The organism is Streptomyces sp. GL_140 (assembly GCF_057834465.1).
Genome location: NZ_CM174404.1, coordinates 6,922,477 through 7,035,661, shown reverse-complemented (window position 1 = coordinate 7,035,661; position 113,185 = coordinate 6,922,477). Strand labels below are relative to the sequence as shown.

The 113,185-nt window shown below is 72.9% G+C and carries 94 protein-coding genes, 1 tRNA gene, 5 pseudogenes and 1 riboswitch (2 of these 101 running past the window's edge); of the genes and pseudogenes, 50 read left to right on the top strand and 50 right to left on the bottom strand.

Translation table 11 applies throughout. From position 1 onward, the window contains the following. Together AC3IYJ_RS32775 and AC3IYJ_RS32770 are read left to right on the top strand one after the other, a co-directional pair. Nucleotides 1–330, top strand: partial view of an ABC transporter ATP-binding protein gene (locus AC3IYJ_RS32775; protein ID WP_489398117.1) — the 3' end only. Its footprint begins 477 nt before the window's first position; the window shows 330 of its 807 coding nt (coding positions 478–807); its start codon lies off the left edge, out of view; the stop codon is at nt 328–330. 90 nt (nt 331–420) lie between these two features. After that, on the top strand, nt 421–1,563 hold the full coding sequence (locus tag AC3IYJ_RS32770) for an agmatine deiminase family protein (protein WP_489398116.1): 1,143 nt from the start codon (nt 421–423) through the stop codon (nt 1,561–1,563). A gap of 165 nt (nt 1,564–1,728) precedes the next feature. On the opposite strand, the gene AC3IYJ_RS32765 is transcribed toward AC3IYJ_RS32770, so the two are convergent. Beyond that, nucleotides 1,729–1,813: transfer RNA gene (locus AC3IYJ_RS32765), tRNA-Leu, on the bottom strand. A gap of 593 nt (nt 1,814–2,406) precedes the next feature. Between AC3IYJ_RS32765 and AC3IYJ_RS32760 the strand changes: the two genes are divergently transcribed. Beyond that, on the top strand, nt 2,407–3,624 hold the full coding sequence (locus AC3IYJ_RS32760; protein WP_489398115.1) for a low temperature requirement protein A: 1,218 nt from the start codon (nt 2,407–2,409) through the stop codon (nt 3,622–3,624). On the opposite strand, the gene AC3IYJ_RS32755 is transcribed toward AC3IYJ_RS32760, so the two are convergent. Further along, nucleotides 3,608–4,549 (bottom strand): beta-ketoacyl-ACP synthase III, encoded by a 942-nt coding sequence (locus AC3IYJ_RS32755; RefSeq protein ID WP_489398114.1) that lies wholly within the window; start codon nt 4,547–4,549, stop codon nt 3,608–3,610. The genes AC3IYJ_RS32760 and AC3IYJ_RS32755 overlap by 17 nt on opposite strands. 204 nt (nt 4,550–4,753) lie before the next feature. Between AC3IYJ_RS32755 and fdhD the strand changes: the two genes are divergently transcribed. Next, nucleotides 4,754–5,587: a formate dehydrogenase accessory sulfurtransferase FdhD gene (gene fdhD / locus AC3IYJ_RS32750; protein WP_489398113.1), complete on the top strand. Its 834-nt coding sequence runs from the start codon at nt 4,754–4,756 to the stop codon at nt 5,585–5,587. Here the strand turns inward: fdhD and AC3IYJ_RS32745 are convergent. From AC3IYJ_RS32745 to AC3IYJ_RS32735, 3 genes are all read right to left on the bottom strand, one after another. After that, a complete protein-coding gene (locus tag AC3IYJ_RS32745; RefSeq protein ID WP_489398112.1) occupies nt 5,551–5,802 on the bottom strand; it encodes a hypothetical protein in 252 nt (83 codons plus the stop codon). The two genes, fdhD and AC3IYJ_RS32745, sit on opposite strands and share 37 nt — an antisense overlap. Before the next feature lie 126 nt (nt 5,803–5,928). Continuing rightward, the gene (locus AC3IYJ_RS32740) at nt 5,929–6,360 is read right to left on the bottom strand and encodes a (2Fe-2S) ferredoxin domain-containing protein (protein WP_489398111.1); all 432 of its coding nucleotides are present in this window, start codon (nt 6,358–6,360) and stop codon (nt 5,929–5,931) included. Nucleotides 6,361–6,369: 9 nt separating this feature from the next. Then, nucleotides 6,370–7,434 (bottom strand): bile acid:sodium symporter family protein, encoded by a 1,065-nt coding sequence (locus tag AC3IYJ_RS32735; protein WP_489398110.1) that lies wholly within the window; start codon nt 7,432–7,434, stop codon nt 6,370–6,372. A 160-nt stretch (nt 7,435–7,594) separates the two neighbouring features. Here AC3IYJ_RS32735 and AC3IYJ_RS32730 point away from each other — a divergent pair, with 160 nt between their 5' ends. The 8 genes and pseudogenes from AC3IYJ_RS32730 (at nt 7,595) to AC3IYJ_RS32695 (ending at nt 17,100) form a co-directional block, all read left to right on the top strand. Continuing rightward, on the top strand, nt 7,595–8,446 hold the full coding sequence (locus AC3IYJ_RS32730) for a LysR substrate-binding domain-containing protein (RefSeq protein ID WP_489398109.1): 852 nt from the start codon (nt 7,595–7,597) through the stop codon (nt 8,444–8,446). A 336-nt stretch (nt 8,447–8,782) separates the two neighbouring features. Next, entirely contained in the window at nt 8,783–10,606 is a 1,824-nt protein-coding gene (locus AC3IYJ_RS32725; RefSeq protein WP_489398108.1) for an AMP-dependent synthetase/ligase, read from the top strand. 133 nt (nt 10,607–10,739) lie between these two features. After that, entirely contained in the window at nt 10,740–11,999 is a 1,260-nt protein-coding gene (locus tag AC3IYJ_RS32720; protein ID WP_489398107.1) for an ABC transporter substrate-binding protein, read from the top strand. A gap of 16 nt (nt 12,000–12,015) precedes the next feature. Next, on the top strand, nt 12,016–14,877 hold the full coding sequence (locus tag AC3IYJ_RS32715; RefSeq protein ID WP_489398106.1) for an ABC transporter permease subunit: 2,862 nt from the start codon (nt 12,016–12,018) through the stop codon (nt 14,875–14,877). Continuing rightward, nucleotides 14,874–15,437, top strand: a pseudogene (locus AC3IYJ_RS32710) (ATP-binding cassette domain-containing protein); the annotation flags it as partial. The gene AC3IYJ_RS32715 and the pseudogene AC3IYJ_RS32710, both read left to right, overlap by 4 nt. Nucleotides 15,438–15,455: 18 nt before the next feature. Next, nucleotides 15,456–15,671 carry an ABC transporter ATP-binding protein C-terminal domain-containing protein gene (locus AC3IYJ_RS32705; protein WP_489403003.1) on the top strand — a complete coding sequence of 72 codons (216 nt, stop codon included), beginning with the start codon at nt 15,456–15,458 and terminating at the stop codon, nt 15,669–15,671. A 146-nt stretch (nt 15,672–15,817) separates the two neighbouring features. Continuing rightward, a complete protein-coding gene (locus AC3IYJ_RS32700; RefSeq protein ID WP_489398105.1) occupies nt 15,818–16,666 on the top strand; it encodes an aldo/keto reductase in 849 nt (282 codons plus the stop codon). 8 nt (nt 16,667–16,674) lie between these two features. Further along, nucleotides 16,675–17,100 (top strand): RICIN domain-containing protein, encoded by a 426-nt coding sequence (locus tag AC3IYJ_RS32695; RefSeq protein ID WP_489398104.1) that lies wholly within the window; start codon nt 16,675–16,677, stop codon nt 17,098–17,100. A gap of 21 nt (nt 17,101–17,121) precedes the next feature. On the opposite strand, the gene AC3IYJ_RS32690 is transcribed toward AC3IYJ_RS32695, so the two are convergent. Both AC3IYJ_RS32690 and AC3IYJ_RS32685 read right to left on the bottom strand, forming a co-directional pair. Then, nucleotides 17,122–17,862 carry a class I SAM-dependent methyltransferase gene (locus AC3IYJ_RS32690; protein ID WP_489403002.1) on the bottom strand — a complete coding sequence of 247 codons (741 nt, stop codon included), beginning with the start codon at nt 17,860–17,862 and terminating at the stop codon, nt 17,122–17,124. Between the two features lie 17 nt (nt 17,863–17,879). Further along, nucleotides 17,880–18,185 (bottom strand): 4a-hydroxytetrahydrobiopterin dehydratase, encoded by a 306-nt coding sequence (locus tag AC3IYJ_RS32685; RefSeq protein WP_489398103.1) that lies wholly within the window; start codon nt 18,183–18,185, stop codon nt 17,880–17,882. A 234-nt stretch (nt 18,186–18,419) separates the two neighbouring features. Between AC3IYJ_RS32685 and AC3IYJ_RS32680 the strand changes: the two genes are divergently transcribed. From AC3IYJ_RS32680 to AC3IYJ_RS32655, 6 genes and pseudogenes are all read left to right on the top strand, one after another. Continuing rightward, on the top strand, nt 18,420–20,219 hold the full coding sequence (locus AC3IYJ_RS32680; RefSeq protein ID WP_489398102.1) for a hydroxysqualene dehydroxylase: 1,800 nt from the start codon (nt 18,420–18,422) through the stop codon (nt 20,217–20,219). 25 nt (nt 20,220–20,244) lie between these two features. Then, nucleotides 20,245–21,051 (top strand): helix-turn-helix domain-containing protein, encoded by an 807-nt coding sequence (locus AC3IYJ_RS32675; RefSeq protein ID WP_489398101.1) that lies wholly within the window; start codon nt 20,245–20,247, stop codon nt 21,049–21,051. A 210-nt stretch (nt 21,052–21,261) separates the two neighbouring features. Then, nucleotides 21,262–22,347, top strand: coding sequence for a hypothetical protein (locus tag AC3IYJ_RS32670; RefSeq protein WP_489398100.1), 1,086 nt, complete (start codon nt 21,262–21,264; stop codon nt 22,345–22,347). Next, nucleotides 22,344–22,895, top strand: a complete 552-nt coding sequence (locus tag AC3IYJ_RS32665; RefSeq protein ID WP_489398099.1) for a toxin-antitoxin system, toxin component — start codon at nt 22,344–22,346, stop codon at nt 22,893–22,895. Before AC3IYJ_RS32670 ends, AC3IYJ_RS32665 begins: the two co-directional genes overlap by 4 nt. A gap of 115 nt (nt 22,896–23,010) precedes the next feature. Continuing rightward, nucleotides 23,011–24,534: an NAD(P)/FAD-dependent oxidoreductase gene (locus AC3IYJ_RS32660; RefSeq protein ID WP_489398098.1), complete on the top strand. Its 1,524-nt coding sequence runs from the start codon at nt 23,011–23,013 to the stop codon at nt 24,532–24,534. Further along, nucleotides 24,531–25,559, top strand: a pseudogene (locus tag AC3IYJ_RS32655) (MAB_1171c family putative transporter); the annotation flags it as partial. The gene AC3IYJ_RS32660 and the pseudogene AC3IYJ_RS32655, both read left to right, overlap by 4 nt. A 60-nt stretch (nt 25,560–25,619) precedes the next feature. Here the strand turns inward: AC3IYJ_RS32655 and AC3IYJ_RS32650 are convergent. Together AC3IYJ_RS32650 and AC3IYJ_RS32645 are read right to left on the bottom strand one after the other, a co-directional pair. After that, a pseudogene (locus AC3IYJ_RS32650) lies at nt 25,620–27,023 on the bottom strand (peptide MFS transporter); the annotation flags it as partial. Nucleotides 27,024–27,175: 152 nt separating this feature from the next. Beyond that, nucleotides 27,176–28,081 carry a bifunctional 5,10-methylenetetrahydrofolate dehydrogenase/5,10-methenyltetrahydrofolate cyclohydrolase gene (locus AC3IYJ_RS32645; protein WP_489398097.1) on the bottom strand — a complete coding sequence of 302 codons (906 nt, stop codon included), beginning with the start codon at nt 28,079–28,081 and terminating at the stop codon, nt 27,176–27,178. A 28-nt stretch (nt 28,082–28,109) separates the two neighbouring features. Continuing rightward, nucleotides 28,110–28,203: riboswitch (ZMP/ZTP riboswitch) on the bottom strand. Nucleotides 28,204–28,295: 92 nt separating this feature from the next. Here AC3IYJ_RS32645 and AC3IYJ_RS32640 point away from each other — a divergent pair. Together AC3IYJ_RS32640 and AC3IYJ_RS32635 are read left to right on the top strand one after the other, a co-directional pair. Then, on the top strand, nt 28,296–29,057 hold the full coding sequence (locus AC3IYJ_RS32640) for a methyltransferase domain-containing protein (RefSeq protein WP_489398096.1): 762 nt from the start codon (nt 28,296–28,298) through the stop codon (nt 29,055–29,057). Nucleotides 29,058–29,269: 212 nt separating this feature from the next. Then, on the top strand, nt 29,270–30,844 hold the full coding sequence (locus AC3IYJ_RS32635; protein ID WP_489398095.1) for an RNA polymerase sigma factor: 1,575 nt from the start codon (nt 29,270–29,272) through the stop codon (nt 30,842–30,844). Nucleotides 30,845–30,847: 3 nt separating this feature from the next. On the opposite strand, the gene AC3IYJ_RS32630 is transcribed toward AC3IYJ_RS32635, so the two are convergent. The 5 genes from AC3IYJ_RS32630 to AC3IYJ_RS32610 form a co-directional block, all read right to left on the bottom strand. Further along, nucleotides 30,848–32,650: a vWA domain-containing protein gene (locus AC3IYJ_RS32630; protein WP_489398094.1), complete on the bottom strand. Its 1,803-nt coding sequence runs from the start codon at nt 32,648–32,650 to the stop codon at nt 30,848–30,850. After that, complete coding sequence (locus AC3IYJ_RS32625) at nt 32,647–33,708, bottom strand: ATP-binding protein (protein WP_489398093.1); 1,062 nt, start codon at nt 33,706–33,708, stop codon at nt 32,647–32,649. The genes AC3IYJ_RS32630 and AC3IYJ_RS32625 overlap by 4 nt, the downstream gene beginning before the upstream one ends. 84 nt (nt 33,709–33,792) lie before the next feature. Continuing rightward, complete coding sequence (locus AC3IYJ_RS32620) at nt 33,793–34,242, bottom strand: SRPBCC family protein (RefSeq protein ID WP_489398092.1); 450 nt, start codon at nt 34,240–34,242, stop codon at nt 33,793–33,795. A gap of 43 nt (nt 34,243–34,285) precedes the next feature. Then, the gene (locus AC3IYJ_RS32615) at nt 34,286–36,370 is read right to left on the bottom strand and encodes a phage holin family protein (protein WP_489398091.1); all 2,085 of its coding nucleotides are present in this window, start codon (nt 36,368–36,370) and stop codon (nt 34,286–34,288) included. Nucleotides 36,371–36,521: 151 nt separating this feature from the next. Further along, the gene (locus AC3IYJ_RS32610; protein WP_489398090.1) at nt 36,522–36,926 is read right to left on the bottom strand and encodes a hypothetical protein; all 405 of its coding nucleotides are present in this window, start codon (nt 36,924–36,926) and stop codon (nt 36,522–36,524) included. 146 nt (nt 36,927–37,072) lie between these two features. On the opposite strand from AC3IYJ_RS32610, the gene AC3IYJ_RS32605 reads away from it, so the two are divergent. The 3 genes from AC3IYJ_RS32605 to AC3IYJ_RS32595 all read left to right on the top strand — a co-directional run bounded on the left by AC3IYJ_RS32605 (nt 37,073) and on the right by AC3IYJ_RS32595 (nt 39,371). After that, nucleotides 37,073–37,858 carry an MBL fold metallo-hydrolase gene (locus AC3IYJ_RS32605; protein ID WP_489398089.1) on the top strand — a complete coding sequence of 262 codons (786 nt, stop codon included), beginning with the start codon at nt 37,073–37,075 and terminating at the stop codon, nt 37,856–37,858. A gap of 2 nt (nt 37,859–37,860) precedes the next feature. Next, nucleotides 37,861–38,502 (top strand): DedA family protein, encoded by a 642-nt coding sequence (locus AC3IYJ_RS32600; protein WP_489403001.1) that lies wholly within the window; start codon nt 37,861–37,863, stop codon nt 38,500–38,502. A gap of 146 nt (nt 38,503–38,648) precedes the next feature. After that, entirely contained in the window at nt 38,649–39,371 is a 723-nt protein-coding gene (locus tag AC3IYJ_RS32595; protein ID WP_489398088.1) for a DUF4232 domain-containing protein, read from the top strand. A 26-nt stretch (nt 39,372–39,397) separates the two neighbouring features. On the opposite strand, the pseudogene AC3IYJ_RS32590 reads toward AC3IYJ_RS32595, so the two are convergent. The 3 genes and pseudogenes from AC3IYJ_RS32590 to AC3IYJ_RS32580 form a co-directional block, all read right to left on the bottom strand. After that, nucleotides 39,398–39,508 (bottom strand): annotated as a pseudogene (locus AC3IYJ_RS32590) (MBL fold metallo-hydrolase); the annotation flags it as partial. 194 nt (nt 39,509–39,702) lie between these two features. After that, complete coding sequence (locus AC3IYJ_RS32585; RefSeq protein WP_489403000.1) at nt 39,703–40,935, bottom strand: aminotransferase class I/II-fold pyridoxal phosphate-dependent enzyme; 1,233 nt, start codon at nt 40,933–40,935, stop codon at nt 39,703–39,705. A 123-nt stretch (nt 40,936–41,058) separates the two neighbouring features. Beyond that, nucleotides 41,059–41,631 carry a TIGR03086 family metal-binding protein gene (locus AC3IYJ_RS32580; protein ID WP_489402999.1) on the bottom strand — a complete coding sequence of 191 codons (573 nt, stop codon included), beginning with the start codon at nt 41,629–41,631 and terminating at the stop codon, nt 41,059–41,061. Nucleotides 41,632–41,907: 276 nt separating this feature from the next. Here AC3IYJ_RS32580 and AC3IYJ_RS32575 point away from each other — a divergent pair, with 276 nt between their 5' ends. After that, nucleotides 41,908–42,744, top strand: a complete 837-nt coding sequence (locus AC3IYJ_RS32575; RefSeq protein WP_489398087.1) for a methyltransferase domain-containing protein — start codon at nt 41,908–41,910, stop codon at nt 42,742–42,744. Nucleotides 42,745–42,778: 34 nt separating this feature from the next. Here the strand turns inward: AC3IYJ_RS32575 and AC3IYJ_RS32570 are convergent, their stop codons facing one another. After that, nucleotides 42,779–43,570, bottom strand: a complete 792-nt coding sequence (locus AC3IYJ_RS32570; protein WP_489398086.1) for an SGNH/GDSL hydrolase family protein — start codon at nt 43,568–43,570, stop codon at nt 42,779–42,781. Between the two features lie 13 nt (nt 43,571–43,583). After that, the gene (locus tag AC3IYJ_RS32565; protein ID WP_489398085.1) at nt 43,584–44,153 is read right to left on the bottom strand and encodes a PadR family transcriptional regulator; all 570 of its coding nucleotides are present in this window, start codon (nt 44,151–44,153) and stop codon (nt 43,584–43,586) included. A 112-nt stretch (nt 44,154–44,265) separates the two neighbouring features. Here AC3IYJ_RS32565 and AC3IYJ_RS32560 point away from each other — a divergent pair, with 112 nt between their 5' ends. Beyond that, entirely contained in the window at nt 44,266–44,718 is a 453-nt protein-coding gene (locus AC3IYJ_RS32560) for a nuclear transport factor 2 family protein (protein WP_489398084.1), read from the top strand. Nucleotides 44,719–44,747: 29 nt separating this feature from the next. On the opposite strand, the gene AC3IYJ_RS32555 is transcribed toward AC3IYJ_RS32560, so the two are convergent. Continuing rightward, the gene (locus tag AC3IYJ_RS32555; RefSeq protein ID WP_489398083.1) at nt 44,748–46,745 is read right to left on the bottom strand and encodes a DUF5107 domain-containing protein; all 1,998 of its coding nucleotides are present in this window, start codon (nt 46,743–46,745) and stop codon (nt 44,748–44,750) included. A 111-nt stretch (nt 46,746–46,856) separates the two neighbouring features. On the opposite strand from AC3IYJ_RS32555, the gene AC3IYJ_RS32550 reads away from it, so the two are divergent. Then, nucleotides 46,857–47,411, top strand: coding sequence for a DinB family protein (locus AC3IYJ_RS32550; RefSeq protein WP_489398082.1), 555 nt, complete (start codon nt 46,857–46,859; stop codon nt 47,409–47,411). Between the two features lie 69 nt (nt 47,412–47,480). Here the strand turns inward: AC3IYJ_RS32550 and AC3IYJ_RS32545 are convergent, their stop codons facing one another. After that, nucleotides 47,481–48,380, bottom strand: a complete 900-nt coding sequence (locus AC3IYJ_RS32545) for an arginase family protein (protein ID WP_489398081.1) — start codon at nt 48,378–48,380, stop codon at nt 47,481–47,483. A 4-nt stretch (nt 48,381–48,384) separates the two neighbouring features. Next, on the bottom strand, nt 48,385–48,954 hold the full coding sequence (locus AC3IYJ_RS32540; RefSeq protein WP_489398080.1) for a GNAT family N-acetyltransferase: 570 nt from the start codon (nt 48,952–48,954) through the stop codon (nt 48,385–48,387). Nucleotides 48,955–48,988: 34 nt separating this feature from the next. On the opposite strand from AC3IYJ_RS32540, the gene AC3IYJ_RS32535 reads away from it, so the two are divergent. Continuing rightward, nucleotides 48,989–49,738 (top strand): hypothetical protein, encoded by a 750-nt coding sequence (locus tag AC3IYJ_RS32535; protein WP_489398079.1) that lies wholly within the window; start codon nt 48,989–48,991, stop codon nt 49,736–49,738. Between the two features lie 52 nt (nt 49,739–49,790). On the opposite strand, the gene AC3IYJ_RS32530 is transcribed toward AC3IYJ_RS32535, so the two are convergent. From AC3IYJ_RS32530 to AC3IYJ_RS32515, 4 genes are all read right to left on the bottom strand, one after another. Continuing rightward, nucleotides 49,791–51,776: a prolyl oligopeptidase family serine peptidase gene (locus tag AC3IYJ_RS32530; protein WP_489398078.1), complete on the bottom strand. Its 1,986-nt coding sequence runs from the start codon at nt 51,774–51,776 to the stop codon at nt 49,791–49,793. Beyond that, entirely contained in the window at nt 51,776–53,155 is a 1,380-nt protein-coding gene (locus tag AC3IYJ_RS32525) for a M20/M25/M40 family metallo-hydrolase (protein ID WP_489398077.1), read from the bottom strand. The genes AC3IYJ_RS32530 and AC3IYJ_RS32525 overlap by 1 nt, the downstream gene beginning before the upstream one ends. Continuing rightward, nucleotides 53,148–53,981, bottom strand: a complete 834-nt coding sequence (locus tag AC3IYJ_RS32520; protein WP_489398076.1) for a M55 family metallopeptidase — start codon at nt 53,979–53,981, stop codon at nt 53,148–53,150. The genes AC3IYJ_RS32525 and AC3IYJ_RS32520 overlap by 8 nt, the downstream gene beginning before the upstream one ends. 188 nt (nt 53,982–54,169) lie before the next feature. After that, the gene (locus AC3IYJ_RS32515) at nt 54,170–54,613 is read right to left on the bottom strand and encodes an SRPBCC family protein (protein ID WP_330299453.1); all 444 of its coding nucleotides are present in this window, start codon (nt 54,611–54,613) and stop codon (nt 54,170–54,172) included. A gap of 358 nt (nt 54,614–54,971) precedes the next feature. Between AC3IYJ_RS32515 and AC3IYJ_RS32510 the strand changes: the two genes are divergently transcribed. The 3 genes and pseudogenes from AC3IYJ_RS32510 to AC3IYJ_RS32500 form a co-directional block, all read left to right on the top strand. Then, nucleotides 54,972–56,024, top strand: a complete 1,053-nt coding sequence (locus AC3IYJ_RS32510; RefSeq protein WP_489398075.1) for an Rv2578c family radical SAM protein — start codon at nt 54,972–54,974, stop codon at nt 56,022–56,024. Nucleotides 56,025–56,159: 135 nt separating this feature from the next. Next, nucleotides 56,160–57,743 (top strand): alpha/beta hydrolase, encoded by a 1,584-nt coding sequence (locus AC3IYJ_RS32505; protein ID WP_489398074.1) that lies wholly within the window; start codon nt 56,160–56,162, stop codon nt 57,741–57,743. 116 nt (nt 57,744–57,859) lie between these two features. Further along, nucleotides 57,860–58,270: pseudogene (locus tag AC3IYJ_RS32500) on the top strand (RidA family protein); the annotation flags it as partial. A gap of 160 nt (nt 58,271–58,430) precedes the next feature. Here the strand turns inward: AC3IYJ_RS32500 and AC3IYJ_RS32495 are convergent. Next, the gene (locus AC3IYJ_RS32495) at nt 58,431–58,994 is read right to left on the bottom strand and encodes a HEAT repeat domain-containing protein (protein ID WP_489398073.1); all 564 of its coding nucleotides are present in this window, start codon (nt 58,992–58,994) and stop codon (nt 58,431–58,433) included. 443 nt (nt 58,995–59,437) lie between these two features. Here AC3IYJ_RS32495 and AC3IYJ_RS32490 point away from each other — a divergent pair, with 443 nt between their 5' ends. The 11 genes from AC3IYJ_RS32490 to AC3IYJ_RS32440 all read left to right on the top strand — a co-directional run bounded on the left by AC3IYJ_RS32490 (nt 59,438) and on the right by AC3IYJ_RS32440 (nt 72,951). Further along, on the top strand, nt 59,438–61,270 hold the full coding sequence (locus AC3IYJ_RS32490; protein ID WP_489398072.1) for a 3-hydroxyacyl-CoA dehydrogenase family protein: 1,833 nt from the start codon (nt 59,438–59,440) through the stop codon (nt 61,268–61,270). A 166-nt stretch (nt 61,271–61,436) separates the two neighbouring features. After that, on the top strand, nt 61,437–62,285 hold the full coding sequence (locus AC3IYJ_RS32485) for a TetR family transcriptional regulator (protein ID WP_489398071.1): 849 nt from the start codon (nt 61,437–61,439) through the stop codon (nt 62,283–62,285). Between the two features lie 406 nt (nt 62,286–62,691). Beyond that, nucleotides 62,692–64,047: a crotonyl-CoA carboxylase/reductase gene (gene ccrA, locus AC3IYJ_RS32480; RefSeq protein WP_489398070.1), complete on the top strand. Its 1,356-nt coding sequence runs from the start codon at nt 62,692–62,694 to the stop codon at nt 64,045–64,047. 61 nt (nt 64,048–64,108) lie between these two features. Next, nucleotides 64,109–66,232: a protein meaA gene (locus AC3IYJ_RS32475; protein ID WP_489398069.1), complete on the top strand. Its 2,124-nt coding sequence runs from the start codon at nt 64,109–64,111 to the stop codon at nt 66,230–66,232. Further along, nucleotides 66,229–67,203 carry an HpcH/HpaI aldolase/citrate lyase family protein gene (locus AC3IYJ_RS32470; protein WP_330299445.1) on the top strand — a complete coding sequence of 325 codons (975 nt, stop codon included), beginning with the start codon at nt 66,229–66,231 and terminating at the stop codon, nt 67,201–67,203. The genes AC3IYJ_RS32475 and AC3IYJ_RS32470 overlap by 4 nt, the downstream gene beginning before the upstream one ends. Nucleotides 67,204–67,207: 4 nt before the next feature. Continuing rightward, on the top strand, nt 67,208–67,720 hold the full coding sequence (locus AC3IYJ_RS32465) for a MaoC family dehydratase (protein WP_053681718.1): 513 nt from the start codon (nt 67,208–67,210) through the stop codon (nt 67,718–67,720). A gap of 2 nt (nt 67,721–67,722) precedes the next feature. Next, nucleotides 67,723–68,928, top strand: coding sequence for an acyl-CoA dehydrogenase family protein (locus AC3IYJ_RS32460; protein ID WP_489398068.1), 1,206 nt, complete (start codon nt 67,723–67,725; stop codon nt 68,926–68,928). A 185-nt stretch (nt 68,929–69,113) separates the two neighbouring features. After that, entirely contained in the window at nt 69,114–69,770 is a 657-nt protein-coding gene (locus tag AC3IYJ_RS32455) for a phosphatidylserine decarboxylase (protein ID WP_328301641.1), read from the top strand. 79 nt (nt 69,771–69,849) lie between these two features. Further along, entirely contained in the window at nt 69,850–70,632 is a 783-nt protein-coding gene (gene pssA / locus AC3IYJ_RS32450) for a CDP-diacylglycerol--serine O-phosphatidyltransferase (RefSeq protein ID WP_489402998.1), read from the top strand. A gap of 290 nt (nt 70,633–70,922) precedes the next feature. Beyond that, nucleotides 70,923–72,404, top strand: a complete 1,482-nt coding sequence (locus tag AC3IYJ_RS32445; RefSeq protein ID WP_489398067.1) for an AlkA N-terminal domain-containing protein — start codon at nt 70,923–70,925, stop codon at nt 72,402–72,404. A gap of 19 nt (nt 72,405–72,423) precedes the next feature. Next, nucleotides 72,424–72,951 (top strand): methylated-DNA--[protein]-cysteine S-methyltransferase, encoded by a 528-nt coding sequence (locus AC3IYJ_RS32440; protein WP_489398066.1) that lies wholly within the window; start codon nt 72,424–72,426, stop codon nt 72,949–72,951. 18 nt (nt 72,952–72,969) lie between these two features. Here AC3IYJ_RS32440 and AC3IYJ_RS32435 read toward each other — a convergent pair whose 3' ends face one another. The 3 genes from AC3IYJ_RS32435 to AC3IYJ_RS32425 form a co-directional block, all read right to left on the bottom strand. Next, nucleotides 72,970–73,398: a hypothetical protein gene (locus AC3IYJ_RS32435; protein ID WP_489398065.1), complete on the bottom strand. Its 429-nt coding sequence runs from the start codon at nt 73,396–73,398 to the stop codon at nt 72,970–72,972. A gap of 55 nt (nt 73,399–73,453) precedes the next feature. Further along, a complete protein-coding gene (locus AC3IYJ_RS32430; RefSeq protein WP_489398064.1) occupies nt 73,454–73,954 on the bottom strand; it encodes an NUDIX domain-containing protein in 501 nt (166 codons plus the stop codon). Nucleotides 73,955–74,043: 89 nt separating this feature from the next. Next, entirely contained in the window at nt 74,044–75,783 is a 1,740-nt protein-coding gene (locus AC3IYJ_RS32425; RefSeq protein WP_489398063.1) for a BCCT family transporter, read from the bottom strand. A gap of 144 nt (nt 75,784–75,927) precedes the next feature. Here AC3IYJ_RS32425 and AC3IYJ_RS32420 point away from each other — a divergent pair, with 144 nt between their 5' ends. Further along, a complete protein-coding gene (locus AC3IYJ_RS32420; RefSeq protein ID WP_489398062.1) occupies nt 75,928–77,076 on the top strand; it encodes a glycerate kinase in 1,149 nt (382 codons plus the stop codon). Between the two features lie 164 nt (nt 77,077–77,240). Next, nucleotides 77,241–78,260: an NADase-type glycan-binding domain-containing protein gene (locus AC3IYJ_RS32415; protein WP_489398061.1), complete on the top strand. Its 1,020-nt coding sequence runs from the start codon at nt 77,241–77,243 to the stop codon at nt 78,258–78,260. Nucleotides 78,261–78,293: 33 nt separating this feature from the next. Here AC3IYJ_RS32415 and AC3IYJ_RS32410 read toward each other — a convergent pair whose 3' ends face one another. The 13 genes from AC3IYJ_RS32410 to AC3IYJ_RS32350 all read right to left on the bottom strand — a co-directional run bounded on the left by AC3IYJ_RS32410 (nt 78,294) and on the right by AC3IYJ_RS32350 (nt 92,452). Further along, nucleotides 78,294–79,811 carry an AfsR/SARP family transcriptional regulator gene (locus AC3IYJ_RS32410; RefSeq protein WP_489398060.1) on the bottom strand — a complete coding sequence of 506 codons (1,518 nt, stop codon included), beginning with the start codon at nt 79,809–79,811 and terminating at the stop codon, nt 78,294–78,296. A gap of 153 nt (nt 79,812–79,964) precedes the next feature. Next, nucleotides 79,965–80,477, bottom strand: coding sequence for a phage tail protein (locus AC3IYJ_RS32405; protein ID WP_489398059.1), 513 nt, complete (start codon nt 80,475–80,477; stop codon nt 79,965–79,967). Then, nucleotides 80,474–82,501: a putative baseplate assembly protein gene (locus AC3IYJ_RS32400; RefSeq protein WP_489398058.1), complete on the bottom strand. Its 2,028-nt coding sequence runs from the start codon at nt 82,499–82,501 to the stop codon at nt 80,474–80,476. Before AC3IYJ_RS32400 ends, AC3IYJ_RS32405 begins: the two co-directional genes overlap by 4 nt. Continuing rightward, on the bottom strand, nt 82,501–82,956 hold the full coding sequence (locus AC3IYJ_RS32395) for a GPW/gp25 family protein (protein ID WP_489398057.1): 456 nt from the start codon (nt 82,954–82,956) through the stop codon (nt 82,501–82,503). Before AC3IYJ_RS32395 ends, AC3IYJ_RS32400 begins: the two co-directional genes overlap by 1 nt. 7 nt (nt 82,957–82,963) lie before the next feature. Beyond that, nucleotides 82,964–83,245, bottom strand: coding sequence for a PAAR domain-containing protein (locus tag AC3IYJ_RS32390; RefSeq protein WP_489398056.1), 282 nt, complete (start codon nt 83,243–83,245; stop codon nt 82,964–82,966). 65 nt (nt 83,246–83,310) lie between these two features. Beyond that, nucleotides 83,311–85,179: a VgrG-related protein gene (locus AC3IYJ_RS32385; RefSeq protein WP_489398055.1), complete on the bottom strand. Its 1,869-nt coding sequence runs from the start codon at nt 85,177–85,179 to the stop codon at nt 83,311–83,313. Nucleotides 85,180–85,182: 3 nt separating this feature from the next. Next, nucleotides 85,183–85,962, bottom strand: coding sequence for a CIS tube protein (locus tag AC3IYJ_RS32380; protein WP_384654830.1), 780 nt, complete (start codon nt 85,960–85,962; stop codon nt 85,183–85,185). 15 nt (nt 85,963–85,977) lie between these two features. Further along, on the bottom strand, nt 85,978–86,412 hold the full coding sequence (locus AC3IYJ_RS32375; RefSeq protein ID WP_489398054.1) for a phage tail protein: 435 nt from the start codon (nt 86,410–86,412) through the stop codon (nt 85,978–85,980). A 213-nt stretch (nt 86,413–86,625) separates the two neighbouring features. Then, nucleotides 86,626–87,087 carry a hypothetical protein gene (locus AC3IYJ_RS32370; RefSeq protein ID WP_489398053.1) on the bottom strand — a complete coding sequence of 154 codons (462 nt, stop codon included), beginning with the start codon at nt 87,085–87,087 and terminating at the stop codon, nt 86,626–86,628. A gap of 2,604 nt (nt 87,088–89,691) precedes the next feature. Next, nucleotides 89,692–89,847: a DUF6760 family protein gene (locus AC3IYJ_RS32365; protein WP_384654822.1), complete on the bottom strand. Its 156-nt coding sequence runs from the start codon at nt 89,845–89,847 to the stop codon at nt 89,692–89,694. Then, nucleotides 89,844–90,257 (bottom strand): hypothetical protein, encoded by a 414-nt coding sequence (locus tag AC3IYJ_RS32360; protein WP_489402997.1) that lies wholly within the window; start codon nt 90,255–90,257, stop codon nt 89,844–89,846. Before AC3IYJ_RS32360 ends, AC3IYJ_RS32365 begins: the two co-directional genes overlap by 4 nt. Before the next feature lie 82 nt (nt 90,258–90,339). Continuing rightward, on the bottom strand, nt 90,340–90,783 hold the full coding sequence (locus AC3IYJ_RS32355; RefSeq protein ID WP_384654817.1) for a phage tail protein: 444 nt from the start codon (nt 90,781–90,783) through the stop codon (nt 90,340–90,342). Between the two features lie 79 nt (nt 90,784–90,862). Further along, nucleotides 90,863–92,452: a phage tail sheath family protein gene (locus AC3IYJ_RS32350; RefSeq protein ID WP_489398052.1), complete on the bottom strand. Its 1,590-nt coding sequence runs from the start codon at nt 92,450–92,452 to the stop codon at nt 90,863–90,865. Nucleotides 92,453–93,289: 837 nt separating this feature from the next. Here AC3IYJ_RS32350 and AC3IYJ_RS32345 point away from each other — a divergent pair. The 3 genes from AC3IYJ_RS32345 (at nt 93,290) to AC3IYJ_RS32335 (ending at nt 96,916) form a co-directional block, all read left to right on the top strand. Then, nucleotides 93,290–93,997 (top strand): cyclodityrosine synthase, encoded by a 708-nt coding sequence (locus AC3IYJ_RS32345; RefSeq protein WP_489398051.1) that lies wholly within the window; start codon nt 93,290–93,292, stop codon nt 93,995–93,997. Beyond that, entirely contained in the window at nt 93,994–95,211 is a 1,218-nt protein-coding gene (locus AC3IYJ_RS32340; RefSeq protein ID WP_489398050.1) for a cytochrome P450, read from the top strand. Before AC3IYJ_RS32345 ends, AC3IYJ_RS32340 begins: the two co-directional genes overlap by 4 nt. A gap of 124 nt (nt 95,212–95,335) precedes the next feature. Beyond that, nucleotides 95,336–96,916: an IS1182 family transposase gene (locus tag AC3IYJ_RS32335; protein ID WP_489398049.1), complete on the top strand. Its 1,581-nt coding sequence runs from the start codon at nt 95,336–95,338 to the stop codon at nt 96,914–96,916. Between the two features lie 59 nt (nt 96,917–96,975). Here the strand turns inward: AC3IYJ_RS32335 and AC3IYJ_RS32330 are convergent, their stop codons facing one another. The 5 genes from AC3IYJ_RS32330 to AC3IYJ_RS32310 form a co-directional block, all read right to left on the bottom strand. Continuing rightward, entirely contained in the window at nt 96,976–97,650 is a 675-nt protein-coding gene (locus AC3IYJ_RS32330) for an eCIS core domain-containing protein (protein WP_489398048.1), read from the bottom strand. A gap of 42 nt (nt 97,651–97,692) precedes the next feature. Next, the gene (locus AC3IYJ_RS32325; protein WP_489398047.1) at nt 97,693–99,714 is read right to left on the bottom strand and encodes an ATP-binding protein; all 2,022 of its coding nucleotides are present in this window, start codon (nt 99,712–99,714) and stop codon (nt 97,693–97,695) included. Beyond that, on the bottom strand, nt 99,714–100,478 hold the full coding sequence (locus AC3IYJ_RS32320) for a Pvc16 family protein (RefSeq protein WP_489398046.1): 765 nt from the start codon (nt 100,476–100,478) through the stop codon (nt 99,714–99,716). Before AC3IYJ_RS32320 ends, AC3IYJ_RS32325 begins: the two co-directional genes overlap by 1 nt. An 18-nt stretch (nt 100,479–100,496) precedes the next feature. Further along, complete coding sequence (locus AC3IYJ_RS32315) at nt 100,497–104,513, bottom strand: hypothetical protein (RefSeq protein ID WP_489398045.1); 4,017 nt, start codon at nt 104,511–104,513, stop codon at nt 100,497–100,499. Between the two features lie 273 nt (nt 104,514–104,786). Then, the gene (locus AC3IYJ_RS32310) at nt 104,787–105,518 is read right to left on the bottom strand and encodes a helix-turn-helix transcriptional regulator (RefSeq protein WP_489398044.1); all 732 of its coding nucleotides are present in this window, start codon (nt 105,516–105,518) and stop codon (nt 104,787–104,789) included. A 172-nt stretch (nt 105,519–105,690) separates the two neighbouring features. Here AC3IYJ_RS32310 and AC3IYJ_RS32305 point away from each other — a divergent pair, with 172 nt between their 5' ends. Then, nucleotides 105,691–106,974: a COG1470 family protein gene (locus AC3IYJ_RS32305; protein WP_489398043.1), complete on the top strand. Its 1,284-nt coding sequence runs from the start codon at nt 105,691–105,693 to the stop codon at nt 106,972–106,974. Nucleotides 106,975–107,001: 27 nt separating this feature from the next. On the opposite strand, the gene AC3IYJ_RS32300 is transcribed toward AC3IYJ_RS32305, so the two are convergent. Further along, complete coding sequence (locus AC3IYJ_RS32300; RefSeq protein WP_489398042.1) at nt 107,002–109,632, bottom strand: helix-turn-helix transcriptional regulator; 2,631 nt, start codon at nt 109,630–109,632, stop codon at nt 107,002–107,004. 115 nt (nt 109,633–109,747) lie between these two features. Here AC3IYJ_RS32300 and AC3IYJ_RS32295 point away from each other — a divergent pair, with 115 nt between their 5' ends. Continuing rightward, the gene (locus AC3IYJ_RS32295) at nt 109,748–110,284 is read left to right on the top strand and encodes a GNAT family N-acetyltransferase (RefSeq protein ID WP_489398041.1); all 537 of its coding nucleotides are present in this window, start codon (nt 109,748–109,750) and stop codon (nt 110,282–110,284) included. Here AC3IYJ_RS32295 and AC3IYJ_RS32290 read toward each other — a convergent pair. Beyond that, on the bottom strand, nt 110,245–110,904 hold the full coding sequence (locus tag AC3IYJ_RS32290) for a cysteine hydrolase family protein (protein ID WP_489398040.1): 660 nt from the start codon (nt 110,902–110,904) through the stop codon (nt 110,245–110,247). The two genes, AC3IYJ_RS32295 and AC3IYJ_RS32290, sit on opposite strands and share 40 nt — an antisense overlap. Before the next feature lie 204 nt (nt 110,905–111,108). On the opposite strand from AC3IYJ_RS32290, the gene AC3IYJ_RS32285 reads away from it, so the two are divergent. Further along, nucleotides 111,109–112,104, top strand: coding sequence for a GlxA family transcriptional regulator (locus AC3IYJ_RS32285; protein WP_489398039.1), 996 nt, complete (start codon nt 111,109–111,111; stop codon nt 112,102–112,104). Next, nucleotides 112,101–113,185, top strand: partial view of a SpoIIE family protein phosphatase gene (locus AC3IYJ_RS32280; protein ID WP_489398038.1) — the start only. Its footprint extends 1,900 nt past the window's final position; only the first 1,085 of its 2,985 coding nucleotides appear in the window; its start codon is at nt 112,101–112,103; the stop codon falls past the right edge of the window. Before AC3IYJ_RS32285 ends, AC3IYJ_RS32280 begins: the two co-directional genes overlap by 4 nt.

The window sequence follows — 113,185 nt, the reverse complement described above, 5'->3', positions numbered from 1 at the left end:
CGCGCGCTGGCGGTCGAGCCGTCCGTCCTCGTCCTCGACGAGGCGGTCGCCGCCCTGGACGTCTCGGTGCAGGCGCAGATCCTCAACCTGCTCTTCGACATCCGCGAACAGACCGGCATCGGCTACCTGTTCATCACCCACGACCTCGGCGTAGTGCGCTGTGTCACCGACGACGTGATCGTCATGCGGCACGGCCGGATCGTCGAGGCGGGTCCCACGGCACAGGTACTCGCCGACCCCCAGCACCCTTACACGCGCCTGCTCCTGGAGTCCGTACCCCGCCCGGGGTGGGACCCGCGGAGCATCGCCGCCGCGCGCCGCGCCCTGTGAGGGGGGCCGTGGGCGCGTCGGCGCCCACGGCCCATCGGTTCACCACTGCACGCATTCGCGCATCCACGCATGACTGATCGGAGATCAGAGATGAACGAGCACGTCGTACGGACCCTGGACAGAAGAGGTTTCCTCGCGGCGGCGGGCCTCACGGCCGCCGGCGCCGCGCTGGCGTCGATCGGCGGGCAGGCCTTCGCGGCCGTCCGCCCCTCGGCCGCCGCCTCGGGGGGCTTCGCCGTCCCGATCGACACCGTCCGGCACACCCGGACCTGGATGGCGTGGCCCGACAGCTCTGCCATCTGGGGCAACAAGCTCTCGGGTGTCCAGGCGAACATAGGCCTCATCGCGAAGACCATCGCGAAGTACGAGCCGGTCGTGATGTGTGCCAACCCCGCGAGCGTCGCCAAGGCGAAGAGCGCCTGCGGGTCGGCGGTCACCGTCATCAGCACGATCCCGGTCGACGACTGCTGGATGCGCGACACCGGCCCGGTGTTCCGTACCGACGGGGCGGGCGGCCTGGACGCGATCGGCACCAACTTCAACGGCTGGGGCAACAAGCAGACCCACGCCAAGGACGCCCTGGTCGCCGGCCGCATCGCGGCCTACGCCGGAGTTCCCTTCAGTGCCGCCGGGTTCGTCGGCGAGGGCGGCGCGGTGGAGACGGACGGCGCCGGCACGCTCATGGCCACCCGCAGCTCCCTCATCAACTCCAACCGCAACCCCGGTAAGACGCAGGCGCAGTTGGAGGCCGCGCTGTGCGCAGCCTTCGGCGCGTCCAAGGTCGTCTGGTTCAAGGGCGTCCTGGGCAAGGACATCACCGACGACCACGTCGACGCCACGTCCCGCTTCCTCGCCGAAGGGGCGGGCCTGGTGCAGATGCCGCTCGCGAGCGACACCGACGCCTGGTCCAACGACGCACGCGCGCAGTACCAGATCCTGTCCACCACCGTCGACGCACAGGGCCACACGGTCGCGGTCACCAAGCTCCAGGGCCCCGACTACAACAAGATCCGCTCCACCAACCCCGACTTCGTCGGCGCGTACGCCAACTACTACGTGTGCAACGGCGCGGTCATCTCCCCGCAGTTCGGTGACACCAGCGCCGACGCGGCGGCCAAGGCCACCCTCCAGCGGGTCTTCCCGGGCCGGGTCATCGAGCAGCTCAACATCGACAGCCTGGGCGGTGGCGGCGGCGGCATCCACTGCGTGACCCAGCAGCAGCCGGTCGCGTAACGGCTCCTCCCCCACGGGCCCCACCCACGCATCCGCGCACCCACGGACCACGGATCCACGGGTGCGCAGATGGACGGACCGCCGGACCGCCAGGCCGCCGGACCGTGGAAACAGCTCTGGCCCCCTGCTGTTCGCAGGGGGCCAGAGCGACCTTCCGGTCTTTTGTGTCCGAGGGGGGACTTGAACCCCCACGCCCGATAAAGGGCACTAGCACCTCAAGCTAGCGCGTCTGCCATTCCGCCACCCGGACCAGGTGGTCGGCCCCGGTTTCCCGCGGCGACATGGACAACAATAGCAAAGGTTCGGCGGGGTTCCGACCAGGTATTTCGTCGGGTCCGAGTTCGACGCGCCGCGCTGACCTGCGGGCATGTCCGGGGGCGGGCCCGCAGGCGCCGCGAGACGATCCGTCTCGAAAGCCTGGGCGTCGGCGTTGCCCGCACGCCGTTCAGCAGGTCGTCGCCGTGCTGCCAGGCGTAGAGCGTGTCGCCGTCCTGGTAGCCGTAGTACGTGCCGCAGCGCAGGGTCGCCCGGTCCCGGGCGTCCTTGGGGAACCAGTCCGGGCGGCCCCGAGTGCGACGACGACTCCGGCGGTGGCCAGGACGATGGTCTTGCGGCTCATGCGGCGTTCGCTCCCATTGGTCTGCTTGCTCGGGTTGCTCGCCGATTGCGTGGTTCCATCCTCCGGGCCGGTGCCCGTGGATCCGTCAGGCCTTCGGCCGGGATCCGCTTACCCCTGCGGCCTGATGTCCCCTGAGGGCTCCCGGATTCTGATACCGGCTGGACACCGGGGTTCCCAGGCGGTCGGATGGGCGCCGCATGTTCGATCACAGGGGGGAACCACACATGGAAACCGAGCATCGCGTCAGCACGCTGGAGCTCTTCTTCGACCTCGTCTTCGTCTTCACGATCACCCAGCTGACGGTGCTGTTCTCCGACGACCTCACGCTGCGGGGCGCCGGGCGGGTGCTGCTGATCTTCACGGTGCTGTTCTGGATGTACGGCGCCTACGCGTACCTGACCAACCAGGTGCCGCCGGACCGGCCCGGGCGGCGGATCCTGATCCTGCTCGCGATGGGCGCCTTCCTGGTGTGCGCGCTGGCCGTGCCGACCGCCTTCGGGGACGGCGGGGTGGCCTTCGGGCTCGGCTACTTCGTGGTCGTGGTGATGCACAGCGTCCTGTACAGCCAGGCCTACGGGCGTAGCGTGCTCTGGTTCGCGCTGCCCAACGGGCTGTCCGCCCTGACGGTGACGGCCGCCGGGCTGTTCGACGGGCCCGCGAACCTGGGCCTGTGGGGGCTGGCGCTGGTCTTCCAGTTCGCCACCCCCGTCATCTCGCGCTGGGCGGCGGCGGGCGGGGCCGAGGCCGCCGCCGGGACCACCATGGACGACCAGCTCGGCGGGATCGGCGCCGCGCACTTCGTGGAGCGGCACGGGCTGCTGCTGATCATCGTGTTCGGCGAGTCGGTGATCGCGATCGGCATCGGGGTGGGCTCGCTGCCGCTGACCTTCGGGATCGCCGGGGGCGCCTTCCTGGCGCTGACCGTGGGGGCCACCCTGTGGTGGATGTACTTCGTGCGCGACGAGGGCCGCGCCGAGCACGTCTTCGCGAACACCCCCACCGACCGGCGTTTCAAGATGGCGCTGCGCGCGTACTACTACGCCTTCATCCCGATGCTGCTGGGCATCGCGGGGTTCTCGGCGGGTGTGAAGAAGAGCATCGGGCACCTGGGCGAGCAGCTGCCCGCCGGGCCCGCCTTCGCCCTCGCGGGCGGGGTCGCCTGCTACCTGGCCGGGGACGTCGCCTTCCGGCTGGTGCTGGGGATCCGGCCGGTACGGTTCCGCGCGCTCGCGGTGGTGCCCGTACTGGGTACCGCGGCGGCGGGGATGCGGCTCGGCGGCGCCTGGCAGCTGACCGGGCTGGTGCTGGTGCTCCTGGCCTCGCTGACGGCGGAGGCCCGGAGCTGGGGGCGGAGGCCCTCGGGAGCCACCCCCGCCGGGGTGGCTCCCGAGGAGCCGCGGGGCTCGGCCGGAGCCGGCGCCGGGGCTACGGGCAGCGGATGACCTGGCCCGCGTAGGACAGGTTGCCGCCGAAGCCGAAGAGCAGGACCGGGGCCCCGGAGGGGATCTCGCCGCGCTCGACCAACTTGGACAGGGCCATCGGGATGGAGCCGGCCGAGGTGTTGCCGGAGTCGACTACATCGCGGGCCACGACGGCGTTGACGGCGCCGATCCTGGCCGCGAGCGGCTCGATGATCCGCAGGTTCGCCTGGTGGAGGACGACCGCGGCCAGCTCCTCGGGGGTGACCCCGGCCTTCTCGCAGACCTTGCGGGCGAGCGGCGGGAGCTGGCTGGTGGTCCAGCGGTAGACGGACTGGCCCTCCTGTGCGAAGACCGGCGGCGAGCCCTCGATGCGGACCGCGTGGCCCATCTCGGGGACCGAGCCCCACAGGACCGGGCCGATGCCGGGTTCGGCGCTGGCCTCGACCACGGCCGCACCGGCTCCGTCGCCCGTGAGGACGCAGGTGGTGCGGTCGGTCCAGTCGGTGATCGCGGTCATCTTGTCCGCACCGATGACCAGGGCACGGGTGGCGGCGCCGGCCCGGATCGCATGGTCGGCGGTGGCCAGGGCGTGCGTGAAGCCCGAGCAGACGACGTTGATGTCCATGACCGCGGGGCTGGCGCCCATGCCCAGCTTGGCCGCGACGCGCGCGGCCATGTTGGGGGAACGGTCGATGGCGGTCGAGGTGGCGACGAGGACGAGGTCGATGTCGTCCGGGCTCATGCCGGCGCTCGCGAGGGCCTTGCCTGCGGCCTGGTAGGCCAGCTCGTCCACGGGCTCTTCGGGACCTGCGATGTGGCGGGTCTTGATCCCGACGCGGGACCGGATCCACTCGTCGTTGGTGTCCACCATGGCCGCGAGGTCCTCGTTGGTCAGCACTTTCGCGGGCTGGTAGTGCCCTAGCGCCACCACGCGTGAACCGGTCATGGGCGGGGTCCCCCCTTGTAAGGCAGTCAGGATGTTCCAGCTTTGCCTGCTACCGGTGGGTACGAGGGCGCGTGACCCGACAGGATTCAGTGCCCTGAATTTGGAGCTTCCCGAGGATCGTCCAGCCGGGACGGGGCCCGAAGCGGATCCGGGAGAATGGGGTCCTCAGGCATAGGACGAAGACGGAACAGGTGGGCTGATCACATGGGACGGGTCACCGAACGCCGTCGTGTCGTCCGGATCCGGAACGGCGTCGCGGGCACCCGGGCGGACACCTTGGTGGCCGAGGAGCCCCTGGAAATAAGGCTGAACGGCAAACCGCTGGCGATCACGATGCGCACCCCGGGCGATGATTTCGCTCTCGCCGTGGGCTTCCTGGCGAGCGAGGGCGTGCTCGCCCGCGCATCGGACGTCCAGGCCGTGACCTACTGCGAGGGCGCGGCCGAGGACGGAACCAACACCTACAACGTGGTGAACGTACAACTGGCCGCCGGCGTTCCGGTGCCCGACATCACGCTGGAGCGCAACGTCTACACCACCTCCTCGTGCGGCCTGTGCGGTAAGGCCAGCCTGGACGCGGTGCGCACGGCGACCCGGTACCCGGGGCTCGCGGACGATCCCGTACGGATCCCCGCGCGGCTGCTCGGGCTTCTGCCCCAGCGGCTGCGCGCGGAGCAGAAGGTCTTCGACAGCACGGGCGGGCTGCACGGCGCCGGGCTGTTCTCGGCGCAGGGCGAGCTGCTCGACGCCCGGGAGGACGTGGGTCGCCACAACGCGGTGGACAAGGTCGTCGGGCGGGCGCTCCAGGCCGGTCTGCTGCCGCTGGCGGGCTCGGTGCTCCTGGTGTCCAGCCGGGCCTCCTTCGAGCTCGCGCAGAAGGCGGTCATGGCGGGCATCCCCGTCCTGGCGGCCGTGTCGGCGCCGTCCTCGCTGGCGGTGGACCTGGCGCGGGAGTCGGGACTGACGCTGGTCGGGTTCCTGCGGGGCGGGAACATGAACATCTACGCGGGCGAGGAGCGGATCGTCCTGGAGGGGTGAGGCCGACGCGGGGGCGGGGCGGCCGCGGGGGCGGGCTCGATCTTCTCGGCCGCCACGTGGTCGGTGCCCGGGGCTGCCTGGACCGTCTTCTGCAGCGAGGCCTTGCCACCGCCGTGGCCACCGCCGTCGGCCGCGTTGGCGACCCCGCCGCCGAGTACGAGGGTGCCGAGGAGGAGGACGGCCGAGGTGACGGCGATGCGCTTGCTGATCTTCATGGAGGAGCTCCTTGCCGTGGGGGGTTCGACTGACACCCCGAAGCTAGAAGAAGCGGTTGTTTCCTCGCTCTGACGCCCACGGCCCCGCACCCCCTTCCCCCCTTACCGCGCCTTGATCGGGGCGCGTCAGCGCCCCCGGCGGCCCCGCCGCGAGGCCGGAGCCGAGGCCTTCGGGGCCGGGGGATCGATGCGGTGGAGGTCGAGGGTCGCCGGGACCGGGGTGGTGCCGGGGCCGCCCGATTCGGCCCAGGCGATGATCTCGTCGGTGGCGGTGTCGTCCAGGGCCCAGCCGAACCAGGCCGCGCGGGCGCCCCGGCGGCGGGCTTCCGTGGTGGGCTGCACGACGATCACGTTGGCCTGTGCGCACGGACCGAGACAATCGGTCGTACGGACGGCCAGGCGCCCCTCGGAGGCCGCGGCGGCCTCGCGCAGCCGGGCCAGCTGACCCGCGTGGTCGGTGCCGGGGTTCTTGCGGGGGTCCCCGCAGCAGCAGCCGCGGCAGACCACCAGGGTGCAGGGTCGCGGGGCGTTGGCGGAGAGCGGGCGTATCCAGGTCACCGCCGCACGTTACCGGGCCTGCGGGGCGGGGTGTTGAGCGGTACGGGAGACCTCCGCCACACGGTCGGCCGCGAGTTCGGCGGCTTCGGCCGGTTCACCGGCCCGGGGGTCCTGCGCGCGGCGGCGGGCCAGGACCGCGCAGACCATCAGCTGCATCTGGTGGAAGAGCATCAGCGGCAGCACGGCGAGGCTCGCCTGCGGTCCGAACAGCACGCTGGCCATGGGGAGTCCGGCGGCCAGGCTCTTCTTGGACCCGGCGAACTGGATGGCGATCCGGTCGCCGCGGTCGAATCCGAGGCGCTTCGCCCCGTACCAGGTGACCAGCAGCATGACGGCGAGGATCACCGCTTCCACCACCATCAGCGCGCCGAGGCGCGGGACGCTGACCTGGTGCCAGATCCCGGCGACCATGCCCGCACTGAAGGCGGTGTAGACGACGAGCAGGATCGAGCCGCGGTCCACGTAGCCCAGCACCTTCTTGTTCCGGACCAGGAAGCCCCCGACCCAGGGGCGCAGGACCTGGCCGACGACGAAGGGCAGGAGGAGCTGCAGAACGATCTTCAGCACGGAGTCGAGGGAGAACCCGCCCGCGCCGCCGCCGAGCAGGACGGCGGCGAGGACCGGGGTGAGGAAGATGCCCAGGAGGCTGGAGAAGGAACCGGCGCAGATCGCGGCGGGGACGTTGCCCCGGGCGATCGAGGTGAAGGCGATCGAGGACTGGATGGTGGAGGGGACCAGGCAGAGGAAGAGCAGGCCGCTGTAGAGCGGGGGCGCGAGGAGGGTGGGGACCAGGGCGTGGGCGGCGAGGCCGAGGAGCGGGAAGAGGACGAAGGTGCAGGCCAGGACGGTGAGGTGGAGCCGCCAGTGGCGCAGGCCGTCGAGGGCCTCGCGGGTGGAGAGCCGGGCACCGTAGAGGAAGAAGAGCAGGGCCACCGCCCCGGTGGAGGCGCCCTCGGCCACGGAGGCGGCCGCGCCGCGGGCCGGGAGCAGGGCCGCGAGCCCGACCGTTGCGAGCAGGCCCAGGATGAACGGGTCCACGGGGAGCCAGGCGGGAAGGTGCGGGCGGCGGGGCATGGGGTGCTCACTTGCTCTGGTCGGATACGGAGGGGGCCGGTCCGGACGGCCCGGGCCCTTCCCATCCTCGGCGGCCGACGGCGATCGGGAAACCTGCACACTGCACTGACTGCCATCACGAAACTCGATAAGCGCAGCCCGCAGCCCTAGGCTGGACGGCATGTACGACCCCGTTCAGCTGCGCACCTTCCTCACCGTCGCGCAGACCCTGAGCTTCACGCAGGCCGCGGCGCGGCTCGGCGTCCGGCAGTCCACGGTCAGCCAGCACGTACGGAGGCTGGAGGAGGCCACCGGCCGGCCGCTCTTCCTCCGCGACACCCACAGCGTGGAGCTCACGGAGGACGGCGAGGCCCTGCTCGGCTTCGCCCGCAGGATCCTGGAGGCGCACGAGCGCGCGGCGGCGTTCTTCACGGGCACCCGGATCCGGGGCCGGCTGCGCTTCGGCGCCTCCGAGGACTTCGTGCTGACCCGGCTGCCGGAGATCCTGGAGGGGTTCCGGCAGGAGCACCCCGAGGTGGAGCTGGAGCTCACGGTGGAGCTGTCGGGGACCCTGCACGAGCAGCTGGACGCGGGACGGCTGGACCTCGTACTGGCCAAGCGGCGCGGGGACGGGGACGAGCGGGGCCGGCTGGTGTGGCGGGACCGGATGGTGTGGATCGGGGCTGAGGGGCTGCGGGTCGATCCGGACCGGCCGGTTCCGCTGATCGTCTTCCCGCCGCCGGGCATCACCCGGGCCCGGGCGCTGGACGTGTTGCAGGCGGACGGCCGGCCGTGGCGGATCGCCTGTACGAGCGGCAGCCTGAGCGGTCTGATCGCGGCGGCGCGGGCGGGCCTGGGCGTGATGGCCCACACCCGGGGGCTGATCCCGCCGGGTCTGGTCCGCGTCGGCGGGCTGCCGGAGCTGGGGCCGGTGGAGTTCGCGCTGCTCCAGGGCCGGCGCCCGACCCCGGCCTCGGAGGCCCTGGCCGCCGCCGTCCTCGCGGGCGGCGACCGCCTCAGCCGCCCGGCCTGACCTCCCCACCCGGTCGGGCCTGACCGCCCCGCCCCGACTGGCCTGACCGCCCCACCCGGCCCGACCGGTTCCCCACCGGGCTCCCCCACCCGGCCCGACCACCCGGCCCGACCACCCAGCCCGCCCACCCCCGCAGGGACCCCGCATGAAGTCCCGGTGCGCGGCTCGCGCAGATCTCGTGGAGATCGGCCGGCCGCCTCCCCGGCCCCTGTGGACACCGCCCTGACCAGTGGTGATGTGTTCGCAACGGATGTGCGGACTACCCCCCGCGGAACTCTCGCGTGGGGTAGCGTCACGGCGCCGCGCGGGGCGTAGCCGCGGGGAGAGGAGCGGGCTTTGCGCGAGTTCAGCGTCCCATCCGTGCTCACGGGCGCGCCGGTCGGCGGGCTGGCCGACGTGGTCTTCCAGCATGCCCGGCAGGACCCGGACCGGGTGGTGCTCGGGCACAAGACGAACGGGGTCTGGGGGGACGTGACCTCCCGCGAGCTGGCCGACGAGGTGCTGGCGCTCGCGAAGGGGCTGCTGGCCCAGGGAATCCGGTTCGGGGACCGGGTCGCGATCATGTCCCGCACCCGGTACGAGTGGACCCTGTTCGACTTCGCGCTGTGGGCGATCGGCGCCCAGCCGGTGCCCGTCTACCCCAGCTCCTCGGCGGAGCAGGTGCATTGGATCCTGTACGACTCCGAGTGCACGGCCTGCGTGGTCGAGGACGAGGACCAGGCGATGACGGTCGGGTCGGTGATCGAGCGGCTGCCGCGGCTGCGCCGGCTCTGGCAGCTCGACGCGGGCGCGGTGGAGGATCTCGTACGGGACGGGCTCCAGGTCGCCGAGGACGTCGTGCACCGGCACCGGGGCGCGGTGACCCCCGACGCGACGGCCACCGTCATCTACACCTCGGGGACCACCGGCCGCCCCAAGGGGTGCGTGCTGACCCACGGCAATTTCATGTTCGAGGCCGACACCATGGTCAGCCGCTGGGAGTCCGTGTTCCGGGCCGGACCCGGCGAGCAGCCCTCCACCCTGCTGTTCCTTCCGCTCGCGCACGTCTTCGGGCGGATGGTGGAGGTGGCGGCCGTCCGCTCCCGCGTGAAGCTCGGTCACCAACCGGTGCTGGCCGCGGCCGAGTTGCTGCCGGACCTCGCCGCGTTCCGGCCGACCTTCGTGCTCGGGGTCCCGTACGTCTTCGAGAAGGTCTTCGCCGCCGCCCGCCGCAAGGCCGAGGCGGAGGGCCGGACCGGGCCCTTCGACCGCGCGGTGGACGTGGCCGTGCGGTACGCGGAGGCGCGCGAGCACAAGGCCTTCGGCATCGGGGGCGGCCCCTCGACCAAACTGCGCATGGAGCACCAGCTCTTCGAGAAGCTGGTCTACGGCAAGGTCCGCGAGGCGATGGGCGGCAGGGTGCGCCACGCCATGTCCGGCGGCTCGGCGATGTCGCGCCGGCTCGGGCTGTTCTTCGACGGCGCCGGGATCACGGTGTTCGAGGGGTACGGGCTCACGGAGTCCTGCGCCGCGGCCACGGCGAATCCGCCCGGGGCCACGAAGTACGGCACCGTCGGCCGGCCGATCCCCGGCAGCACGGTGCACATCGCCGAGGACGGGGAGGTGTGGCTCAGCGGCCGCCACATCTTCGCCGGGTACCTCAACGATCCGCGCGGTACGGACGCCGTCCTGCAGGACGGCTGGCTGGCGACCGGGGACCTGGGGCGCCTGGACGAGGACGGGTACCTGACGATCACCGGGCGCAAGAAGGAGATCCTGGTGACCTCCAACGGCAAGAGCGTGGCGCCGACCGCACTGGAGGAGCGGGTCCGTTCGCATCCGCTGGTCTCCCAGTGCGTACTGGTGGGCAACGACCGGCCGTTCATCGCCGCCCTGCTCACCCTGGACATGGAGGGGGTCGCGCACTGGATGGCGATGCGGGGCCGCCCGCAGCTGCCCGCGGCCGATCTGGTGCTCGACCCGGACCTGACGGCGGAGGTCCGACGGGCGGTGGTGGCGGCGAACACCCTGGTCTCCCAGGCCGAGTCGATCCGCACCTTCCGGGTGCTGGCCGAGCAGTTCACCGAGGAACGGGGTCTGCTGACGCCTTCGCTGAAGCTGAAGCGGCGGGCGATAGAGAAGGCCTACGCGAAGGAGGTCGCGGCCCTCTACCAGTCCTGACGGGCGGCCACCCACGCGCACTCCACCAGCCCCAATCGTTACTTGACGGGCCGTCACTTTACTTGCCATTGATATTGACGATGCGTCAGGTCGCGCACAGAATGCGGGGATTCCGACCGGAGGGGATCCACACATGTTGCGACCGATCCGCACCCTGGCCGCCGCGGCGGCGACGCTCGCGCTCGTCTCCGCCTGCAACTCCGCCTCCAACGTCTCGAACGACAAGCCCGGCCCCGGCGGCAACTCCCGCGGGGTGAGCGCCGACTCCATCAAGGTCGGCGGCATCGTCTCGATGACCAGCGCCAGCGGCTACAGCAAGAAGGACACCGACCTCGGCGCCAAGGCCCGCTACCTGAGAGCCAACGCCGAGGGCGGGATCAACGGCCGCAAGATCGACTACATCGGCGCCGAGGACGACGGCCAGGACCCCGCCAAGAACCTGGCCGCGGCCCGCAAACTCGTCCAGCAGGACAAGGTGTTCGCGGTCTCCCCCATGAGCTCGGTGACCTTCTCCGGCGCCGACTTCCTCGAACAGGAGCAGGTCCCCACCTTCGGCTGGGGCACGCTCCCCTCCTTCTGCGGCCCCAAGTACATCTACGGATTCAACGGCTGCCTCGTCCCCACCCCCGGCGGCACCCTCAACCAGACCTGGCCCGAGGGCATCGGCAAGGTGCTCGGCGGCGCCCAGGGCAAGTCGGTCGCGATCATCGCCAACGACAGCGACGCCGGGAAGTTCGGCGTCCGCACCTTCCAGCAGGGCTTCACCAGCGCCGGTTTCAAGGTCTCCTACGCCAAGGCCTCGGTACCCGCCACCGCGGTCCCCAGCGACTGGTCCGCCTACGTCAAGGAACTCCTCGCGGGCACCGACGGCAAGGCGCCCGACGCGATCGTCTCCGTCATGCAGACCCCCAACAACATCGGCCTGTTCACCGCGCTCAAGCGCAGCGGGTACAAGGGGCTGCTCTCCGACCCGACCGACTACGACCCGGGTCTGCTCGCCAAGGACGCCACCAAGCAGGCCCTGGACGGCGTGTACGTGCTGCTGCAGTTCGAGCCCTTCGAGTCCACCGACCCGAAGATGGTCCAGTTCAAGGCCGACATCAAGGCCGCCAACGGTGGACAGGAAGTCCCCCTGAACATGCACATGATGACCGGATACATGAGTGCCGACCTGTTCGTGTCCGTCGCGAAGAAGGCCGGCAAGAACCTGACGGTCGAGTCCTTCCAGGCCGCCGCGCAGGGCTTCTCCGACACCGCCACGCTGGTCGGCGACCGCTCGGAGCCCAAGGGGCAGAAGGACAGCTTCGGCTGCGGGGCCCTCGTCCAGCTGAAGAACGGGGCCTACGAGGTCTCCGTCCCCTTCAAGTGCTACGAGCCCATCCCCTTCAAGTAGGGCGGCGGGAACCGGCATGGGAGATCTGCTCGCCTTCGTACTGAGCGGTCTGGTGTCCGGCGCCCTGTACGCACTGCTGGCCACCGGGCTGGTGCTGTCGTACTCGGCGTCCGGACTGTTCAACTTCGCGCACGGGGCCACCGCCTACCTGTGCGCGCTCACCTTCTACGAACTGCACTCCGGGCTGGGCTGGCCGGCCGTCCCGGCCGCCCTGCTGGTGGTGTTCGTCCTGGCACCCGGGCTCGGATGGTCCCTGGACCGGCTGATGTTCCGACGCCTCGCGCAGGTCGGCGAGACGGCGCAGATCGTGGCCACCATCGGGCTGCTGGTGGCCCTGCCGGCGGCCGGGCTGTGGGCGGTGGAACTTCTTACGGACGCGGGCGCTCCGCTCAAACCGGCGGAGAACCAGTTCGGGCTGCCGGGGGTGGGGCCCAGTCCCGCGAAGGCGTGGCAGCTCACCTCCGACGTGGGCATCGACTCCGACCAGCTGATCACCTGGGTGGCGACGGCCGTGGTGGCCGTCGCCCTGTGGGTGCTGCTGCGGCACACCCGCCTCGGCCTGCGGCTGCGGGCCGCCGTGGACAACCGCTCGCTCACCGAGCTCCGCGGGATCGACGCCGACCGGCTGTCGTCGGTGGCGTGGATGATCGCCTCGGGGCTGGCGGGGCTCGCGGGCGTGCTGGCGACCCCGCTGCTCGGCTTGTCGGCGCACGACTTCACCCTGTTCCTCTTCGTCTCGGCCACCGCCGCCGTCATCGGACGGTTCGCCTCCGTACCGCTCGCCTTCGCGGGCGGACTGGGACTGGGGGTGCTCCAGAACCTGGTCGTCGGCTACGCGTCCTTCGCCGACTCCATCACCGGATTCAGGACGGCCGTGCCGTTCCTGATCCTCTTCGGCGGGCTGCTGGTGCTCGCCCGACGGGCACGGACCGCCGGGACGGCCGCGGTGGACGCGGCGCCGGTGGACCATCTGGCCGGGGCCCCGTGGGGGCGCCGGTGGGGGGTGTGGGCAGGCGGGGGCGTCGCGCTGTGCGTGGCTCTCTACACCGTGACCACCCCCTTCTGGAGCGGACTCCTGGCCCAAGGGCTCGCGCTGGCCCTGGTGTTCATGTCCTTCACCGTGGTGACCGGGCTCGGCGCGATGGTCTCCCTGGCCCAGGGCACCTTCGTGACCGGGGCCGCGCTGGTCGCGGGGCTGCTGATGAGCCACGGATGGCCGTTCGTGGCGGCGCTGGCGGTCGGGACGTGCGTGGCCGCCGTACTGGGGGCGCTCGTCGCGCTGCCCGCGCTGCGGCTGGGCGGGCGGTCCCTGGCGCTGGCCACGCTGGCACTGGCGTTCCTGGCCGACCAGGTGCTGTTCCAGATGCGGTGGCTGCGCAACGGCGACTCGGGCTGGTCGATCCCCCGGCCGGTGTTCGGTCCCGTGGACCTGTCCGACGACCGGGCGATGGGGGTGGCCCTGGTGGTCCTGGTCGCCGTGGTCGCCGCCGGGCTCAGCGCGCTGCGCGACTCCCCGTCGGGGCGGGCGATGCTCGCCGTACGGTCCGCCCCCGCCGCGGCGATGGCCTCCGGGGTGTCGGTCCTGAGGACGAAGCTGCTGCTCTTCACCCTGTCGGCGGGGCTGGCCGGGTTCGGGGGCGTGATGTACGCCTCCTACAACACCCGGATCACGGCCACTGACTTCACGGCGATGACCGGGCTGGTGTGGCTGGCGGTGGTCGTGGCGGCGGGGGTCCGGCGGCCCCAGTACGCGGTGGTTGCGGGGCTGGTCTTCGCGCTTGCTCCGCGGGTGATGGCGGATTACGTGACGGCTTCGGCGCATCTGCCGGTGATTCTGTTCGGGCTGGCGGGGTTGGCCTTGGCCAACGATCCGGACGGGTACTGTGCGGCGATTCCTGTGCGGATGGCTCGTCGACGAGGCGGTGCCGGGGCCGTTCCTGCGGCTCGGGTCGGTGGCGGAGTCGGGGTGGGCCCTGCGGGGCTGTCCCCCAACCCGCCCCTTCCCGAAACCGGGGCTCCGCCCCGGACCCCTTCGGGGGCTCCGCCCCCGGACCCCCGCGCCTCAAACGCCGGCGAGGCTGAATTGCCCGGAGGGCAATACCAGCCCGCCCGGCGTTTGAGGGCCGGGTCCGGGCAGAGCCCAGTTTCGGGAAGGGGCGGGGTGGGGGAAGGCCCCGCAGGGACCGTGCACGCGCTGGAGCTGCGCGGCGTAACGGCCGGGTACGACGGGGGGCTCGTCCTGCACGGGGTCGACCTCGTCGTGCGGCGCGGGGAGATCCTCGCCGTGCTCGGACCCAACGGGGCCGGGAAGAGCACCGCCTGCCGGGTGGCGGCCGGAGCGCTGCCCCTCACCGGCGGGACCGTCCACGTGAACGGGCGGGACGCCACGCGCGACGGCGCGGTACGCCGCTCCCGCGCCGGGGTACTGCTCGCGCCCGAGGGGCGGGGGATCTTCCCCGCGCTCAGCATCGAGGAGAATCTGGCCCTGTACCTCGCGGACCCCGCCGAACGCGACGCCGTCTACGCCCGGTTCCCCCGGCTGCGGGAGCGGCGGAGCGTCGCCGCCGGGGCGTTGTCCGGCGGGGAGCAGCAGATGCTGGCCCTGGCGCCACTGCTCCAGCTGCCGCCCGAGGTGCTCATCGCGGACGAGCCCTCGCTGGGGCTCGCTCCGCGCGTGGTGGACGAGGTGTACGGGCTGCTCACCGAGCTCCGCGACGCGGGGACCGCGCTGCTGCTGGTGGAGGAAAAGGCGGCCGAGATCCTCGGGATCGCCGATACCGTCGCCTACCTCTCCCAGGGCCGGGTCTCCTGGTGCGGCCCGCGCGCCGAGGTGGAGACGGACCGGCTGACCGAGGCCTACCTGGGGATGGGCGGATGAGTACGGGTACGGGTACGGGTACGGGTACGGGCGGATTCGTGCTGGAGGCCGCCGGGGTGAGCGTCCGGTTCGGCGGGGTCAAGGCGCTGACCGGGGTCGATCTCGGGATCCGGGCCGGTGAGGTGTGCGGGCTGATCGGGCCGAACGGGGCCGGGAAGACCACCCTGTTCGACGTCCTGTCCGGGATCCGGCGGCCCGACCGGGGCCGGATGCTGCTCGACGGGGTGGACATCACCCGCCGTTCCCCCGTCTGGCGGGCCCGGCACGGGATGCGCCGGACCTTCCAGCGCCAGCAGTTGTTCGGGCAGCTCAGCGTGGGCGACAACGTGCTCGTCGCACAGGAGTGGCGGGGCGGGGGCGGCGGTCTCGTCGCCGATCTGGTCGGGTCCCCGGCCCGGCGCCGCCGCGAGCGCGAGCGCCGGGAGCGGGCCGCGCAGGTGCTGGCCGACTGCGGGATCGGCGCGCTCGCGGCCTCGTACGCCGGTGGTCTGCCGGTGGGCCGGGCCCGGATGGTGGAACTGGCCCGCGCCGTGGCCGATCCGCCCCGGGTGCTGCTGCTGGACGAGCCGGCCTCGGGCATGTCGGCGCCCGAACGCGAGCAGCTGGCGGCGGTCGTGCGCCGGCTCGCCGAGGAGGAGGGCTGCGCGGTGCTGCTGGTCGAGCACAACGTCGCCTTCGTGATGGACCTGTGCACGCGCGTGGTCGTCCTGGACCTGGGGAGCGTGCTCGCCGAGGGCACGGCCGCCGAGGTACGGGGCGACGCGCGGGTCCGGGAGGCGTACCTGGGGGCGTAGCCTCGCCCGCGCCTGTTCCCGCCGTACGGACTTCACCCGTTCGGCGGGAATAGGCCAGGCGGGAGTCCGGTTGTCGCCGGTCGTACGGGTGCTCGCACGCGTGCCCGTACCGACGACCCGACGACAACCAGAGGGAACGACCCGACGTGAACCAGGTCCCCGGCATCAAGCTCAACAACGGCACGATCATGCCCCAGCTCGGCTACGGCGTCTGGCAGGTCCCGGACGCGGAGGCGGAGCAGGCCGTCGGGACCGCGCTGGAGGCGGGCTACCGCAGCATCGACACGGCGGCCATCTACGGCAACGAGGTGGGCACCGGCAAGGCCATCGCCGCGTCCGGGGTGCCGCGCGAGGAACTGTTCGTCACCACGAAGCTGTGGAACGGCAAGTCCGAGACCTGGAGCCGGGAGAACGTGCTGCGCGAGTTCGACGCCTCGCTCGCCAAGCTGGGCCTCGACGACGTCGACCTCTACCTGATCCACTGGCCGCGCCCGATGCGCGAGGACTTCGTCGCCATCTGGAAGACCTTCGAGGAGATCGCGGCGAGCGGCCGCGCCAAGGCCGTCGGCGTGTCGAACTTCCGCCCCGCCGACCTGGAGCGGCTCGGCGCCGAGAGCCCGCTGGTCCCGGCCGTGAACCAGATCGAGCTGCACCCGCTCCTTCCGCAGAGCGAACTGCGCGCCCTCCACGCCCGCCACGGCATCGCCACCGAGGCCTGGTCCCCGCTCGGCCAGGGCAAGGACCTCCTCACCCTGCCCGCCGTCACCGCGATCGCCGCCAAGCACGGCCGCTCGGCCGCGCAGGTCGTGCTCCGCTGGCACCTGCAGCTGGGCAACGTCGTGATCCCCAAGTCCGTGACCCCGTCGCGGATCCGGGAGAACCTGGACGTCTTCGGTTTCGAGCTCGACGCCGAGGACATGGCCGCGCTGGACGCTCTGGGTGCCGGATCGGCGGGCCGCCGGATCGGTCCGGACCCGGCCGAGTTCGACTTCTGAGCCCCGCGATGACCGCGCCGGACGGCGTCTTCCTGGTCCGCAACCTCGCGAGCGGGCTGCTGCTCCAGGTGGAGAGCGGCAACCGGGTGTGCGTCGGCCCGGCCGACGGTCCGGAGCCGGCCCGGCAGTGGGAGATCACGCCCGTCCACAGCGGCGGCGGGATCTTCCATCTGGTCAGCGTCCACAACGGCAGGCGGCTCGACGTCGCGAACGCCTCGACCGAGAGCGGTGCCCGGGTCCAGGTGTGGAAGGCGAACGCCTTCGGGGCCCAGGAGTGGGTCGTCGAGGAGCACCTCGACGACCCCGGTGTCGTCTCCCTGATCGCCGCCATCAGCGGTCTGCCACTGGAGGCCGACGCCGAGGGCCGGGCCCGCCAGGCCGAGGACTCCGACGCGCCCTCGCAGTGGTGGCGCCTGGAGCGCGTGGACACCTGACCGGCCGGGCGGCCCCTCCCGTCAGTCCCGTACGAAGCCGCGCAGGCGGTACGCGGGGTCCGCGCGCGGGGAGTCCGGAGCCGGCAGCCGTGCCAGCCGGTCCGCCAGCTCCTGCGCGGTGGTGCCGCGCGGGCTGACCCGGGAGGCGTAGCGGCCGGCCAGCAGCGCGGCCGCGCTCTGGCGCGGGCTGCGGCCCTGGCCGTGGCCGGTGAAACGGGCTTCGGCGCCGGGGCGCAGGCCCGCCGCCGCCGCGTGGGCGGTGACCTCCGGCGTGGAGTCGGAGGGGTCGCGGGTGAGGTGCGGCGCGAGCAGCGCGTCGATGTCGCTGCCGACGTCGTGGGCGGAGTCCTTGTCGACGGTGGCGACGAACACCCCGCCGGGGCGCAGGACCCGGGCCGCCTCGGCGACGACGGCGGCCACCGTGCCCGGTTCGCGCAGCAGGTGCAGCAGCCAGATCGCGGTCACCGCGTCGAGGGAGCCGGAGCGGACCGGGAGCCGGGTCGCGGAGGCGAGGACCACCGGGACGCCCCGGGAGAGGGCCATGGCGGCCATCCCCTGCGAGGCGTCCACGCCGAACACCCGCGCCCCGGGGCGGGCCGCGGCGATCCGGGTGGTGACGATGCCGGTGCCGCAGCCGAGGTCGAGCAGCGTCGCGGTGGCCGGCGGGAGGAGGCCGAGGACCGCCGCGGCGGCGGCCTCGGCGCGCGGGGTCCCGCCGCGCGTGGCGTCGTAGGCCTCGGCTTCGGCGTCGTAGTCGAGCAGGGGTCTCGGTACCGCCATCAGGCGGCGCCGTGGGCGGGGGCGAGGGATTCGACGCGCTCGGCGAGGGTGAAGTCGGCCTCGGTGACGGAGTCTCCGGCGTCGTGCGTGTTCACGGAGACGCGGACGGTGTTGTATCCCAGGGTGAGGTCGGAGTGGTGGTTCAACTCCTCCTGCACGGTGGCGATGTGGCTGACCAGCGCGCTTGCCGCGAAGTGGCTGCCCAGTCGGTAGGTGCGGAAGATCCGGTCGTTCTCGAAGGCCCAGCCGGGGAGTTCCCGCAACCGGTCCTCGATCTCCTTCTGCGAAAGCGGCTCTCTCGACATCCGCAGGCTCCTTCCCCGTACTGCGTACGCCCGGCGTACGCGACTGCCCGATGGACCTGATGTGGAGTCAAGGTTCCCACAGCCGGCGCCACAGGGAAGGTTTCGCGCCATAGTGCGTGCGGGTACTTCCGCGCCTTCCGTGCCCACCGTGCCACCCCTATGCTCCTGCGCCGGACGTGACCGTTACCACCGGTAATACCGCTGGGTGCCGCCGGACATCGAGGGAGCATCATCGTGACGCGCACAGGAAACTCCAGGCGCACGTTCATCGCGGGGGCCGCGGCCACCGCGGGCGCGTTATCCGCGGCGGGGGCCCTGGCCGCCCCCGCCGCAGCCGCCACCGCGGTCGCCACCGGACCCGCCGCGGCCGGGCGGGCCCGCCGCGTCGCCGTCCTCGGCGGCGGAGTGGCCGGCCTCACCGCCGCGCACGAACTCGCCGAGCGCGGCTATGCCGTCACCGTGTACGAGCGCCGGGCGCTCGGCGGCAAGGCCCGCAGCATGGACGTACCCGGCAGCGCGCGCGGCGGCCGCCGCCCGCTCCCGGCCGAGCACGGCTTCCGCTTCATCCCCGGGATCTACCACAACCTGCCCGACACGATGCGGCGCATCCCCTTCCCCGGCAACGCCAACGGGGTCTGGGACAACCTGACCGCGCCGCCCGAGATGATGTTCGCCCGCGCGGCCGGCCGCGAGGACCTGCGCGCGCCCATCCCGTGGCCCGACCGCTCCCCCGCCGACCTGACCCCCGACGAGCTGCGCCGGGCCCTCACCGGCATCCTCCAGTCGCTGGTCCGGCTCCCGGTGCACGAGACGGCGTACTTCGTCGACCGCGTGCTCGTCTTCCTCACCAGCTGCGACGAGCGGCGCAACGAGCAGTGGGAGAACACCCCTTGGTGGGAGTTCACCCGGGCCGCGCAGATGTCGAGCGAGTACCAGCGCATTCTCGCGGTCGGCATCACTCGCAACATCGTGGCCACCAAGGCCGAGGAGGCCTCCACCCGTACGGTCGGCACGCTCGGCGAGGCCTTCGTCTTCAACCTGCTGGGGCGCGGCGCGGACGGCCCGCCGGACCGGATCCTGAACCTGCCGACCAACGAGGCTTGGATCGGCCCCTGGGAGACCCATCTGCGGTCCCTGGGCGTGGAGTTCAACATCGGCTGGACGGTCCGCGAGGTGCGTTGCGCGGACGGCCGCGTGAGCGGGGTCGTGGTGGAGGACCCGTCCGGCGCTGCTTCGACCGTCGTCGCGGACCACTACGTCAGCGCCCTGCCCGTGGAGCACGCCCGCCGCACGTGGAGCCCGGCGCTGCGGGCGGCCGACCCGATGCTGGGGCGCTGCGACAAGCTGCAGACGGACTGGATGACCGGCATCCAGTTCTATCTCACCGAGCGCGCGCCCCTGGTCCACGGACACCTCAACTGCATCGACTCCCCATGGTCGTTGACCGCGATCCAGCAGGCCGAGCACTGGCCGGCGCGGGACTTCCCGGCCGACTACGGGGACGGCGCGGCCGTGGACTGCCTGTCGGTGGACATCTCCGAATGGGACAAGCCCGGGATCCTGTACGGGAAGACGGCCAAGCAGTGCACCCGCGAGGAGGTGGCCCGCGAGGTGTGGGCGCAGCTGAAGGCCTCGCTCAACGACACCGGGAAGACCCTGCTCTCGGACGGCAAACTGCACTCGTGGTTCCTGGACCCCGGGGTGGAGGGGACCGGCACGCCCAACCCGACCAACCAGGACCAGCTGCTGATCCACCCGACCGGCACCTTCCACAACCGGCCGAGCGCGGGCACCCGCATCCCCAACTTCTTCCTCAGCGGGGACTACGTGGCGGTCGACATCGACCTCGCGACGATGGAGGGCGCCAACGCCTCCGCCCGGGCGGCCGTCAACTCCCTGCTGGACCGCGACGGTTCGACGGCGGCGCGGTGCACGGTGCGGCCGCTGTACCGGGCTCCGGAGGTGGAACCCTTCAAGCGGCACGACCTGTGGCGCTACCGGCTCGGCCTGCGCAACGCCTTCGACCTGGGCTGAGCCCCGGCGGGTTACCGTCGGGGCCATGACGACGACGGCAACGGTGGGAACGCTGCTCCGCACCTGGCGGGAGCGGCGCGGGATCAGCCAGCTGGAGCTGGCGGGCCGCGCCGACTCCTCGTCGCGGCACATCAGCTTCGTGGAGACCGGCCGGTCGCGGCCGAGCGAGGAGATGGTCCTGCGGCTCGCGGACCACCTCGACGTGCCGGTCCGCGACCGCAACGCCCTGCTGGTGGCGGCCGGCTACGCGCCGCGCTACCCCCACACCCCGCTGGACGACCCCTCGATGGGGGCGCTCCGGGAGGGGCTGGAGCGGCTGCTGACCGGCTACGAGCCGTATCCGGCCCTGGTGGTGGACGGGACGTACACGGTGATCGCGGCCAACCGGGGCATCGCGATGCTGCTGGACGGGGTCCCCGAGGACCTGCTGGAGCCGCCGCTGAACGCCATGCGGCTCATCCTGCACCCGCGGGGGCTCGCCCCGCGGATCCGCAACCTCCCCGAGTGGCGCGGTCACCTGCTGGCCCAGATGGAGCGGCAGATCGCCCTGGCCCGCTCGGAGCCGCTGCGCGCGCTGTACGAGGAGGTGGCGGCCTACCCCGTGGGCCCCGGGTCGGCGTCGGCTCCGGCGCCGGACCCGGCCCCGTACGAGGCGGTCCCCCACGTCGCGCTGCCGCTGATCGTCGAACACGACGGGCACGTGCTGTCCTTCCTGTCCTGCGTCTCCACCTTCAACACGCCGATGGACGTGACCGTCGCCGAGCTGGCCATCGAGACCTTCCTCCCGGCCGACCCGGCGACGGCGAAGTACCTCCGCTCGACGGCGCCCTGACCCCGCGGCCCCGGCCCCAGCGACCCCCGGATGCCCGGCCTGCCGTCCGTGGCCGGAATGCGGTTGCCGGGACCGCGTGCGCGGCCCCACATTTTTTGAGCCGGACGGAAGGAAAGGTTGGGGGCACCCTGTTCCGCCACGGAACCGGGAGATACGCTCCACGCAGAGCAACCAATTCGAAACCTCTCTCTACTGACGGAGAAACTCCCGGTGCCTGCCACCGCGCGACCCGACCTCACCGCGGCCTGGGGCCGTGTCGTGGCGTTGGCGGAGCAGCGCGGCCAGGATCCGGAGCACGTGCTCGCCGTGGAGCGGCTGAGCCACCTGTCCGGGGTGGAGCCGGCACGCATCCCGCGGGTCCTGGCCGGAAACACCACCGAACTGCCCCTGTACGAGCGGGTGCACCAGCGCTTCCTGCGACTGCGCGCCACCCGCCGCGACAAGCACGGCAGGGAGTGGCCGCTGGCCGCCATAGCCGAGGACTTCGACGCGCCTGGCGCCTCCCTCGGCCCGCTCAACGCGGGCACCGGACTGCCCCGGCTCGGCCACGCGGCCGGCGTCCAGCGGTTCTTCGGGGTCTACGCCGGATTCCTGCTCGCCGACAGCAAGAGCGCCGTGGCACGGGCCCTGGCCACCACCGGAAGCGGACTGGCCGACTCCGCCACCGGCGGCACGGGCGACCTCGAACACCTCTCGTACCTCACCGGCATCACCCCGCACGCCATCCGGCTCACCCTCGACGGCAACCCGCCGCGGCTCCCGCTGAAGGAGCAGGTCCGCCAGAGGTTCGAGCACCTGCGCCGCACCCGTCCCCGCGAGGACGGCCAGCCCCACTCCCTCTCCGCCATCGCGGGCTCCTTCGACGCCTCGGGCCAGTCCCTGACCCGTCTCGCGCAGGGCGAGGGGCTGCCCAACCTCGCGGCGGCCGCCGGGATCCAGCGCTTCTACGGGGTCGAGGCCGGTTTCCTGCTGGCCGACGACACCGAGGCCCTCGCCGCCACCCTGGCGGGGATCGAGCGCGAGCTGGCGTCCGCGGAGCGGCCCGCGGAGAACCCGATGCTCGCCGTGATGCGGGCCCACGACGTACGCAGCATCGTCACCCGGGCGGGCAGGCTCTCGCCGGGCGGATGGAAGTCGCTGGCCGACCACCTGGACGACCTGCTCGCGCGCGAGGGACAGCTGGGCCGCCCGGCCGCCCCGCCCCCACGCCGGGGCGAGGGCGGGGACCGGGGCGAGGACCAGGGTGACGCACGCAGCGCAGGCAACGACCGCACCGCCGGAGGGGAAGCGCCATGAGGACCACACGCGCCATGCGCAAGCTCGGCGCCGACCTGGTGGCGGCCGCCCGCCTGACCCCGGACACCGATGCCGCCGGCATCATCGCGGCGCTGTGCACCGCCTACGGACGCGGCCGCGAACGTCCGGTGCTGTTCCGGTTCGCCGCCTTCCCGCCCGACACGGCCAGCGGGCTGTGGCTCGAGATGGAGGACCGCGACCTCCTCGTCATCGAGGAGCGCACCCGGCCCGAACACCAACTCGTCATCGCCTGCCACGAGCTGTGGCACATGGACGAGGGCACCTGCGACCGGCACGGCACCGGCATGGCGGTCGCGGCCCGGCTGACGGGACGCCACGGCGGTCTGGCGGAGCTGCTGCTCTCCGAGGACGGACTGAGCTCCGTCGTCCGGCAGGCCGCGGCCCGCGCCGACCGGGAGGATCCGGCGGAGATCCGCGCGGAGACCTTCGGACTGCACCTCGGACTGATCCTCAAGACGTTCCTTCCACCACCCCGGGAAGAGCAAGTCCCCGAAGCGATCGAGCGCATCAAGTCCTCGTTCGGCTAGGGAGGTTGAGCGCGGCCCAGGTGTCCGCACCCGGCGGCCGGCCTCCGCCCACCCGCCGACGCACTTCCTCCGCCGATGCGTTTGCGCACGGCCCTGACAGAGAGCACCACACACGATGACCCAGTCTTCCCCGCCCCGCCACGCCGTCGTCATCGGCGGCAGCCTGGCCGGCCTGCTCACGGCAGCCGTCCTCGCCGAGCACGCGACGGTCACGATCATCGAGGCGGACGCCCTGCCGGACGGCCCGGAGTCGCGCCGCGGACTCCCCCAGGCCCGGCACACCCACCTCCTGTGGTCGGGCGGCGCCCGCGCCATCGAGGAGATCCTGCCCGGGATCACCGACGACTGGCAGGCAGCCGGGGCCTTCCGCCGCAGCCTGCCCACCGACCTGGTCAGCAAGACCGCCCAGGGCTGGCTGCCGCGCCACGGCGAGATGCAGTTCAACATCTCCTGCAGCCGCGACCTCCTCGACTCCGTGATCCGGTCCCGCGTCATCGGGCTGGACGGGGTCAGCACCCTCCAGCGGAGCCGGGTGCGCGCCCTGGAAGGCGGCGCCGACCGGATAACCGGTGTCCGGGTGGACACCCCGGACGAGGAGAACCGGCTGGTCACCGCCGATCTCGTGGTCGACGCGAGCGGCCGCGGCTCGCGCGCCCGCACCTGGCTGGAGGCGCTCGGCGTGAGCGACCTCAAGGAGGCCGGGGTGGACTCCGGCCTCGTCTACGCGACCCGCATCTTCGAGGCCCCCGAAGGCGCCCACGCCATGGGGTTCCCCATCATCAACGTGCAGTCCGACCCGCGGGTGCCCGTACCCGGCCAGACGGCGACGATCGTCCCGATCGAGAACGGCCAGTGGCAGGCCACCCTCTCCGGCACCTACGGCGGCCAGCCCACCTCCGACCCGGAGGCCTTCATCCCCTTCGCCAAGGGGGTCCGCGACCCGATCGTCGGCGAACTCCTGGAAGGCAAGAAGCCGTTGACCGGCGTCTCCGTCACCCAGGGCACCGCCAACCGCCGGATCTTCTTCGAGAAGGCGGCGCTCCCCGACGGCTTCTTCGCCGTCGGCGACTCGGTCGCCACCTTCAACCCGCTCTACGGCCAGGGCATGACGGTCGCGGCCCAGGGCATCCTCGCCGTCCGTACGCTGCTGCGCGCCAAGGGCCTGGCACACCCCGCCATCGGCATCGAGGCGCAGCGCGCCATCGCCCCGCAGGTTGCCGTCGCCTGGGACCTCGCCACCTCGCAGGACATCCTGTACCCGGGTGCCACCGGCATGAAGCCGCGCGCCGGGGCCGGACTGCTCAACGCGTACGTCGACCGGCTGATGACCGGCGCGACCACCAAGGAATCGCTCACCGCCGCCCTGCTCCAGGTCATCACCATGAACCGGCCGCCCACGTACTGGGTCCGCCCCGGCGTGGTCTGGGAGGTGCTGCGGGCCTCCGAGCGCGGCGCCCTGAAGGCGGCTCCGCTGACGGCCGCGGAGCGGACGGTCGCGGGCCTGGACCAGGACGGGCCGGCGGTGCCCGCCGAGGCGGTCGGGACCGCCGAACCCGAGACCCGGACCGAGACCCCGGCCGAGATCCCGGCCGAGACCCGGACCGCGGACCCCGGCGACCCCGTCGGACGGGCGCGATGACGGAGAGCCTCGTCTTCTACGTGACGGGGGTCGTGACCGCCACGGCACTGATCGTCAAGGCGCCGACGTTACGCCGCGGCTGGGACCAGCCCCTCATGCGCGCCGTGTTCACCCTTCTCGTCGTGGGCACGCTCGCCGTCTTCCTCTCGGCGCCTCCGACCATCGTGGCCGTCAACAGGCTGACCGGGGTCGTCAACTTCTCGGCCCCCCTGGTCTACAGCCTGCTCACCGCCTTCTCCGGCGCCTGCATCGTGCTGATCCTGCACTGGAGCGGCCCCGCGACCCCGGCCGTGCGCCGGGCCACGCGGCTGACCGTGGCCGCGTACGGCGCCGTGACCGTGGCGATCGTCGCCCTGTTCGCCAAGGGCGAGGCACCGGTCGAGCAACTGAGGGCCATGGACACGTACTACGCCAACACGCCGTGGCTGCGCGAGATGATCATCTGCTACCTGTCCGCACACACCGTGGGCAGCACCGCGCTCACCGTGCTGTGCTGGAAGTGGCTGCGCCGGCTGGATCCGGCGATGCGGCGGCTGCGTACGGGACTCGCCCTGCTCATGCTCGGCGGAGCGTTCGACCTGGCCTTCCTCGGCGTGAAGTGGACCGCGGTGGGGGCACGGTGGCGCGGCGGGGACCTGGACTACCTGTCCACGTACGTGGCGCCGCCGCTGGCCGCCTTCGCGGCCCTGCTGGTCGGAGCCGGTTTCCTGGTGCCGCTGGTCGGCGGATGTGCGCCCTGGCGGGACTACAGCCGCTACCGGCGGCTGCAGCCCCTCTGGGCGGCGCTGCGCGGATTCTCCCCGTGCGGGATGCGGCCCGTGCCGCTGACCTGGTGGTCCCCGGTCGGGATCCGGCTGATCCACCGCGAATCGGTGATCGACGACGGAATCCTGGCGCTCGTGTGGTGGTTCGACCCCGCCGTGCGCGAGGAGGCGTACGAGGCCGCGCGCGCCCAGGGCCGGCCCGAGCGGCACGCCGCCCTGGTGGCGGACGCGGCCATGCTGGCGGACGCCTGCCAGCGCCGGGCGGCGGCCGAACTGGCGGGCGTGCGCGGGAGCGGGGCCGCGCCGGGCCGCGAGGCAGACCATCACCGCGCCGGCCGCGATCACCATCGCGCCCTGCCACAGGAAGTTCCAGCTCTGGCCGACGACCGCGTCGAGCCGGGGCAGCTGCGCGCCGATCGCGTCTCCGGTGGCGGCCGCGAGGAACCAGACGCCCATCATCTGGTTGGTGAAGGCGCGCGGGGCGAGCTTCGTGGTGACCGACAGGCCCACCGGGCTCAGGCACATCTCGCCCATCACCTGGATGACGTAGACGCCCACCAGCCACATCAGCGAGACCTTGACGCCCTTGGAGGCGATGGCGGCGGCGCCCGACATGACCACGAAGGACGCGCCGGTCAGCAGCAGGGCCAGGCCGAACTTGAACGGGGTGCTCATGTGCTTGCCCCGCCGCACCCAGAAGGCGGCGAAGACCGGGGCCAGGACGATCACGAACAGCGAGGGCAGCGACTGGGTCCAGCTGGCCGGGATGTGCCACCCCAGCAGGGACAGGTCGGTCTTCTGGGCGGCGAACAGGTTCAGCTCGTTGCCCATCTGGTCGTAGACCAGCCAGAACAGCGTGGCGGCCAGGAACAGCCAGACGTAGGCGCGCAGCCGGGTCCTCTCGACCGCGTCCACCTTGGGGCTGCGGTACATCGAGAGCAGCACTCCGGCGGGGACCACCACGGCGACGATCGTGAGCACGAAGGTGATGTTGTCGATGCTCAGGGCGTGCGCGGCAACCAGCAGGCCGATCAGGACGGCCGTGAAGACCAGGCCGTACGAGGAGCTCCGGCGCACCTTGGACCGCTCGGCGGGGGTCAGCCGGACCACCGGCTCCTCGCGCAGCTGCCCCGCGAGCCTGCGGCCGCCGAGGACGTACTGGACCAGGCCCAGCGCCATGCCGACGGCGGCGGCGCCGAAGCCGAGGTGCCAGTTGACCTCCTCGCCGAGGTAGCCGACGACGAGCGGGGCGATGACCGCGCCGAGGTTGATGCCCATGTAGAAGATCGAATAGCCGGCGTCGCGGCGCTGGTCGTCCTCGGGGGCGTACAGCCGGCCGACGAGGGCGGAGATGTTCGGCTTGAGCAGGCCGGTGCCGATGACGATGAGGACCAGGCCGGGCCAGACGAAGACCGGGTTCGGGACGGCCATCAGGGCGTGGCCGGCCATGATGACCACGCCACCCCACAGGACGGCGCGGCGGGCGCCGAGGAAGCGGTCGGCGATCCAGCCGCCGGGCAGTGCCAGCAGCGAGATCATGGCCATGTAGACGCCTTCGACGGCCTCGGCGGTGCCCTCGTGGAGGCCCATGCCGCCATGCCCGCGGGAGGCCGCGAGGAAGTGCACGAGGATGGCGACCATGCCGTAGAGGCTGAAGCGCTCCCACAGCTCGGCGAGGACCAGGGTGGCGAGTCCGCGCGGGTGGCGCTGCCGCGTCTTGTGCATATCCATCGATGCGTTCACATATGGATTGCACCGGCGGGGCGGGCGGCCCGGATCGGCCTTTCGGCCCGTTACCCACGGGAACACAACGCCCCGGACCGAAGGGCCCGGGGCGTTCGTCGCACGGCGTCCCGCCGCGGCGGGGCGAAGGTCGCTCAGAGGTCGGCGAGCGCCAGACCGGCCTGCGCGGCGGCCGCCTGGACGGTCTGCTCCAGGAGCACCGCGATGGTCATCGGGCCGACACCGCCCGGTACGGGGGTGATCAGCGAGGCGCGGGCGGCGGCCGACTCGAAGTGGACGTCGCCGACGTTGCCCTCGTTGTACCCGGCGTCGAGGACCACCGCGCCCGGCTTGATGTCCTCGCCCCGGATGAACTCGGCCTTGCCGACGGCGGCGACCAGCACGTCCGCCTGGCGCACGATGGACGGCAGGTCCACGGTGCGGGAGTGGCAGTAGGTGACGGTGGCGTTCTGCTCCAGGAGCAGCATCCCGGCCGGCTTGCCCAGGATGGCGCTGCGGCCGACGACCACGGCGTGCTTGCCGGTCAGGTCCACGTCGTAGGCGGCGAGCAGGCGCATGATGCCGCCGGGGGTGCAGGAGACGAAGCCCGGCAGGCCGAAACCCATGGCGGCGAAGGAGTGCATGGTGACCCCGTCGACGTCCTTGCCGGGGGCGATGGCCTCAAAGGCGGCGCGCTCGTCGATGTGGTGCGGAACCGGGTGCTGAAGCAGGATGCCGCTGATCTCCGGGTCCTCGGAGAGCGCGGTCAGGGTGGCGACGAGCTCCTCGGTGGTGGTCGCGGCCGGCAGCTCCACGTGGCGGGAGGTGATCCCGGCCTTCGCGCAGCGGTTCTGCTTCATGCGGACGTAGGTGACGGACGCGGGGTCCTCGCCGACCAGCACGGTCGCCAGACAGGGTGCGGTGCCGGTGCGCTCGGTGATCTTCGCGGCGTACTCGGCGGTCTGCTCCGAGATGCGGCGGGCCAGCGCGGTGCCGTCCATCAGTCGGGCGGTCCGGGTGCCTGCGGCCTGCGTGTCCACGGTGGTCTGGGCAGTCGTCATGGGGTCTCCTGAGCGTCGCTGCGGAATCGCGGTTCGCCCAGGCGCGCGGCAGTCGACGTACGGGAGCACGCCGGGCCGCTCCCCGGTGGTGATCCACCCGAACGCCAGTCACGGCCCGCCGCCCAGTGTAGGCGAACCCCCGGCGGTTCCGGCGGGGCCCCCGGGGTCGTGCAATCCGGTGGATGACCCGGCCCCTGGCTGGGAGGATCTAGACATGACGCCCACATTCGACCATCTCGTCGCGGAAGCCGAGTCCGTATCCGTGGACGGCTGGGACTTCTCCTGGCTCGAAGGCAGGGCCACCGAACAGAGGCCCTCCTGGGGCTATCAGCGTCTCCTCGGGGAGCACCTGGCCCGCGTCCGCTCCGCCCTCGACATCCAGACCGGCGGCGGCGAGGTGCTCGCCGGAGCCGGACCGCTGCCCCGGCTGATGGCCGCCACCGAGTCCTGGCCGCCGAACATCGACAGAGCGACCCGGCTGCTGCACCCGCTCGGCGCGGTGGTGGTCTCGGACAGCGACGAGCCCCCGCTGCCCTTCGGCGACGAGGCGTTCGAGTTCGTCTCCAGCCGGCATCCCGTGACGATCTGGTGGGAGGAGATCGCCCGGGTGCTGCGGCCCGGCGGCACGTACTTCTCCCAGCAGGTCGGTCCGGCAAGCGTCTTCGAGCTGGTCGAGTACTTCCTGGGCCCGCAGCCCGAGGAGATCCGGCGCTCGCGCCACCCCGACGACGCGGTCGCCGACGCCACGAAGGCCGGGCTGGAGGTGGTCGATCTGCGCTCGGAGCGACTGCGGACGGAGTTCCACGACATCGGAGCCGTGATCTACTTTCTACGGAAGGTGATCTGGATGGTGCCCGGCTTCACGGTCGGGCGGCACCGGGACCGGTTGCGCGAGCTGCACGAACAGATCGAACGCGAAGGCCCGTTCATCGCGCACACCGCCCGATTCCTCATCGAGGCCCGCAAAACGGGCTGACAAAAGGGCGGACGCGGCCACCGCCGATCGGTTGCCCGGTCACAGCGTGGCGCAGGTCACTCAATTCAGCGCGTAACGAATCTACTCGGGCGTGCGATGAACCGACAGGTGTCCTCGTGCGGCTCGGAATACAAACCCCCCTCGGGTCTGTTTCCCGAGTCCGCGCGATGATGTCCCGCCACCCCTTATCTGTTCGCAACGAGAGGCTCCTTGTGTCGCTCAGCCCGTCCCGTACGTTCCCCACGGAGATCGCCGAATCCGAGGCCCTGGTCGCTCTTGTCGAGCGCGGCCGCGAGCAGGGTCACATCAACGGTGATGACGTGCGCCAGGCCTTCGAGGCCGGCCGCATCCCGGTGGACCAGTGGAAGCGGGTCCTGCGCAGCCTGAACCAGGTCCTCGACGAGGAAGGTGTCGCACTTCACGTCAGTGCGGCGCCCGCGACGAAGGCTCCCGCCAAGAAGGCGCGCAAGGCGGCCGCCGCTCCGGCCCGCACCGTCGCCAAGAAGGCTGCCGCCCCGCCGCGCCTCATCGGCGCGCGCAAGACGGCCGCTCCGGCCACCGCCGCGGCGATATCCGACCCGTCGGCCTCCGGCACCGAGGAGGAGGTGGCGGCGGAAGCCGCCGCCGCACCGAAGAAGCGGACGGTCAAGAAGGCCGCCGTGAAGAAGACCGCCGTGAAGAAGACGGCTGCCACGAAGAAGGGCGCCAAGGACGGCGACGAGGGCGAGACCCCCGTGGCCGAGGGCGAGGACTGGGCAGCCGAGGACCTCGGAGACGACGAGGAGGAGAAGACCCCCAAGGCCGGCGGCACGCAGGGCTTCGTCCTGTCCGACGACGACGAGGACGACGCCCCGGCGCAGACGGTCATGGTCGCCGGCGCCACCGCCGACCCCGTCAAGGACTACCTCAAGCTCATCGGCAAGGTGCCGCTGCTCAACGCCGAGCAGGAGGTCGAGCTCGCCAAGCGCATCGAGGCCGGTCTCTTCTCCGAGTACAAGCTCGAAGAGGAGGAGGACCACAAGCCCGCGTTCAAGCGCGAGCTGGAGATCCTGGTCGAGGACGGCCGCCGCGCCAAGAACCACCTGCTGGAGGCCAACCTCCGCCTCGTGGTCTCGCTGGCCAAGCGCTACACCGGCCGCGGCATGCTCTTCCTGGACCTGATCCAGGAGGGCAACGTCGGCCTGATCCGCGCCGTGGAGAAGTTCGACTACACCAAGGGCTTCAAGTTCTCCACGTACGCCACCTGGTGGATCCGCCAGGCGATCACGCGCGCCATGGCCGACCAGTCGCGCACGATCCGTATCCCCGTCCACATGGTCGAGATCATCAACAAGCTGGCCCGCGTCCAGCGCCAGATGCTCCAGGACCTCGGCCGGGAGCCCACTCCGGAGGAGCTGGGCAAGGAACTCGACATGACCCCCGAGAAGGTCATCGAGGTCCAGAAGTACGGCCGCGAGCCGATCTCGCTCCACACCCCGCTGGGTGAGGAGGGCGACAGCGAGTTCGGTGACCTCATCGAGGACTCCGAGGCGGTCGTCCCGGCCGACGCGGTCTCCTTCACCTTCCTCCAGGAGCAGCTCCAGTCGATCCTGGGGACGCTCTCGGAGCGCGAGGCGGGCGTGGTCTCCATGCGCTACGGCCTCAACGACGGCCAGCCGAAGACCCTCGACGAGATCGGCCGCGTGTACGGGGTCACCCGTGAGCGCATCCGCCAGATCGAGTCGAAGACCATGTCCAAGCTCCGTCACCCGTCGCGTTCGCAGGTGCTGCGCGACTACCTCGACTAGAAGTCAGGTCAGCCGGAAGACCGGCCCCCGGGGTGTGAACGGCAGGGAGGCACCCTGCGGAACCAGGAAGGCGTGCTCGCGCCGGATCCGCAGGGTGTCGGTCCACCCGTCCGTGATCACCAGCACCGGGGCCCCGGGCGGGAAGTCCTCCGCCCGCAGCAGCAGGTCGATGCCCGGCTGCAGGACGGTCCCTCCCCGGCCGCGCACCTTCACCCGGCCGGCGATCTCGGTCGGGGGCAGATAGCCCGCGTCGTACGGCGCCGCATCGCAGAACACGACGCGTGCGGCCGGCACGTCGCGGGCTTCGGCGTACGAGGCGATGGCGCCGAGGGCCTTGCCGAGCAGGGCGGTGTCCATCGACCCCGAGGTGTCGAGCACCACGCCGAAGGTGCAGCGGGCGGTCTCCTCGGCCGGGAAGTACCGGCCCGCGCGCGGGATGTCCGGGGTGGAGGCCTGGCGGCGGGCCGGCCGCGCGAAGCTGCGTACCGGCTCCGGGCGGGGCACGTACTCGTCGAACCAGCGGGCCAGGCGCGCATCCCACGGCACCGGCGGGTGGGCCAGGGCCCGGATCTCCTGGATCAGCCCGGCGGGCAGCAGTCCGCGCTCCCCGTACTCGTGCAGGTCGAAGCCCTGGACCAGGCCGCGCCGGTAGAACTCGTCGAGGTCCGTGTACGATCCGCTGCCCGGGTGGACCAGCGGCTCGCCAAGGATGTCCCCGCGGCCCTTGCCGCGCAGGGTGGCGAGCCGGCGCATCCGGCGCAGGTCGGCGGTGATCCGGTCGTAGACCTCCTCCACGGAGAGGTCCCTCAGCTCCGGGTCGTACAGCAGCCCTTCGGGCATCTCGCCGACGCCCATCTCCACGAGCCAGCCGTTGACCACGTAGTCCGCGGCCACGTTGTGCAGGTACGGGTCACGGGCGCCGCAGCGCTCGCCGTGGCGCAGGGCGGCGTGCAGCATCTCGTGGGCCAGGACGAACCGCCACTCCTCGTCGGCGAAGGTACGCAGCGGGTTGACGTAGATCTCCCCGGCGCTCGCGCTGACGGCGGCGATGTCGATGCCCTGGGCGCGGGCGAGCTCGGCGTCGGCGACGAGCCGCAGCCCGGCGGCGAGGCCTCCGAGCAGCGGGTACGAGGAGACGAACCAGTTCAGGGCCCGCTCCCACGGCTGCGGCCGGTGCCCCTCGCGGCCGGCGGCCAGGTCCATGGTGGCGGACACGGACCGGGTGAGGGCGTGGGCGAAGCCTGTCTGCCAGTCGGGGACCGCGCTCCAGTGCGTCCAGGACTCCAGGATCTGGTCGGGGGCGCCGGCGGCGCTCGTACCGCAGTCCCCGTAGTGCGGCGGGACCCCGTCCTGGCGCCAGGCGCGGGCGAGCTGCTCCTCGTCGCCGCCCGGGTACGCGTCGGGCAGCCGGTCCGGGGCCCGGCCGACGGCGAAGGTCAGCAGGAAGCGGTTGACCACCACGCAGCGGGCGGCCAGGTCGGCGCGGTCGGGCTGCGGCCGGTCGGGCTCCTTGGCGGCGGGCACGTGCCCGAAGCCGAGGTGGAGCAGGCAGTGCGCCAGGGCCCAGGCCCACTCGGCGGGGTCCGCCCGCCGGGTGGGGTGCGCGTGGATCGTGCCATTGGAGGTGACCACGGCGAGCCCGGCGGTGTTGCAGTGCGCGCACCGGTCGCTGCGGCAGTGGGTGGCGGAGACGGCGTTCAGGGCGGGGTTCTGCCCGACGGCGGCCCGCCCGGCCTCGTAGGCGAGGGTCGCCGGATCGGGCTTGGCCTGCTTGCCCTGCTGCTTGGAGGGCTTGCGGGTGGTCACTGGCGGGCCTCGACCAGCCGGGGCATGTCGCGGGCGGCTTCGATGAGGAACCAGGCGGGCAGCACGGGCAGGCCGTCCACGTCGTCGGCGATGACGGTCTGGGCGACCTCGACGGAGATCTCGGCGAGCTGCACGAGCAGGGACTTGGCACGGTAGGCGGTCTGCCGGACGGCGGGCGAGACGTGCTCCTTGCGGGCGGGGAGCTCCTTGACCAGGCGGCCCCGGAAGGCCTCGGCGAGGTAGTACAGCAGGTCGCGGTCCTCCAGGCGGGCGGGCCAGGAGGCCTCGCCCTTGATGACCGCCTCGATCCCGAAGGTATGGCGGACGATCTTGGCGTAGCCGCGGAAGGAGACGGCGTGCGAGGGGGTGAGGGTGCCGTGCGCGAGCACCCCGAGGGTCTGCTCGTCCAGGTCCCGCCCGAAGGAGTGCAGGGCGTCGGAGAGCATGTGCCAGGAGCGGGGCGTGGAGAACGGCTCCTCGCTCTTGGGCGGCTGCGACCACAGGTGGTCGGGGCGGTCGGTGACGTAGTCGACGACCCAGGGGTGGATGCCGTTCTCGCCCGCCCAGACCAGCCAGTCCTGCGCGGAGGCCTGGAGGTGGACGTGCGTCAGCCGGTTGACGAGCGCGGAGGCGATGGGACGGGCCAGGGCGTTGTCGGTTGCCCGGTTGCCCGCGCCGATGACGATGGAGCCCGCGGGCAGCTCGTATGAGCCGATCCGCCGGTCGAGGATGAGGGAGTAGAAGGCCTTCTGCACGTCCGGGCTCGCGGCGTTGAGCTCGTCGAGGAACAGGCAGTACGGCTCGTCGCGGGCGATGGCCTCGGGCGGGCAGAACACGGAGCGCCCGTCACGGATCTGCGGTACGCCGATCAGGTCCTCGGGCGCGAGCTGCGTACCGAGCAGGCTGACGCACTCCAGGCCCAGCGAGTCGGCGAACTTCCGCACGAGCGAGGACTTGCCGATCCCGGGGGCTCCCCACAGGAACACCGGCCGCACGGTGGCGAGTCCGAGGAGCAGTTCGGGTATCTGGGAGGGGGTGACGGTGACGGCAGCCTGCACGGGGGGAGTTCCTCATGATCGGGTGTGTGGTGCGCCCAGTGTGGACGCACCGTGTGTCCCGTAGCACCCGGTTTTCCCCCGCTCTCAGGCGGCGGAGTGCTCCAGCAGGTGCTTGAGCTTCTCCTCGCCCCGGGGCATCTCCTTGCGGACCATGGGCTTGACCACGAGCGGGACCAGGGCCCTGCCCAGGCCGTGGCCCTCGAAGTCGATGGCGAGGGTCACGCGCGAGCGGGTCCCGCCGTCGAGGGACTCGATGCGGCCCCGCACGTCCGGCCGGACCGGCCCGTCCAGGCCGTGCATGTGCCAGCTCCTCGGCGGGTCGAGCTCCAGGACCTGCATGGTGGTGGGCACGCGCCGCTTGCCGATCTGCCGGGTGACCATCACCTTCGAACCGACCTGGACGGGAAGATCGCCCATCGGGACGGCGGAGACGGCGCTGTCCTGCCACTCCGGCAGGTGCGTGGGGTCCGTGACGTACGCGTAGACGTCCTCGGGCCTGCGGTCGATGTCGATGCTCTTGCTGATCGCGGACATGGCGACTCCTGGGAGCCCCCCTGACGGTCCTCCTCCTTACAAATTACGCCGCGGGCACGGACCCCGCGCCACCCTCGTGGCCACCGGGCGCGACCGGGACCTGGGGTCCGTCCGCCTCGCGGAGCCAGCCCCGCAGCACCTCGTGCACCGACTCCGCGCCCACCAGTTCCCCGCCCGGCCCGGTCTGCGGCTCCGCCAGCTCCACCGGCCACATCAGGAACGGGTGCCCCTGCTCCCCGCCCAGTCCCCCGTGCGAGCCGATCTGCTCCTCGAAGGCGTGCACCGAGCCGGTCCCCGGGTCGTACGCCGAGTTCACCATCACGTCCGCCACGTGCGGGAAGGAGTCCGTGCGCCGCACCGCCTGCGCCGCCCCCGGCCCGAAGCCCGCCAGCAGCTCCTCCGCCGCGCCGGGCACGTCCAGGCGCGCCTCGGCCCCGCCCGGCCCCAGCACCACCCCGTCCACCAGCAGGAACCCCACTCCGGGATGGGAGGCCAAGGTCGTCAGCAGGGCCGGGTACGCGCGCTCGATCCGCTCCCGCGACGCCCGGCCGGGCAGGTCGGGGAAGGAGATCAGCCCGAGGTTGCCGGAGGCCAGCACCACGGGGTCCGGGCCCCGCCCGGGGCGTGCCTCCTCGTCCTCCTCCTCGACCGGCCGGTGCAGGGCTGCCCGTACCGCGGCCCGTGCCTCGGCCCCGCTGTGCGTCCGGCCGGCCCTGCGGGACACGGGCAGCCCGCAGCCCGCGCGGACCAGGTCCTTCAGGGTGAGCCCGTACCGGCCGAGGAAGGTCTCCCCCGGGCTCTGGCCGTGGTCCGAGAGCAGCACGATCCGGTAGTCCCGGGGCGCGTGCTCGGCGACCCGGGCGATCAGGGCGAGGCTGCGGTCCATGCGGGCGAGCACCTGGTCGGTGTCCCGGTGGTGCGGGCCCGAGTGGTGGGCGACCTCGTCGTAGGCGACGAGGTCGGCGTAGACCGCGGCGCGCCCGGCCAGCATGTCGCCGATCACCGCCGCGACCACCACGTCCCGCTCGATCACCGTCGCGAAGGCGCGGATCAGCGGGTACAGCCCGCCGCGCCCGACGCGCGGCCGCTCCCCGCGCAGGCGGCCGCGCAGGGACTGGGTGATCTCCCGGCCCACCTCGGCGGTGAAGGACAGCGCGGTGCGCACGGAGTTGGCCGGGTCGGAGAAGTACGCGAAGTAGCCGGCGCGGGAGCGGTTCTCCGGGCCCCGGCGCGCGGAGACGGACAGGACGAGGGCCAGCTGGTCCGCGCCGCCGCTGAAGAGGTTGCCGCGGCTGGCTCCGTCGAGGGTGAGCAGCCCGCCGTCCCGGGTGCGCTCCACCGCGCGCCGCTGGAGTTCGGCGGCGCTGGTGGGCCGGTTGCAGACCATCACCTCGCCGGTGTCCTTCTCGTACCAGCGGAAGGCGGGCACGTCGAAGTTGGAGCCGTGCAGGATGCCGAGCTGGCTGGCGCCGGTCTGGCTGGACCAGTCGGTCCGCCAGGATCTGATGCGGTGGGTGCGCTCCAGCCAGTCGGCGACCGTGGGCATCAGGCCGCTGCCCGCGGCGTTGCGCAGCGCCTCGTACCCGACCCCGTCGAGCTGGAGGAAGACCAGGCCGGGCGCGTGCTCGCCGGCCCCGGGCGCACCGTCGCGCCGCTGCCTGCGGCGGCGCCGGTCGGCGAGCCGGTAGAGCCGGCGGCGGTAGGCCTCGTCGTCCCGTACGGCGAGGGCCGTGGAAGTGGCCGACGCCACGGCGGACATGACGGCGGCGACCACCACGGCCGTTTCCGGGGCCACCTCGCCGCGCCCGGCCGGGATCAGGCTGAGGGCGATCAGCAGCAGGGAGCCGTTGAGGAAGAAGACGAGCAGGCCGAGCACCAGGGCCGGTACGAGCAGCAGGGCACGGACGAGAACCGGCCAGACCAGGGCGCTCAGCAGGCCGAACGCCCCGGCGCCCAGAGCCGCCGTCAGGCCTATCCGCGTGATGCTGTCGCGGTCGCCGCCCTCGGGCTGGAGCCTGAAGTCGGGGAGGATCCCCGCGAGGGCGAGCATCGTGAGGGTGGACACCGCCCAGACGATGATCACCCGCAGCACGGTGCCGCCCGCACTCAGCCACCGGCCTCGCAACACGCCGCACCCACCTCACCACCGTGGCCCGCACCGCGCCGCCGAGCCCCCGTCCCACTCGTTCCAGGCTCGCACAGCGGGGCCGTCACGGCCGGATGACACGGGTGGCGCATGTACGTACGGAAAGTGACGCGCGGCGTGCGCCGCCGTCCGTCTACGTACCGTCGTAGCCGGCGGTCGGCATGGAGAGCCGGCGGTGCACCTCGGCCTTCATCGCGGAGGTGTACCGCGGTTCGTCGAGCCCGGTGGTTTCCAGCCGTACGCCGCGGCGCTCGCACTCGGCGGCGAACTCGTCCACGGAGCGCAGCGCGCGGTCCAGCACCCGGTGGTTGGCGACGACGAACAGGTCGACGCGGCCCGCGTCCACATCGGTCCAGAGCCCGCAGTGGTCGGGGCGCAGCCCGTAGACGAGCAGTTCACGGGTGACGACGTACCCCTGCCCGGCGGCCCAGCGGGCGCACATGGCGTGCTGGCTCCGGGTGTCGACGGCGAAGGGATCGACGTCGAGATCCTCGAGCGGGGCCAGGCTGGCGATCGCGGCCACGCGCAGCTCATCCATGTCGCCCGACCCTACTCCGATCCGCCGCCGCGGAGGAGGGGGCGTGGGAGTCCGGTTCCGGGCGATTGCGCGGGGCAGCCTTTAGGCTCGACCGAAGCTGGATCGGGTACGGGCGGGAAGAGCGCGGAAGGGCGGAGGGGGAACGGATGCCGGTGGAGATCACCTGGTGGGGTCATGCCACTTGCACGGTCGAGGACTCCGGGGTCCGGCTGCTGACGGACCCGCTGTTCACACGGCGTCTGGCACATCTGCGGCGCCGTCGCGGGGCGGTGCCCCCGCCCTGGGCGGCGATCGCGGACGCGGTGCTCGTCTCGCACCTGCACTCCGACCACCTGCATCTGCCCTCGCTGGCGCGACTGGCGGCCGGGACCCGGCTGCTGGTGCCGCGCGGTGCGCGGCGGGCGGTGCCGGGGCTGGCGCGGACCGCGGACGTACGGGGGTTGGTGGTGACGGAGGTGGCGCCGGGGGACGAGGTCCCGGTGGCGGGTTCCGCGGGAGAGGTACGGGTACGGGTGGTCAGCGCGTCCCACGACGGACGGCGGCTGCCGTTCGGGCCGCGGCTCGCCCCGGCGCTCGGGTACGTGGTGGAGGGCGCCGCACGGACCTACTTCGCCGGGGACACCGGGCTGTTCGACTCCATGGCCGAGGAGGTCGGGCCGGTGGACGTGGCCCTGCTGCCGGTCGGCGGCTGGGGCCCCTACCTGGGCCCGGGGCACCTGGACCCGGCCGGCGCGGCCCGGGCGCTGGCCGTGCTGGCGCCGGAGGCCGCCGTCCCGGTGCACTGGGGGACCTACTGGCCGATCGGGATGGACGCGGTGCGGCCGCACGAGTTCCACTCGCCGGGCGAGGAGTTCGTACGGTGTGCGGGGCGGGAGGCCCCCAAGGTGGACGTGGTGGTGCCGGCGCACGGTGAGCGGGTGCTGCTCCCGTGACCATGGCTGTGGCCATGTCCTCGGCCCTGCACCAGCTCGCCGGGAGCACGGCGCAGGTCCCCGGCGAATCCACCCAGCAGGCCGTCGGCTACCCGACGTTGTTCGTGCTGGTGGCACTGGGCGCGCTGGTGCCGGTCATCCCGACGGGCGCGCTGGTGAGCACCGCGGCGGTGGTGGCCTTCCACCAGGACTCGCTGCCCTTCGGCCTGTTGCTGGTGTTCGGGGCCTCCTCGCTGGCCGCGTTCGCCGGTGACCTGGCGCTGTACTGGCTGGGCCGGCGCGGGGTCCACTCCCGCAACGGCTCGCGGTGGTTGGAGGCCCTGCGGCGGCGGGCCTCCCCCGAACGCCTCGCGCAGGCCCAGCGCAAGCTGGACGAACACGGGGTACTGGTCCTCGTGGTCTCCCGGCTGCTCCCGGGCGGCCGGATCCCGGTCATGCTGGCCTGTCTGCTGGCGGAGCTCCCGCTGCGCCGCTTCGCCCGCGGCGACGGCCCGGCCTGCCTGGCCTGGGCGGCGACCTACGGCCTCATCGGGATCCTGGGCGGCTCCCTCTTCTCGGACCCCTGGAAGGGCGTGGTCCTGGCGGTGGCCCTCACCCTGGTCATCAGCGCGGCCCCGGCCCTGTGGCGGCGCCTGAGCAGCTGACCCGGCCGACCGGAACACGGAACGACCACCCCCATGTCCTGGGTCAGTAACGGTTGCCCGGGGCAAGGACTCCGGTGACCGCCCCGGGGCATGAACGGGGCGATCGACCAATCCGTTCCGGCCATGCGAAGCACACGGGGGCCACCATGCGCACTGTCCGCACCCATTGGAAGACCTACGCACTCGGGGTCACGGCCGTCGCCGCGCTCCTGTCGTCGACGGCCTGCCGGTCCGACGGCGGAGGCGACGGCAAGAGCCCCACCCCCTCCGGCAGTCCGAGCGCGACCCGCACCCCCGCCCCTTCCGGGACCCCCGGCACGGCCGGCACCGCCAAGCCCGGCGGCGGAACGCCCGGCGCCTCGCGGAGTCCGAGCAGCGGCACGGGCGGATCCGGTGGCTCCGGCGGCGGCAAGGACGCCGCCACGGCGTGCAACGACAACGACCTCTCGATCGCCCTGTCGACCTACCGCCAGGACTCGGGGCAGCACCTCCTGATCACGGCCACCAACATGACCGACAAGGCCTGCACCCTCTACCACTATCCGCGCGTCGGCTTCGGCGCCACCATCGAGGGTCCGCTCCCCGCGGTGGGCCCCAAGCCGCAGGCGATCGCCACGATCGGGCCGAAGGAGAAGGCGTACGCGGGCCTGTTCGTCTTCCGGCCGGGCGAGGACACGGTCACCGTGACGGCGGTGTCCATGGGCTACCAGGACCGCGCCTTCGACAGCAACCGGGACGTGGGGATGCTCGACCACGCGGTGCCCAAGGACGTCGTCTCCCTCACCGTCGGCTCCAACCCCCGGGTCACCTACTGGAACCGGGACCTCAAGACGGTCGAGGACCTCCTGTTCAGGTCGGGCAACAGCTAGGCCGTCTCGTACTACAGGGCCCGCAGGTCGATGAGGATCCAGCCGCCCCACAGGGTGCGGCACGCGTCGAGCAGCGACCGCTTCGACCAGTGGTGCGCGGGGACGAAGTCGAAGCGTACGCCGCCCAGTTCTGCCGACGCCGGTGCGCTGGGCGCCGGCCGCACCTGCGGGTGACGGACGACGGCGGCGGAGCCGGGGCGGCGGCCCCGGGCGCGGTTCCGGGGGCGTCCGTCTGATCCCTCATCGAGAAGTCTCCGTTCACCGGCGGGAGCCGGACAGCTCGGTCGGACGGCTCGGTCGGGCAGCTCGGTCCGATGGCCGGGTCGACGGCTCAGTCGGACAGTCCGGCCAGGACCGACCGGAGCCGCTCCAGGGAGTCCCGCACGTGTGCCAGGCCCAGGGGGTCGCTCGAGGTCAGCGCGGCGAGCCGCTCCTCCGGGGTGGCGCCCAGCAGCGGGCCGGTCGACAGCCGGACCCGCAGGGCGACCGGTTCGTCGGCGAACCGCTGCCCGCCGGGGGTCGGCGCGCCGAGCCGGCCGCCCAGCCAGTCCTCCAGTTCCATCGCGTCGCCGACACCCTGGCGGGCGAGCCCCGCGCGCAGCGGAGTCAGGTCGGCGTAGAGGTGTCGGCCGGCCTGCGGGGGCCGGGCCAGCGCCCCGACGGCCAGCAGTTCCCGGTGCGCGGCGGCGGCCACCGCCCCGTGCAGGGCGGAGGCCGCGGCGGCGCGGCCGGCCACGTGGGCGGGTTCGTCGAGGGCGTGCGCGGCGGCCCCGGCGACGGGGCCGGCCACGAAGGCGCCGGTCGCGGTGAGCACGTCCAGGCTGCGGGCCCGCAGCCAGGTGCCGCGCGGGGTGCCGGGGAAGCGGACGACGGCGGCGGGCCAGCCGGCGGGCAGCAGTGCGCCGGAGAGGTCGAGGAGGACCGCCACCTCGTCGGGCAGCATCTCGGCGGGGCTGAGCACCACCATGTCGTGCGGCCGGTGGACCGGCCGGTGGACGGTGTCGCGCCAGGTCTCGTCGCTGACGACGAACAGCCCGGCCGACGCGGCGGCCTCACAGGCCTCGCGCAGCAGCTCCGGCGAGGGCACGGTGGCCGTCGGGTCGTCGGCCACGGACAGCAGCAGGACGCGCGGGTCCCCGCCCTCGGCGCGCACCCGGCGCACCGTCTCCAGCAGTGCGTACGGGTCCGGTACTCCGCCGCACTCGGCCGGGGTCGGCACGTGGTAGGCCCGCCGTCCCAGCAGCCGGACCTGCGGCGTCCACCAGGCGGGACAGGGGCGGGGCAGCATGACGTCCCCGCCGTACGCGCCGAGCAGCGCGAGCAGCAGGGCGGGGGCGCCGGGCCCGGCGGCCACGCTGTCGGGGTCGGTCGGCAGTCCGCGCCGCCCCCAGTGCCGGGCCGCCGCGGACCGTACGGGCTCTCCCCCGCCCGGAGGCTCGGGGGCTGACCGCCAGGCGGCTGCCGCGAGGACGGCGGTGAGCTCGGGCAGGACGGGCAGGCCCGGCTGCGGGGCGGGCGGACCGTAGCGGACCGGGCCCCGGCCTTCGGCCGTCGTGCGCTGGATCCCCGACACCGCGCGCCACCTCTTCCTGCCGTACCCGCGCTCGCCAACGATGCCTTTATACGGTTATTCGTCCCGCCTCGCGCGTTGTGGCCACCGGGGCCCGGCGGGCGGTCGGGACCGGGGTCAGCCGTCCCTCCCCAGCAGCCCGAGCAGCCGGGTCTGGGCGTTCGCCCCGGCCGGCACCTCCAGCGGCGCGGCGAACATGCCGCTCGCGGCCAGCCCGTCCGCGTAGGGCATGACCTCCTTGATGGCGAACTCGACGAGGTCGTCGGGCAGCCGGTCGTCGGCGCCGATGGCCCGGGAGAGGTCCCAGGCGTGCACGGCGCAGTCGAGGGTCAGTTCGGAGCAGTACGCCGACCCGAGCGCGGGCCCGTAGGACAGCCGGACGGTGCGGTCCAGTGCTCCGGGCGCGGTGAACGCGGCGTGCGCGGCGACCGAGGCCCGGTCCCAGGCGTCGACCGGGTCGGTGCCGAGGACATCGCCGGAGAAGGCGTCGGCGAGCTCCTCGACGGTGCGGCCTTCGGTCACCAGCGGCGGGATCCACAGCTGTTCGGAGGTGACGTGGTTGACCAGGTCGCGCACGCTCCACTCGGTACAGGGCGTCGGCGCGTCCCACTGGGTGTCCGCGACTGCGCGGACCCGCTCCCCGAAGAACCGCAGGGCCTGCGCGTGACGGCCGAGCGGCGAGTCCGGCATCCGGGGGTCCGTCGCCTGCGGGCCTCCCGCCCGCGCATCCGGCGCCTGCGTGTCCGGCACTTGCTCCGGCATGGCTCTCACCGTCCTTCGCCGTCCTTCGCCAGGGTCGCCCCCTCCCCCGGGTTCACTCTCCTCGCACCCACCACACCCTGCCACCGACCTGACCAATCCCCTTGACACACAAGGATGGTGTCCACATGTCAATACGCATATCTCATATCTCGAACTGATCCTTTACGGTGGCACCATCGCTTCGACGACGAAGGAGACCCGGCCATGAACGCCGCGCATTCCGCCAACGCCCCGCACGAGACCGCCGTCTACACCCACGGACACCACGAGTCGGTACTGCGCTCGCACCGCTGGCGCACGGCGCAGAACTCGGCCGCGTACCTGATCGGCGAGGTGCGTCCGGGCATGTCCGTCCTGGACGTGGGCTGCGGTCCGGGCACCATCTCGGCGGACCTGGCGGAGCTGGTGGGGCCGCAGGGCCGGGTCACGGCGGTGGACGCCGCGCAGGACGTGATCGAGCAGGCCGCCGCGTACGCGCGGGAGCGCGGGCTGACCAACATCGAGTTCGCCACGGCCGATGTCCACGCGCTGGACTTCCCGGACGGTTCGTTCGACGTGGTCCATGCCCACCAGGTGCTGCAGCACGTCGGAGACCCGGTCCAGGCCCTGCGCGAGATGCGCCGCGTGTGCCGCCCGGGCGGGATCGTGGCCGTCCGGGACGCGGACTACGCGGCGATGACCTGGTACCCGCGGACCCCGGGGCTGGAGGAGTGGCTGGACCTGTACCGGCGGGTGGCTCGCGCCAACGGCGGCGAGCCGGACGCCGGACGCCGGCTGCGCTCCTGGGCGCGGGCGGCGGGCTTCACGGACGTGACCTGCACGGCGACGTCCTGGTGCTACGCGACCCAGGAGGAGGCCGCGTGGTGGTCCGCGCTGTGGGCGGACCGTACGAAGGCCTCGGCCTACGCCGGGATCGCGACCGGCGGCGGACACGCGACCGAGGCGGAGCTGGCGGCCATCGCGGACGCCTGGCACACCTGGGGCGCCTCCCCGGACGCCTGGTTCTCGGTCCTGAACGGCGAGATCATCGCCCGCGCCTGACCCCGGGAGCCGAGGGCCCGCGGCAGGTAGGCGCCTACGCGCCCACCGAGCCGTCCACGGAACCGCGTACGGGCAGCAGCGCGGGCCGCTTGGCCGAGCGCCCGTCTCCGCTGGAGCGCCCGCGCAGCCGTCGCCCGATCCACGGTCCGAGGAACCCGACGGCCCACCGCACCTCCCCGGCGGCCCCGCGCAGGCCCTTCGGCCCGAGCGGCGCCGGGCCGGGCAGCGGACGGGTCCAGGAGTCGTCGCTGCCGGGCAGCTCCAGCGACTGGGCGAGCCCGGCGGCGATCCGGGCGTGCCCGAGCGCAGAGGCGTGCAGCCGGTCGAAGCTCCACATCCGCGGGTCGGTCGTGGCGGGGTGGGGGCCGAAGTCGGCGAGGGCCACCCCGTGCCGCCCGGCGGCCTGCCGGATGCGGTGGTTGAGCGCGGTGATCCGCGGGGCCACGCCCTTGGCGAGCGGGATGAGCCGCGTGACGTCGGGGAAGGTGACGGTCGCCACCCGGGCCCCCTGCGCGGTGAGCGCGACGAACATCGCCTCCAGCTCTCCCGCCACCTCGTCGGCGTCGAACCCGGGCCGCAGGATGTCGTTGACCCCGGCGACGACGGTGGCCAGGTCGGGGCGGAGCGCGAGGGCCGGGGCGAGCTGCTGCGCGCGGACCGCGCCCGCGAGGCGTCCCCGTACGGCCAGGTTGGCGTACTGGATCTCCGGGTCGACCCGGTCCGCCATCAACTCGGCGAGCCGGTCGGCGAATCCGCGCAGCCCGGTGGCGTCGTCCCCGTCGCCGACGCCTTCGGTCTGGCTGTCGCCGAGAGCCACGTACCGCAAGGGGCGGCTCCGCTCATCGCTCCACACGGGGTGTCCGCCTCTCGCTCAGGATGGTGGTGGTGCGCTCGTACCAGGCGCGGTTGGCCCGCTCGAATTCCAGGCCGCGCAGACAGGTGAGGTAGGGGCCGATCCGCTCGCCGTGGCGCAGGAACTCCTCCTCGGCGAGCTCGCCCCGCATCTTGCGCAGCAGGGAGTCGAACATCTCGATCTTGGTGTCGGCGAAGGCGATCCGCTCCGTGAGCTGCGCGATCAGCGAGTCGGTGTCGACGCAGCCGGCGGCCTGGACCTTCACGAGCAGGTCGTCGCGGATGAAGGAGGGCTTGGTGTCGGCGGCGACGAAGCGTTCCAGCTCGGCCATTCCCGCGGAAGTGACTTGGAAGAGGCGCTTGTTGGGGCGGCTCTCCTGGACGACCTCCCGGCCCGCGATGAGCCCTTCCCCCTCCAGCTTGGTCAGCTCGGCGTAGACCTGCTGGGGCAGCGCCTGCCAGAAGTTGGCCACGCCCATGCCGAAGGACTTGGCCAGCTGGTAGCCGCTGAGCTCCTCGTCGAGCAGGGCCGCGAGCACGGCGTGACGCAGGGCCAACGGTCCGCCTCCTCATGTCCTCGTGTCCGTGCACCGATGCCTGTTCACCGGGGCACGACTCATGATAGTCAAGAAACTGACTAATCACATCGTTGACTATCCAGGAGAGTTCATGAGCACCGTGGACCGTTTCCGCGCCGCCGTCGACCACCGCGATCTCACCGCCCTGGAGGCCCTGCTCACCGAGGACGTCCGGCTCTACAGCCCCGTGAAGTTCACGCCCTTCGAGGGCAGGGCGATGGTGATGGCCCTCTTCGGAGTCCTCATCCGCACCTTCGAGGACCTGCACTACATCGGCCGGTTCGAGGGCAGCGTGGAAGCCGCGGCCGACGGGGCCGAGGGCCCGGCGGGGGTCCTGGCCTTCCGGGCCACCGTGAACGGCAAGCAGATCAACGGCATCGACATGCTCCACCTCGCCACCGAGGACGCGGAGGGCGCGCAGGGCGGCGCCGCGGGCGAGGGCCTGATCAAGGAGATCACCGTGATGGTCCGCCCGCAGTCGGCGGTCCAGACCCTCGGCGAAGCGGTGCTCGCGGGCCTGGTCGCCGACGGGGTGGTCTCCTAGCCGGTCCCTAGCCGGTCCCCGGCCGGTCCCTAGCCGGCCTCCTGGCCCTTGTGGTCCCGGTGCCCCGGCGGGCGCATCCGGAAGTTGTACGGGCGCGGCAGCGGGCGGTCCGTGAGCGTGGCCCAGACCTCCGAGAGGATCTCGTCGCCCTCGCGGAGGTCGGGCAGTTCGAACCCCTCCTCGAAGACCCGCCGGGCCGCGCCCACATGGCCCTCGGCCGCCAGCAGCCGGGCCGCCGCGAGCCGGAAGCGGCCCTCGTCGCGCAGCGCGGGCCGCAGCCGGTCCCACACCGCGCGGGCCTGCGTGAGCAGCCCCGCCGCCAGCAGGGCGGTGAGGGCCTCCCGGCCCAGCGCCGATTCGGCGGCCAGCCAGCCGTCGCCGCCCCGGCTCTCCTGGGCCAGGTCCTCGAAGGCCTCGGCGTACCAGTGGGCCGCCCGCGCCCGGTCCCCGGCCAGGCCGTCGGCCAGCGCCAGGCACCTCAGCAGCGGCCACCGCGAGGGGGCCAGCGCCAGCCCGCGCTCCCAGCTGCGCACCGCCTGGGCGATGTCCCCGGCGTGCCACTGCGCGACCCCGAGGTGGTACTCGGTCAGCGGGTCCGCCCGAGCCGTCTCCAGCATGTCCCGCCAGTGCGGGGCCACCAGGCTCGGGCCGGGCGGCGCCACCCGGCGCGGTGCGGGGAACACCCCGCTGCGCCAGAGCTCCAGCCAAGGCGCCTGCTCCTCGCCGAGCGTGTCCGGCGGGAAGGGGGTGCCGGGCAGCTTGTACCCCCCGCACCGCACCTCCAGCGCACCCCAGCCGGAGCCGGTCGCCAGCCGCTCCCCCGGATCGGTGTCGGCAAACCCGCGCCACGCCTCGTAGGCCGCGTCCACGGCCGCCCCGGGGAGCGCGGAATCCAGTGCCGCCCCGGCCGCGCCCCGCGCCGCCGCCCAGTCGTCCCCGTGCACGGCGGCCGGGTCCGCGGACAGCGCCCCGTAGGCCTCCAGCCAGCTGAACTCGGCCCCGGCCTCCAGCCGTACGTGCTCCAGCTGGGTCCGGGCCAGCCCGGCCTGGATCTCCGCGTACCCGGCCGTGCCCGGTTCGGTCAGCCATTCCTGCCAGCGCCGGCCGCCCTCGCCCGCGCCCCAGACGAAGAGCTTGCGGCCGCGCAGCCGGTCCGTCGAGGTCTGTACGAGGCCCCGCCCGTCCGCCTCCAGGGAGGCGATCCAGGGCCGGGCGCCGGTCTCGACCTCGTAGAAGAAGTCGGCGGGGTACTCGCTGCGCAGCGGGTACGTGCGGTCCTCGTCCTCCCACCGCGGTACGGGGATGCGCCGCAGGGAGCGCTCGTACCCGAAGTGCCAGGCCCGGTCGGCCGGGGCCAGGACGCGGGTGTCCGGGCCCTCGGGCACGGCGATGTTGGACCACCAGTAGACGGGTGCGGGCCGCTCGTGCGGATTGCGCACGCGGACCCCGACGTAGAGGAACTCCGAGTCCTCGGGCAGCCACAGGTCCACCTGGAAGGGCAGGTCGCGCAGCCGTTCCCACTCCCACAGCCGCACCATCACGCCCCCGTCGGGCGCCGGGACCAGGGCCGCGTGCAGCGGGGCGCAGGAGAGGGTGGTGTGGCCGGTGGCGCCGATGTTCCACTCGATGCCGCCGGAGAACCAGGCGCCGTTGAGCGCGAAGTTGGCGGGCTGGAACACCGGGTTGCGGTAGAGCAGTTCGCGTCCGGTCGGCAGGTGCACGAGCGAGTGGATCCGGCCGCCGAGTCCCGGCAGGACGGTGACGCGCAGATGCGCGTTCTCGATGACGATCGTCTCGATGTCCCGCTCGGTGCGCCGGCGCTGGTAGCCGTCCCGGATCCGGACGGGCAGCAGCGAGCGCAGCGGCTCGTAGCCGATCTGGCGGGCCATGTCGCGCGGCAGGCCCTCGCGCGCCCGGTCGTCGAGTTCGTGGACCTCGTCGAAGGCGCGCAGGGCGGGGAGCGGGTTCTCTGGACCCAGGGGTGCTGCGGGGAGGGTGAGCACGGAGCGGCTGACGGTGGTGGCCATGGGGAAATGGAACACGCCGCGGCGGCCGGTGCACAGGGATTCGGCGCATCACCACCGGTCAGGATTACGCAAAGCCCTTCCGGGTGCGGAGCGTTGATCGACAATGGGCGCATGACGGAACGCAGCAGAAGGGCCGAATTCTTCGGCGGAGCCGAGGCCGAGAGCGAGTTCAGGGGACGCCCCACGACCGGTGACGAGCGAGCGATGCTCACCGCGATGCTGGCGGCGCAGCGCGCGACGCTGGAGCACAAATGCGCGGGTCTGGAGGCGGAGTTGGCCGTCCGGTCGGTGGAGCCGTCCACGCTGTCGCTGCTCGGGCTGGTGCGCCATCTCGCGGACGTGGAGCGCCGCTGGTTCCGGCGGGCGCTGGCCGGACAGGACGCCCCGGCCCTGTTCTCCTCGCCGGAGGATCCCGACGGGGACTTCGACGGCGCCGCGCCGCAGGCCGCGGTGGTCGAGGGGGCCTGGGAGGCGTGGCGGGCGGAGGTGGCGTTCGCCGAGGGGTTCGCGGCGCGGGCGCCCGATCTGGAGGTGTCCGGGAAGGACGGGTGGCTGGGCGAGGTCTCGCTGCGCTGGGTACTGATCCACATGATCGAGGAGTACGCGCGCCACAACGGCCACGCGGACCTGCTGCGCGAGCGCATCGACGGCGCGATCGGGGTCTGACCGCCGGGGGCCGCCCGCCGGGACGGCAGGGCGCCCGGCCGTCCCGGCGGTCCGGACCTCCTACGCGAACTACGCGAACGCTCCCGCCACCAGGTCGGCCAGCAGTGCGCCCGCGCGGCCCTCCGGGTCCAGGTCCGGGTCGTAGATGGTGACGTTGAGGCCGACGCAGCGCGGAGAGCTGATCAACACTCCGAGCAGCTCGGCGAGTTCGTCCGGGATCAGCCCGCCGGGGTCCGGGCTGTCCACGGCCGGCATCACCGACGGGTCCAGTACGTCGGCGTCCAGGTGGACCCAGAACCCGGCCGTGGCCGGTGGCTGCAGCCCGGTCAGGGCCGTCCGGGCCACCGGCCCGGCGCCCCGGTCGCGGATCGCGCCGACGGTGGCGGCGAAGATCCCGGCGGCGCGCAGCTCGGTGAGGTCGGGGTCGCCGTCGCGCAGCCCGAAGAGCCGTAGGTCCTCGTCGCGCAGGTAGGGCGCGAGGCCCTCCAGGTTCGCGAGTCCGGCCTGGCCCCGCCCGGTGGCCAGGGCCAGTTCCTCGCCGGCCGCGGCTCCGACGGGCCCGTTGACGGCCGCGTTGCCGGGGTGGCGGAAATCGGCGGAGCCGTCGATGGCGGCCAGCCCGTACCGCCCGAGGCGGCGCATGGCGAGCGAGGCGCCCAGCTGGATGGAGCAGTCGCCGCCGAGGACCACGGGGAACTCGCCGGAGCGCAGGTGGCCCTCGATCCGGTCGGCGAGGGCGACGGTGTACTCGGCGAGGGGCCCGGCGTGGAACACCCCGTCCCCCTCCTTCCACTCCCCACGGTCGTAGCGCGGCGGGACGACCACCCCGCCCTCGCGCGCGCCGAGCCGGGCCAGCAGCCCCTGCTCGCGCAGGGCCCCGGCCAGCTTGTACACGCCGGGTACCGTGCCGGGCGCGGGAGGCCGGAGCCCGAGGTTGGACGGTGCGTCGAGGAGTACGAGGGTTCGCATGGACTCATCCTGTGCGATGGGGGGCCGGGGGACGAGGCATTTCGGCCGTGATCGCCCAGCGTTCGTGGTCCCGCCAGGCGCCGTCGACGTGGAGGAAGTCCGCGGAGAGGCCTTCCAGCCGGAAGCCGCGGCCGCGCACGAGGGCGATGGAGGCGGTGTTCCCCGGCTGGATGTTGGCCTCCAGCCGGTGCAGGCCGAGGCCGTCCGCCGCGAAGGCGTGGCCGAGGACCAGGTCGAGGGCTTCGCCGAGCAGTCCGCGGCCCGCCGCGTGCGCGAAGGCCCCGTAGCCCAGGGCCCCGCTCTGGAAGGCGCCCCGGACGATGTTGTTGACGTTGACGAAGCCGGCGATGGCGCCCGTCTCCCGCTCGCAGACGAGGAAACCGGCCCGGCCCGCGCCCTCGATCAGCGGGGCCGCGTAGGGCTCGTACGCCTCGATCGTGGCGGGCGGGGACAGCCAGGGGTGGTGGAGCCGCCGGCTCTCGCCGACCCGGGCGGTGAACTCCGGCCCGTCCGCGAGCCGGAAGGGGCGCAGCCCCACGCGGGGGCCCGTGAGGAGGTAACGGAAATCGACCACACCCACAGGGTAGGTGTATGGCACCATCACCGTCGTGATCAACGGAGAGAACGACGGACAGCACGACGGACAGATCGACGGAATCCGCCTGTTGGCAGCGCTGAACAACGCGGAGTGGTGCGATGCCGTGTGCCGTGCGCACGGGCTGGAGGGCTCGCTCGGCGAGGACGTCTGGACCAGTGCGCGGCGGACCCCGCCCTACTACCCCGACGCGGTGACCCTCAGCACGGAGGCCTCCGCGGAGGCGGTCCTGACCTCGATCGACACCGGTGCCCCCGGCTGTTCGGTGAAGGACAGCTTCGCCCTCCTGGACCTGGCACCGGACGGCTTCGAGGTCCTCTTCGACGCCCAGTGGATCCACCGCCCGGCCCCGGCCGCCGCCGCGGCGCCCGCCCCCGCCCCTTCGCTCGCCTGGTCCCGGGTCGGCTCGGCCGACGAGCTGGAGGCCTGGGAGGCCGCCTGGGACGGGGAGGAGAGCACCGGCCTGTTCCGCCCCGCGCTCCTCACCGCCGACATAGCCTTCTTCGCCGGACGGGACCCCGACGGGCGGATCCTCGCCGGAGCCGTCGCCAACCGCACCGGTGAAGTCGTCGGCATCTCCAACGTCTTCACCGCCGACGGGACCCCGGACGACGCCGCCTGGACCGGCGCCCTCGCCTCGATCGACGGGCTGTGGCCGGGCCGTGACGTCGTCGGCTACGAGTCCGGCGACGACCTCGACACCGCGGCCCGGCACGGCTTCCGCCCGGTCGGCCCGCTGCGCGTCTGGCTGCGCACCGGCTAGACCTCCCCGGCCGGATTGCCCGAGCAGCACTCCGGGTGCCGGGGCCCGGTGCTCACGGCTCCAGGACCAGCCTGGGCACGTCCGTCCGCTCGATGCCGAACACCTGGCTGTACAGCGACAGTTCCGACTCCAGCGCCCGGACCATCGAGTCCGCGCGCCGGAAGCCGTGCCCCTCGCCCTCGAAGGCCACGTACGCGTGCGGCACCGAGCGGCCGCGCATCGCGTCGAGCAGCCGCTGGGCCTGGGCGGGCGGGCACACCGGGTCGTCCAGGCCCTGGAGGAGGACGAACGGCGCGGTGATCCGGTCGGCGCGGGCCACCGGGGAGCGTTCGCGGCTGATCCGCTCCAGGGTCCGCGGCGGGCCGGCGAGACCGTCGAGGTAGCGGGACTCCAGGTCGTGCGTCTCCTCGGCGAAACCGCGCAGGTCCAGCACGGGGTAGATCACCGCCGCGCACGCGTAGAGCCCGGTGGAGGCCAGTGAGGCCGCCGCCGTCCAGCCGCCCGCGCTGCCGCCGCGGATCGCGAGGCGGTCCGGGTCCGCGGTGCCCTCCGCGGCCAGACCGCGGGCCACGGCCGCGCAGTCCTCCACGTCGACGACGCCCCACTGTTCGCGCAGCCGCTCCCGGTAGGCGCGTCCGTAGCCGGTGGAGCCGCCGTAGTTGACCTCGACGACGCCGATGCCGCGGGAGGTGAAGTAGGCGATGTTCAGGTCGAGTACGGGCGGCACGTGGTCGGTGGGCCCGCCGTGCGCCCACACCACGTACGGGGGCAGTTCGCGGTCCCGGGCCCGCAGCTCCGGATGGTGCGGCGGGTAGACGTGGGCGTGGATCTGCCGGCCGCCGCGGCCGTGGAAGGTCCGGCTCTGCGGCTCCGGGTAGTAGGCCGGGTCCACCGGATCCGCCCGCCCGCCGCCCACCACCCTGGCGTGCCCGGTGGCGGTGTCCAGCTCCACCACCTCGTACGCGCTGCGCGGGCTGGCCGCGACCCCGTAGACCCGGCTGCCACTGACGGCGAGCGTGGGCTGCCAGGCCGTCCACGGTCCGGCCGCGTCGACCAGGTCGCCGCTCTCCGGGTCGAGCACGCCCAGAACGGAGGAGCCCTGTCCGTGCAGGACGGCGACGAGCCCTCCGGGCAGCGCGGCGATCCAGCGCAGTCCGGGCTTCCACAGCGGGCCGCCGAACTCCTCTTCCCGGGGGCACAGGTTGACCGCGTCGCCCGCTGCGGGCTCCACCCGGTACGGGTTCCACCAGCCGCCCCGGTCGCTCACCGCGAGGAGGGTCCCGTCATCCGCCCACTCGATCTGCGCGACGGCCTCCTCGGGTCCGCCGAGTACGGTACGCGGCTGCGCGAGCCGCCCGTCCGGCGTGACCTCGGCGAGCCTGAGCTCGGTGCCGTCCCAGGGCATCCGGGGGTGGTCCCACACCAGCCAGGCCGCCTGCCGCCCGTCCGGTGAGATCCGGGGGCCGGTGGTGAACCGGTACCGGTCGTCGGTCAGCTCCCGCACCCGGGAGCGGTCCTCGGCGGCCGATCCGTCCAGCGGTACGGCGGCCAGGACCCGGCGCACATCGGTCGGTCCGGGGCCGGTGAACTCCTCCAGCACGCACCAGACTTCGCCGCCACGCAGCACCGGGTCGGCCCAGCGCAGCCCTCCACCGACCGCCGAGACGGGGGTCAGCGGACGCGGGGCGGGGCTGCCGGGCGCGTCGGGCTCGTACGCGTACAGCCGCTGGTCGGGGAAGTGCGAGAACACCAAAAACGGTCCGCCCGAAGGGCGTTCGGTGCCCACCCAGGGCCGGCCGCCGTACTCGGTGACCCGGCTGCGCACGTTCCACGGCGCGGGCAGCACCGAGACGGGGTGGCCGCCGTTCACGGACCGCCGGACCAGCGCGCGTCGGCCGCCCTCGGCCGGCCGGGGCTCGGTCCACCACACCTCGGGGCCGACCGTGCCGACGTACTCGGGCCGCCCGTCGTGGGAGGCGGCGAGCGCGGCGTCGATGGGCGAGGGCCAGCTGCCGTAGGGAGCGGTGCGCGGCTCCATCACAGGGTGCGCAGCGCGTGGTCCAGGACGCGCACGCCGAAGTGCAGGGCGTCGACGGGGACCCGCTCGTCCACTCCGTGGAAGAGGGACCAGTAGTCGAAGCCGGGCGGCAGCTTCAGCGGGGAGAAGCCGTAGCCGGTGATGCCCAGGCGGGAGAACTGCTTGGCGTCGGTGCCGCCCGCCATGCAGAAGGGGACCACGTGCCCTTCGGGGTCGAACCGCTCGACGGACTCGCGCAGGATCGCGTAGGTCCGTCCGTCCACGGGGGCTTCGAGGGCCACCTCGCGGTGGTGGAAGTCCCAGCGCACGTCGGGGCCGGTGAGCTCGTCGAGGGTGGCGATGAACTCGGCCTCGCCGCCGGGCAGCATCCGGCCGTCCACGAAGGCGGTGGCCGTGCCGGGAATGACGTTGAGCTTGTAACCGGCGCTGAGCATCGTGGGGTTGGCGCTGTTGCGGACGGTCGCCCCGACGAGGGCCGAGGCCGGGCCGAGCTCGCGCAGGACGGGGTCGAGGTCGAAGCCGGGGGCCCGCGGATCCACCGACAGCCCCTGGAGTGCGGCCAGTTCGGTGATGCAGGCGACGACCGTGTCGGTGAGGCGGACCGGCCATTGGTGTTCGCCGATCCGGGCCACGGCGGCGGCGAGCCGGCTGACGGCATTGGCCCGGTTGGGCTTGGAGCCGTGTCCGGCGGTGCCGGTGGCCGTCAACTTCAGCCAGGCGGTGCCGCGTTCGCCGGCGGCGATCGGGTAGAGGGGGGGCCGTCCGGGGCCGGGGTGCACGGTGAAGGCGCCCGATTCCCCGATGCCCTCGGTACAGCCTTCGAAGAGTTCGCGGTGCCGGTCGGCGAGGAAGCCCGCTCCGTCGATCGCGCTGTCCTCCTCGTCGGCGGTGTAGGCGATCACGATGTCGCGGCGGGGTCTGCAGTCCAGCCCTCTCTCGGCGGCCCGCGCCCAGGCCCGTACGACGGCCAGCACCATCGCGTCCATGTTCTTCATGTCGACGGCGCCCCGGCCCCAGACCACCCCGTCACGGACCTCGCCGGAGAAGGGGTCCACGCGCCAGTCGGCGGCTTCGGCGGGGACCACGTCGAGGTGGCCGTGGACCAGGAGGGCGGGGGCGGAGCGGTCGGCCCCCTCGATCCGGGCCACCACGTTCGTGCGGCCGGGGGTGCGCTCCAGCAGCACCGGTTCGATTCCGGCTTCCGCCAGCCGCTCGGCGACGTACTCGGCGGCCGGCCGCTCGCGGCAGTCGCCGCCGCCCCGGTTGGTGGTGTCGATGCGGATCAGACCCGAGGTGAACTCCACGGCCTCGTCGAGGGCCGTCCGGTCCACCGGGGCGTCCAGGACCGAGCTGGGGCTGGGGTCGGACATGTCAGCCATACTGTTCCTCCACCGCTGCCGAGACGATCGTCGTGACCGCCTTGAAGGTCCGGATCCCCTCGTACATGGTCGCGCTGGTGTACGCGACTTTGCGCTCGCCCGACCGCGCGACGCCGGGTACCACCGTGGCCGCCATCGCCAGGTGCTCCGCGTCGAACTCCACCTCGACCGCGAAGGGGCCCCCGCGCACCGGTTCGTGACGGACCGCCAGGGCCGCGGCCGTCTTGGCGGCGGCCCTGATGTCGGCGGCCGTGCGGGCGGGGGTGCGGCAGACGGCGGCGTAGCGCGAGACGTGGTCCTTGACGGCGACGGTCACCGCGTCCGGGGCGTAGCCCGCGGCGTCCATACAGGTCAGGTCGTCTCCGGTGACGAGCACCACGGGGACCCCGTACTCGGCTACGACGTGCGCGTTGAGGACTCCCTCGCTGGCCCGGATCCCGTTCAGCCAGACCCCGGTGATGGAGTTGGCGAGGTAGGTGTGGGCGAGCACCCCTTCGGCTCCGGCTCCCGTGTGGTAGCCGACGAAGGCGATGCCGTCGACGTCCCCGTGCTGGACCCCCTCGACCATGGAGAGGGTCTTGTGGCGGCCGGTGAGCATCTCGACGCGGGCGTCGAGCCGCTCCAGCAGCAGGTTGCGCATGGTCCAGTGGGCCTCGTTGACGAGGACCTGGTCGGCGCCCGCGTCGTAGAAGCCGAGTACGGCGGCGTTCACGTCGGAGGTGAACATCGTCCGGCAGCGTTCCCACTGCGGCGTCCCGGGCAGCACGTCGGCGGGCCAGGTGACGCCGGTGGCGCCTTCCATGTCGGCGGAGATGAGGATCTTCATCGGGCCCCCGGGCGGTCGGTAGCGCTCAGACCCCCACCCTAACCGCCCGACCCCACGGGACCCCGGGGCCACGCCCGTGGGCGCGCCGGACCGCGCGTCGGCGGGCCGCCGCGTCCGGTTCACCCGATCCGGTGAGGCCCAGGTCGCCCCCTTCGGGTCCTGCCCCGGCCTCACCGCAACGGCGTTGCTCAGCCCTGGACTTCGGCGGCCAGGTTGGCGAGGAAGGTGTCGTAGATGCGGGCCAGGCCCTTGGGCGCGAAGGTGCGCTCGAAGAAGCCGCCGATGCCGCCGGCGCCGTTCCACACGGTGGTGACGACGGCCTTGGACTGCCCCTCGCCGGCCGGGGTGACGGTCCAGGTGGTGACCATGGAGGAGTTGCGGTCCTTCTCCACGAGCTGGCCGTCGGTGGGCTCGCTGACCTCGAGCAGGCAGTCGCGCACCCGCTTGCTGGTGGCCTGGAGCTTCCAGTGGACGAGGGTGCCCTCGCCGTCGCCGCCCTCGCGCACCTCGTACTCGCTGAAGTGCTCGGGCAGCAGCTTCCCCCGGGTACCGGTGTAGTCGGCCAGCGCGTCGAACACGGTCTCCGCGTCCGCCGTGATGATGCGCTCCGTGGTGGCCTCGACCTGCGCCATGGGTGCTCCTCCAACAGTGGTGATCTCTCGTCGCGGCAAGCCAACCACCTCCGGGGCGGGCGCCCAAATCCGGGTCGGACGCGGCAGCGGACCGGACGGGAAAGGCACTGGCAAACACGTCCCGCACGATCATGGGAACGTTTGTTCTATTCTCGGGAGCGAGCCATCTTGGGCCTGTCGTCAAAGTGGCGTCGTCGCCCGGAGGGCGGCCCCGCGACGTCCGGTGCGTGCTCTCGGTGTGCCGGGCGGAAGTCCGCGTACTGGACGTACGTGGGCTTTCGCCCGGTGCGGCGAGAGTGCGTGCCGGACGTCGCGGGGCAGACGGCACTTTGACGACAGGCCCAAGAGGAGCCGCACCATGCGCTGGGACAGCCTGAGCAACGAAACGAAGGACGGCGGAAGCCGACCCGCCGGCCCCGCCGCGCTCTTCGGCGCCGCCGCCGTCGTCACCCGCACCTTCGACACCCCCGAATTCCGCGGGATCACCTTCCACGAGGTGCGCGCGCGCTCGATCCTCAACCGGGTCCCCGGGGCCTCGCGGATGCCGTTCGAATGGACGGTGAACCCCTACCGGGGCTGCAGCCACGCATGCGTCTACTGCTTCGCGCGCAGGACCCACAGCTATCTCGACCTCGACACCGGCATCGGCTTCGACTCCCAGATCGTCGTCAAGACCAACGCCCCCGACCTCCTGCGCCGCGAGCTCGCCGCCCGCCGCTGGACCGGCGCGCACATCGCGATGGGCACCAACGTCGACTGCTACCAGCGAGCCGAGGGCCGATACGGGCTGATGCCCGGGATCATCGGGGCGCTGCGCGACCGCGCCAACCCCTTCTCCATCCTCACCAAGGGCACGCTGATCCTGCGCGACCTCCCGCTCCTCCAGGAGGCCGCCGCCGTGGCCGACGTCGGGATCTCCGTCTCCGTCGGCTTCACCGACACCGCCCTGTGGCGCACGGTCGAACCCGGCACCCCCTCCCCCGCCGCCCGGCTGCACGCCGTGCGCACCCTGACCGACGCGGGCATCGAGTGCGGGGTCCTGATGGCCCCGGTCATCCCCTTCCTCGGGGACTCCCCGGAGCAGCTGCGGGCCACCGTCCGGGCCGTCGCGGAATCGGGCGCGACCTCCGTGACACCCCTGGTACTCCATCTGCGGCCCGGGGCCCGCGAGTGGTTCACGGCCTGGCTGGGCGAGCACCACCCCCACCTGGTCGAGCGGTACGAGCGGATGTACGCGGGCGGCTCGTACGCGCCCACCTGGTACCAGCGCATGATCACCCGGCAAGTCCACGAGCTCGCCGCCGAATTCGGCATCGGACCGGGCGGGAGCGGGCGCGGCCGCCGGACCGTCCTGCCGGAGCGGCCCGCCGAACCCGGGGCCTCCGGGCCCACCCAGCTGAGCCTGATCTGAGGCCGCGCACGGCCGCCCGTACGACCGTACGACCGACTGAAGGGTCATCACATCGGGCCAATAGGGCGCCCAATCCCCCTTTCCGGGCGAGTGTTCCGGGACGATTCCGCCCAGAACCCTCGGCTGGGAGGCCCTATGAGCCCCGTGAACCGTCCGCCCCTCAAGAAGCGCGCCGCCGTCCTGCTGGCGGTCACCACCGTCGCCGCCGCCCTCGCGAGCCCGATGACGGCCGCCGCCCCCGCCGCGCCCGCGCCCGCATCCGCGCCGGCGCCCCTGAAGTGGTCCAACTGCGCCATGTCCCGCTACCCGACGCTCCAGTGCGCCTCCCTGAAGGTCCCCCTCGACCACGACCGGCCCGACGGCCGGCAGATCTCCCTCGCCCTGACCCGGGTCCCGCACACCGCCGCCCGCTCCCAGGGCCCGCTGCTGGTCAATCCGGGCGGCCCCGGCGGCAGCGGCCGCACCCTGGCCGGCTACATCGCCTCCGCGCTGCCCAAGGACGTCGCCGGCCAGTTCGACGTGATCGGCTTCGACCCCCGGGGAGTCGGGAAGAGCGAGCCCGTCCTGGACTGCGGCGCCGGGCACTTCACCCCCGTGCGGCCCGACTCCGTCCCCCTGGACGAGGAGACCGAGCGCGCCAACCTGGAGCGGGTGAAGTCCTTCGCCGAGTCCTGCCAGACCAAGCACGCGGACGTGCTCCCGTACATCGGCACGGTCTCGGCGGCGCGGGACCTGGAGGTGCTGCGGGCCGCTCTGCGCGCCGACAGGCTCAGCTACTTCGGCTACTCCTACGGGACCTACCTGGGCGCGGTGTACGCCAAGCTGCACCCCGACCGCATCCACCGCCTCGTCCTGGACTCGGTCGTCGACCCGGCCGGGGTCTGGTACGAGGACAACCTCGCCCAGGACCAGGCCTTCGACGCCCGCCACAAGTCCTTCCTGGCGTGGGTGGCCCGGTACGACTCCACCTACCACCTGGGCAGCGACCCGGCGGAGGTCGAGGCCCGCTGGTACGAGATGCGCTCGGCGCTGCGCACCGCCCCGGCGGGCGCCAAGGTGGGTCCGGCCGAGCTGGAGGACACCTTCATGCCGGGCGGCTACTACAACGGCTACTGGCCGCACCTCGCCGCGGCGTTCTCCTCCTACTCCGTGGACAACGACCCGAAGCCGCTGGTGGCGGCGTACGAGAAGTTCGGCGCGGTGGAGCCCTCGGCGGGCAACAGCTACAGCGTGTACACGGCCGTGCAGTGCCGGGACTCGGCGTGGCCCAAGGACTGGAACAAGTGGCGCGCCGACATGTGGCGCACGCACGCCAAGGCGCCCTTCATGACCTGGAACAACGCCTGGTACAACGCCCCGTGCGCGTTCTGGCCGACCGAGCCGCTGCAGGCTCCGGACGTCACCAACACCGCCCTCCCGCAGGCGCTCCTCTTCCAGGCGACGGAGGACGCGGCGACCCCCTACGAGGGCGCGGTGAGCATGCGGCGCAAGCTCGCGGGCTCCGCGCTGGTGGTCGAACAGGGCGGCGGCAACCACGGGATCGCGCTCAGCGGCAACAAGTGCCTGGACGAGAAGCTGACTTCGTACCTGCTGACCGGCAGGGCCGCGGACGCCACCTGCCCCGCCCAGCCGGCCCCCAAGCCGGTCCCCGCGACCCGTGCGGTCCCGCCGTCGGCGGGCGGCGCGGCGCTGCACGGCCTGCTGGGCTTCCGGGGCTGAGCGGTCAACTCCTGGGCCGAGCGGCCCGTCCGGGTCCCGGCCAGGCGGCCCGTCCGGGTCCCGGCCGTCCGGGCCGGGGCTTGGCCGTCGGGGCCGCAGCGGGCAGGATCGTCCCCATGACCACTTCACAGGACGGCCATCTCACCCGCATCGCCGCGCCGGAGGGCGTCGCCCCCGGCACCGGGTACAACCATGTCGTCTGGGGCACCGGACGGTTCGTCGCCGTGTCCGGGCAGTGCGCCTTCGACGAGAAGGGCGAGGTGGTCGGCGAGGGCGACGCCGACGCCCAGGCCCGGCAGGTGTTCGAGAACCTGCGCCGGTGCCTGGCGGCGGCCGGGGCGGACTTCGAGGACGTGGTGAAGCTGACCTACTTCGTCACCGACGTCGCCCACCTCCCCGCGGTGCGCGCGGCCCGTGACGAGGTGTTCGCCCCGGACCGCCTCCCGGCCTCCTCGGCGGTCCAGGTGTCGGCGCTGTTCCGACCCGAACTGCTGATCGAGATCGAGGCCTTCGCGATCGTCCCGGAGCGGAACCGGGCGGAGGCCGCGACCGGGTTCGAGGCCGAGTCCGGGACCGGGTTCAGGACCGGCTCCGGCGCCGGTTTCGGCACCGGTTTCAAGACCGGGTTCGCCAGCTGAGTTCCCTTTCCGGCGCCGGCCGAGTTCCAGCCCCAGCCGCGTTCCAGCCCTAGCCGATTCCCGCTTCCAGCCCCCGCAGGGCCGCGGTCGCCGCCACCGCCAGCCGCGGGTGCGACTGGGCCCGTACGAGGACTTCGTGGGCGCGCCGGTCCGCCAGCGCGCCCAGCCCCTCCACGCAGGCCAGCGCCACCCGCCAGTACGGGTCGTTCGGCGCGAGCAGCCGCGACAGGGTGCGGATGAGCGCCGGGGCGGATTCGGGGGCGCGCAGCGCCGCCAGCAGCCGGACCGGGTGCAGGGCGTAGGCCGTCCGCAGTTCGTTGGTCGCCAGGGCCGCCGCCGCGCGGGCGGTGCGCGGGTCCCCCAGGACGGCCAGCGCCTGCGCCGCGGCCTCGCAGCGCGGCGGGTCCCGGTGGTTGAGCAGCAGGACCAGCGCTTCGAAGGCCCGCCGGTCCCCGGCCAGGCCGAGCCGGTACGCGGCCAGCTCCCGGGCCCACAGCGGCCGGCCGGCCTCGGAGAGGGAGGCCGCCAGCTCGTCGGGGCCGGCCCCGGCCAGCGCCACGTATTCGGCGGCCCCGGCCGATTCCGCCCGCAGGCGCTCCAACACGTCGTTCACCAGGCCACCCTAGGGGGCCGGGGCGGTCGGCACGCGCGGTTCCGGGACGTTGGACGGCGGCCGGGTGCACGGCCCGGTGCACGGCCCGCTGGAGGGCCGGTTGATCGATGATCGATGATCGGTACATTTGAGCGGCACAGGTCACATGTGCGCACTCTGGCGGACCAGTTACCTGCGGGTTACTGTCCCTACAACACGTACGAGGGCGGCCTGGTGACGCAGCCACCTCGTACCAGTCGGTTCCGCACGACCTCCGCACGACCTCACGGCGCAGCCCCGGGACAGGGCTCCACCGCTTCCGCCCTTCGGGCCGTTCCCCCTGGACACCCTCCTTCCGGAACCTCCCGCCACGGGCTTCTCCGCACGGATCTCCGTACGGCATCCGCGTGCGCCGCGCGCCGCGCGCCCCCTCAGTCGTCACCCTCTTCCACTGGAGTCCCGCGATGGACCTTCCGTCCACGTCCAGTCAGTCCTCCCCCTCCTCCGAGCCCACCCGGCCCGCCCTGCAGACCATCGCCGTCGTCGGCCTCGGCACCATGGGCACCGGCATCGCCGAGGTCCTCGCCCGAGCCGGCCGCGAGGTCATCGGCATCGAGATCAGCGACACCGCGGCCCGCCGCGCCACCGCGGCCCTCGCAGCCGCCACCGCCCGCTCCGTGACCAAGGGGCTGCTCACCGAGCAGGAGCGCGAGGGCGTCCTGGCCCGTTTCCGCACCTTCTCCGAGCTGGGCGCCGCCGCCGAAGCCGATCTCGTCATCGAAGTCGTCCCCGAGTCCTACGAGCTCAAGCAGCGGATCTTCCGCGAGCTCGACGCGATCGTGCGGCCGACGGCGATCCTGGCCACCGGCACCAACGCCCTGTCGGTGACGCGGATGGCCGCCGAGTCGCAGCGCCCGGAGCGCGTGGTCGGGCTGCACTTCTTCAACCCGGCTCCGGCGATGAAGCTGGTCGAGGTCGTCTCCAGCGTGCTGACGGCCCCGCCGGCCGTCGAGGCGGTCACGACGCTGGCCCGCGAGCTCGGCAAGGAGCCCGTCGCGGTCGGCGACCGCCCCGGCTTCGTCGCCGACGGCCTGCTGTTCGGCTACCTCAACCAGGCCGCCGCGATGTACGAGGCGAAGTACGCCTCCCGCGAGGACATCGACGCGGCGATGCGGCTGGGCTGCGGCCTGCCGATGGGCCCGCTCGCCCTGCTCGACCTGATCGGCGTGGACACCGCGCGCACCGTCCTGGAGGCCATGTACACCGCCTCCGGCGACCGGCTGCACGCCCCGGCCCCGATCCTGGGCCACCTCGCCGAGGCGGGTCTGACCGGGCAGAAGTCCGGGCGCGGGTTCTACACGTACGAGGCCGCGGGCAGCCAGGTCATCGTCCGCGACCTCCAGACCCCGCCGGACGGCGACCTGGTCCGGGCGAGCCGCCCGGTCTCCACGGTCGGCGTGGCCGGTTCGGGCACCATGGCGAGCGGGATCGCGCAGGTCTTCGCGCAGGCCGGCTACTCCGTGGTGCTCGCGGCCCGCAGCCAGGAGAAGGCGGACGCGGCGAAGTCCGCCATCGCCAAGTCCCTGAGCCGTGCCGTGGACCGGGGCCGGCTGACCGCGGACGCGGCCGCGGCCACCGTGGGGCGGATCACGGCGGCGGGTTCGCTGGAGGCCTTCGCCGAGGTGGATCTGGCCGTGGAGGCCGTCGCCGAGGACCTGGCGGTGAAGCAGGAGCTGTTCCAGAGCCTGGACAAGGTCTGCAAGCCGGGCGCGATCCTGGCCACCACGACCTCCTCGCTGCCGGTGATCGCGATCGCCCGCGCCACCTCGCGTCCCCAGGACGTGATCGGCATGCACTTCTTCAACCCGGCTCCGGCGATGAAGCTGGTCGAGGTGGTCCGGACCGTCCTGACCGCCGACGACGTGCACGCCACGGTCCGCGGGATCTGCGCCAAGGTGCGCAAGCACCCGGTGGACTGCGGGGACCGGGCCGGTTTCATCGTGAACGCGCTGCTGTTCCCGTACCTCAACAACGCGATCAAGATGGTCGAGCAGCACTACGCCGGGATCGACGACATCGACGCGGCGATGAAGCTGGGCGCCGGTTACCCGATGGGGCCCTTCGAGCTCCTCGACGTCGTGGGCCTGGACGTGTCGCTGGCCATCGAGCAGGTCCTGCACAAGGAGTTCCGCGACCCGGGCCTGGCCCCGTCCCCGCTGCTGGAGCACCTCGTGGCGGCGGGCTGCCTGGGCCGGAAGACCGGCCGCGGATTCCGTGAGTACGCCCCCCGCCGGTAACCGGCGGCCGGCCCATGAGCCGGATGCGTGGGGAGGGCTGCTCGGGTCTGCCGGACCCTCACGGCAGGCCGTACCCTCCGAGCCCAGTGCGGGCCCTCCCCCGCATCCACCCCTGTCCCACACCCCTCGGGAGCGCTCTCCGGCGCGGATGAAGTACTTTCGCTCTATGTCCCAGCCCGTCAAGACCTCGCCCCGCGCCTCATCGGCCTCCGACGCCCCGGAGAGCCCGGCGGGCACCAAGGCGGCCGCCCAGCGGCTCAAGATGCGCCGCGAGCTGGCGGCGGCCGCGATGGAGCTCTTCGCGACCAAGGGATACGAGGCCACGACGGTCGACGAGATCGCCGCGACGGCCGGTGTGGCGCGCCGGACCTTCTTCCGGCACTTCCGGTCCAAGGAAGAGGCGATCTTCCCGGACCACGACGACACCCTGACCCGCGCCGAGGCGGTCCTGGACGTGGCCCCGGCGCACGAGCACCCGCTCGACACGGTGTGCCGGGGGATCAAGGAAGTCATGAAGATGTACGCCGCCTCGCCGGCGGTGTCGGTGGAGCGCTACCGGCTCACCCGCGAGGTGCCGGCGCTGCGGGAGCGGGAGATCGCCTCGGTCGCCCGGTACGAGCGGCTCTTCACCCGCTACCTGCTGGCCCACTTCGACGAGACCGACCACCACGACGGCAACGACGACCCGCTGCTGGCCGAGGTGGCCGCATCCGCGGTGGTCACGGCCCACAACCACGTGCTGCGGCGCTGGCTGCGGGCGGGCGGCCAGGGGGACGTGGAAGCGCAGCTGGACCACGCCTTCTCGATCGTGCGCAAGACCTTCGGCACCGGGATCGGCGCCGGGCGCACGCTGGGCTCGGCGCAGCCGGCGCTCGGTTCCGCTTCCGCCGCGGACGCGGAGCCGGCCGCGGCCTCGGTCCGTACACAGGGCGAGGTGCTGGTCGCGGTGGCCCGGACCGACGCTCCGCTCGACGAGGTCATGCGGACCATCGAAGAGGCGCTCAAGCAGAGGTAGCAGTACTCAGCAGTAACGCTCGTCACAGCGGCCGCCCCCATTCCGGGGGCGGCCGCTTTCGTTTGTCCGGGTTGCCCCTACTCGCAGGTAACTCTGATCGATCATCGCTCATCCGCGCAGGTCAATCGGCAAATGAGAGAAAGTTTTGGCACCCGGTGCCTTGCTGAGTGACACGGGGTGCCATACGTTGAATCTCGTCCGGATGTCCCCGCGGTCCAGCCCACTCGGCACGGACCGCGCCCCGGATGCCTGCGTCACCAGGCCCCCGCAAAGCCCCACCACAGGCAACGCGCCGCAGCACCCAGCCGAATCGACGGCACCCCAGAACATCGCTCGACACCGCTCGGCACCCCTCAGCTTCGCCGCTCCACACCACCCGTTTCCCTGAGCGCACCCTCATCAGCGCATGGCCGGAGGCAACACCGTGAAGGACATCCTGGACGCGATCCAGTCGCAGGCCGCTACGGCCGCCGACTTCGCGGCCCTGCCGCTCCCCGACTCGTACCGCGCGATCACCGTGCACAAGGACGAGGTGGAGATGTTCGCCGGGCTCACCACCCGCGAGAAGGACCCCCGCAAGTCCCTGCACCTGGACCAGGTCCCCGTGCCGGAACTCGGCCCGGGCGAGGCCCTGGTGGCCGTCATGGCCTCCTCGGTCAACTACAACTCCGTGTGGACCTCGATCTTCGAGCCGGTGTCCACCTTCAGCTTCCTGGAGCGCTACGGGCGCCTCTCGGAGCTCACCAGGCGTCACGACCTGCCGTACCACATCATCGGCTCGGACCTCGCGGGCGTCGTCCTGCGCACCGGCCCCGGCGTCAACGCCTGGAAGCCGGGCGACGAGGTCGTCGCGCACTGCCTGTCGGTCGAGCTGGAGTCCTCCGACGGCCACAACGACACGATGCTCGACCCGGAGCAGCGCATCTGGGGCTTCGAGACCAACTTCGGCGGCCTGGCGGAGATCGCGCTCGTCAAGTCCAACCAGCTGATGCCCAAGCCCGACCACCTCAGCTGGGAGGAGGCCGCCTCCCCCGGCCTGGTCAACTCCACCGCCTACCGCCAGCTGGTCTCCCGCAACGGCGCCGCCATGAAGCAGGGCGACAACGTCCTGATCTGGGGCGCGAGCGGCGGGCTCGGCTCGTACGCCACCCAGTTCGCGCTGGCCGGCGGCGCCAACCCGATCTGCGTCGTCTCCAGCGAGCAGAAGGCGGAGATCTGCCGGGCGATGGGCGCGACCTCGATCATCGACCGCAACGCCGAGGGCTACAAGTTCTGGAGCGACGAGCACACCCAGGACCCCCGCGAGTGGAAGCGCTTCGGCAAGCGCATCCGCGAGCTGACCGGCGGCGAGGACATCGACATCGTCTTCGAGCACCCGGGCCGCGAGACCTTCGGTGCGAGCGTCTACGTCACCCGCAAGGGCGGCACCATCACCACCTGCGCCTCGACCTCGGGCTACATGCACGAGTACGACAACCGCTACCTGTGGATGTCGCTCAAGCGGATCATCGGCTCGCACTTCGCGAACTACCGCGAGGCCTGGGAGGCCAACCGCCTGGTCGCCAAGGGCAAGATCCACCCCACCCTGTCGAAGGTCTACTCGCTGGAGGACACCGGCCAGGCCGCCTACGACGTCCACCGCAACCTCCACCAGGGCAAGGTCGGTGTCCTCGCGCTGGCCCCCGAGGAGGGCCTGGGCGTGCGCGACCACGAGATGCGCGCGACGCACCTCGAAGCGATCAACCGCTTCCGCGACATCTGATCCTTCGTCTGATCCGTCTGATCCGTCTGAGATCGTTCAAGGGCCAAAGGGACAGCCTGAGATGACAGAGCGCCAGAAAGACCGTCCGTGGCTCATGCGGACGTACGCCGGCCACTCCACGGCCGAGGCGTCCAACGAGCTGTACCGCCGCAACCTCGCCAAGGGCCAGACCGGCCTGTCGGTCGCGTTCGACCTTCCGACGCAGACCGGCTACGACCCCGACCACATCCTCGCCCGCGGCGAGGTGGGCCGGGTCGGGGTACCGGTCTCCCATCTGGGCGACATGCGGCGGCTGTTCCAGGACATTCCCCTGGAGCAGATGAACACCTCGATGACGATCAACGCCACCGCCATGTGGCTGCTGGCGCTCTACCAGGTGGCCGCCGAGGAGCAGGGCGCTGACATCGCCCAGCTCCAGGGCACCACCCAGAACGACATCGTCAAGGAGTACCTGTCGCGCGGGACGCACGTCTTCCCGCCCGGCCCCTCGCTCCGGCTGACGACGGACATGATCGCCTACACGGTCAACCACATCCCCAAGTGGAACCCGATCAACATCTGCTCGTACCACCTCCAGGAGGCCGGAGCCACGCCGGTCCAGGAGATCTCGTACGCGATGTCCACGGCCATCGCCGTACTGGACTCCGTGCGCGACTCGGGCCAGGTCCCGCCCGAGCGCTTCGGCGAAGTGGTCGCCCGCATCTCCTTCTTCGTGAACGCGGGCGTCCGCTTCATCGAGGAGATGTGCAAGATGCGCGCCTTCGGCCGCATCTGGGACAAGGTCACCCGCGAGCGCTACGGCATCGAGAACGAGAAGCAGCGCCGCTTCCGGTACGGGGTCCAGGTCAACTCCCTGGGCCTGACCGAGGCGCAGCCGGAGAACAACGTCCAGCGCATCGTGCTGGAGATGCTCGCGGTCACCCTGTCCAAGGACGCCCGCGCCCGCGCCGTGCAGCTGCCGGCCTGGAACGAGGCGCTGGGCCTGCCCCGGCCCTGGGACCAGCAGTGGTCGCTGCGCATCCAGCAGGTCCTCGCCCACGAGAGCGACCTGCTGGAGTACGAGGACATCTTCGCCGGCTCCCACGTGATCGAGGCCAAGGTCGATTCCCTGGTGGCCGAGTGCCTGGCCGAGATCGACCGGATCCAGGAGATGGGCGGCGCGATGGCCGCCGTGGAGTCCGGATACCTGAAGGGCGAGCTGGTCTCCTCGCACGCCGAACGGCGGGCCCGGATCGAGGCCGGCGAGGACAAGATCGTCGGCGTCAACTGCTTCCAGCAGACCGAGGAGAACCCGCTCACCGCCGACCTGGACGGCGCCATCATGACGGTCGACCCCGCGACCGAGGCGCTGACCGTCGAGCGGATCGGCCGCTGGCGCGCCGAGCGCCAGGAGTCCTCGGACCGGCAGGGCGAGGGCGACCCGTTCGTCTTCCCGACGGTGATGCAGGCCCTGGACCGGCTGAAGGAGGCCGCCGCCGGGACCGAGAACCTGATGGAGGCCACCCTGGAGTGCGCCCGCGCCGGTGTCACCACCGGCGAGTGGTCGAGCGCCCTGCGCGAGGTGTTCGGTGAGTTCCGGGCTCCGACCGGCGTCTCCTCGGCCCCTGTGGCGGTCACCGCCGAGCCGGGCACCCCGATGGCCGAGGTCCGCGCGAAGGTGACCCGTACGGCCCAGGACCTGGGCACCGGGCGGCTGCGCCTGCTGGTCGGCAAGCCCGGCCTGGACGGTCACTCCAACGGCGCCGAGCAGATCGCCGTACGGGCCCGCGACGCCGGTTTCGAGGTGGTCTACCAGGGGATCCGGCTGACCCCCGAGGAGATCTCCACGGCGGCCCTGGCCGAGGACGTCCACTGCGTGGGACTGTCCATCCTGTCCGGTTCGCACAGCGCGCTCGTGCCGGACGTACTGGAACGCCTGCGTGCGGCGGGGGCGGGTGACATCCCCGTCGTCCTCGGCGGCATCATTCCCAATGCCGATGCCATCGCGCTGAAGGCCGCCGGAGTCGCCGCGGTCTTCACCCCGAAGGACTTCGGCATAACGGAGATCATCGGCCGTATCGTCGACGAGATCCGCAAGGCGAACAAGCTCCACCCGCTCGACGGCGGCGAAGGCTCCGTCGGCGCGGACACCACTGACGCCAACCACACCGTCAACACAGTTGCAAGCACGGAGGTCCCCGCATGACCACGCCCTCTTCCCCGGTCAACCGGCTGCGGCCGCGCCGCTCCTGCCTCGCGGTGCCGGGTTCCAACCCCCGGTTCCTGGAGAAGGCCCAGGGTCTGCCGGCCGACCAGGTCTTCCTCGACCTGGAGGACGCCTGCGCCCCGCTCGCCAAGGAGGGCGCCCGCCACACGATCGTGGAGGCGCTGAACCAGGGCGACTGGACCGGCAAGACCCGCGTGGTGCGCGTCAACGACTGGACCACGCACTGGACGTACCGCGACGTGATCACCGTCGTCGAGGGCGCCGGCCAGAACCTCGACTGCATCATGCTGCCGAAGGTCCAGGACGCCCAGCAGGTCGTGGCGCTCGACCTCCTCCTGACCCAGATCGAGAAGACCATGGGCTTCGAGGTCGGCAAGATCGGCATCGAGGCGCAGATCGAGAACGCCAAGGGCCTGGTCAACGTCGACGAGATCGCCGCCGCGTCCCCGCGGCTGGAGACCATCATCTTCGGCCCGGCCGACTTCATGGCCTCGATCAACATGAAGTCCCTGGTCGTGGGGATGCAGCCGCCCGGCTACGGCGCGGACGCCTACCACTACATCCTGATGCGGATCCTGATGGCGGCCCGCATGCACAACCTCCAGGCGATCGACGGCCCCTTCCTCCAGATCAAGAACGTCGATGGCTACCGCGAGGTCGCCGGGCGCGCGGCGGCGCTGGGCTTCGACGGCAAGTGGGTGCTGCACCCGGGCCAGGTCGACGCGGCCAACGAGGTCTTCTCCCCCTCCCAGGAGGACTACGACCACTCCGAGCTGATCCTCGACGCGTACGACTGGTGCACCTCCGAGGCCGGAGGCAAGAAGGGCTCGGCGATGCTCGGCGACGAGATGATCGACGAGGCCAGCCGCAAGATGGCCCTGGTCATCGCGGGCAAGGGCCGCGCCGCGGGCATGGAGCGCACCACCAAGTTCGAGATCCCGGAGGCCTAGGACCATGCAGTTCGGACGCACCTACGAAGAGTTCGAGATCGGCGCGGTCTACAAGCACTGGCCCGGAAAGACGGTCACGGAGTACGACGACCACCTCTTCTGCCTGCTGACCATGAACCACCACCCGCTCCACATGGACAGCAACTACGCGGAGAACACGACCGACTTCGGCAAGAACGTCGTCGTGGGCAACTACATCTACTCGCTGCTGCTGGGCATGTCCGTGCCGGACGTCTCCGGCAAGGCGATCGCCAACCTCGAGATCGAGTCGCTGCGGCACGTGGCGCCGACCTTCCACGGGGACACGATCTACGGCGAGACCACGGTCCTCGACAAGACCCCGTCGAAGTCGAAGAACGACCGCGGCATCGTCTACGTGGAGACCAAGGGCTACAAGCAGGACGGCACCCTCGTCTGCGTCTTCAGGCGCAAGGTGATGGTCCCGACCGAGACGTACATCAAGGAGCGCGGCGGCGAGCAGCCCGGCCGGCCCACGCTGAAGGAACAGGGGAAGTAACCATGAGCCGACTTGCCCAGACCGCCGGCCTGACGGACGACCAGAGGGACATCCTCAAGACCGTCCGGGAGTTCGTCGACAAGGAGATCATCCCGGTCGCGACCCAGCTGGAGCACCGGGACGAATACCCGCAGCAGATCGTGGACGGCCTCAAGGAACTCGGCCTGTTCGGTCTGATGATCCCGGAGGAGTACGGCGGTCTGGGTGAGTCGCTGCTCACCTACGCGCTGTGCGTCGAGGAGATCGCGCGCGGCTGGATGTCCGTCTCGGGCATCATCAACACGCACTTCATCGTGGCGTACATGCTCAAGCAGCACGGCACGCAGGAGCAGAAGGATTACTTCCTCCCGCGGATGGCGCTGGGCGAGGTGCGCGGCGCGTTCTCGATGTCCGAGCCGGGGCTCGGCTCGGATGTGTCGGCCATCACCTCCAAGGCGGTGAAGGACGGTGACGAGTACGTCCTGAACGGCCAGAAGATGTGGCTGACGAACGGCGGCACGTCCACTCTGGTGGCCGTCCTGGTGCGCAGTGACGAAGGACACCCGGAGGGCACCGCCCCCCACAAGTCAATGACGACCTTCCTGGTGGAGAAGGAGGCGGGCTTCGGTGAGGTCCGTCCCGGCCTGACCATCCCGGGCAAGATCGACAAGATGGGCTACAAGGGTGTCGACACCACCGAGCTCATCATGGACGGACTGCGCATTCCGGCCAATCGGGTCCTGGGCGGCGAGACCGGTCGAGGGTTTTACCAAATGATGGACGGGGTCGAGGTCGGCCGCGTCAACGTGGCGGCCCGTGGCTGCGGCGTCGCACAGCGTGCTTTCGAGCTGGGCGTCTCATATGCCCAGCAACGTCACACTTTCGGCAAGGCCATCGCCGAGCACCAGGCGATCCAGTTCAAGCTGGCCGAGATGGCTACCAAGGTCGAAGCCGCCCATGCGATGATGGTCAATGCAGCACGCAAAAAGGACTCCGGGGAACGAAACGACCTCGAAGCAGGGATGGCGAAGTACCTCGCCTCCGAGTACTGCAAGGAGGTGGTGGAAGACGCGTTCCGCATCCACGGCGGCTACGGCTTCTCGAAGGAGTACGAGATCGAGCGTCTCTACCGTGAGGCCCCGATGCTGCTCATCGGTGAAGGCACCGCCGAGATCCAGAAAATGATCATCGGGCGACGCCTGCTTGAGGAGTATCGACTGCAGGGCTGAAAGTACCTTTTGCGGCGAATCATCCAGTGGTTTTCCACAAAAGAGTCACTACCAGTCACTGCCCGGCGGTCATCGACTCGGCTTCTGGCTTGCCCAGTTGTTGCGTGCAACCGATAGCATTCCAGTAAAGCCGCCGTCACGTCCCCGTGTTTCCGGCGCGGCATCACCCGCTACGAAGGTCATCCATGCCCCACAGCCAAACCTCTGCACCTCGCGTCGGCCTCCTCGGTGGACGCCTCGCGCGCGGAGCATCGCCGTGGCTTCTGCCGACCGTCGCCACCGCCGCTCTCAGCCTCACCCGGGCCCGCAAGTCCGGACGCTGGGCGGCAGTGGCCGTGCCCACCACCGCTCTCGCGGCGGGCATGCTGTGGTTCTTCCGCGACCCCGAGCGTGAGATCACGCAGGGCCGGGTCATCTCCCCCGCCGACGGTGTGGTGCAGAGCATCATGCCGTGGAAGGACGGACGGACCCGGGTCGCGATCTTCATGAGCCCGCTGAACGTCCACGTCAACCGCGCGCCCCTCGCGGGCACGGTGACGTCCGTGGAACACGTCCCCGGTGGATTCGTTCCCGCGTTCAACAAGGAGAGCGAGAACAACGAGCGCGTCGTCTGGCACTTCGACACCGAGCTCGGCGACATCGAGATGGTGCAGATCGCCGGCGCCGTCGCGCGACGCATCGTCCCGTACCTGCCGGCCGGCACCAAGGTGGAGCAGGGCGAACGCATCGGTCTGATCCGCTTCGGCTCCCGCGTCGACATCTACCTCCCCGAGGGCGTCGAGGTCGCGGTCGAGGTCGGACAGGCCACCACCGCGGGGGTGACCCGAATTGACCGTGACTGATCCTGAAACCCCGGCCAACCCGTCCGCCGGCTGGGTACCGGAGGGCGCCGCCTCCGAGGAGGAGTCCGCCGAGGACGACATGCCGCTCTCCCTGCGGCTGTCGATAGCGGACACCCTCACCCTCGGCAACGCGACGTGCGGATTCATGGCGGTGTACTTCACCACCACCGGGATCCTCATTCCGCACCTCACCGGCAGCGGTGAATCGGGCATGGCCCGGCACAGCGCGGCCACCGCGGTGATACTGATGCTGCTCGCGGCCGTCTTCGACCTCTTCGACGGGATCGTGGCCCGCAAGCTGCGCAGCTCGCCGATGGGTGCGGAGCTGGACAACCTGTCCGACCTGATCAGCTTCGGCCTGGCGCCCGCGTACTTCGTGCTCGTCTACGGCATGGTCGCCGACGACGCGCACCAGAAGATGTCGGCGCTGGCGGCGATCGTCGTACTGCTGGCGGTCGTCCTGCGCCTGGCCAGATTCAGCTGCGTGACGATGAAGGACGGCATGTTCCAGGGCATGCCGAGCCCCTTCGGCGCGCTCACGGTCGTCTCGATCGTGCTGCTGGAGCTGCCGTTCGTCCCGACGCTCCTCGCGATCGTCGGCGTGGCCTGGCTGATGGTGAGCCGGGTCGAGTACCCCAAGCCGCGGGGCGTCCTCGCGGTGGCGATGCTGAGCTGGATCGTCGGGGCGATGGGGCTGCTGGCGGCCTGGGCGTTCGACGCCCCGGGCGGCGGGCTCCTGCTCCAGACCGGCTGCGCGCTGCAGATCGCTCTGGCGGCCACCATCCCGCTGTTCGCGACGACCCGTCGCGCGAACACGTTCCGCCACAACCGCCGCGAGGCGCGGGCCACCCAGGCCCGCTAGCCACGGCTGTACGCGTACGAGAGGGCCCCCGGCCGCCGAAGAGGCACCCGGGGGCCCTTTCGCGTCCGCGGGGGTCCGCACACCCCCGCCGAAGCCCGCTCGGACCCTTCCCCCGAAGTCTCGGCCCGGCCGTCCACCGCGCGCCCACCCGCCGGCCATCCGCGCGGCCGTCCGGCCTGATGTCCGTCCGGCCGCCGACGACGTCCGGAGCCGCGGCCGGCCGGCCGCCCCGTAATCTTGATGTCGGAAAACCGCCAGCCCCCGGACCTCCCGCCCGGAAGGATGGAGCCATGTACACCGACACCGAGCGCTGCGTCCGGGCCGTCCGGTCCAAGGACGCCCGCTTCGACGGATGGTTCTTCACCGCGGTCAGGACCACCGGGATCTACTGCCGCCCGAGCTGCCCGGCGGTGCCGCCCAAGGTCGAGAACATGACCTTCCTGCCCAGCGCAGCCGCCTGCCAGCAGAGCGGGTACCGGGCGTGCAAGCGGTGCCGGCCCGACACCTCCCCCGGCTCCCCCGAGTGGAACGCCCGCGCCGACGCCGTCGCCCGTGCCATGCGGCTCATCCAGGACGGGGTCGTGGACCGGGAGGGGGTCCCGGGGCTCGCCGCCAAGCTGGGGTACTCCGCCCGCCAGGTGGAGCGCCAGCTCAACGCAGAGCTCGGCGCCGGCCCCCTGGCCCTCGCCCGCGCCCAGCGCGCGCAGACCGCCCGGCTGCTGATCGAGACCTCCGAGCTGCCGATGGGCGACATCGCCTTCGCCGCCGGGTTCTCCTCGATCCGGACCTTCAACGACACCGTCCGCGAGGTCTTCGCCCTCGCCCCGAGCGAGCTGCGCGCACGGGCCGGGAACGGCAGCCGCCAGGCCGCCCGGGTACCCGGCAGCATCAGCCTGCGGCTCCCCTTCCGCACCCCGCTCAACCCCGACAACCTCTTCGGGCACCTCGCCGCGACCGCCGTCCCCGGAGTCGAGGAGTGGCGGGCGGGCGCGTACCGCCGCACGCTGCGGCTCCCGTACGGCACCGGTGTCGTCGCCCTCACCCCGCAGCCCGACCACATCGGCTGCCAGCTCGCCCTGACCGACCTGCGCGACCTCACCATCGCCATCAGCCGCTGCCGCCGCCTGCTGGACCTCGACGCCGATCCCGAGGCCGTGGACGAGCAGCTGCGCGCCGATCCGCTGCTGGCCCCGCTCGTGGACAAGGCTCCCGGGCGCCGGGTGCCGCGTACGGTCGACGCGGAGGAGTTCGCCGTACGCGCGGTCCTGGGGCAGCAGGTGTCCACGGCCGCGGCCCGTACGCATGCGGCCCGGCTGGTGAGCGCCCACGGCGAGCCGGTGGCCGACCCCGATCCCGAGGGCGGTCTGACCCACCTCTTCCCGTCCTCGCAGGCGCTGGCCGGGCTCGACCCGGAGGCGCTGGCCCTGCCGCGCAGCCGCCGGGCCACCCTCACCACCCTCGTCTCGGCGCTCGCCGACGGTTCGCTGCCGCTGGGCATCGACAGCGACTGGGAGACGGCGCGGGCCCGTCTGAGCGCGCTGCCCGGTTTCGGCCCGTGGACCACCGAGATCATCGCGATGCGGGCGCTGGGCGACCCCGATGCGTTCATCCCCTCCGACCTGGGGATCCGGCGGGCCGCGAAGGGGCTCGGGCTGCCGTCCACGCCCTCGGCGCTGACCGCCCGCGCGGCGCACTGGCGGCCCTGGCGCGCGTACGCCGTCCAGTACCTGTGGGCCACCGAGGACCACGCCATCAACTTCCTGCCCGCCTGAACCGAGGAGCACCAGCACCATGTCCAGCAACAGCACGCGCGGTACGTCCACCGGCCGCAGGCAGCACACCGTCGTCGACAGCCCCTACGGGGAGCTCACCCTGGTCGCCACCGACGGCTTCCTCAGCGGCCTCTACATGGTCGGCCAGCGCCACCGCCCGGCCGAGGAATCCTTCGGCGAGCGTGTCGCGGCCGCGGAGGAGCCCTTCCCCGAGGTGGTGCGGCAGCTGACCGCGTACTTCGCCGGGGAGCTCACCGAGTTCGACCTCCCGCTCCGGCTGGAGGGCACCGAGTTCCAGCGCAGCGTATGGGAGCAGCTCGTACGGATCCCCTACGGGCAGACCTGGTCGTACGGGGAGCTGGCGACCCGGCTCGGCAAGCCGAACGCCTCGCGCGCGGTGGGCCTGGCCAACGGGAAGAACCCGGTCGGCATCGTCGTGCCCTGCCACCGCGTCATCGGGGCGTCCGGCTCCATGACCGGCTACGGCGGCGGCATCGACCGCAAGGTGCGCCTGCTCGCCTTCGAGTCGGGGGCGCAGCAGCTCTAGGGAGTGCCTCCGGGGGTGTCAGATCACCACGAGCGGTACCAGCAGCGCGAAGGCGGCTCCGGCCTCGACCGCGTAGGCGTACAGCGAGGGGTGCTGGACGGGGGCCGCGAGCAGGACCACGCTCTGCTGGGCTGTGGCCGCGCCCACCCAGTCGGCGTCCGCCCCCAGGCCGCCCTGGTACCAGCCCTCGCAGGAGCCGGGGCCGGTGACGGCCAGGACGTCGTCCTCGCGGCGGTAGAAGGCCTGCCAGCCGGCGGCCGGCACGGACCAGGCCTCGAAGTCGGCGAACGGGGCCCAGCCGCCGTCGCGGATCGCGGTGTCGAACATCCAGACCGGCACCCCGTCGGGGGTGACCTCGCCACCGGCCTGCTGATCGGTGGTGAAGTGGACCATGGGCAGGGCGTCGGGCCCGTCGGCCGTGCTGGGCCAGGCGTACATCGTGATCATCTGCTGAATTCTGTCCTGCTCGGTGTAGGCAAGGAATAACGAGCGGGCGGCCGGCTCAGGAGGCCTGCGGCCTGCGGCCGTTCTCCAGTTCCGCCGCGCCCTCGCCCGACTGCAGGACCCGGTGGGCCTCTTCGATGCGCGGGCCCAGCGCTCCGAGCAGATAGTCCGTCAGCTCGGCCGGGTCGACCAGCCGCCACGAGATCAGCTCCTCCTCCTGGAGCTTGATGGAGGCGAGCTGCGCCGCGTCGAGCACGCCGCCGTCGTAGACGTACGCCACGAGCGGTGGGCGGGCCGGGCCGAGGGTCCAGTCCACGGCCAGCAGCCGGCCGACGGGCAGGTCGAGGCCGAGCTCCTCGGCGCTCTCGCGGCGGGCGGCCGTACGCGGGGATTCGCCCCGGTCGGACTCGATGGTGCCGCCCGGCAGCACCCAGCCCTCGCGGTAGTTGGGCTCGACGACGAGCACCCGGCCCTCGTCGTCCCGGTAGAGCACGGCCGCGCCGGCCAGCACCCGGGGCAGGCTCGCGATGTAGGTGGCGTAATCATCCGTGGTGGTCACGCAACAACCCTACCCAGTGCCGCGTCGGACGGCGTTTGCCCGTCGCGGCACTTCGACGACCGGCCCCGGCCGCCCCGGGTGACTGCGGGTCACGCTTCGGGGGTGCTCCCGCCGGGACCGCCCGTGCCGCCGTCCTCGCGGTCGCGGTTCCTGGACTCGGCCACGCGGCGCAGGCGGGGGTGGCGGGCCGGGCCGTGCTCGGTGATGGCGTCGCCGACCATGGCCTTGACCGCGTCGCGCATTCCGTGGAGGGCGTGGTGGCGGACGGGGCCGGCGCCCGGGTCCTCCCGCAGCTCCTTCACCAGGGCCCAGCAGAGCAGCAGCATCACGATGACGAAGGGCAGCGCGACCAGGATGGTGGCCGTCTGGAGGGACTTCAGGCCGCCCGCGACGAGCAGTACGGCGGCCACCGCGGCCATCAGCACGCCCCAGGTGACGACGAGCCAGGTCGGCGGGTGCAGCGAGCCGCGGCTGGTGAGCGAGCCCATGACCAGGGAGGCGGAGTCGGCGCTGGTGACGAAGTAGGTCATCACCAGGGCCATCGCGATCCAGGAGGTGAGCCCGCCGAGCGGGAGCGCGTCGAGCATCGCGAAGAGCGAGGCCTCGGTGCCCTCCTTGAGCTTGGAGGCCATGTCGGCGACGCCGGTGGAGTCGAGGCGGATCGCGGTGCCGCCCATGACGCAGAACCAGATGACGGTGGCGCCGCTGGGGATCAGCAGCACGCCGATGAGGAACTCGCGGATGGTGCGGCCGCGCGAGATGCGGGCGATGAAGGTGCCGACGAACGGGGCCCAGGAGAGCCACCACGCCCAGTAGAAGATCGTCCACGCGCCGAGCCAGGCGCTGTCGGTGAAGGCTCCGGTACGGGTGGCCATGGGGAGCAGCTCGTGGAGGTAGCTGCCGATGCTCGCGGGGATCACGTCGAGGACGTAGACCGTCGGGCCGAGGACGAAGACGAAGATCATCAGGGCGGCGGCGAGCACGATGTTGATCGTGCTGAGCCATTTGACGCCCTTGTGCAGGCCGGAGAAGGCCGAGAGCACGAAGGCGGCGGAGAGCGATCCGATGATGATCAGCTCGACGGTGGTCGAGTCCTCGATCCCGGTGGTGATGTTGAGCCCCTTGGCGACCTGGAGCGCGCCGAGGCCGAGGCTGGTGGCGGTGCCGAAGACGGTCGCGAAGACGGCGAGCAGATCGATGGCCTTGCCGGGCCAGCCGTTGGCCCGCTCCTCTCCCATGAGGGGGACGAAGGCGGAGCTGAGGCGGTTGCCGCGGCCCTTGCGGAAGGTCGCGTAGGCCAGGGCGAGACCGGCGATGCCGTAGATCGCCCAGGGCGTGAGGGTCCAGTGGAAGAAGGAGTAGTCGAGCGCCGCGCGGGCCGAGTCCCCGGTGCCGGGGGCGGCGCCGCTGGCGGGCGGCGGGTTCAGGTAGTGGGTGAGCGGCTCCCCCACTCCGTAGAACATCAGACCGATTCCCATGCCCGCGCTGAACATCATCGCGATCCACGCGAGGTTCGTGAACTCCGGCTCCGAGTCGTCCTTGCCGAGCCGGATCCTGCCGAAACGGCTGATCGCGAGGACCACGCACATGACGAGGAACACGTCGGCGGCGATCACGAACAGCCACGCGAAGTTGTTCAGCACCCAGGCCAGGGCCGTGCTCGACGCCGTGTCGAAGGAGCTCTCGCCGAGCGCCGCCCAGGCGACGACGGCCAGGACGGAGATCACTCCGATGGCCACGACGGTGTGGTCGGGAGTTCCGTCGTCCGGGCCTTCGGACCCCCCACCTGGGGAATTCGGGCGCGCCTGTTCCAGTGAATCCGTGCTCATGCGGCCACACTATGCAGGCTTATATACCTATTTAGACGCATGGCGCGCCGGGTGTGGCCCAGGCCACGCATGGGCATAGGAGGATCCTCCGGATAGGCTCATGGGTGGCGCGACTGCACTGTTCGATAGCAAGGGATTAGCAAGGTGACGGACGGAGCAGTAACTGAGACCGCGCGCGTGCTCATCGCCGCGGACAAATTCAAGGGCTCGCTCACGGCCGTTCAGGTCGCGGAGCGGGTGACGGCCGGCCTTCGCAAGGCCGTACCCGGCGTGGAGATCGAGACTCTCCCCGTCGCGGACGGCGGCGACGGTACGGTCGCGGCCGCTGTGGCGGCCGGTTTCGAACGCCGGGAGGTACGGGTCACCGGACCCCTCGGTGACCAGGTCACGGCCGCTTTCGCCCTGCGCGAGGGCACCGCGGTGGTCGAGATGGCGGAGGCCTCCGGCCTCCAGCTGATGCCGGCGGGTGTCTTCGCCCCGCTGACGGCGACCACCTACGGCTCCGGCGAACTGCTGAAGGCCGCACTCGACGCGGGCGCGCGCTCGATCGTCTTCGGTGTGGGCGGCAGCGCCACCACCGACGGCGGCGCGGGCATGCTGGCCGCTCTGGGCGCGGTGTTCCTGGATGCGAACGGTGAACCGGTCGGTCCGGGCGGCGGCGCGCTGGCGGCTCTGGCCTCGGCCGACCTGTCCGGCGTCGACCCCCGTATCAAGGAGGTCGACTTCGTCCTGGCGAGCGACGTGGACAACCCTCTGACGGGTCCGAAGGGCGCTCCGGCGATCTACGGCCCGCAGAAGGGGGCGTCGCCCGAGGACGTTGCCACGCTGGACGCGGCGCTGGCCCACTTCGCGGTGGTCCTGGAGAAGTCGATCGGCTCCCTGGCCGCGGAGGCGGCGGTTTCGCCCGGCGCGGGCGGTGCCGGCGGCATCGGCTACGGGGCGCTGCTGCTCGGGGCCTCGTTCCGTCCCGGCATCGAGCTGATGCTGGAGGTGCTCGGCTTCGCGCCGGCGCTGGAGCGGGCGACGCTCGTCATCACCGGCGAGGGCTCCCTCGACGAGCAGACCCTCCACGGCAAGGCTCCGGCCGGTGTCGCGGCGGCGGCCCGCGCGGCGGGCAAGCCGGTCGTCGCGGTCTGCGGCCGCCTGCTGCTGACGCCCGAGGCGCTCGCCGCGGCCGGGATCCAGCGGGCCTACCCGCTGACCGACCTCGAGCCGGACCCCGCGGTCAGCATCCCGAACGCGGGTCCGCTGCTGGAGCGGGTGGCGGAGAACATCGCGGCCGACGTCCTCTGAGACGGCGGCGTTGAAACGCCGGTGGCCCGGACCCTCACAGGGGTCCGGGCCACCGGCGTTTCGGCGCACGCCCCGTCCCGCTGCCCGAAAGGGCAGGGGCCGGGGGATGCCGGGGTGCCCCGGAGGGGGTTGGGGGCGCCTCGGCCCCTGGCGAGCATGGACGGGTGACCAACTGCACGGTGTGCGGGACGCGCTGTGAACCCGGTGAGCAGTTCTGCGGGAACTGCGGGACGTTCCTGGAGTGGGGAGACCCGCGGACCGCACGGCCGGACCCCGCTCCACAGCCCTCGGCTCCACAGCCCTCGACGGACCGCGCCCCCCAGCCCCAGGCGGGGCCCGTCGTGCCGCCCATGCCCACCCGGCCGCCCAACCGGGCCGTCCAGCCGGGCGGAGCCGAGGTGGCGGCGGCGCCGCGGCGGACCGCGGAGCCCGAGGAGGAGGCGCCGCGGCCCGGGGAGCTGATCTGCGGGCAGTGCGGGGCCGGGAACCTGCCCGCGCGGCGGTACTGCCGCCGGTGCGGGGCCACCCTCGCGGACGCGCCCGTCGCGGTGCGGCCTCCCTGGTGGCGCCGCCTGTTCGCCCGCCGGGTCCGGCGGCCGCACGCCGCCGGGGAGAGACCCGCGAGCCGCCGCCGGTGGAGGATGCCCCGGTCCGCGGTGTGGATCGCGGTGCTCCTGGCCGTGGCCGCCGCCGGGTACGCCTTCCGCGTCGAGGCCCTGGGCGCCGTGGAGTCCGTACGCGACCGGGTGTCCAAGCCCGAGCAGACGCATGCCACCGGTGTGACGGCCTCCAGCTCGGCTCCGGGGCACGAGGCGGAGCTGGCCGTGGACGGGACCACCGACCGGTACTGGGCTCCCCAGGGGGCGGGGCAGGGGGACTATCTGGAGGTCTCCTTCGGCGGGGGCGTGCGGCTACTGGATCTCGTCGTGCATCCCGGGGCCTCTCCGGTCGCGGAGAAGTTCCTGCAGCAGGGGCGGCCCAGCAGCCTCCTGCTCACGGCCGTGGCCAAGGACGGGCACACGACGAACAGGACCGTGCGGCTCGCCGACGTGCCCGGGGAGCAGCGCTTCCACTTCCCGGTGAGCAACGTCGTGCGGCTGCGGATCACCGTGCAGGGGGCGTACGGGGGCGGGGGCGGGCATGTCGTCGCGCTCGGGGAGGTCGAGTTCTTCAAGAGGCACTAGTTCGGCGCGGTGGCCCCGGGGCGGTTCGGGCCGTCAGCTCAGGGCGGCCAGGATCTGGGCGTGGCGGCGTTCCGCCTGGCGGGCGGCCGCCGGGTCGCCGGCTCGGCGGTGGGCTTCGATGAGCAGGCGCCAGACCGCGTCCTGGAAGGGGTCGAGGGACAGGGCGTGGGCTGCCGCCGTGACCGCCGCCTCGGCGCGGCCGCGGGCCAGCTCCACCTCGGCGAGGGTGTGCGCCGCCCGGACCGCCTCGCCGCGGCAGTGTTCGCGGAGCGGGACCACCCATTCCGCCGGGCCGTCCTCGGGCAGCAGTTCGCCCGTGTAGAGGCGCAGCGCGCGGGCGAGGGCTTCGGCGGCCCGGTCCGCGTGGCCGCGGGCGGCTTCGGACAGGCCCTGGGCGGTGGCGGCCTCGAAGCGCTGGACGTCGCAGCTGCCGCCGGGGTCGAGGTCCAGCAGGTAGGCCTCCCCGGTGCGGACCAGGACCCGTGCCCTCCCCCGGTGCTGGCCCGGTTCCAGGACGGTGCGCAGGGCGGACACGGCCGTCTGGAGTCCGTGGCCTGCGGTGCGGGCGGAGCTCTCCGGCCACAGGGCGGCCATCAGCTGTTCCCGGTGGACGGGTCGGCCGGCGTGTACGGCGAGGAGCCGGGCCAGGGCCCGTACGCGCGGCCTGGTCGCGCCCCAGTCCAGTGGCTGGCCGTCCAGGGTGGCTTCGAAGCGGCGGAAGCAGCGCAGGGTGAGCGGGGCTTCGGAGGCCGTGCGGCCGACGGCCGCCGTACGGGGTGCGGGGCGGCGGCGGGCCAGATGGGCGCGCAGCACCGGCAGGCAGTCGGCCGCGCCGTACTCCTCGGCGAGCTCCGTTGGGTCCGGCGCCCCGCGCCGCAGGGCCCGTACGGCCTGGTCGGGGAAGGCGGCGAGCACTTCGCGGTCGAGGTAGGTGCGCAGCGCGGGGGCCTCGAAAGGGTCCCGGCCGGCGGCCGCGGCGGCCCGGCCGAGGCGGATCAGGGCGGGCCAGCCCCGGCTGAGCCGGATGAGGGCCGGGTCGGCGTCGGGGAAGGCGGCCGCGGCGGCGGCTTCGCCGAGGCGGAGCTCGTGGGCGGTCAGAACGCGGGTGTCGGCGAGTTCGCGGCGGGTGAGGTTGAAGGCGGGCATGCGCCGGCCCGCGAGGGCCACGCGCAGCCGGCCGGGCGGGGCGAGCAGGGCCAGCTCCTCCAGGACGGCTTCGGCAGGGTGGCCGTGGACCAGGTGGATGTCGTCGGCGAGGAGGAGCAGCGGGGCGGGGGCCCGTTCGATGGCGAGGAGTACGGATTCCACGGTCGGGGCCGCCGGGGTGACGGGCGCTGTGCCCACGGCCTGCTCGGGCGGGGCGGCCGGCGTCAGTTCGCGGGTGAGCCTGGCCAGGAGCGAGGTGGCGTCGGGGGTGTCCCTGCAGGGTCGCCAGTGCACGACGCGGCCGGGAAAGGCCGCGGCGGCCTCGGCCAGCAGGGTGGTCTTCCCGTATCCGGCGGGCGCGACGACCAGGGTGAGCGGTCCGGGACCGCCGGCCGGCGGCGGCAAGGCCAGGGAAGCCGGGGACGACGCTGACGACAGGGAGGACGGGGACGGAGACGACGGAAACGAAGACGTGCGGACGGGCATGTTCGGCCCCCTTCACCGCTCATGGGCAGGTCAAGGATGGCCTCTCACTCTCCGCACAGCATGAGTAACCCACTACCCAATCGGCACCACCTCGACCCGGAACGGCAGGTGCACCGGCCGCTCGCGCGCCACGAACGCCGTCAGCGCGGCGGTGTCCACGGCGGTCGGGTCGGGCACGCGCAGCCGCACCAGCAGGTACGGCCGGTCGGAGCCGGGCAGGGCGGTGGCCGGGGTCGCGGACCAGGTGGTGGCGCCGCTCTCCTCGATCTCCGGGGCGACGCCGAAGACCTGGCGGACCTGCTCGGCGAGCCCGGCCCGCGTGCCGCGCAGGGCGTGGGCGGCCACCGCGCCCGGGACGTCCCCGTCGGCGCCCACCCAGGCTCCGAGGAGGGCGACGAAGTCGGCGGGGGCCAGGCCCGGGTCGAAGTACGCGGGCAGGCAGTCGAGGACGGCCAGCACGGGTGCGAGTACCTCGTCCAGGCTCTCGGTGATCCGCTGCGCGAGATCGTCCTCGGCGTACACGGCGGGCAGTTGGGCCCCCAGCGGGTGGCGGGAGGGCAGGTCGGGGACCAGGCCGCGGGTCACCGGAGCTCCACCCTGACCTGATGGTCGTAGCTGAAGGCGAGGGAGCCGGGGCCGAGCACGATCCGGTCGGCGGGTTCCCCGCGCCGGTGGGTCTCCAGGTCGGCGGGGAAGAGCCGGACGCTCTCCACCGACTCGACCCCCGGCACCTGTTCGAGGACGGCCCAGACGGCTCCGGTGTGCACGGAGCCGCCGAACGGCCAGCCGGTGCCGTCGGGTCCGCCGGTGAGCGGGTTGAGCCGACGGTAGAGGGCGGCGAGTGCGGCGCGCTGGACGCGGGCGGGCGGGATGCCGTGGGCGGCGTGCAGGACGGCGACGACGGTGACGCCCTGGTAGTAGGGCGGTTCGACGACCAGCCGGGTGCCGAGCATGCGCCGGGCGCCCAAGTGGGCGGCGACGGAGGCCAGAAGGGCGGGCGCACAGGCCATCCGACCGAATTCCAGGCGGCCTTCCCCATCGTCCTCGGCGGCAGGAACGAGGAGTACGCGCACCCCGCCGGGGCCCGCCTCGGGGGCTTCGACGCAGCGGACCCGCGCGACTTCGGGGGCGGCCTGACGGGTGAGGTACTCGAAGTCCTCCGCGGTGACGGCCCGTTCTCGGGTGCGCAGCTCCATGGCGCCGCGCAGCCGGGCGTTGGCCACGTCCTCCCCGTCGACCCCGCCGCCGGCGGCGCGCCGGTTCTCCACGCGGGCGATGTACGGGATGGAGCTGCGCAGCACGCCCAGGGTGCGGCGGGCCACGTTGCCGTGCCGGCCGCCGCCGGTGAGGTAGGGGCGGGCGCGGACCGGGGCCCCCTTGGCGGGGACCGCCCCGTACTGGCGCAGCGAACCGTCCGCCTCGCGCACGGCGGGGCCGAAGGTGATCTCACCGGTGGCCCGGTCGACGCCGATGTGCCGGTCCTGGGGGCCCGATTCGCCGAAGTGGGCGACCTCCGTCCAGTCCACCCAGCCTTCGGAGGTGCTGTGGGTCTCCACGGTGAAGGGCCGACCGCCCGCGACGACCGGGGCCCGGTCGAGGGTGAAGCTCTGGCCGGGGACGCCTTCGGAGATGCCGAGGAGCTGCTCGCCGACCCGTTCGGCATGGACGGCGGGGGCGGTGCCGCCGATGGTGAACGCCTCGGCGGACAGCAGGGAGGGGGACGCCGAGTAGGTCCGCTGCCCCTCGGCCGGGGGGACGACGACGCAGCGCAGCCATCCCGCGCGGCGGCGGGCCTCGGCGGAGGCCAGGTGGTGGTCGGGGAGCTGGATCAGCACGTCACCGGGCCGGTTGAACCCGCCGGTGCCGTCGCGGTCCACCTCGCAGCGGGTCCAGCCCTCGCCGGTCCAGGCCTCCCAGGCGAGCGGGGGGCGGTCCGGGTCGATGCCGTGGCCGGCGACGGGGAAGTCCAGGCGCAGCGCGACCACGCAGGAGGGGGCCGCGCGGGAGAGCCCGAAGTAGAGGGCGTCGCCGGGGCGGGGCACGGTGGAGAAGCAGGGCACGCCGCGCCCGGTGGCGAGTTCGGGGCCGCGGTCCACGGGAACGGTTCCCGGCTCGGGGGTGCCGGGGGTCCCGGGGGTCGGGGCCGTCACGGCGGCCGGGGCCGTCGCGTCCGGTGACTTCGCGGTGCCCGTCGCGGTGGCCAGGACCGACAGCTCGACCGGGACCAGCGCGAGGTCCCGTACGGTCGAGAACACCACCGCCTCGTCGGTTTCGGTACGGGTGGTGGCGACCTCGCTGCCCTCTCGGATGCGGATCGTCCCGGACTGGGGGGCGGACAGCCAGAACGTAACCTCGGTGCGGGCCGCCGACGGCGGGTTCAGGGTGAGGCCGATCAGGTCGAGGAAGGCCACGTGGTTCTTGTCTGGGACCCGGTTGAGCCGGTAGATGAGCTGGTCCGTCATGTGGGCGAAGGCCTCGATGAGGGTGACGCCCGGGTCGGAGACGTTGTGGTCGCTCCACTGCGGGCAGCGTTGCTGGACCATCCGCTTGGCCTCGTCCACGAGGTCCTGGAAGCGGCGGTCGTCGAGGTTGGGGCGGGGCAGCGCCATCAGCCACCACTCCCTTCGAAGGCGCCCGAGGAGCCCGGGGGGCCCGGGTCGCCGGGAGCCTCGTGGGCGGGGATGACGTAGAACGGGAAGACCAGGTTGCGGGGGGTGTTGGAGCCGCGCAGGGCGTAGCCGATGTCGATGTAGAGGGTCCCGGCCTCGACGGCGTCGAAGCTGACGGTCACGTCGACGAGGCGGATCCTGGGCTCCCAGCGCTCCAGGGAGGTACGGACCTCGTAGCCGATCTGCGCGGCGGTGGCCGCGTCGGCCGGGGCGAAGACGTGGTCGTGGATGGCGCAGCCGAACTGCGGGCGCATGGGGCGCTCCCCTGGCGCGGTGCCCAGGATCAGCCGCATGCTCTCCTCGATCTCCTGCTCCCGGTGCACCAGGGCGATGGCTCCGGTGGCGTCGGTCCGCAGCGGGAAGGCCCAGCCGGCGCCGATGAACTGCTCCCCCACAGCCTCCTCACCCGCCGATCAGGACGGTGGGGGAGCCCATGACGATCGGCGCTCCGCAGACGGCCATGTCCCCCATGCGGGCGGCGGGCAGGCCGCCGATCAGGACGGTCGGGCAGCCCGGCGGGGCGATGGCCGAGGGCGGGTGGACGGCGGGCGGTGGGAAGGAGCAGATGTGCGGGGTGGAGACCACGGCCGCCGGCATCCCGCCGATCAGGACGGTGGGCACTCCGGGCGGTCCGATCACCCCGGGGTGGCCGGTGGGGTCCCCGACGCGTGCGGCTGGCGGCATATCGCTGTTCTCCTCGACTACTGGGTTCTGGGGCTCTGGAGTTCCGGGGTTCCGGGGTTCTGCGGCTAGTTGATGCGGACGAGTGCGGCGGAGATCGACAGGCTGGCGCCGGCCTTGAGTTCGGTGCTGGCCTGGCCGTTGACGCTGACCGTGGTGCCCGTGACGTCCACCTGGCCGTTGGTCCGGAGCTTGACGGCGCCCGCCCCGCCGTCGGCCTGGACGCCGGCCTGCGCGGTGATCTCCACCGACTGGCCCTTGAGTTCGAGCTTTCCGGTGCCCGCGTCCATGGCGATGCCCTGCTGCGCCTTCACCGTCACCTTTTCCTTGGCCTCGATCTCGACGGTGCCGTCGCTGTGCACGGTGACGGAGGTGTTCTGCTGGTCGAGGTGGAGGGTGAGCTTGCCGTCCCCCGTGGCCAGCCTGACCCCCTTGGGCCCGCGCGCGCAGTCCAGCAGCTCCAGCCGGTTGCCCGAACGGGACACCAGGGAACGGCGGTTGGTGGATCCGCTGGTGGAGTCGACGAGCGGGGCCTCGTGGTCGGAGGGTTTGTCCTGGCCGTTGTAGAGCCCTCCGATGACGTACGGATGATCCACGCGGCCCTGCTCGAAGCCGACGAGCACCTCGTCCCCGACCTCCGGGCCGAAGATCCCGCCACCGCCCTTGCCGCCGAGGTCTGCGGTACGGGCCCAGTCGCTCACGTACCCCCCGTCCAGCCAGGGGAAGGCCAGCCTGACCCGGCCCCGGTCCTCCGGGTCCCTCGTGTCGGTCACCGTCGCGTTGACGAGCCCACCGATCCGCCCCCGGTCGCCGCCCGCGCCGGATCCGCCACCGGAGCCGCCGGAAGCGAGGCCGTACAGGGAGCGGTTGTTGCGGCCGCCCACGGTGAGCCAGGTCTGGTAGCCGGTGTGCGGGTCGAAGACGTGGCGGCTCGCGGAGATCGTGTACTTGCCCTCGAAGGGCGCCCCGACATTGGTGAGGGTGACGGCGGTGCCCGCGCGCAGCCTCGGCATGCCCATCGCGACGGCGTCCAGTTCCGCGAAGGACCCGGCGAGGTCGGCGGCCAGGGTCTTGGCCGCCTGGTCGGCCTCGGCCTGGGTCCGGTAGGGGGTGTCGGTGGCCAGGAACAGCGCGTCGCCGAAGGCGTCGGCGGCCTGCTGCGGGGTCATCCCGAGATCCAGCCGGTCGCTGTGCCCGGCCGGCGCCCGCCCGACGACGGCGGCCTTCGCCCGGACGTCCCAGCCGCGCACCTCCACCTGCTGGACCTGGTCGGCGGCGGTCACCGAAGCGTGGCAGCTGAGCAGGTTGCGGCCGAACTCCAGGACGTACGGGCTCGCTTGCGGCCGGGTGGACGCGGCCGGCGCGCCCTGCGCCCTGGCGGGGACCCGGAAGAAGAACCGGCCCTCCAGCACCCCGACTTCGGCCCCCGCGAGGTCCGCGAGCCGGTGCAGGAACTCCCAGTCGGTGATGCCCGGCTGCGCGAGGTGCTCGTAGACGGTGGTCGTCGCATCGACCGAGCCGACGGGCAGTCCGGCCCGCCGGGCCACCTGGACGGCCACGTCGGAGGCGGTCATCTGCCGGTAGCCGGTGACCCGGCGGCCGCGGAAGAAGCGGTGCGCGTGGTCGAGGCCCCGTACGACGGTGAAGGTGCCGGTGGCGTCGAGGTCGATCTCCACCGCCGTGACCTCCCCCGAGACGAGCAGCTGCCGCTGCGGGTCGTCGGCGGCCCGCGCGAAGAGCTTTACGGAGGTTCCGAGGGTGAACCCTGCGGCGCGCAGGGCGAGATGGTGCGGATCGCGGAAGCGCAGCACGAACAGATCGGGCAGTTCGGTGCTGTCGTCCACGTACGCCGACACCAGGGTCTGCGCCACCGGCTCGGGCAGCGCCTGCCCGGCGACCTCGACGGCGATGCTGTTGACGAAGCTCTCTCCGGCCATGGCTCAGCCCAACTCCTCGGCCCCTGGAAGCAGCAGTTCGGTACCGGGCCGCAGCCGCATCGGATCGTCAATGCCGTTGGCCTCGGCGATGTGCCGCCAGGCGGCCGCGTCCCCGTACTCCCGCCAGGCGAGCAGCGCGAGGGTGTCCCCGGTGACCACGCGGTGCACGCGGCGGGCGGCGAGCGCCCCGGAGGTGGGGTTCTGGCCGGGCATGGGCCCGCTGAGTTCCTCCAGCGTCACCTGACAGACGGCGCGGATCGGGATCCCGCCGGGGGTGAACAGCGTGTACTTCGCCTGCACTTGGCTGACGTAGCCGACGAATCCGGTGAGGCCGCCCCAGCGCAGGATCACCCAGGGCGGCACCCCCTGCTTCTGCTGATGGGTCTCCTGGGTAGCCACGCAGCAGGCGAGCAGCTTCTCCACGGCCGCCACCACCCGGCCGTCCTGGTCGGCGGTGGCGTCGAAGAACATCTCCAGGGTCAGCTTGGCGGCGCCGGGCCCCTTGAACTCGGCGGGACCGGCGGTGGCCGCACCCTTGGCCGGTTTGCGTTCCCACTGGGCGGACTTGGCGAGCGTCAGCTCCTTGGGGTTGAACTGGAAGTCGATCCGCCCCATCCGCGGCCCGGCCGGCCCGGACCCGCCGTCGGCGGGCGGCTCGCGCAACTCCAGCCAGGCGCGCTCCAGTTTGGGGCGCGGCCCGCCGGATCCTCCGGGGGCGGCGGAGGTGGGGGCGGGGGCCGGGGAAGCCGAGGCGATGAAGGCGACGGGCTGCTGCAGGGACATGTTCGAGGCCCTCCCCTATCGGCCCGCGTTGAGGAAACCGTGATGGGCGATCTCCAGGGTCTCCGTGGCGACCTTGACGGTCTCCGGATTGAGCGAGGGCCCGCTCCAGCGCACCGGAACCACGTCCATCAGGCTCCAGCGGGCGACGACGGACCCGTCGACGGTCATGGCGCTGATGTGCGCCGTCTTGCGGGGTATCCCACCGAGCATGCCGGCGAGCCAGCGGGTGACGAGCTCGGTGTCCCGGGTGACGGGGCGGGTGAGCTTGATGTTGGAGTACTTGATGCGGGTGGGGAGTTGCCAGACGTAGCCGTTATTGCCGCCCTCCTCGCGCTGCTCCATGACGACTTCGCAGCCGAGGCCCTCGCAGCTGTTGAAGGAGCCGAGGCTGATGTTGTCGATCTCGACCATGAAGCACACGCTGACGGCGGGGTCCTGCTGCTGGTTCACGGCGGGGCCTTCCTCGCTGGGGCGGCGGGTTGGAGGTCTGGGGTCCACTGGTGGCGCGTCGGGCAACGCTTGCCCCTTGAGGGGCGGCGTTCGATGCCGTGCTCTCGGTGTGCCAGCCGGAGGCCCGCGTACTGGACGTACGTGGGCTTTCGCCCGGTGCGGCGAGAGTGCGTGCCCGACGCCGCGAGGCAGACGGCACTTTGACGACAGGCCCTAGTGGCGGGGGTCCAGCCGTACACCGGCTCGTTCCCGGTCCAGCCGCAGTTCGGCGCGGAGCAGGCGGCCGAGGGGGCCGATGAGGCGGCGGACGAGCTCGTCGGTACTGGGCTCGGCCGGTGGCTCCGGCTGGGCCGTCGGGGACGGCGTCGGCTGTACGGGGTCCCGCGCCTCGGCAGCGACCGGGAGCGGCTCGGCATCCCGCTGGGCGACCGGGGCTGACGGTGGCGGCTGCGGGCCGTGCGACTCCGGGACCCCGGGGACGGCCGCCCAGGAACCCGGCCCCGCCTCCACCGCCTGCGACAGCACCCGCTGGAGCGGCGAAGGCCGGGGGCGGCCGGGGCCGCCGACGGGGACGACTGAGCCGAAGCCTTGGCCGGAGGCCGACCCGAAGCCCTGGTCGAAGCCGCCGCCGGAGCCTTGGCCGGAGGCCGACCCGAAGGCAAGGCCGGGGCCCACCCCCAAGCCGTCGCCGGAGCCCGGCCCGAAGCGAATGCTGGTCCCGGAACCGGGGCCGGAGGCTGGGCCAAGGCTGGAGCGGGAACCTGAGCCTGGAACCGGGCTGGGGCCCCACTCGGAGCCCAGGCCGGAACGGGAGACCGAAACCGGCCCAAAGGCAGGGTCAGAGCTGGGACCTGAGCCCAAGCCGAGGCCGGAGCCGGAACTGGGACCTTCGCTGGAGACGGGATCTGACCCCGAACCCGAACCGGGGCCCCACTCGGAGCCCAGGGCGGAACGGGAGACCGAAACCGGCCCGAAGCCAGAGCCCGAGCTGGGACCTGTACTGGGACCAGACCCAGACCCAGAGCCGAGGCCCGAGCCGGAACCTGAACCGGAGCTGGGGCCGAGGCCAGAGCCAGAACCCGGAACCGAGCCGGGGTCCCACCCGGAGCCCAGGGGGGAGCGGGAGACCGAGATCGGCCCAACAGCAGAGCCGAAGCTAGGACCGGAACTGGGACCAGAGCCAGAGCCAGAGACGAGCCCGGAACCAGAGCTGGGGCTGGGGCTGGGGCTGGGGCCGAGCCCGGAACCAGAGCCGAGGCCGGAACCAGAGCCAGAGCTCGAGCTGGAGCCGGGGCCTGAGTCCGGACTTGAGCCGGGGCCCAACGGGGAGCCCAGGACGGAGCGGGAGATCGGGACCGGCGCAAAGGCAGAGCCGGAACCGGGGCCGGGGACTTGGCCGACGCCTGGGCCCGAGCCGGACCCGGAGTCAAAGCCGGAACCCGGGCCGGAGGCTTCGCCGACGCCTGGGCCAGAGCCGGACCCGGAGGCCGAGCCGAGATCAAGGCCTGGGCCGAGGTCTGCACCGAAGCCGGCACCGGGCCCCGGGCTATTGCCGAAGCCCGAGCCCGAGCCCGCACTGGAGCCCGAGCCCGCGTCCGAGTCAAGACCGACGCCAGAGCCGGGGTCCGAGCTCAAGTCGGATCCGGTTTCGGGGCCTGGGCCGAGTCCGTTGCGGGGGCCACCGCCTGCGCTGGAGCCGGGGCCGAGGCCGGAGTCATGGCCGACACCGGACCCCGGGCTGCCGCCACGCTCTGATCCCGGGCCTGGTCCGAGGGCAGAGCCAGAGACGTGGCCGGAGGTCAGGTGGTCGCCTCGGCCCGGTCCGAGGCCGAGGCCTTGGCCTTGGCCGGGAGCTGTGGCGGAGGCGATGCCCGAGTCAGGGTTGCCGGGCCATGACTCGGGCGTTGGCGCGGCCTGGAGTGTGGGTGCGGCTGCGGGGCCGGGCCTGTGCGTCGGCACGGGTGACGGCACCCAGGTCAGCGGCACCACTGCGGCCGGAGGCGGCTCCGGCGGAGCGGCCTCGGCAGGGGTCGGCACGGAACGGAGCCGGAGTCCCCGCTCCCCCAGCAACCCGGTGCCGGGCCCCGGTTCGGCAACCCGCTGGAGCGGGACGACCGGCACGACGGGCAGCTCCGGAGCGGCGGAGGCCGCATGGGTGGCTGCCGGCAGGCCGTCCGAGGGGGGCGGCTCGGGCAGCTCGGGCGACGCCGCCGGTTCGGGCACCGCCCCGCTCCGCTGGACCGGCGGGAGCGGGGCCCCCAGGCCGACTCGGCGGGCAGGCGGCTCAGCGGCGGCAGCTGAGGCATCCGTGGAGCGGGGGGCAAGAGGGGCACCCAGCCCCAGCTTCCTCGGCATCGGCGGCGGCTCGGCGCCCACCGAGGGCCGGCCCGACGACGGGGCCTGCGACGCCTCCGCTCGCTGCACCGGAAGAGCCGGTGGCTCGGTCACGGCCGGACCGATCGACTCCTGCGCCTCCGGACGCGGTACGGGAACTCCTGCCACGGGGAGCTCCGCCGCACCGGGCAGCAGCGCCCGGTCCGGGGCCCCGGCAGGGGTCTCCAGCCGTTGCACGGCACCGACCGGCTCCACGCGCTCCGGAGCCGTGGGCAGGGGCTGCGACGGAAGAGTGCGCGGCGGGAGATCCAACGGCGGGGCCACCGTCAGGGGCTGCGCCCCATGGGGCCGCACGACCGCGAGGGACCCTGATCCGGAAACGGACCGGGACCCGGACCCGGAGACGGATTCGGCGCCGGGGACGGGGACCGACACGGCAGGCACCGGGACCGCCGACGACGGCTCCGCCCCGCTGCGCTGCACGGCTGTGGCGACCGGCGACGGCGACAACGCCGACAGCGACGCCGGTCCCCCGGCCCGCTCCGCGGCCTGAGGTGCGGCCGGGGCGGCCATGGGCCGGTCCACCCCCGACGGCGAGTCCGGAGGCCGGACCGGACTCACGGCCTCCGCCGGAGCCAAGTAGACCGTGCCAGAGGGGGCTTCAGGGGTCACCGCGTGGCCCAGGTTCCCCGTCAGGGAGTGGTGCTGCCACGCGGCCAGGCCCGCTCCGAAGCCCCTCGGGTTCGTGAGCAGTGGCGCAGGCCCGAACGTGCTCCGCTGGAGCGGAAGTTGCGTCCAGGCGGGCGCAGCGCCACCCGCGGCAGGGCCGCCCGGCGGCGCCACCGACCCGGACGGCTCCGGTGCGGACTGCGGCGGCGCGGACGGGGATGGCGGCGGCGCCCCGCGCCCCCGCAGCCTCGCGCGCAACGCGTCGAAGACCACTGCTCACCTCCCCCCGGCCAACCGGTTCAGCCGCGCGATCTGTTCCACGTACCGCCGCCGGTCCGCGTGCTCCAGGTCGAGGAGGGAGTCCATCGGCCAGTGGAAGTGGTAGGCGATGTACGCGACTTCGCCGTAGAGGTCGTCCGTCGCGTACGTCATGATTCCCCCAGGCGCCCACCACCCGCGAGGTCCACCGCGAAGTCGGTCCGGCACGACGGGCACGTCACTTGCGCCCGGGTGTGGCCCTCGGCGTTGATCCGGCGGTAGAAGTCCTGGAGGAAGGCCAGATCGGAGGCGAACAGGTCCTCGATCACTCCGGCGTGGACGTCCGTCACGGCACCGATCCGCTCCACCACCCGCCCCAGCAGCACCACCGACAGGTAGGCCGGGTTCTCACGCACCCGGTCGTCCCGCAGCGGCACCAGCTCGTCGCGGGCCGTGGCCAGCCGCATTACGCCCGTGCGGTGCACTTGGCCCGCGCCGTCCACGTATCCGCGCGGCAGCTCGAACGCGAACTCCGTCCGCATCGAACCGCCTGTCGGGAGTGCGGAAGCCGCGGGCCCGCCCATCGCGGCCGGCTCGGGTCCGGTCAGGGGGAAGGGGGCCTCCTCGGCCGCGCCCCGCGGCGCAATCTGTCGTCGCATCAGCAGATCACGCCACGTCCATCTGCTCGTACGTGATGACGAGTTTCTCGGTCAGGACGCTCGTGTCGCCCGCCTTCAGCGAGCTGATCTCCAAGCTCTTCGGCCACGCGTTGACCAGCGTGTAGCGCTTGATCGCCTGGCCCTCGTAGTCGAAGACGATGATCGCCCCGCCCTTGCGGGCCGAGCCCATCTTCCCGAACCGCGCGTCCTTGATCCACTTTTCGAAGTTCTGGTCGGCCGTCAGGCCGCGCGTGAGCGTGACCTCGCCCGCCTTCGGCCGCCCCGGCAGCTTCTTGATGACGTACTTGCCGTCGGCCGTGTTCTGCTTCAGCTCGATGACGTCCTGTTCCATCTTCAGACCCGTCACCTCGTTGATCTGCTTGATGACGACCCCGTCGATCTCCAGCCCGAAGGAGTGGCCGACCGAGGTGTCCATGTCGGGAAGTGCCATACCACTGACTCCCTAGCCCGTGACTCGTTGCCCGTAACCCGTAACCCGTAACCCGTTGCCCGCTGCCTGTATCCCGTTGTCACTCGTTGACGAGACTGGTGCCGCCCGAGAACTGCGCCAGCCGGAAGATCACGAACTCGGCCGGCTTGACCGGGGCGATCCCGATCTCGCAGACCACCTGGCCCGCGTCGATCCCCTCGGCCGGATTCGTCTCGCGGTCGCACTTCACGTAGAAGGCCTCGTCGGGCGTCAGCCCGAAGAGCGCGCCGCGCCGCCACTCGTTCACCAGGAACGCCGCGATGGTCCGCCGGATGCGGGCCCACAGCGCGTCGTCGTTCGGCTCGAAAACCACCCACTGGGTGCCGATGAGGATGGAGTCCTCGATGTAGTTGAAGAGACGGCGCACGTTCAGGTAGCGCCAGGCCGGGTCCGAGGACAGGGTCCGCGCGCCCCACACCCGGATCCCGCGGCCCGCGAAGGAGCGCAGGCAGTTGACTCCGATCGGGTTGAGGAGGTCCTGCTCCCCCTTGGTCAGGTGGACCGCCAAGTCCACGGCACCGCGCACCACTTCGTTCGCGGGTGCCTTGTGCACCCCGCGGCTCTCGTCGTTGCGGGCCCACACCCCGGCCATCGCCCCGCTCGGCGGGATGAACCGGGTCTGTCCGCTCGACGGGTCGGCCACCTTGACCCAGGGGTAGTACATGGCCGCGTACTTCGAGTCGTATCCCGCGCCCGTCATCCGCCAGTCCTTGACCCGCTGCGGCGACAGGTCGGGCAGCGGATCGATGATCGCGACGCGGTTCCCCATCAGTTCGCAGTGCGCGATCATCGCGAGCTGCACGGCCTTGACGCCCTCGATGTCGAGCGCGCCCTGCTCGTAGGCGCTCATCACGTCCGGCACGGCGAGCATGGTGATCTCGTCCACCGTCTCCAGGCCGCCGAATCCGGTCCGGTCGTCCGAACTACCCACGTACGAGGCCGGGGTGACCGTCGCGGGCACCGCCGGTACGGGTACGGGCGCCTCGGCCACCGCCACCGTCTGGTTCTCCGGGCGCGTCAGCGACTGGGTCGGGCCGGCGTCCTCGACGGTCACCAGCCGCGAGCGGTCCCGTACGACGGTGACCACGTAATTGCGGTTGCTGCGCTTGCTGGAGACCTCAAAGGTCTCCTCCGTCCGGTCCCCGCGCTTGATGTTGAGGGTGAACGCGTCCTCGGCCGGGGACTCTCCGGCCGCGTCCGCCACCTCGGCGCCGAGCCCCTCACCGGTCCCCTCCAGCGCGGCGATCCGGAATCCGCCGAGTGCCGTACGGGCACCCGCCGGGAGCGCTCCGGGCTTGGCCCGCTTGCCCGCAACGGCGGCCGGTGTGCTGGCGGGCGCGCTCGTGGCGGCGTCGTCCGCCGCGTCGCCGCCGCCGACCCGTACCACGTAGCAGGTGCCGCCGCCGTTCAGGAAGTACGCGTAGACGGAGTGGGCGAGGTAGGCCCCTTCCGTGAAATCGCCGAAGGTGGAGGTGAACTGACTCCAATTGGTCACCAGGGTGGGCGCGTTGTACGGTCCCGCGGCGGCCAGCCCGACGAAGGCGGCGACGGCGGTACCCACACCCTCGATCGGGCGCGAGCCGGCCTCGACCTCTTCGACGTAGACGCCTGGCGACAGGTACGACGGCATCCGGGTCCTCCCCCTGGGGTACGACGGTTGATCTCACCCTCCCGCCCCGGGCCCCTCGAAGGTCATGACCGGTCGTGCGCCTTCGGGGGAACCCTGCCGTGCCCGGAGGGGCAGACCCCGCTGCGCGTTCGCCCGGGCTCGTGGCACTTCACGCCGGAACCGCGGCCGACGACCCTGCGCGGGCGGCGGCTGCGCTTCCCGTGAGCGGGTGTTTCCCGGAGGCCCGAGGTGGCCATGGGGCCCGGACGAGGGCCGGATCGTGAGATGGAGGGGGCAATTCCTGGGCATCATCCGGCTGGTGGCCTGATTTCGCCGTTGCGGAGGGTTTGGCGAGGGTGAATCGAGCCCTCAGCACCAGACGTCGGGGTTCCGGATGGTCACTCACCGACCATTTGGTATGAGGCTCGGCACGTACAAGATGCCGACCAGCCAGCATGGGAGCCCAATCTTCGAAAAATCCTTGTGGTGCAAGGATGTTGACCTTTCGGCAGACTCGTGCGTAGGGGCCGCGCGGCACGGGGCGACCCTCCGGGGTCCTCCGGAGCGCACAACCCGCCCTCCCGCACCGAGCGGCGGAGGGGGAACAGAACCAGACACCGCAGAGCCCGGATTCGCGTCGATTGCCCCCTGCGCGATTGGCTGGTTATGACCCTGCGCCTGCGCATCAATTCATAGGGTAACCGGGCAATATCACCCCACGCTGGCAAGCTGATTCGCTGAGTAACCGGCCAGTAGCTCTGGAGCACGGACGTGCGCTCGGCTAACTTCTGCTTCGGCGCCGCCACACCCAGGGCACAAGGCCCTGTCGGGACTAGCGGCGCGGGGGAAATAATCACGTTGACGACTGCCATCAAAGGCATCTTCGCCGTCCGTCCCTATACCCCTCACTGCCAGGTAATCCACGACGAGGGTGACCACGCAGTCATCGGGATCTCATCGGGGAACTCCTACTTCACGCATGACCGCGTGACGGACCTCGCACGTTGGGGACTCGAGCACTTCCAGCAGGTCGACCTCATCTGGACCGACATGCACGTAGCCGAGATGTTCGTGGCACTCGGCTACCCCGAGGTCGAAGCGCAGCGCAAGGCGGTGAAGAACCTCCGCGGAGTGCGCGCCAAGGTCACCGCCGCCGTCGCCGCCCTCGACCCCGAAGGCGAACGGCTGCGCGGACGCCCCATGTCCTCGCTCCTGGAGCTCCCCGCCTACCAGCGCATCCGCTCCCAGCTGGACGTCCTCATGACCGACGACCCGGAGTTCCGCGAGGTCTGCGACCAGCTCGCGGCCCGGTTCCTCGCCGACAAGCTGAACGGCCAGCCGCCCACGGAGCTGCAGCGCGAGGTGTGCATCAAGTACGTGTGCGCCGAGGTACCGCTGTTCCTGGACACCCCGGCCATCCTCGGAGTCAACTCCTCGCTCAACTGCTATCACCAAGCCCTGCCGCTGGCAGAGCTGCTGTACGCACGCGGCTGGGGCTTGCGCGCCTCACGCAACCAGGGCCACGCGGTCATCACCCCCGCCGAAGAACAGGACAGCCCCGCATGACCACCACCATCGACCCGACCAGCCCGGCCCCGGTCGAGGAGCTCACGAGCTTCCCGTTCGACGCCAACGGGACGAGGCTCCCCGACGTGATCGGGCACCTGCTCACCAACGAGCCGGTCAAGAAGGTCCGCACCATAGCCGGAGCGGAAGCCTGGCTGGTGTCCTCGTACGCGCTGTGCCGTCAGGTCCTCGACGACGCCCGCTTCTCGCTCAAGGAAACCTCGGCCGAGGGTGCGCCCCGCCAGTACGCGTTGACCATCCCCCCCGAGGTGGTCAACAACATGGGGAACATCACCGGAGCCGGCCTGCGCAAGGCCGTCATGAAGGCCCTCAACCCGAAGGCCCCCGGGCTGGAGGAGTGGCTCGTCCGCCACGCGAACGAGCTCGTCGACCAGATCGTCGCGACGGGAATCCCGGCCGACCTGCGCAGCGACTTCACCGTCCCGTACTCCACCGGTCTGCACTGCCAGATCCTCGGCATCCCGCAGTCCGACGCACCGGCCCTGTACAAGTCGCTGCACGTCGCCTTCATGAACAGCGCGAAGAACATCCCGGCCGCCGGCATCAACTGGGACCGCGACATGGCCCACATGGTGGACCGTCTCAACGACCCGGAGACCACCGGGCTGATGGGCGAGCTCGCCGCCCTGCGCACGGACTCCGACTACGACCACCTGACGGACGAGATGCTGGCCACCGTCGGAGTCACGATGTTCGGTGCCGGTGTCATCAGTGTCATGGGCTTCCTGACCATGGCCCTCGTGTCCCTGATCCAGCACCCGGAGCTGAAGGCGGAGCTGATCGCGGACCCGTCCCTCATCCCGGCGGCCGTCGACGAGCTGCTGCGCATCAACCTGTCGATCGCCGACGGGCTGCCGCGCATCGCCACCGAGACCATGCAGCTCGGTGACGTCACCGTGCAGAAGGGCGAGCTGGTCCTCGTCCTGGTCGAGGCCGCCAACCACGACCCGGCCGAGTTCGAGGACCCGCACACGGTGCGCCTCGACCGCCCGAACCCGAACGCGCACCTGTCGTTCGGCGGCGGCGGCCACTACTGCCCCGCCACCGCGCTGGGCAAGCGCCACGCGCAGATCGCCATCGAGGTCCTCCTCGACCGGCTGCCCAACCTGGACCTGGCCGTGCCGATCGAGCAGCTCGTCTGGCGCACCGGGTTCATGAAGCGCATCCCCGAGCGGATGCCCGTCCTCTGGTGACCGCGACCACCTAGGCCGTCCCTTCGCGGGTCCTCCGGGATCCGTCGAAGGGGCGGCCTAGAAGGTTGCTGAAAATCTCGGGTTCTGGCCCCGGCTCGGTCGAGTCGGGGCCAGTCTTGTAGGCATGCAGGGGGAATGGGCCGGGGAGACGGTCGGGCCGGATGTGTGGGAGACCTGCCGGGAGTTGATCCCGGCGGGGAGTGTGTTCGCATTCTTGGCCGAGCATCGCGAGGCACCGTTCCCGGCGGGGACCTTCGCCGACATGTATCCCTCGTCCAACGGCCGTCCGAGTCTGCCGCCGCAGGTGCTGGCCGCGACGGTGGTGCTGCAGAGTCTGCAGGGGTTGTCGGACTTTGAGGCCGTTCAGGAACTGCGGTGTGACCTGCGGTGGAAGGCCGCCTGCGGGCTTGGCCTGTATGACATGGCCTTCGATCCGTCGCTGCTGACGTACTTTCGGCGCCGTCTGCGTACTTCGGCCGATCCGATGCGGATCTTCACCACGGTCAAAGAGGTCGTGGCCGCGACCGGCGTACTCAAGGGAAAGCAGCGACGGGCGCTGGACTCCACCGTGCTCGATGACGCGGTGGCCACCCAGGACACCGTCACCCAGATCATCTCCGCGATCCGCCGGGTGATCCGCGAGGTCCCCGGCGGCCAGGAGACGGCCGCGGCGTGGTGCTCGGCGCACGACTACACCGATCCGGGCAAGCCGAAGATCGCCTGGAACGATGAGGCGGCCCGCGCCGCGCTGGTCGACGCGCTGGTGACCGACGCCTTCAACCTCCTCGGGCACCTGCCCGAGGAGGAACTGGGCGAGAAGGCAGCGAACGCGGTGGGCCTGCTGGCCCTGGTCGCTGGCCAGGACGTCGAGCCTGCCGAGGATTCCGACGGCCGCGACGGCCGCTGGCGCATCGCGAAGCGCACAGCGCCGGACCGGATCGTATCGACCGTCGATCCCGACGCCCGTCACATCCACAAGAACCGCACCCGCCACCAGGACGGCTTCAAAGGGCATGTGTCCTTCGAGCCGGAGACCGGGCTGTTCACCGCGGTCGCCCTGACCGGCGGCTATGGTCCCGGCAATCACGAGGCCTCCGTCGCCGCCGATCTGCTGGAGGGGGAAAACGACGGGTTAACCGTGCTCGGCGATTGCGCCTACGGCACCGGTGAACTGCGCGAGCAGCTGCAGGCCGCCGGCCACACTCTGGTGATCAAGCCGCCGCCGATGCGGCGGGCCGTCCCCGGCGGCTTCACCATCGACGACTTCCACATCGACCAGGCGGCCGGCACCGCGACCTGCCCCGCGGGACACACCGCCAACCTCGGGCGGGTCAAAGCGGACGGCGCCCGCACCGCCCAGTTCAAGCGCGGCTGCACCGACTGCCCCCTGCGGGAACGCTGCACAGCCTCCAAGACCGGACGCACCGTGAACGTCCATCCCCAGCACGAGCTGCTGGCCGCGGCCCGAGCACAGGCGGCCACCGACCCGGCCTGGCAGAACGAATACCGCCGATGGCGGCCACCGGTCGAACGCGCCATCGCCTGGCTCGTCGGCAAAGGCAACCGACGAGTCCCGCACCGGGGCGTCATCGCCAACAGCATCTGGCTCCACCACCGCGCCGCCGTCCTCAACCTCCGCCGACTGATCAACCTCGGACTCACCCGGACCGGCCACACCTGGCGTCTCGCCCCAGCCACCACATAGCGAAAGGGGCCGCCCGGCCCACGGCCGGACAGCCCCACAACAAGATCTTCAGCAACCTTCTAGGCCGTTTCCTCCTCCAGGGCTTCCGAGGCTTCCGCCGCTTCGGTGTTGCGCTGGACGCCGGGCGCCGGAGCCGCCATCGCCTCGGCGGCCGTGGCCACCGCCTCCCGTTCGAAGCGGTCGCCCGGGTCGCTGACGCGTACGCCGTCCCCGGTGTCCGTGCCGTCCACCGGGCCCGAGCGCTGCTGCACCACGTGCGTCAGCTCGTGCGCCAGCGTGGTCCGGCCGGCGGCCGACTCCGGGTCGTACGCGCCCCGTTGGAAGACCACGTCCGAGCCGACCGTGTAGGCGTGCGCGTCCACCGCCGCCGCCGACTCGTGGGCCGCCGCGTCCGTGTGGACCCGTACGTCCCCGAAGTCGTGGCCGAGCCGGGACTCCATGTCCGCGCGCACCTCGGGATCCAGTGCCCTGCCCCCGCCGGAGCCGACCACCTCGTGCACCGGATGCGCCGCGGGCGCCGCCGCCCGCTGGACGGCGGCCGTCGCCCCGCTGTTGCCGACCGTCTGCTGGAGCCGGAGCAGTCCGCCCGGCCCCATCACGTCCGCCCGGCCGTCCGCGGCCGCCCGCAGCAGCATCCCGTCGGGCAGCCGCGGCTCCCGGCCCTCCTCGGGCCGCAGCGCGGCCCCGGCCCCGGATTCCTGGTCGTGCTCGTACTCCTGCCCCTGCTCCTGCATGTCCTCGACCTCCTCATCCGGCCTGCCCCTTCGGGCAGCCGTTCACCGTGCCAGCCGCAGGTACGGTCCGAACTCGCTCTCCAGGCAGAGGCGTCCGAGCTTGCGGTACTCGCGGACCACCGCCGCGACCAGGTCGGCCATCAGGACCGGCCGGCCCGCGTCCGCGGCCAGGTAGGCGGCCGTGACCGCGGCAGACCGGATGTCGCCGCCCGCCAGCTCGAACGACTTTGCACAGAACGGCAGATCGAGGTCGTCACCCCGGGGCAGCTGCGGCCCCAGGCAGCGGTCCCAGAGTGCGAGCCGCTGCTCCGCGTCGGGGAGCGGGAAGTCCACCACCAGGTCGAGGCGGCGGGTGAAGGCCTCGTCGAGGTTGGCCCGCAGGTTGGTGGCGAGGATCGCCAGGCCGTCGAAGGTCTCCATACGCTGGAGCAGGTAGGCGCTTTCGACGTTCGCGTACCGGTCGTGCGCGTCCTTGACCTCCGAGCGCTTGCCGAACACCGCGTCGGCCTCGTCGAAGAGCAGTACGCCGTTGACGCCCGCGGCCTCCGTGAAGATCCGTTCGAGGTTCTTCTCCGTCTCGCCGATGTACTTGTCCACGACGGTGGCGAGGTCAACGGTGTAGAGGTCCAGGCCCAGTTCGCCCGCGATGACCTCGGCGGACATGGTCTTCCCCGTCCCCGAGTCCCCCGCGAAGAGCGCCATCACCCCCCGCCCCCGCCCGCCGCCGGGCCGCATCGCCCAGTCGCCCAGCACCAGGTCCCGGTGCCGGGCGCGTGCCGCCAGCTCCCCCAACTGCCCCAGCACGACGCTCGGGAGCACCAGGTCGGACCAGCCCACGCCCGGCTGGATCCGGCGGGCGAGGCGTTCGAGACCGGAGGTGTTCTGGGCCCGCACGCCGTGCAGCAGCGCCGCCTCGCCCGGTACTCCGTCGCCCGCTGCGCCCGCGCCTGCCGCGCCGTCGCCCGCCAGCGCCGCCTGCTGCCGGGCGGTGGCGGCCGCCCGGCGCATCTGGCCCGGACTGAGCACGAAGGCGGCCACCGCGGCGCCCGGCGCGGCGCCGAGCACCGAGGTCCACAGGGCGGTCCGCGCTGCCGCCCCCAGCCGCCCGGCCTCCACCAGCAGCGGGGTCCGGTCCGACCATGCCGGGTCCCAGCCCGCCTGCCCGGCGAGGAGTACCGGCACGGGCAACGCGGCCAGCGCGCGCAGCAGTTCGGTGTGCCGGTCCAGGGCCTCCACGGGCGCCGCGATCAGCCCGGCGCCGGCCATGGCCACTTCCCGCCCGGCGGACCGCACCAGCGCGGCCGGGTCCGCGTGCCGGGCCAGGCGGTCCAGGTCGAGTACGAGGGCTCCGCGCCCGGCGCCGGCCAGCGCCTCGGCGGCCAGTTCGGCGGCGGCCCCGCCCGCGGGCTCGCGCAGGTAGACCGGCGAGATGCCCGAGCGCAGCGCGCCCGCCAGGGGCTGCCAGGGCAGTCCGGTGTCACCCGGCACCGACACCGGGTGCAGCAGGTCCGCGAGTTCCGGGGCCACCGCGTCGGCGCCGAGCAGGTGCGCCGTGACGCGGTCCGGGACGCGCAACGACCTTCCGAGGAAGGGGCGTTCGCCTTCCTCCACGAGCAGGAGGCCCCGTACGGACAGCGGCCCGTCGGCGCAGAGCCGGGTCCGGGCGGGCGCCGAGGCGGCCGGGACCCCGCAGAGGCCGAGCGCCAGCCCGATGGTCGGGCGGCGGCGCGTGACGTCGTCGTTGAGGTAGCCGTAGAGCTGCTCGAAGCGCCGGTCGAGGTCGGGCGCGAGCGCAATCAGCAGCAGCTCGACGTCCAGCGGTTCCAGCCCGAAATCCCTTTCCAGGCCCTCCAGTCGGGAGGATCCGTCGCCCGGTGCGGCCGGAGCGACGGGCTCGGGCCAGGGCACCTGGTCGGGCGAGTCGAGGATCCTGCGGACCGTGTCGTCGGACAGGTACAGCCCGCGGAACGGGTCGTCGGCGTCCGGGTCGCTCCCGCGCCGCGCCTCGACGGCGGCGCGCACCCGGGCCTCCACTCCGGCGAGGCGCGAAAGGAGGTGGTCCATCAGCCCTCGCCCGGACGGTGCGGCCGGGTACGGGAGCGGGCGGGCCGCTGGCGCGGCAGACCGGCGGCGGACCCGGAAGGCGGTGAGCCGGGCGGCGGTGAACCGGGCGGCGGTCCGGGCGGACCACCCGAGGACGCCGGGCCCGATGCGTCCGATGCGCCGAATGCCTCCGAGGCGCCCGAGGGCTCCGACACGTCCGACAGGTCCAGGGCCAGGCCGTCCTCCACCGGAGGTCCGGCCGGGTACGAGGGGGCCGCCACCACCGGAGCGCTGACGACCACGTCGAGCGAGGGCTTCAACTCCCCTCCCAGTGCGCTCCACACGTCCGTGAAGGCCTTGTTCTCGGGCGGCGGAAGGGCGATCGACAGGGGCACGGGCAGTCCGGTCAAGCCCAGTTCGGTTCCGAGCCGGTCGGACGGCAGCGCCGAGTACCGCAGGAAGCATCCCAACAGCGAGGACAGCAGCCGGTGTTCGTCCTCGGGACGCTGGGTCCAGGCGCTGATGAGGTAGGACAGTTTGAAGTACCGGGGCGGCAGGGTGCGCGCCACCACCCTGCCCTGCTCGTCGTACACGTTGCGCCGCCCGCGCGAGCGCAGGCCGAGGTCCTCGCGGATGTCGTACAGGTACAGGTTGACGGTCGGCGCGTTGCGCCGGGCCGCCCAGTCGCGGGTCGGCGCGTCGAAGACCACGTCCACGCCCGCGCCGCCGCCGAGCGCCTCGGCCCGAACGAGTTCGCGCAGCGCGTCGTCCACCTCGTGGATCACCTGCGGATCACCCCCGGATCACCTGCGCCACTGGAAGTTGTCGGGCTGGAGCACCCCGGGCACCACCAGGAACGGCTCCGACACCTCCGTGAACAGCGGCGGGGTCACGTCCGCGTGCGCGGCGGTCAACTTCCGCTCCCCCAGGGTGTCTTGTACGAGGATCAGCACCGGGGCCGTGAAGCTGCCGTCGGCCCCCACCACCACCGGCGCGGAGGCGACCGTCACCCCCCGGTCCCAGCGCAGGGACACGGTCACTCCGGGCGGGAAATCGCTCCCGTGCGCCTGGGTCACCGAACCGGGCGGCCCGAGGACCGGATCGAGCTCCAGCACGGGCTGCCGTACGGTCACCTGCGCCGATCCGGTGTCGTTGGCGGGCTGGGCGTCCGTACCCGTGGTGGTCACGGTGGCCGTGATCGCTCCGGTCAGCGCCGGCCCCGCCGCCAGCACCAGCTGTACGGTCAGACGCGCGCCCGGAGCCAGGTCCTCGACCGGGCAGCCGCCCGCGCCCACGCACCCCGGCCGGGACACGGAGTCCACCCCCAGGCCCGGCGGCACGGTGAGGGCGAGGGTCAGGCCGGTGGCCGGGCGGGCTCCGAGGTTGGAGAGCGTCACCTCGGCGGTGACCCGGCCGCCCGTGTAGGCGGTGCGCGGCGTGGCGGTCACCGAGACGGCCGGGTCGGCGTAGCGGGTGGGGATCGGCGGCGGGGCGGCTTCGACGACGATCGGCGCCGAGGCGGTGTTGTTGGTGGGGTTGCTGTCCCCTCCGGCCGTGACGACCGTCCCGGTGGCGTTGCCGCTGAGGGGGGTCGCCGAGGACACCACCCGGGTCACCGTGGCCTTGGCTCCGGGGGCCAGGTCGCCGAGCGCGCATCCGGCGGGCGGGCAGGCGGGGGTGGCGGAGACCACGGTCATGCCGGCCGGCAGCACCGGGGTCAGCAGGACCGCCTTGGCGGGCGCGTCGCCGAGGTTGGTGACCTCGTAGACGACCGTGGACTGCTCGGCGGTCGTGAGGTGGCCGGGGGTGGCCGTGACGGTGACGGCGGCGTCGGGTCGGCGCGGGTCGACGAAGGTCAGGTCGACGGCGGCGCGGTCGTTGTCCGGGTTGCCGTCCTCGCCGCGCCGGGTGGTGGTGGAGGCGGCGCCTTCGACGGTCCCGGAGAGCCCTTCGGGCGAGGTGTACTCCCAGCCGGCCTTCTTCTCCTCGCCCGGTTTGAGCGCGCCGAGCGCGCAGCCGTCGGCCGGGCAGGCGGTTCCGGTGACCAGGGCCAGTCCGGGCGGGAGGGTCATCTTGAGGTGGACGTCCTCAGCGGTCGCGGTGCCGGCGTTGCGGACCGTGAACTCGACCTTCGTCCGCTCGTTGATCTTCAGCACGGACGGGACCGCGGTGGCCGTCACGACGAGGTCGGGAACGACCACGGTGACCACGATCGCCGCCTGGTTGTCGGCCGGCCGGTGGTCGGGCAGCCCGCTCTCCACGGTGGCTCGGGCCTCGTGCGCGCCGAGCGCGGTCCCCTTGACCGGCACGCGGACCGTGCCCCTGCCCCGGTCGTCCGATGCCAGTGTCCCTAGATCGCAGACGAGTTGAGCGGTGCAGCTGCCGCCCGAGGGCTCGGCGGGCCCGGCCGGCTCCAGCCCCGGCGGCAGGGTAATGCGCACCTTGGTGCCGGGCGAGGGGGCGATGCCCCGGTTGTGCAGCTCCAGTACCAGCTCGGTCGTGTCGCCGAGGAGCACGGTGGCGTCTGCGCCGGTGAACCGGACGGACAGGTCGGCGCTCGGCTCCCAGGTGGGCCCGCGCTGGCTGACGCTCGTGGTCCCCGGGAACATTTCCGCGTAGTCGTCGGCGCCGCCGTCGTTGCCGGGGTCGATGACCAGGATGCGGCGGTCGTACCGGCCGGAGGCGGACATCCGCAGCACGTCCATGGCGAGGCGGCCGCCGCCCGGCGACCAGGCCGGGTCGTCCGGCTCGTGGTAGGTGGCGTTCGCGGGCGGGGCGGGTGCCCGCGTCGGGCAGGAGGCCTGGCGGGGCACGAGCCCCCGGCACTGCTTGCCGTCCGGGGAGGCCAGCACCACCGTGCGCGTCTCGGGGTCCGGGTCCCCGCTGGCGACGGCGGCGGGCTGTGTGACGGCCGGCTTCGCGGCGGCGGGCTGCGGCTCAGGTGTCGCGGCCGCCTTCACGGAGGTCTTCCTCGCGGTGCCGGCCCTGTTGAGGGTGTTGTCGACGTAGTGATTGCGCCGGACGAAGGCCAGTCCGCCGCCCCTCGGATCGTAGACGGGCCGGCCGTCGATCACCGAGCAGTCGGCCCCGCACTGCGCGCCGGTCACGTCGAACGGGGCCGAGCCGTCGGCCGCCTTCGCGGTCCAGACGTGCCGGTCCGGATACCCGCTGGGCGCGCCCTCGTCGGCCACAACCGCGGCGACTCCGTCCGAGGTGCCCCCACCGCCTCCCGCGACGGGCGGCACGGCGGGCGGCGCCACGGACGGTGCGACGTGCGGTTTCTGCCTCTGGACGCACCGGCTCCAGCGCGAGAAGGCCAGCCGCGCCCCGTCGGGCGACCAGCTCGGCTCCAGGTCGTCCGAGGTGCAGTCGTACCCGGCCTCCGCGCGCCGGGGCACGGTCGCCACCAGATTCCAGTCCGCCGGCTTGGCGGAGGAGACGTCGACGACCGCGATCTCGGTGCGCGGGTTGGGGTTGGACTCGGTGGGTACGGGCCTGCGGGCGAAGGCGAGCCGGGTGCCGTCCGGGGACCAGGAGGGCCGGGTCTGCGTCTCGCCCGCGTTCATCCCCCGGTAGGTCAGCTGCCGTGCCTCCGCGAGCGCGTCCGGCTCCCCGATCATGATTTCCGTCGGCCGGACGAACCGTGCCGCCGCCAGCTCGTTCGAGCCGAGGACGCGTACGAAGGCCATCCGGCGCGCGTCGGGAGCGTAGGCCGGATCCTCGAAGTCGTACTCCGAGCCCTGCGCGGCCCGCAGTTGCACGCGGTCCACGGGCACGGCGGCCCGCTGACGCTCGATGTCGGCCGACTCCCAGTCCTCGCCCGCGAGCAGCGGCTGCGGCCGGGCGGCCCCGGCCGGCGTGTACCAGCCGACGTTGTGCGCTTCGAGGGGCACCACGGTGCCGGATTCGAAGAGCGCGGTGCCCGGACACCCCGTGCAGGGCCTGGCGGGGTCGACGTAGTACGGCTCCCCGAGCAGCATGAGCAGCGATCCCCCGTCGGGCCGCCAGGCCAGGTCGAGCCGGCCGCCCTCGCCGCGCTCCCCGTGGGCGAGGATCTCGGGCGCGCTCTGGCCGCCGCCGTCGGCCGGGACCGCTTCGAGGTCGAAGCCGCCGTTGGCGTTCGAGGAGAGGTACGCGATGCGGTTCCTGCCGCCGGGTTCCCATACGGGCACCCGCGCGTCGTCGTCCGTCGGCGAGACCCGGACCGCCGGTCCGCCGGCCAGCGGCCGTCGCAGGGCCTCGCCGCCGTGCGCGTAGACCAGTTCGGTGGAGTCGGGCGACCAGTCCGGCCAGTCCGCGTCCTCGGCCACCTGGCGCAGGCCGCTGCCGTCGGTGCGCACCACCCAGACGCCGATCGGGTGGTCGCCGCGGCCACCGCGGTCGTCGCAGCGGTAGCGGGTGGCGGAGCTGCCGTCGCCGGGGTCGTTCTCCCAGGAGACGAAGGCGATCCACTGCCGGTCCGGGGAGAGCACCGGGTCGGCGATCCGCCAGCCCTGACGCCAAAGGACCTGGGTGGCGGGCCCGTTGCCGGTGCGGCGCTGGATCCCTTCGCCCAGGCCGCTCCGGTCGCTGACCCATACGAGGTCGTCGCCGCGCGCGGCGGGCTGGCAGTCGTTGCCCGCGGTTCCGGCGGGGAGCAGCGGGGCCAACTCGCCCCTCGCTCCGACCGTGTTGACGGTGTGGTGCGGGCCGTCGCCGACGAAGGCGAGCCGACCGGGGTCCGGGGCGTCCGCGGGCGCCGCCAGGGGCGCGGCCGGGGCGCGGGCCGGCGCCACCGGGGGTACGACCCCCATCAGTCCCAGGGCCGCCACCAGCACCATGGACCGCCCGAACCTGAAGCCACCTCGTCGCCCAGCTCGTCGCACCTGCGTCCCCCCGACGTGTCCCCCCGTCCCCCGCCCGCCCCCGGGGCGGGCCGACGGCATCCGGATAGCCCTCCTCACCGCAACCGTGGCGCGCGGGGTGCCCCGGCCGTAGCCCAGGGCGGGGCACCGTTGCGGGTAACTCCCCTTGCCCTAAGGGGCATTCATGGCCCTTGTCCGGGCCGCCGTCCGGCCCTCGCCCGAGCCCTCGCCCGGACGAGGGCCCGGACCTCAGATGAACCCCTGCCGCATCGCGTAGGCCACGGCGTGCGAGCGGTTGCGCAGCTGCAGCCGGGTCGTCACATCGTGGAGGATGTTCTTCACCGTCCGCTCCGAGAAGGCCAGCGTGCGGGCGATCTCCGCCGTGTCGCTGCCCTCGGCGACCAGCCGCAGCACGTCCACCTCCCGGGGCGCGAGCCCGGTGAAGGCCAGTCCGCGCGGGTCGAGCACCTGCCGCTGCAACCGGCCGACCTGGTCCAGCAGCCGTCCCAGCAGGTCCGCCGGGACGCTGCCCTCGCCCCGCGAGGCCGCCATGATCACCTGGACCAGCCGCTCCCCCGAGGCCTCGGAGCGCCGCACCACCCCCACGACCCCGCATTCCACGGCGGCCACCAGCCCGGCGTCGTCGATCTCGGTGACCACGAGCACGATCCGCGCCTCCCCGACGGAACCCGTGCCCGCCGCCGCGCCCGCACCGCCCGGCCCCCCGCCGGGCCCGCCGATGCCGTCCGGCGCGCCCCGCTGGGCCCGGCGCAGCGTCTGCGTCTCGCTCTCCCCCACCCGGTCGGCGGCGACCACGGCCACGCACGAAGCCCCGTAGGCCTCGTACGGTTCGTCGTCCCCCAGCAGCCGCACCTCGGGGCAGTTGCGCAACTGCCCGGCGAGTCCGGCCCGCGAGATCGGGTCCTGGGCCGTCAGCCGTACCGGGATCCGTTCGGCCCCGCTCTCCCCTTGATAGCGCATGACGCACACCCCCCAGCTCACCGCGGGAGCCCCACCTGCCCGCGTGTACACCCAGTGAACACCCGCGCAGTCAGCAGGCACTCCACACGGACTCAACGGGCAACACGGCTTGCCCCCGGATGTGTCCGTACGGGTGCGGACCCGCCTTCGCCCCGCTCCCTACCGTCCCTTCATGACCACTTCCGCTCATCTGGACGCCTCCCCGGCCGCCGTCATGCCCGGGGACGAGATCCGGATCCCGCTGGAGCTGCGCAACAGCGGCAGCATCGTCGAGGCCTACGGTTTCGAGGTACTGGGGCCGGCCGCGCCGTGGACGGTGGTCGAACCAGCCACGCTGTCCCTCTACCCGGACACGGCCGGCACCGTCCACCTGGTGGTCAGGCCGCCCCGGGACTCCACGGTCCCGCCGGGCGAACTCGCCTACGCGGTCCGGGTGCTGCCGCGGGAACAGCCGGAGCACAGCACGGTGCCGGAGGGCGTGCTGGACATCGGGGCGTACGCGGACTTCGGCGCCGAACTCACCCCGAGGCTGAGCCAGGGCCGTACGGGGGCCCGCTTCCAGCTCGCGTTCGACAACCGGGGCAACCACCCCCTGACCATCTCGCTCTCCGCGAAGGACCAGTCGGACGCCCTGCGCTTCACCCTGCCGTCCACGGCGACGGTGGTCGGCCCCGGCCAGGCCGCGTTCGTACGGGTCCCCGTGCGCCCGCGGCGCCGGATGTGGCGCGGCATGCCCGCCCCGCACCCGTTCCAGGTGACGGCCGCGCCCGCCGAGGACGGCGTGGCTCCGGCGGTCCTGGACGGCACCCTGCTGCACCGGCCGATCCTGTCGGCGACGGCCCTGCGGGCCCTGCTCGCGGTCGTGGCACTGCTCGCGGCGCTGGCGGTGCTCTGGTTCACCCTGCTGCGCCCGGCGGTGCGCAGCGCGGCGAAGGAAGCGGTCAAGGGCCCGGTCCAGGCGGCCGAGTCGAAGGCGGCCGAAGCCAAGGAAGCGGCGGACCGGGCGGCGGCGGGAGGTGGCGCAGCCGGGTCCGGGGGCTCCGCGAAACCGTCCCCCGGCCCGTCCGCGGGCGCCTCCCCGGGAACGGGCCCGGCCCCCCAGGCCCAGGCGAACCTGTTCTCGACCCGGCTCACCGCCGAGGCCGGGACGGGCGCGAGCAGGTCGGCGACGTACACCGTCCCGGACGGCAAGGTGCTGCGGCTGACCGACCTGGTCCTGGAGAACGCCCAGGGCGACGCGGGCACGGTGACCTTCTCGGTGGGCGGAAAGCCGCTGCTGGCACCGGCGTTGGAGAACTTCCGGGAACAGGACTTCCACTGGGCCTCGGCCCTCCTGGCGGGTCCGAAGCAGGAGATCACCATCACCCTGTCCTGCCGCACCATCGGCCGCCCCCCGGCGGCCCCGGCCCCGACGACCTGCTCCTCCTCGGCCCTGCTGAGCGGCACCCTGGAGTGAATCCGGGCCCGGCCACCGCTAAGGCGCCTAAGGCGCCAGTACCGCCGCCAGGTCCGTCCGGCCCGGGATGCCCAGCTTCGCGTAGATGCTGGTCAGGTGGTTGTCCACGGTCCGGGGGGACAGGCTCAGCCGCCCCGCGATCGCCCGCGAGGCCAGCCCCTGCGCGGCCAGTGCCGCGATCTCCCGCTCCCGGGGGGTCAGCGCCGGGGCGGCCAGGCCGGCCAGGGCCGGCACGGCCGACAGCGAGAGCCCCGTGCACCGCGCGGCCAGCGCGTGCGCTCGGGCCGCCGCGGCCCGCGCGGCGGCTCCGCCCGTCGCCACCCCGGCCGCGCCGGCCGCCGCCTCCGCCGCGAAGAGCCCGTAGCCGAGGCGCTCGAACTCTCCTGCCGCCTCCCACAGTCCGGGCCCGGAGCGTCCCGCGAGGGCCGCCACGTGCGCCGCGCAGGCCGCCGCCAGCGCGCCCTCGTGGGCCGAGGCCACCTCCCGCATCCGGTCGGCGACCGCCCGCGCCCCGGCCACCCCGCCGAGGCGGGCCGCGTCGTGCAGGGCGAGGAGTTCGAAGCCCGGGAGCCCGGCGGTGCGCGCGCCCTGGGCCGCGCCCCGCGCCAGTTCGGCCGCCCGCGTCACCCGGCCCCCGGCCGCCGCCACCCACGGCCGGGCCAGCTCCGTCCAGCGGTCGAAGACCACGGGCGCGGCGGTCGCTCCCCGGTCGGCGGCCGCAAGGTACGTCTCGGACCGGGCCACGTCGCCGGTGAGCGCCGCCGCATGGGCCGCGCCGCCGAGGTGGGAGGTGTCGTAGTAGCCGGAGCCCCGGGCCGCGATGCCTGCCCGGAAGCGGGTCAGCGCCGGGCCGGGCCGTCCCCGCCAGAGCAGGACCGCCCCGTACAGGGCGTCCACGGAGCGCTCCGCCACCGGCCAGTCCCCGCGCCGCAGGAGCAGTTCCGCGAAGCCGTCGGCGGCCCGGTCCGCGCCGTCGAGCCGGCCCGCCCAGAACTCGGCGGCGAACTGCGCCAGCCGCAGCCCCAGCACCTCGGCCGGTTCCCGGCCCAGTAGTTCCCCGGCCCGCAGGACCTCGCGCCGGGCCTCCTCGGGGCGGCCGGTGTACGCGTGGGCCACGGCCGTCGTCGTCAGCAGCACCCCGGTCCGTCGGGTCTCCCCGTCGCCCGCGCCCTCGACGAGTAGTCCGGCGGCCAGTTCCAGCGCGGCGCCGTAGTCCCCCTGGGCGCCGACCAGCGCCACGCGCCTGGCTCCGGCCTCCCACCGCAGCGCCGGGTCGGTGACCTGCGACTCGACTTCGCGCAGCACTTGTTCGGCCGCGGCGAAGCTGCGCAGTCCCCAGCTGAGCCCGTGGGCGCGCAGGACGGCGTACCGGATGCGGTGGAGTTCGCTCATGGGCGACCCGGCGCATTCCCAGAGCACCTGCTCGGCCTCTTCGTAGCGTTCCGCCCAGCTCAGCGCCTCCGCGAGGAGCAGCGCCGCTTCCGTGCCGCCGCCGCAGTCGCGGGCCGCGGCGGCCAGCCGTATGGCGGCGACCGTGTCGTAGTCGGCCCAGGCGTCCCGGGCTCCGGCCAGCAGTGGCGCCGGGTCCTCGGTCATCCCGCCGGCCAGTCGCCACTCGGCGATCCGCAGCGTGTCGCCGGCCCGTCGGGCTCCGGCCGCCTCCACCGCCCGTACCAGTGCCCGGTGATGACGCCGGCTACGTACGCGGGGGCAGCGCGCGGCGGCCACTTCGGCGTACAGGGGGTGCGCCGTACGGACGTAGGTGCGCCGGCCTTCGTCGGCGACGGCGAGCAGTCCGCGGGCCTCGGCCTCCTCCACGACCGCCGCGTCGGCCATGCCGAGCAGCAGTGAGATCTCCAACGGCTGTCCGAAGGCCACGATTTCGAGCACTTCGCGCAGTTCGGGCCGGGTCTGGCCGTAGCCGCCGACGCGGTTCTCCACCAGGTCCGCCGTGCGGGCGGAGGGCGGGCCGGGGACCAGGCCGGGGGGTGTCCCCCACTGTCCGTCCTCCAGGCACAGTTCGCCGCCGTCCACGGCTGCGAGCACCAACTCCCGTAATAACAATGGGTTTCCCTGGGACCGTTCGTGCAGCCTGGCGGCCGCCCGGTCGGCCACCTCGCCGAGCGCCGCCGTGAGCAGGGCAGCCGTTTCGGCGGGGGTGAACGGCGGCAGTTCGAGCCGGTCCAGCAGCCGGTCCTCGGTGAGCCGGCGCAGCCCCTCCGGAGCCCCGGCCCCGGCGCGGACGGCTGCGAGCAGCCGCACCCGGCCGTCGCGCACGAGGCGTTGCAGCAGGGCGGCGGACATGGGGTCGAGCAGGTGGGCGTCGTCCACGCAGATCACCGCCCCGGCCAGGGCGTCCGCGGCCCACCGCCAGCGGTTGCCCTCGGGGGCCATCCGCTGCGGCAGCAGCGGGGCGAGTGCGCCGAGCGGTGTGCTCCGGGCGGCCTCCGAGCCCTCGGCGACGAGCAGTGCGGCCGGTTCGGGCAGGGTCCGGCGCACTTCGTCGATGAGCCAGGACTTCCCGGCCCCGGCGGCCCCGACCAGCAGCACCCCTCGCGGGCCGGCCGGCGCGGACCCGGCCACGACGCGCCCGGTCAGCGCTCGGCGCGCCCGGTCCAACTCCGCGGCGCGCCCGTGGAAGGGCCAGGAGACCACCATGCGCCGATGGTAGGACCGCGCGTGCCGCTCCCGAGACCCCCCGCGACCGAAACCCGCTGCCGCTGGTGGAGTTGTCAGCCGTGCGGGTGACACGTGCGCTGACTAGGGTGCCCCCATGGACGACCCACAGGCTGACGGCTTCGCCGACCCACTGCCGACCGAACGGCTGCTGCTGCGTCCCCTCGATCTCGCTCTCGCCCGACGGATCGCCGCGGGCGTGGCGGGTCCGTGCGACCGCTGGGAGCCCGGCTACCCCGGCCCCGCGGACCGCACCGGAGCCGAGCGGTTCCTGGAGGTACTGGCCGGCCACGGGGATCCGTGGCCCTACGGGGCGTACGAGATCGAGCGCCGCGAGGACGGTCTGGCGATCGGCGGCGCCGGCTTCCACGGCCCGGCCGACGACCACGGCAGGGTCGCGATCGGCTATGGCCTGATTCCGGCGGTCCGCGGTCTGGGCTTCGCGGCGGAGGCCCTGCGCGCGCTGCTGGATCACGCGCGGAGCCACGGGGCGGCGGGAGCGGACGGGGACACCGCCCTGGCCAACACGGCCTCGCAGCGGGTGATGGCGGCCGCCGGGATGGCCCTGGTCCGGGAGGACGACCGGCTGCGGTACTACGCGGTGACCTGGGTGCGGGCCGCCGAGAGCAGCTGAGCGGTGGTGACGATCCGCGCGAACCCGCCGCCCTGGAGGTTGACGGCGGTGGCGGTGCTGAGCTGATCGGCCGTCAGCCGAAGGGCGACCGGGCCGGTTTCGGAAGCCCCCTGCGCCCCGGCGCCTTCGCCCGCCGCGGCCTCCGGCTCCGTCCCGAGGTCGAAGGTGTGGGTGGCGTCCAGCGGGACGAGGACGTCGTAGCCCAGGTTGCCCGCCATCCGGGCGGTGGTCTCCACGCACATGTTGGTCTGGATTCCCACCACGACGAGCTGCCGGACGTCCTGGCCGGTGAGCCAGTCCGCCAGGTCCGGGGTGCCGTAGAAGGAGGAGTTGACGGACTTGGTGATGTGCAGGGCTGCCTGCCCGGATCGCTCGGCGACGAACTCCTTGAAGGCGTAGCCGGGTTGGTCCGGAGCCAGGACGGAACCGGCGGCGCGCGAGGCGTGCTGGACCAGTACCACCGGGCGGCCGGATTCCTGCCAGAGGTCCATCAGGGCCGCGATGTTGGCCTCGGCGGCCGGGTTGTTGCGCGGGCCCCAGAAGGCCGGGGCGTCGAAGCCCTTCTGGACGTCGATGACCAGCAGGGCACTGTTCACGGCGATCTCGATCTCGTTCTTCATGTCTCAATCCTCGAACGCCGGCGGGTCCCGCAACAGCGGCAGCCGGGACCGGAACCGATGGGATCCTGCCAACCTGGCAGCCGCCCGGCAGTCGACCCGAAGCCGACCGGAAGCCACCCACCGGAATTCCGAAAAATCCCTCCCGCCCAGGTCAGAGCCCCTTTCGACCCCCAGAGGCCCGAAAGGCCGTGGCAGACTCACGCCATGCACCGCGTTGCGATCGTCGTCCAGCCCGGTATCCGCGCCTTCGACCTCGCCGTCATCACCGAGGTCTGGGGTCCCGACCGGGGACGGCTCGGAGTCCCGCCCTTCGAGCTGCGCCGGTGCGCCCTGTCCCCCGGCACGATCCCCCTCCCGGGCGGGCTGTCCCTGACCCCGGACCGGGGGCTCGACTGGCTCGTCGGCGCCGACCTCGTCGTGGTCCCGGCCCTGGCCCAGCCCTGCGATCCGACGCCCGAGCCGGTGCTCGCCGCCCTGCGCGACGCCCATGCCCGCGGGATCGCGGTGGCCGCCCTGTGCGCGGGCGCGTTCATCCTCGCCGAGGCCGGGCTGCTCGCGGGGCGCCGGGCCGTGACGCACTGGTCGCTGGCCCCGACGCTGGCCGGCCGGCACCCCGCCGTGCTCGTCGAGGAGGCACCGCTCTACGTGGAGGACGACGGGGTGTGGACCTCCGCCGGGGTCGCCTCCGGGATCGACCTCTGCCTCCACCTGGTCCGCCGGGCCCACGGCGCCGAGGCCGCCGCCGCCATCGCCCGCTCGATGGTCACGGGCCCCTTCCGCACCGGGGACCACGCCCAGTACCTGGACCGCCCGACCCCGGCCGCCGACCGCACGGCCGAGGCACTGGCCGCCGTACGGGAACGGGCGCTGGGGCGGCTGCGGGAGCCGCTGGACGTGACCACCCTGGCCCGGTGGGCCGGAATGTCCCCGCGCTCCTTCGCCCGGCACTTCGCGGCCGCCACCGGCACCACCCCGCACAAATGGCTCCTCGGCCACCGTCTGGACGAGGCCCGCAAACTGCTGGAGCGCACCGACCATCCGGTCACCGAGGTGGCCCGGCTGGCCGGTTTCACCAGCGAGGTCACCTTCCGCCAGCACTTCACGGCACGCGTCGGGACGAGCCCCCGGGCCTATCGCGCGGCGGCTACCGCGGCGGAGCCTCCCCCAAACCCCACCGACAGTGTTAGAAATGGCTCATGACCGGACGTTTTGGCCCACCGAGGGGCCCTGAAGGGGCGCCCGAGGGCGGGCCGGGGGACGGACCGCCGTCCCGGCCCGCCCCGGGGCCCCCGTCCGGCACGCACGAACCCCCTCCGGCGCCCGCTCCCGGACCCCCGCCGGACGCGCACGAAACCCTGCCCGGCGCCTCCTCCGGCGGAGCCTCCGGTCCGGGCCCGGGGCGGGCCGCGCGCAGGCTCGTACGCCGGTTCACGCACCGGCTGACACACCCCTTCTCCCGGCTCTTCGCCCGGCTGTCGCTCGGCGCGCGCAGCGTCGCCGGCCAGGTCTTCGCCCTCCAGGCCGTCATCGTGCTGGTCCTGATCACCGCCGCCACCCTGGCCCTGTTCTTCCAGGCCCGCTACGACGGCCGGCGCGACGCCCGCAACCGGTCACTCGCGGCCGCCGAGGCCTTCGCCCGCGGCCCCGGCCTCCCGGCGGCGCTGAAGTCCCCCGACCCCACCGCCGCGCTCGAGCCCCTGGCCGAGGAGGCCCGCCGGGCCTCCGGCGTGGACTTCATCGCCGTCATGTCCAAGGACGGGATCCGCTACACCGACTCCCGTCCCGAGCTGATCGGCCAGCGCGCCGTCGGCGACCTCTCCCGGGCCGTGTCCGGGCACGCCTTCACCGAGACCTTCAAGGGGAAGCCGAGCGACGCCGTCCGCGCCGTGGTGCCCGTACGGGACTCCTCGGGCGCCGTCGTCGGCCTGGTCGCCACGGGCATCGAGGTCGCCAACGTCGGCGGGGTGGTCCGCGGCCAGCTGCCCCTGCTCCTGGGCGCCGCGACCGGCGCACTGCTGCTCGGCACCGGCGGCGCCGCCCTGGTCAGCCGGCGCCTGCGGCGCCAGACCCGGGGGCTCGGCGAGGCCGAGATGACCCGGATGAACGAACACCACGAGGCGGTCCTGCACGCCGTCCGCGAGGGCGTCCTGATCATGGACGCCGAGGGCCGGCTCGTCCTCGCCAACGACGAGGCCCGCCGCCTCCTCGCCCTGCCGCCCGACGCGGAACAGCGGCACGTCGGCGATCTCGGCCTCGACCCGCGCACGGCCTCGCTGCTGGC

What these genes read in the sequence shown, in the direction of transcription:
- AC3IYJ_RS32770 (WP_489398116.1), top strand. Translation starts at nt 421, where the DNA reads ATGAACGAGCACGTCGTACGGACCCTGGACAGAAGAGGTTTCCTCGCG.
- AC3IYJ_RS32760 (WP_489398115.1), top strand. Translation starts at nt 2,407, where the DNA reads ATGGAAACCGAGCATCGCGTCAGCACGCTGGAGCTCTTCTTCGACCTC.
- AC3IYJ_RS32755 (WP_489398114.1), bottom strand. Translation starts at nt 4,549, where the DNA reads ATGACCGGTTCACGCGTGGTGGCGCTAGGGCACTACCAGCCCGCGAAA.
- fdhD (WP_489398113.1), top strand. Translation starts at nt 4,754, where the DNA reads ATGGGACGGGTCACCGAACGCCGTCGTGTCGTCCGGATCCGGAACGGC.
- AC3IYJ_RS32745 (WP_489398112.1), bottom strand. Translation starts at nt 5,802, where the DNA reads ATGAAGATCAGCAAGCGCATCGCCGTCACCTCGGCCGTCCTCCTCCTC.
- AC3IYJ_RS32735 (WP_489398110.1), bottom strand. Translation starts at nt 7,434, where the DNA reads ATGCCCCGCCGCCCGCACCTTCCCGCCTGGCTCCCCGTGGACCCGTTC.
- AC3IYJ_RS32730 (WP_489398109.1), top strand. Translation starts at nt 7,595, where the DNA reads ATGTACGACCCCGTTCAGCTGCGCACCTTCCTCACCGTCGCGCAGACC.
- AC3IYJ_RS32720 (WP_489398107.1), top strand. Translation starts at nt 10,740, where the DNA reads ATGTTGCGACCGATCCGCACCCTGGCCGCCGCGGCGGCGACGCTCGCG.
- AC3IYJ_RS32715 (WP_489398106.1), top strand. Translation starts at nt 12,016, where the DNA reads ATGGGAGATCTGCTCGCCTTCGTACTGAGCGGTCTGGTGTCCGGCGCC.
- AC3IYJ_RS32705 (WP_489403003.1), top strand. Translation starts at nt 15,456, where the DNA reads ATGTCGGCGCCCGAACGCGAGCAGCTGGCGGCGGTCGTGCGCCGGCTC.
- AC3IYJ_RS32695 (WP_489398104.1), top strand. Translation starts at nt 16,675, where the DNA reads ATGACCGCGCCGGACGGCGTCTTCCTGGTCCGCAACCTCGCGAGCGGG.
- AC3IYJ_RS32685 (WP_489398103.1), bottom strand. Translation starts at nt 18,185, where the DNA reads ATGTCGAGAGAGCCGCTTTCGCAGAAGGAGATCGAGGACCGGTTGCGG.
- AC3IYJ_RS32675 (WP_489398101.1), top strand. Translation starts at nt 20,245, where the DNA reads ATGACGACGACGGCAACGGTGGGAACGCTGCTCCGCACCTGGCGGGAG.
- AC3IYJ_RS32665 (WP_489398099.1), top strand. Translation starts at nt 22,344, where the DNA reads ATGAGGACCACACGCGCCATGCGCAAGCTCGGCGCCGACCTGGTGGCG.
- AC3IYJ_RS32660 (WP_489398098.1), top strand. Translation starts at nt 23,011, where the DNA reads ATGACCCAGTCTTCCCCGCCCCGCCACGCCGTCGTCATCGGCGGCAGC.
- AC3IYJ_RS32645 (WP_489398097.1), bottom strand. Translation starts at nt 28,081, where the DNA reads ATGACGACTGCCCAGACCACCGTGGACACGCAGGCCGCAGGCACCCGG.
- AC3IYJ_RS32640 (WP_489398096.1), top strand. Translation starts at nt 28,296, where the DNA reads ATGACGCCCACATTCGACCATCTCGTCGCGGAAGCCGAGTCCGTATCC.
- AC3IYJ_RS32620 (WP_489398092.1), bottom strand. Translation starts at nt 34,242, where the DNA reads ATGTCCGCGATCAGCAAGAGCATCGACATCGACCGCAGGCCCGAGGAC.
- AC3IYJ_RS32610 (WP_489398090.1), bottom strand. Translation starts at nt 36,926, where the DNA reads ATGGATGAGCTGCGCGTGGCCGCGATCGCCAGCCTGGCCCCGCTCGAG.
- AC3IYJ_RS32605 (WP_489398089.1), top strand. Translation starts at nt 37,073, where the DNA reads ATGCCGGTGGAGATCACCTGGTGGGGTCATGCCACTTGCACGGTCGAG.
- AC3IYJ_RS32600 (WP_489403001.1), top strand. Translation starts at nt 37,861, where the DNA reads ATGGCTGTGGCCATGTCCTCGGCCCTGCACCAGCTCGCCGGGAGCACG.
- AC3IYJ_RS32595 (WP_489398088.1), top strand. Translation starts at nt 38,649, where the DNA reads ATGCGCACTGTCCGCACCCATTGGAAGACCTACGCACTCGGGGTCACG.
- AC3IYJ_RS32580 (WP_489402999.1), bottom strand. Translation starts at nt 41,631, where the DNA reads ATGCCGGACTCGCCGCTCGGCCGTCACGCGCAGGCCCTGCGGTTCTTC.
- AC3IYJ_RS32575 (WP_489398087.1), top strand. Translation starts at nt 41,908, where the DNA reads ATGAACGCCGCGCATTCCGCCAACGCCCCGCACGAGACCGCCGTCTAC.
- AC3IYJ_RS32560 (WP_489398084.1), top strand. Translation starts at nt 44,266, where the DNA reads ATGAGCACCGTGGACCGTTTCCGCGCCGCCGTCGACCACCGCGATCTC.
- AC3IYJ_RS32555 (WP_489398083.1), bottom strand. Translation starts at nt 46,745, where the DNA reads ATGGCCACCACCGTCAGCCGCTCCGTGCTCACCCTCCCCGCAGCACCC.
- AC3IYJ_RS32550 (WP_489398082.1), top strand. Translation starts at nt 46,857, where the DNA reads ATGACGGAACGCAGCAGAAGGGCCGAATTCTTCGGCGGAGCCGAGGCC.
- AC3IYJ_RS32545 (WP_489398081.1), bottom strand. Translation starts at nt 48,380, where the DNA reads ATGCGAACCCTCGTACTCCTCGACGCACCGTCCAACCTCGGGCTCCGG.
- AC3IYJ_RS32530 (WP_489398078.1), bottom strand. Translation starts at nt 51,776, where the DNA reads ATGGAGCCGCGCACCGCTCCCTACGGCAGCTGGCCCTCGCCCATCGAC.
- AC3IYJ_RS32525 (WP_489398077.1), bottom strand. Translation starts at nt 53,155, where the DNA reads ATGGCTGACATGTCCGACCCCAGCCCCAGCTCGGTCCTGGACGCCCCG.
- AC3IYJ_RS32520 (WP_489398076.1), bottom strand. Translation starts at nt 53,981, where the DNA reads ATGAAGATCCTCATCTCCGCCGACATGGAAGGCGCCACCGGCGTCACC.
- AC3IYJ_RS32515 (WP_330299453.1), bottom strand. Translation starts at nt 54,613, where the DNA reads ATGGCGCAGGTCGAGGCCACCACGGAGCGCATCATCACGGCGGACGCG.
- AC3IYJ_RS32510 (WP_489398075.1), top strand. Translation starts at nt 54,972, where the DNA reads ATGCGCTGGGACAGCCTGAGCAACGAAACGAAGGACGGCGGAAGCCGA.
- AC3IYJ_RS32505 (WP_489398074.1), top strand. Translation starts at nt 56,160, where the DNA reads ATGAGCCCCGTGAACCGTCCGCCCCTCAAGAAGCGCGCCGCCGTCCTG.
- AC3IYJ_RS32490 (WP_489398072.1), top strand. Translation starts at nt 59,438, where the DNA reads ATGGACCTTCCGTCCACGTCCAGTCAGTCCTCCCCCTCCTCCGAGCCC.
- AC3IYJ_RS32485 (WP_489398071.1), top strand. Translation starts at nt 61,437, where the DNA reads ATGTCCCAGCCCGTCAAGACCTCGCCCCGCGCCTCATCGGCCTCCGAC.
- ccrA (WP_489398070.1), top strand. Translation starts at nt 62,692, where the DNA reads ATGGCCGGAGGCAACACCGTGAAGGACATCCTGGACGCGATCCAGTCG.
- AC3IYJ_RS32475 (WP_489398069.1), top strand. Translation starts at nt 64,109, where the DNA reads ATGACAGAGCGCCAGAAAGACCGTCCGTGGCTCATGCGGACGTACGCC.
- AC3IYJ_RS32470 (WP_330299445.1), top strand. Translation starts at nt 66,229, where the DNA reads ATGACCACGCCCTCTTCCCCGGTCAACCGGCTGCGGCCGCGCCGCTCC.
- AC3IYJ_RS32465 (WP_053681718.1), top strand. Translation starts at nt 67,208, where the DNA reads ATGCAGTTCGGACGCACCTACGAAGAGTTCGAGATCGGCGCGGTCTAC.
- AC3IYJ_RS32460 (WP_489398068.1), top strand. Translation starts at nt 67,723, where the DNA reads ATGAGCCGACTTGCCCAGACCGCCGGCCTGACGGACGACCAGAGGGAC.
- AC3IYJ_RS32455 (WP_328301641.1), top strand. Translation starts at nt 69,114, where the DNA reads ATGCCCCACAGCCAAACCTCTGCACCTCGCGTCGGCCTCCTCGGTGGA.
- pssA (WP_489402998.1), top strand. Translation starts at nt 69,850, where the DNA reads ATGCCGCTCTCCCTGCGGCTGTCGATAGCGGACACCCTCACCCTCGGC.
- AC3IYJ_RS32445 (WP_489398067.1), top strand. Translation starts at nt 70,923, where the DNA reads ATGTACACCGACACCGAGCGCTGCGTCCGGGCCGTCCGGTCCAAGGAC.
- AC3IYJ_RS32440 (WP_489398066.1), top strand. Translation starts at nt 72,424, where the DNA reads ATGTCCAGCAACAGCACGCGCGGTACGTCCACCGGCCGCAGGCAGCAC.
- AC3IYJ_RS32435 (WP_489398065.1), bottom strand. Translation starts at nt 73,398, where the DNA reads ATGATCACGATGTACGCCTGGCCCAGCACGGCCGACGGGCCCGACGCC.
- AC3IYJ_RS32425 (WP_489398063.1), bottom strand. Translation starts at nt 75,783, where the DNA reads ATGAGCACGGATTCACTGGAACAGGCGCGCCCGAATTCCCCAGGTGGG.
- AC3IYJ_RS32400 (WP_489398058.1), bottom strand. Translation starts at nt 82,501, where the DNA reads ATGGCGCTGCCCCGCCCCAACCTCGACGACCGCCGCTTCCAGGACCTC.
- AC3IYJ_RS32390 (WP_489398056.1), bottom strand. Translation starts at nt 83,245, where the DNA reads ATGCCGCCAGCCGCACGCGTCGGGGACCCCACCGGCCACCCCGGGGTG.
- AC3IYJ_RS32385 (WP_489398055.1), bottom strand. Translation starts at nt 85,179, where the DNA reads ATGGCCGGAGAGAGCTTCGTCAACAGCATCGCCGTCGAGGTCGCCGGG.
- AC3IYJ_RS32380 (WP_384654830.1), bottom strand. Translation starts at nt 85,962, where the DNA reads ATGTCCCTGCAGCAGCCCGTCGCCTTCATCGCCTCGGCTTCCCCGGCC.
- AC3IYJ_RS32365 (WP_384654822.1), bottom strand. Translation starts at nt 89,847, where the DNA reads ATGACGTACGCGACGGACGACCTCTACGGCGAAGTCGCGTACATCGCC.
- AC3IYJ_RS32360 (WP_489402997.1), bottom strand. Translation starts at nt 90,257, where the DNA reads ATGGGCGGGCCCGCGGCTTCCGCACTCCCGACAGGCGGTTCGATGCGG.
- AC3IYJ_RS32355 (WP_384654817.1), bottom strand. Translation starts at nt 90,783, where the DNA reads ATGGCACTTCCCGACATGGACACCTCGGTCGGCCACTCCTTCGGGCTG.
- AC3IYJ_RS32350 (WP_489398052.1), bottom strand. Translation starts at nt 92,452, where the DNA reads ATGCCGTCGTACCTGTCGCCAGGCGTCTACGTCGAAGAGGTCGAGGCC.
- AC3IYJ_RS32340 (WP_489398050.1), top strand. Translation starts at nt 93,994, where the DNA reads ATGACCACCACCATCGACCCGACCAGCCCGGCCCCGGTCGAGGAGCTC.
- AC3IYJ_RS32335 (WP_489398049.1), top strand. Translation starts at nt 95,336, where the DNA reads ATGCAGGGGGAATGGGCCGGGGAGACGGTCGGGCCGGATGTGTGGGAG.
- AC3IYJ_RS32330 (WP_489398048.1), bottom strand. Translation starts at nt 97,650, where the DNA reads ATGCAGGAGCAGGGGCAGGAGTACGAGCACGACCAGGAATCCGGGGCC.
- AC3IYJ_RS32325 (WP_489398047.1), bottom strand. Translation starts at nt 99,714, where the DNA reads ATGGACCACCTCCTTTCGCGCCTCGCCGGAGTGGAGGCCCGGGTGCGC.
- AC3IYJ_RS32315 (WP_489398045.1), bottom strand. Translation starts at nt 104,513, where the DNA reads ATGGTGCTGGTGGCGGCCCTGGGACTGATGGGGGTCGTACCCCCGGTG.
- AC3IYJ_RS32310 (WP_489398044.1), bottom strand. Translation starts at nt 105,518, where the DNA reads ATGCGCTATCAAGGGGAGAGCGGGGCCGAACGGATCCCGGTACGGCTG.
- AC3IYJ_RS32305 (WP_489398043.1), top strand. Translation starts at nt 105,691, where the DNA reads ATGACCACTTCCGCTCATCTGGACGCCTCCCCGGCCGCCGTCATGCCC.
- AC3IYJ_RS32300 (WP_489398042.1), bottom strand. Translation starts at nt 109,632, where the DNA reads ATGGTGGTCTCCTGGCCCTTCCACGGGCGCGCCGCGGAGTTGGACCGG.
- AC3IYJ_RS32295 (WP_489398041.1), top strand. Translation starts at nt 109,748, where the DNA reads ATGGACGACCCACAGGCTGACGGCTTCGCCGACCCACTGCCGACCGAA.
- AC3IYJ_RS32290 (WP_489398040.1), bottom strand. Translation starts at nt 110,904, where the DNA reads ATGAAGAACGAGATCGAGATCGCCGTGAACAGTGCCCTGCTGGTCATC.
- AC3IYJ_RS32285 (WP_489398039.1), top strand. Translation starts at nt 111,109, where the DNA reads ATGCACCGCGTTGCGATCGTCGTCCAGCCCGGTATCCGCGCCTTCGAC.